The following is a 112,634-nucleotide window of genomic DNA, read 5'->3' on the forward strand; positions in this document are numbered from 1 at the left end:
TGCGAAGGGGGCGAATCTTAGCGCCCCCGCCGGCGCCGCGCAAGGGGGTGGCGCAAATATTCCTTACTTCCGGGCAAGGGCCTCCAGCGGCACCGCATTCGCCATCGCCGCGTAGCCCGCGTCGCTTGGGTGGATGTGGTCGCCGCTGTCATATCCGTAACGCAGTCGCGCCGGATCCGCCGGGTCGCGCAGTGCCGCATCGAAATCGACTACGCCATCGAATGCGCCGCTCGTCCGGATCCATTGGTTCACCGCTGTACGGATCGCCTCGCGCTCGGGCGGCAGCGAAGCCGGCGTGAGCGTCGCGCCAAAGATCCGCACGCCGCGCCCATGCGCCTGCGCGATCACGCGGCGATAACCCGCGATCAGGTCGTTCGCGTCCACATGCGTATGAGGAAAGTCGCAGTCGAGGCCCGATCGGGCCGGCATCGCCTGGAAGTTGATGTCGTTGATGCCGATGAGCAGCACCACCGTTTTCACTCCCGGATGGCCAAGCGCATCACGCCCGAAGCGCCGCTCGAGCGCCTCGCCGTAGCAAGGTGAATCGCTCAGGAGCCGGTTACCGCTGATCCCGAGATCGATCACGGCGAGATCCGTGCGGTGCGACTCGGAAATGCGGCGTGCCAATGCGTCCGGCCAGCGACGGTTCTGATTCAGGGAGGAACGCATGCCATCGGTAATGGAATCGCCGATCGCCGCGACGGTCGCCGCCCCCGGCGCCTCGACCGCGAGCCCCGTCACCCACGCGTACTGCGTAAAGCGCTCGGTGAACGCGCCGATCGACGGCTCGGCGACATGATTGCCCGGACGCGAGACGTAGTTCACCTGGCTCGCCACGCGGTGCCACGCGACCATCTTCTGCTCAGGTCCCATATAGGAACTAATGGCATAAGGCGCGTGCGCCTTTAAATCGATCTGCACCGGATCGCTATCGAGCGCGGCGCCGGGAGGCACCGTCACCGCCGGCCGCCCGCCGAAGGTGACACGCGCCATACCCGCTTCGCTCGCCGCCGCACCGCCCGCAGACGGAGCAATCGCCATCGCCTCGATCACGAGCGGCGTGCGCCCATAGAGGTTGCTGACGTGCACCCGGGCAACCGTGCCACCGAGTGTCGGATACACGATCTGCCGGACGGTCCGCCCGGCCACTTCGGGCGCACGGTACAGCGCCGGGAGCGCATCGCGCTCCGGGATCGACTGCAGCGCCGTCGCCCAACTCGTGACCCAGGAGCCCGAAGCTTGATCGGCGAATGCGGGCGACGCGGCGCCAAGTGAAATGAACACGGCGGCCGCAGCCGCGAGGGGAGCAAAAGAAATCTTCATCCGTAAGCGAGTGCGCAGGCAAAGGGGCATTGTGCCCCATGGCCCGGTGCACAGCCTTCCATCCGCCTGACAGTCCAGCGCATTAGGCACACGCACATGCCGCCCACCCGCACAAAACCCAGGCAGTCCCGCTGCCGCCCCGCTAAAACTCAACGGTGAGCACAATCTTTTTGAGCCATCTCAAAAAATTCATTTACCGACCGGTCGGTTGGTTTATACTGCGCGACATACCCAACTTCGACGAGAGCGTCTCCATGTACACGCAATCCCTCGACATCCCCGGTAACGTTGCTCCGCTCGATGCGGACGCAGCCTCGCCGGAGCAGGCGCAGTTCGACGCGATCATGGCCGCCGACGGCAAGGTCGAGCCGCAGGACTGGATGCCCGAAGCCTACCGCAAGACGCTCGTGCGCCAGATCTCGCAGCATGCGCATTCGGAAGTCGTCGGCATGCTGCCGGAAGGCAACTGGATTTCGCGCGCGCCCAGCCTCAAGCGCAAGGCGATCCTGCTCGCCAAGGTGCAGGACGAAGCGGGCCACGGCCTCTATCTCTATAGCGCGGCGGAAACGCTCGGCGTTTCGCGCGACCAGTTGGTCGACGCGCTGCACGCCGGCAAGGCCAAGTATTCGAGCATCTTCAATTACCCGACGCCCACCTGGGCGGACGTTGGCGTGATCGGCTGGCTCGTGGACGGCGCCGCGATCATGAACCAGATCCCGCTGTGCCGCTGCACGTACGGCCCGTACGCGCGCGCCATGATCCGAATCTGCAAGGAAGAGTCGTTCCACCAGCGCCAGGGCTTCGACGCCCTGCTCGCCATGATGAGCGGCACCGAAGCACAGCGCGAACTCGTGCAGCAGGCCGTGAACCGCTGGTGGTGGCCGGTGCTGATGATGTTCGGCCCGAGCGACGCCGATTCGGTCCACAGCAACCAGTCGGCCAAATGGGGGATCAAGCGCATCTCGAACGACGACCTGCGCCAGAAGTTCGTCGACGCGACGGTCGAGCAGGCCAAGGTGCTGGGCGTCACGCTCCCCGACCCCGACCTGAAATGGAACGAAGCGCGCGGCCACTACGACTACGGCACGATCGACTGGGAAGAATTCTGGCGCGTCGTGAACGGCGACGGCCCGTGCAACCGCGAGCGCCTCGGCACGCGCGTGAAGGCGCACAACGAAGGCGCCTGGGTGCGCGAAGCCGCCCTCGCGCATGCCGAAAAGCAGCGTCAGCGCGCCGAAAAGCACGCCGCGTAACTCATACAGGAAAGAAGGAGATCCACGATGAACAAGGAATGGCCGATCTGGGAAGTGTTCGTGCGTAGCAAGCAGGGCCTCGACCACAAGCACTGTGGCAGCCTGCACGCCTCCGACGCCTCGATGGCGCTGCGCATGGCGCGCGACGTCTACACGCGCCGTCAGGAAGGCGTGAGCATCTGGGTAGTGCCGTCGTCGGCGATTACGGCATCGGATCCGAACGAGAAGGCTGAGCTCTTCGAGCCGGCCGGCGACAAGATCTATCGCCACCCGACGTTCTACACGCTGCCCGACGAAGTCAACCACATGTAAGAGCGCAACATGACGACGCCCACGCCTGAACAACTCGCGTACGTGCTGCGCCTCGCCGATACGGCGCTGATCCTCGGTCAGCGCAATACGGAATGGTGCGGCCACGGCCCGATCCTCGAAGAAGATATCGCGCTCGCCAACATGAGCCTCGACCTGATCGGTCAAGCGCGCCTGCTCTACACGCACGCCGCCACGCTCGAAAAGGCGCTCACCGGCCGCGACCGTACGGAAGACGACTACGCCTACTTCCGCGCGGAGCGCGAGTTCGCGAACTACACGCTCGCGGAGCTGCCGCACTTCGGCCCGCTCGCCGGCACGACGCATTCGGCCAACGACTACGCCGTCACGATCGTGCGTAACTTCCTCTACGCCTCGCTGATGGCGCATCTGTGGACCGCGCTGCTGCGCTCCGCCGACCCGCAGCTGGCCGCGATCGCCGAGCGCTCGATCAAGGAAACGCGCTACCACGTGCACCATGCGCACGAGTGGCTGATTCGTTTCGGCGACGGCACCGACGAATCGCACCGCCGCGCCCAGGCCGCGCTCGACTGGCTCATGCCCTACACGCGTGAGTTCTTCAGCACCGACGCCGTGGAAACGGCGGTGGCCGAAGCCGGCATCGCGCCGCTCGCCGCCCAGCTCGAAGCCGCATGGCGCGCAGACGTGGAAGCCGCACTCGAGGAAGCCACGCTCGCCATGCCCGCGCCCGTGAAGCACATCACGACCGGCAAGCACGGTGAGCACTCGGAGCACATGGGTTTCGTGCTGGCCGAGATGCAGAGCCTCGCGCGCCAGCACCCGGACGCGCGCTGGTAAGCACCCCACGCAGGAAACGAGGAAGTCACGATGCAAGCAACGGCAGATCACGCGCTCGAACGCGCCTGGGAAGTGCTGGAATCGGTGCCCGATCCGGAGATTCCGGTCGTGTCGATCCGCGAACTGGGCATCCTGCGCGACGTGCGCCGCGCCGACGACGGCCAGATCGAAGTGGTCATCACGCCCACCTACTCCGGCTGCCCGGCGATGTCGCAGATCGCGGAGGACGTCGCGCACGCGCTCGACGCCGCCGCACTCGCGCCGTACCGCATCGCGACGACCCTGACGCCCGCGTGGACCACCGACTGGATCACCGACGAAGCGCGCGAGAAGCTGCGCGCCTATGGCATCGCGCCACCTACGGGCAACTGCGGCTCGGAGCCACGATCGGCCGAACAGCCGATCACCTTCGTGCCGAGAAAACTGCCCGCGCCTGCCTGCCCGCACTGCGGCTCGAAGCACACCGAACGCCTCGCGCAGTTCGGCTCGACCGCGTGCAAGGCGCTCTACCGCTGCATCGACTGCCGCGAACCCTTCGACTACTTCAAACCATACTGATATGGCCACTCCGCAATTCCATTCGCTGCGCATCCGCGAAGTGCGGCCCGAAACCGCGGACGCGGTCTCCGTCGCTTTCGAAGTCCCGCCCGAGCTGCGCGACGCGTATCGCTTCACTCAGGGTCAGTTCGTCACGCTCAAGACCCACATCGACGGCGAAGAGACGCGCCGCTCGTACTCGATCTGCGTCGGCGTGACCGACTATGACCGCGACGGCGAGCTGCGCATCGGCATCAAGCGCGTGCGTGGCGGGCGTTTCTCGAACTTCGCGTTCGATCAGCTCGCGCCGGGCCACGAGATCGACGTGATGACGCCCGATGGCCGCTTCTTCACGCACCTGAACGCCGAGCACGGCAAGCATTACGTGGCGTTTTCGGGCGGTTCGGGCATCACGCCCGTGCTCGCGATCATCAAGACGACGCTCGAAACCGAGCCGCGCAGCGCGTTCACGCTCGTGTACGGCAACCGCAGCGTCGACGCGATCATGTTCGCCGAAGAGCTGGAGGACCTGAAGAACCGCTTCATGAGCCGCTTCCGCCTCTATCACGTGCTCTCGGACGACCTGCAGGACGTCGAGTTGTTCAACGGCGTGCTCGATCAAGCCAAGTGCGCAGCGTTCCTCGAAACCCTTCTGCCGGCTGACGAGATCGACGAAGCGTTCATCTGCGGGCCCGGCCCGATGATGGACGCCGCCGAGGCAGCGTTCAAGGACGCGGGCGTGCCGCAGCAAAAGGTACATGTGGAGCGCTTCGGCTCGCCGCTGCCGCAGGCGGGCGTGCCGAACGTCGAGATCACCGAAAACACGCCGGCAGCCGACCTCGAAATCGTCATCGACGGCAAGAAGCGCAAGATGCGTCTGCCGTACGAGGGCGTGAGCCTGCTCGACGTCGGCCTGAAGGCGGGTCTGGCGCTGCCCTACGCGTGCAAGGGCGGCGTTTGCTGCACCTGCCGCGCCAAGGTGCTCGAAGGCGAGGTGAAGATGGACAAGAACTACACGCTCGAGGAGCAGGAGGTGAAGGACGGCTTCGTGCTCACCTGCCAGTGCCATCCGGTGAGCGAGCGTGTGGTCGTGAGTTTCGACGAACGTTAAGGCGTTAGAGCAACAGCACGCTTTCGGCCTTCAGGCGATCCGCTTACACTAGGGGCCGCCCGCGGGTGTTGCAGCGCAGCGCTGCAACACCCGCGGGCGGCTCCTTTTGTTATTTGCGCGCTTTCGGGCTTACTGGGCGTTCGTCGTGAACGCAACGAGTTGTCGATGACCACGATTCACCTCATTTACGGCGATCCGGCCGCGGCGGCGCTGCGTCAGGCTCTCGAAGCGGCAGGCCATGCGGACCGCGTGATCGCCCTGCGCGACGACCTGACAGTCGGTCCGTTGCGCGACATCGACGTGGCGGGCGGCCCCGGCGTGGCGCTACGCGCCGCCTTCTGGGAGCGTCTTGGCGATGTCCCGCCAGCCCTGGCGCACGACGACTGTGCGGCGCTGACCGCTCTCGAAGCCGACGACTCCCACGTGGTGATCTGGCACACGCACGACGCCGCCCACCAGCTCGCACTTCGCCGGGTCTGCTACCGCCTGCGCGATGTCCCGCAGCGCCTGAACGAAGTGCGCCTCACCGTCGACGAAATTTCGGGCCAGAACGCCGCTGCCCGCATCGAGGCGCGCTTGCCCGATGCCGCGCCGATCTCGGTGCTGCGCATCACCCGCCTCGCGCTGGAGTGGCAGGAAGCCAAGTTCGCCAACGGCGAGACGCGCCGCTGGCGCGACAACACCTTTACTAGCGGCACGTGGAGCGACCTCGACGCCATGATCCTCGACGTGCTCGACGCCCATGAGGACCGTCCGGCGGGCGCATCGTGGCTCGCCAGCGACGTGCTCGGCGCCGAACTCACGCGCGGCGGGGCGGGCTTCACGGTTGGCGAGCCGGTCGTGCTGTGGCGCCTGCGCGAGCTGTGCGCGGCAGAAGAACTGCGTCTGCGCGACGATATGTGCGCCGCCTGCGCGCCGCTTGCCGCGGCTGCACGCGCCGCGCGTCCGCCGCTTCCGCAAACCGCCGCGCATCTTTCCCTCCCCCGCTGAATTCCCATGGCACGCACCCGAGCGCCCGACCACGAAACCCAACGCGACCAGATCCTCGAACTCGCTGCCGCCAAATTCGCGCAGACGAGCTACCCGAGCACCTCGATGTCGGACCTCGCCGCGGCCAGCGGCACCTCGAAGGCCAGGCTCTATCACTATTACGAGAGCAAGGAAGCGATCCTCTTCGATCTGCTCGATCGCTACACCAAGCGGCTCATGCTGATCATCGCGGAGGTGGAAGGCGCGAGCCAGCGGCGCGGTCACGACGAGCGCGAAAGCTTCGCCGAGCTGATTCGCGCGTTCCTCGCGGAATACGAAACCTCGCACAGCCGCCACGTGGCGCTCCTGAACGACGTCAAATACCTCGTGGACGCCCAGCGCGAAATCATCCTGAACCGCCAGCGCGATGTGGTCGCCGCCTTTACGCGCCAACTCGCGCGCGCGTACCCCGGCCAAGTCACGAGCGAAAACCAGACCGCGCTGACGATGATGGTGTTCGGCATGATCAACTGGACGTTCACGTGGCTCAAGCCGGGTGGCCGCATGGGCTATCGGGACTTCGCCGAGCAGGTGATCGCCATGGTCGATCACGGGCTGAAGGGTGCTTGAGCGGTACCTGATCGGTGCCAGCGGAGCCAAAATTTTCGGGCCAGATTGTTGCGATGCGACATGATGCACCATGACAACAGTTGACGCGTCAATCGATCAGAAAAATTATCCGTTTATAATCAATCGCTTGCGCCTATATCATTATTAATTAGGCGCAACACTCAAATTTACACTTCGGGTTTTCCCTAGAGCGCACCCAGGGTTTCCGCTAGAATGCGCATTGCGCTGCACCATGCGGCATGCATTTTAAGGAGAACCCACCATGAACCCGCTTTCGACCCAAGCCAACGTGCCGATCATTTCGTCCGCTCGTCCGCTGACGTCCGGTCATGCGCCCGTCATGGTGCGAGTGCTCACCTCGGCAGACCGCGAACGCCTGCTCGCGCACTTTCTCACGCTCGATAGCGATGACCGCCTGCTGCGCTTCGGCCAGGCCGCTCCGGACCATGTGATCGAAAAGTACGTGCGCTCGATGGACTTTACGCGCGACACCGTGTTCGGCGTGTTCAACCACCAATTGCAGCTCGTGGGCGTCGGCCATCTGGCCTACTTGCCGGCGGACGGCAACGGCCGCACGGCTGAGTTCGGCGTGTCGGTGCTGGAAAGCGCGCGCGGCCAGGGCATCGGCTCGAAGCTGTTCGAGCGCGCCGCCATCCGCAGCCGCAACACGCACGTCACCACGCTTTACATGCACTGCCTGTCGCGCAACTCGACGATGATGCACATCGCGAAGAAGTCGGGCATGAAGATCGAGTACGCCTATGGCGAAGCCGACGCGTATCTCTCGCTCGAGCCGGCCGACCAGAGCAGCATCATTGCCGAAATGCTCCAGGAACAAGCCGCCGTGTTCGACTACGCCCTCAAGCGTCAGGCTCGCCAGGCCAGCAAGCTGATGGAAACGATCCTGCCGCACGCTGTCGCGGCATGACTCCTGCCCTTCGGGACAGACTGATGCACTGAGAAAAGCGGCTTCGGCCGCTTTTTTTGCGTCTGCTGCATGACGCCGGGCAGTCAGCGGATCGGCAAAGCCGTCGTTTCCTTGAACGTATCGAGCGAAAAGCTGGACTTCACGTCGATCACCGAAGGATGGTGCAGCAACTGGTCCTGCACGAAGCGCGAGAAGTGCGCCATATCCTCCACCTGCACGCGCAGCAGGAAATCCATGTCGCCCGTCATGGCGTGGCAGGCCACCACCTCGGGCCACGTCTGCACCGCCGCACGAAAAAGCTCGGCGTGCGTCACGCCCTCGCGCCCTGCCGCCGTCGGCCCGCGCTTTTCCAGCCGCACGTTCACGTAGGCAAGCAGATCGAGCCCCAGCTTCTGCGCATCGAGCAGCGCCACGTAGCTGCGAATCACGCCGCTTTCTTCCAGCCGCCGGATGCGCCGCAAGCATGGGCTCGGCGAGAGGTTCACGCGCTCGGCGATCTCCTGATTCGAGAGGCGGCCATTCTCCTGAAGGATCGCCAGAATGCGTCTGTCGATCGCGTCTAATTCAATGCTTGCCATTTTCTGCCTTCCGATCATCTATCCAAGGCAGTTTATAGCGCAAATCGTTGGCGACACGACTTAACTCGCAAGTTTTCGCCCAATACGGCGGACTACACTGTGTTCCACGAAATCTGATCGACATCCGCCAGGAGACAACCATGCAGGTCCCCAACTGGGAGAACCCCGTCGGCACCGACGGCTTCGAGTTCATCGAATACACCGCGCCGGACCCCAAGGCGCTCGGCAAACTGTTCGAACGCATGGGCTTCACCGCCATCGCGCGCCATCGCCATAAGGACGTAACGCTCTACCGCCAGGGCGACATCAACTTCATCGTCAACGGCGAACCCGATTCGTTCGCCCAGCGCTTTGCGCGCCTGCACGGTCCATCGATCTGCGCGATCGCATTTCGCGTGCAGGACGCCGCCAAAGCCTACAAGCACGCGCTCGAACTCGGCGCGTGGGGCTTCGACAACAAGACGGGCCCGATGGAGCTGAACATTCCGGCGATCAAGGGCATTGGCGACTCGCTGATCTATTTCGTCGACCGCTGGCGCGGCAAGAACGGCGCGGCGCCGGGCAGCATTGGCGATATCAGCATCTATGACGTCGACTTCGAGCCGATTGCGGGCGCCGATCAGAACCCCGTCGGCCACGGCCTCACCTATATCGATCACCTCACGCACAACGTCCACCGCGGCCGTATGGCCGAATGGGCCGAGTTCTACGAACGGCTCTTCAACTTCCGTGAAATCCGTTACTTCGACATCGAAGGCAAGGTCACGGGCGTGAAGTCGAAGGCGATGACCTCGCCCTGCGGCAAGATCCGCATTCCGATCAACGAGGAAGGCGGCGAGACGGCCGGCCAGATCCAGGAATACCTCGACGCCTATCACGGCGAAGGCATCCAGCACATCGCGCTCGGCACGAACGACATCTACCGCACCGTGGATGGCCTGCGCGCCAAAGAGATCGCACTGCTCGACACGATCGACACGTACTACGAACTCGTGAACCGCCGCGTTCCCGGCCACACCGAGCCGCTGGAGGAACTGAAGAAGCGCAAGATCCTGATCGACGGCATGCCCGAAGATCTGCTGCTGCAGATCTTCACGGAAAACCAGATCGGTCCGATCTTCTTCGAGATCATCCAGCGCAAGGGCAATCAGGGCTTCGGCGAGGGCAACTTCAAGGCGCTGTTCGAGTCGATCGAACTCGACCAGATCCGCCGCGGCGTGGTGCAGGACAAAGCCTGACGCATCGGGCTCGAGCTAAACAAAAAGGGCGAAGATCACGCGATCTTCGCCCTTTTTGACTTTCGAATCCGCCGCCGCACACCCCGGCGACGCATTCAGATGAATGAAATGCTGCGCGGATCAGCGCGGCATCAGGATTTGCGTTCGGCCTTCGCGGCCGGCATGGCGTTCGTATCAGCCTTGATGCTCAGTGTGTACTGGGCGCATCGGGTCGTCGCACTCTCGCCGCTCCTCGTGCTGGCGTTGGAATGCAGTGGCGCGCTCATGGCAAAGAACGCGGCCGAGACCGTCAGGAAGGTCTGGATATGTCGATTATTCATGCTGGACTCCTTTTTTAGACTGCCTGTCGCAGTAGTGCCCCTTTTCAAAAACTGTTAACAGCCAGGGAAGCTGCGCGGTTCGCACAGGTGAGGGAGTTAGACAGGATATTCAAGACCGGTTCCCAGGCAGTGCAAGTTTTACACGTTGTTACTCCTCAGAGGAATTCGATACATCCTTTATTACACACAGGTTTCGGGCCGCTTGGGCGCTACGGCGCGACGGGTCCGAAACATGCAGCGCAGTGCGGCGCAGCGCTCCTGGCCTCGAAGCGGCGGGTTTATCCGAGTGCTACTATCGAAAGAAAGAAGCCAATATGGCGACCCCGGCCAACGCATTCACAAGATGCCGAGGCCCTGAAGTTCTGGCGATCCCACAACGGATTGGTTGGATGGAGGAAGACACATAATGAATGCCCCGCTAGACGCAGGTCAGCGCGCTTCGCTCGAAGCCGCACTCGCTTCCGTCACGCTCGACGATAAATACACCCTCGAACGCGGCCGCGCGTACATGAGCGGCATCCAGGCGCTGGTCCGCCTGCCGATGCTGCAGCAGGAGCGCGACAAGGCCGCCGGTCTCAATACCGCGGGGTTCATCTCGGGCTATCGTGGCTCGCCGCTCGGCGGTCTCGATCAGTCCCTCTGGAAGGCGAAGCAGCATCTCGCCGCGCATCAAATCGTATTTCAGCCAGGTGTGAACGAAGACCTCGCCGCGACCGCCGTTTGGGGCTCGCAGCAGGTGAACCTCTACCCGTCCGCGAAATACGATGGCGTGTTTTCGATGTGGTACGGCAAGGGCCCCGGCGTCGACCGCAGCGGCGACGTGTTCAAGCACGGCAACTCGGCAGGCTCCTCGCCTCACGGCGGCGTGCTCGTGCTCGCCGGCGACGACCACGCGGCCAAGTCGTCCACGCTTGCGCACCAGTCGGAGCACCTCTTCAAGGCCTGCGGCCTGCCGGTGCTGTTCCCGTCGAACGTGCAGGAATATCTCGATTTCGGCCTGCACGGCTGGGCGATGAGCCGCTATTCGGGCCTCTGGGTCGCGATGAAATGCGTGACCGACGTGGTCGAATCGTCGGCTTCGGTCGAGATCGACCCGCACCGCACGAACATCATCCTGCCCGAAGACTTCGCGATGCCCGAAGGCGGCCTGAACATCCGCTGGCCCGATCCGCCGCTCGTGCAGGAAGCGCGTCTGCTCGACTACAAGTGGTACGCAGGGCTCGCCTACGTGCGCGCCAACAAGCTCGACCGCATCGAGATCGATTCGCCGCATGCGCGCTTTGGCATCATCACCGGCGGCAAGGCGTATCTCGACGTGCGCCAGGCGCTCACCGACCTCGGTCTCGACGACGAAACCTGCTCGCGCATCGGCATCCGGCTCTACAAGGTGGGCTGTGTGTGGCCGCTCGAAGCGCAGGGCGCGCACGCCTTCGCGCGCGGCCTCGAAGAAATTCTCGTGGTCGAAGAAAAGCGTCAGATTCTCGAATACGCGATCAAGGAAGAGTTGTACAACTGGCCCGATGCGCAGCGCCCGCGCGTGTACGGCAAGTTCGACGAGAAGGACGGTGCCGGCGGCGAATGGTCAGTGCCGATGGGCAACTGGCTCCTGCCCGCGCACTACGAGCTGTCGCCGGCGATCATCGCGAAAGCGATCTCCACGCGGCTCGAAAAGTTCGAGTTGCCCTCCGACGTGCGTGCGCGTATCGCCGCGCGCATGACGGTGATCGAAGCGAAGGAAAAGGCGCTCGCGAAACCGCGTGTGCAAGCCGAGCGCAAGCCGTGGTTCTGTTCCGGCTGCCCGCACAACACATCGACGAACGTGCCCGAGGGCTCGCGCGCGATGGCCGGGATCGGCTGCCACTACATGACCGTGTGGATGGACCGCAATACGAGCACCTTCAGCCAGATGGGTGGCGAAGGCGTGGCGTGGGTCGGCCAGGCGCCGTTCACGAACGACAAGCACGTGTTCGCCAACCTCGGCGACGGCACCTACTTCCATTCGGGCCTGCTCGCCATCCGCGCGGCGATCGCGTCGAAGGCGAATATCACCTACAAGATTCTCTACAACGACGCGGTGGCGATGACGGGCGGACAGCCCGTGGACGGCACGCTCACCGTGCCGCAGATCACGCATCAGGTCGCCGCCGAGGGCGCGGCGAAGATCGCGATCGTCACCGACGAACCCGAGAAGTACGAAGGTGAACCCGCTACGAAGCTCGCGCCGGGCGTAACGATTCACCATCGCGATCAGCTCGATGCGATCCAGCGCGAGTTGCGCGAGATTCCCGGCACGACGATCCTGATCTACGACCAGACCTGCGCCACCGAAAAGCGCCGCCGCCGCAAGCGCGGCACGTATCCGGACCCGGCAAAGCGCGTGGTCATCAACGAGGCCGTGTGCGAAGGCTGCGGCGACTGCTCGGTGCAGTCGAACTGCCTGAGTGTCGAGCCGCTCGACACCGAATACGGCACGAAGCGTCAGATCAACCAGTCCACCTGCAACAAGGACTTCTCGTGTCTGAAGGGCTTTTGCCCGAGCTTCGTGACGGTGGAAGGCGGCCAGTTGCGCAAGCCGAAGACGAGCAGCGTGGCGAACGACGCGATGCCGGGTGTGCCAACGCCCGACGTGCCCGCGATCGGCCGCCCCTACGGCGTGCTCGTGACGGGTGTGGGCGGCACTGGCGTGGTGACGATCGGCGCGCTGCTCGGCATGGCCGCGCACCTCGAAGCCAAGGGCGTGACCGTGCTCGACGTGACCGGCCTCGCGCAAAAGGGCGGCGCGGTGATGAGCCATGTGCAGATCGCCAACCAGCCCGGCGACATCCACGCCACGCGTATCGCCATGGGCGAAGCGAACCTCGTGATCGGCTGCGACGCCATCGTGACGGCGGGCGACGACTGCGTTTCGCGCATGCAGGAAGGTATGACGCACGTCGTGCTCAACAGCGCGCCCACGCCGACCGCCGAATTCATCAAGAATCCGCAGTGGCAGTTCCCGGGCTCCAACACCGAAGCCGATGTGCGCGCCGCAGCGGGCACGGACAACGTCGCGACCGTCGATGCGAACCGCTACGCGCTCGCGCTGCTCGGCGACGCGATCTACACGAACCCGTTCGTGCTCGGCTACGCGTGGCAAAAGGGCTGGCTGCCGCTCACGCACGAGTCGCTCGTGCGCGCGATCGAGTTGAACGCGGTGCAGGTCGAGAAGAATCTCGCGGCGTTCGAATGGGGCCGGCGCGTGGCGCACGATCGCGCGGCGGTGGATCAGCTCGTGAAAAAGCCGCTGCCCGAGCAGAACACCGATGCTGCCGGCGCGAAGATTGTCTCGCTGCATACGCCGAAAGCGCTCGACGCGCTCATCGACAAGCGCGCGCAGTATCTCGCCGCGTATCAGAACGAGGCGTATGCCGCACGCTATCGCGCGCTGGTCGCGGAAGTTCGCGCGGCCGAAGGCAAGCTCGACCGCCCTGACGGCCAGTTCACGCTGAGCGAAGCCGTGGCGAAGAACCTGCACAAGCTGATGGCGTACAAGGACGAGTACGAAGTGGCGCGCCTCTATGCGGACCCGGCGTTCATCGAGAAGATCAAGGCGAGCTTCGAAGGCGACTGGAAGGTGAACTTCCATCTCGCACCGCCCTCGTTCGCGAAGCACGACGACAAGGGCCATCTGCTGAAGAAGCAGTACGGTCCGCGCATGCTGAGCGCCATGCGCGTGCTCGCGAAGCTCAAGTTCCTGCGTGGCACGGCGCTCGATCCGTTCGGCCGCACCGAGGAACGACGTCACGAACGCGCGCTGATCGGCGAGTACGAGGCGCTGATGCGCGAAGTGATCGGCGGATTGAGCGGGGCGAATCTGCCGCTCGCAGTGGAGCTCGCGAATCTGCCCGACGCAATTCGCGGTTATGGCCACGTGAAGGAAAACAACCTCAAGGCTACGCGCGCGAAGTGGGCCACGCTGCTTGCGAAGTGGCGTTCACCGGAAAACGGCGCGGCTCGGCACGCGGCTTGATGCTTTCTTGAAGCCGTAAAACAAAGGGCGCTCCGTGGGGTCAACTCACCCCGCGGAGCGCCCTTTTCACATCAGGCGATTGCCGAAAGCGCGCTTACTTCGCCGCCGCCTTCGCTACGTTCGCGTTAGCCGAAGCTACCGCCGTCATGTTGATGATGCGTCGCACGGTCGCCGCCGGCGTGAGGATGTGCACCGGCTTCGAAGCGCCCAGCAGGAACGGGCCCACCGTCACGCCTTCGCCGCCAATCACCTTCAGCAGGTTGTACGCGATGTTGGCCGCTTCCACGTTCGGCATGATCAGCAGGTTCGCTTCGCCCGTGAGCGTGGTGCCCGGGAACGACTGCTTGCGGATCAGCTCGGAGAGCGCCGCGTCGCCGTGCATTTCGCCGTCCACTTCGAGCTGTGGATCGCGTGCGGCGATCAGCTCGCGCGCGGCCTGCATGCGCTGGGACGTCGACGAACGCACGCTGCCGAAGTTCGACGACGAAAGCAGCGCCACCTTCGGCGTAATGCCGAACTTCTCGATTTCGCGCGAGGCGAGGATCGTCATGTCGGCGAGTTGCTCGGCGCTCGGCACTTCGTTCACGTAGGTGTCGCTGATGAAGATGTTGCGGCCCGGCAGCATCAGCAGGTTCATCGCCGCGTAGTTCTGCGCTTCCTTGGCCTTGCCGAACACCTGATCGACGAACTTGAGGTGATAGTCGAAGCTGTTGAGCAGGCCGCAGATCATGCCGTCGGCGTCGCCCAGATGCACGAGAATCGCGCCGATCAGCGTGTTGAACTTGCGCACCGAAGCCTTCGCCACGTCAGGCGTGATGCCCTGGCGCGCGCCGAGTTCGTGGTACGCCTGCCAGCTTTTCTGGAAGCGCGGATCGTCTTCCGGATCGACGATCTCGAAGTCGGTGCCCGGGCGCAGCTTCGAGCCCATCTTCTTCAGGCGCATTTCCACGACCGACGGACGGCCCACGATGATCGGCCTGGCGATCTTCTCGTTGAGCACGAACTGCGCGGCGCGCAGCACGCGCTCGTCTTCGCCTTCGGCAAACACAATGCGCGCGCAATTGGCCTTCGCCGCCGCGAACACCGGGCGCATCACCATGCCCGAGCGGTAGACCGTCGCACCAAGCTGCTCGCGGTAGGCATCCATGTCCTGGATCGGGCGCGTGGCCACGCCCGAATCCATCGCGGCCTGCGCCACGGCCGGCGCGATCTTGATGATGAGGCGCGGGTCGAACGGCTTCGGAATCAGGTATTCCGGGCCGAATTCGAGCGTGTGGCCTTCGTAGGCCTTCGCGACTTCGTCGCCCTGATCGGTTTCTTCAGCGAGTTCCGCGATCGCGCGCACGCATGCGAGCTTCATCTCTTCCGTGATGGTGGTCGCGCCCACGTCCAGCGCGCCACGGAAGATGAACGGGAAGCACAGCACGTTGTTGACCTGGTTCGGATAGTCCGAACGGCCCGTGGCGATGATCGCGTCCGGGCGCACCTTCTTCGCTTCTTCCGGGCGGATTTCCGGCTCCGGGTTCGCGAGTGCGAGGATCAGCGGCTTGTCGCCCATTTCCTTGACCATCTCGGGCTTGAGCACGCCGGCGCTCGAGCAGCCGAGGAACACGTCTGCCGCCTTGATCGCGTCGCCGAGCGTGCGCGCTTCGGTGTTGGCCGCATAGCGCGCCTTCGACGGATCGAGGTTGCCGCGACCTTCGTAGATCACGCCCTTCGAGTCGGTGACGAGGATGTTCTCTTTCTTCAGACCCAGCTTCACGAGCAGGTCCAGGCACGCGATGGCCGCCGCGCCCGCACCCGAGCACACGAGCTTCACGCTGCCGAGTTCCTTGCCCACGACCTTCAGGCCATTGAGGATCGCAGCGGATGCAATGATGGCCGTGCCGTGCTGGTCGTCGTGGAAGACGGGAATCTTCATGCGCTCGCGCAGCTTCTGCTCGATGTAGAAGCACTCGGGCGCCTTGATGTCTTCGAGGTTGATGCCGCCGAGCGTGGGCTCGAGCATCGCGATGGCGTCGACCAGCTTGTCCGGGTCCAGTTCGTCGAGTTCGATGTCGAAGACGTCGATGCCTGCGAACTTCTTGAAGAGGCAGCCCTTGCCTTCCATGACCGGCTTGGCCGCGAGCGGGCCGATGTTGCCAAGGCCGAGCACGGCCGTGCCGTTCGTCACGACGCCGACGAGGTTGGCGCGCGAGGTGTACTTCTGCGCATCGAGCGGGTCGGCGTGGATCGCCTCGCAAGCCGCCGCGACGCCCGGCGAGTACGCAAGCGAAAGATCGAGCTGATTGGAGAGCGGTTTGGTCGGCGTGACCGAGATCTTGCCGGGCTTCGGATTCTGGTGATACGCGAGCGCGCTTTGCTTCAGTTGTTCATCCATTTTCAGGCCTGCCTGGACATGAGAGACGTGAGAGAGAGAATCTTTTATGGTCGTAGGCCCGCCGGTTCGCGCGGCACGAGCGTTCCAGCAGGGCCGATTAGTGTACACCTGGCGTCGTTCGCGTCCACGTGGGTCAAAGACTGATACCGGGAATTCGCAGGGCCGATACTGCGGCCGCGCGCAGCGCTTTCGTCTGATCGATGCGCCGTGCTTAGTCGAGCGCCGCGCCGCGCCGTTCGGGGATCAGGAAGAGGGTCGCGAGGATATCGAGCCCGTAGATGGCGGCGAGCATGCCGAGCGCCGCCGTGAAGGAATAGCGCGCGGCCAGCGCGCCCACGGCGAGCGGCCCGAAGCCGCCCACGGCGCGGCCGATGTTGAACAGCACGTTCTGCGCGGTGGCGCGCGCGGCGGTCGGGTACAGCTCGGAAATGAGCGCGCCATAGCCGCCGATCATGCCGTTGACGAACACGCCCATCGCCGCGCCGCCGATCAGCAGCGCAAACGGCGTGGAAAGCTGCGCGTAGACGAACACCATGATCACGGCGCCGGCTTGATAGAACAGGAAGGCGGGCCGGCGGCCGAACCGGTCGGCTGCGATGCCGAAAAGCCAGATGCCGAGCGCCATGCCGGCAACCGTCGCCGCGGTCCAGAGCCCCGACTTCGTGAGCGAATAGCCGAAGGACTTCGAAAGGTAGGCGGGCAGCCAGATCATCAGACCGTAGTAGCCGAAGTTCTGCACCGAGCACAGCACGGCGACGCCCAGGCTCGCGCGCGCAGTGCGCGCATCGGCCACGAGCATGCGCAGCGCGCGCGGGCGCTCGGCCTTCGCCGCGACAGCCACGCGCTGCGCATGCGCGACGAAAAGCTCGGGCTCCTCCACGCGTCGGCGCACCACGAACGACACGACCGCCGGAAGCAGCCCGATGGCGAACATGCCGCGCCAGCCGATCAGCGGGAGCAGCAGCGGCGTGAGCAGCGCCGCGGCCAGCACGCCCACTTGCCAGCCGAGCCCGACATACGACGACGCCCGCGCGCGCAAGTGTGCGGGCCACGCCTCGGCAACGAGCGCCATGCCAATGCCGAATTCGCCGCCCAGCCCGATGCCCGCGATCGTCCGGTAGACGAGCAGGTCGCCGTAGCCGCGCGCCAGCGCGCACATGCCGGTGAAGACGGCGAACAGCAGGATGGTCCACGTGAGCACGCGCACGCGCCCGTAGCGGTCGCTCAAAAGCCCGAAGACGATGCCGCCCACCACCGCGCCGACGAGCGTCCACGTGACGAGCGCGCCCGCCTGCGCGCCCGAAAGATGCAGATCGGCGCTGATCGCGGGCAGCATGAAGCCGAGCATCAGCAGATCGAAGCCGTCCATGGCGTAGCCGAGCACCGAAGCGACGAGCGCACGCAAGGCGTGGCCGCGCGGGGTGGCGGCCGGGTTGGCAGAGGCTCCGGGCGGAGAAACGGCGGTCATGTGGGCAATCCTGAGAAACGTGCGCTGACGGGGAACGCAAACCGGCGTGAGTGTAAAGGCGTGGCCGGGCCGTCACAACCGCGCTGCAAGGCGCGAACATCGCGGCGCCGCTGGTGTTCGCGCCCCACATCACTGTCGGCAGTTGCCATCGCAACTCGTCGGCGATCGTCAAGTCGGGTAAAATACCGGCCTACGCGCGCAAGAGAAGCCGTCCGGACCGGGCGAGTCGTCCTGACCGATGTTGTCAGACGATCCACGCCTCCGGGCCGCGCACCGCAGGCGCCGAAGCCACGCTTCGAGCCTGCCGTGCCAGCGCCACCGGGCCACGCGCCCACCCTCCTCCCGCACTCATATCCAAGGATTCGCCCATGACAGGCTACGATCGCCAGACGATCTCGGACGCAACCGCGAAAATGCTGCTCGAAGTGAAGGCCGTGCACTTCAACGCCGAAAAGCCCTTCATCTTCACCTCCGGCTGGGCGAGCCCGGTCTATATCGACTGCCGCAAGCTGATCTCGTACCCGCGCGTGCGCCGCGGCCTGATGGAAATGGCCGAAGCCACGATCCTGCGCGACGTCGGCTACGAGCAGATCGACGCCGTGGCCGGCGGCGAAACCGCGGGCATTCCGTTCGCGGCATGGCTCTCCGACCGCCTGATGGTGCCCATGCAGTACGTGCGCAAGAAGCCGAAGGGTTTCGGCCGCAACGCGCAGATCGAAGGTCTGCTCACCGAAGGCCAGCGCGTGCTGCTCGTCGAAGACCTGACCACCGACAGCCGCAGCAAGATCAACTTCATCAACGCGCTGCGCACGGCCGGCGCGCAGGTGAACCACTGCTTCGTGCTGTTTCACTACAACATCTTCAAGGAAAGCGTCTCGGTCCTGAAGGACATCGACGTCGACCTGCACGCACTCGCTACGTGGTGGGACGTGCTGCGCGTCGCCAAGCAATCGGGCTACTTCGAAACGAAGACGCTCGACGAAGTCGAAAAATTCCTGCACGCACCGGCTGAGTGGTCGGCTGCGCACGGCGGCGCAACGTCGGCACCGCAGTAAGCGCACTCGCCGCGCAAGTTCGAGCGCATAGCAAAAAGGCCATCTGCCTCATGGGGCAGATGGCCTTTTTTTCTGGCCGGGGCCGCGCTGCGGGTTCAATGCGCCGCGTGTGCCTCACCGCCCTCGTCAGGCACATCGGGCGCGTGCGATGAGAGATTCAGCAAACCATTGCTCTGCGCGTACTGGAAAAGTTCGGAATCTCGATCGAGTCCGAGCTTGCGCATCGCCGTATTTTTTTGAGTACTGATGGTCTTAATGCTTCGGCTCAGTTTCTCGGATATTTCCTTAATCGTCATACCCGAAACAAAGAGTCGTACGACTTCGAGTTCTCGCTTTGAGAGAATCACTTCATCGGTTTTCCCGCCGCTATTGATGCGCAATTGATCGAGCGCAACCTTTACCTGCGGGCTCATATATTCGAGATTGCGACTCACATGCTGGACCGCGAGGCCAATGTGGCTTAGGTCGTCGGACTTGTGCACCACCGCGATCACGCCTAGCTCGCCCAGGCGTTTGAGCAGCGCGGCATTTTCGAGCATCGTCAGGACAACGATGGGAACATTCGGGAAGTTGCGCCGCAGGTAGCCGATGAGCGGCAAGCCGTCGCCGTACTGACCGCCCGGCATGGCAAGGTCGGTGACCAGCACGTCGCAGGGAACCGTTTGTAGCGCCTTGACGAGTTCCGTGGACTGGCGAGCGCGGCCAACGACCTGGATCCCAGGAAAATTGAGCAGTGCATGTTCCGCACCAAACAAGATCACCGGATGATCGTCGGCGACTACGACCCTGATTGGTTGCTGCATTACCCCTCCCTGTAGGCAAACCTGCTTCTCTCTCCGGCGCGAGGCCATCCCATAGTTCGCTTCTTGTTGCTGGCGCCCGACGGCTTCACGTGCCCAAGCAGGAGAATATATGACTATAGCGGAATCCTCCCGCTCATTCTGTACGCGCGCAGGCGAAAGCTCGCTCGTTTATACCGCTATATTGAATCAAATTCGGACTAGGGAACAAATCAAACCTTTCCTTCAGGACTACGTGGCCCGAATTTCACAAACATACAGGAGAACTCGCTGATGCGTACTCCCTATGACTTTGAGCCAGGTTGCGCGCGCCGCTCAGGCGTATTCAAGTGGCTCGCCATGGCGAGCGCCGTTACGATCGCCAACCTAGCCTACGCAGGCGAAAGTTTCATCATATCGAGCGCCGACTTCAGTGACGGCGGAAAAATCGGACCACGCCAGATTTTCAACGATGCAGGCTGCAAGGGGCCGAACCAATCGCCAAGCTTGACCTGGCGCAATGCTCCTGCAACTACGCGCAGTTTCGCCATTACGATCTTCGATCGCGACGCACCAGGGCGCGGCTGGTGGCACTGGGCCGTCGCGAATATCCCCTCAAACGTGACGAGCCTGCCGGAGAACGCCAGTGCTTCGGGCGCGCTGCACAAGCTCGGCGCGATCGAAGCCCGCAACGACTTCAACGTCGACGGCTATGGGGGACCGTGCCCGCCGCCGGGCAACCCCCATCGCTATGTCGTCACCGTCTACGCACTGAACATCGATACGCTCCCGCTCGCGCAAGGCCGCCCCGCGGCGCTATTCGATCGCGAGATTCGCGGCTCGACGCTCGCAAGCGCGCAAATCACGGTGACGTACGGCCGCTGACCGGGAGCGGCTGTGTGCGGCTCGCAGCCGATGCGCCATGCGACGGATGCTGCAGCACGGAACTGTTTAAGATGATGCGTTCCGTTTCAGCGACGCGCGGGTTGGAGCGCTGCGCATCGTCCCCCCCCCTTGAATGGAGTTGCCCATGTCCCGGATCGTCATTGCGTATCACAGCGGCTACGGCCACACGAAGAAACTCGCGGAAAACGTACTGGTGGGGCTGCAAGGCGCAGGTGCCGACGCAACGATGATCGCCGTGAACGAGATCGACGATGCGGGCTGGGCGGCGCTCGACGCCGCCGACGCTATCGTGTTCGGCGCGCCCACCTACATGGGCGGACCGTCCGCCGACTTCAAGAAGTTTGCAGACGCGAGTTCGAAGGCGTGGTTCACGCAAAAGTGGAAGGACAAGATCGCTGCGGGCTTCACCAATTCGGCGACCATGAATGGCGACAAGTTTTCGACCATCCAGTATTTCGTCACGCTGGCGATGCAGCATGGCATGGTCTGGACCGGTACCGGCATGATGCCCGCCAACACGAAGGCCGCCACGCGCAACGACGTGAACTTCGTGGGCGGCTTCACCGGGCTGCTCGCGCAGTCGCCGGCCGACGCCTCGCCGGACGAAGCGCCGCCCGCAGGCGACCTCGAAACGGCGCGCGCCTTCGGCGTGCGTGTTGCCGCTGTGACCGGGCGCTGGCTGGCCGGCCGCGCGGCGAACGCCTGAACCTCTGCCTTATGGGCCCACGCCGGGTGAGCCCCGGGTAAGCCCCGATTTTTTTCCAGGCGCCGTCACACGTGTGGCGGCATGACGTCTTAAAATACCGTTCCAGCGCCGCCCTGGGTGATGGCGCCCCGCAATTCCCCGCGTTCAGAGAGACTGAGATGAGCACGAAAGTTTTTGTCGACGGACAGGAAGGCACGACCGGCCTGAAGATTTTTGAATACCTGTCGCCGCGCACCGACGTCGAGATCCTGCGTATCGACGACGCGAAGCGTAAGGACGTCGAGGAACGCCGCCGTCTCATCAACGCTTCGGACGTGACGTTCCTGTGCCTGCCCGACGTCGCCTCGCGCGAGTCGGCCTCGCTCGTCGAAAACGACCGCACCGTCCTCATCGACGCGAGCACGGCGTTTCGCACCCAGGCCGACTGGGCGTACGGCCTGCCCGAGCTGACGAAAGCCCAGCGCGACAAGGTGCGCCAATCGAAGCGCATCGCGGTGCCGGGCTGCCACGCTTCGGCGTTCATCCTGGCCATGCGCCCGCTCGTCGAAGCCGGCCTCGTCGCGCCGGAATTCGCCGCGCACAGCTACTCGCTCACCGGCTACAGCGGCGGCGGCAAGAAAATGATTGCGGAGTACGAAGCGGGCGGCAACGCAAAGCTCGCGAGCCCGCGCCCCTACGCGCTCGGCCTCACGCACAAGCATCTGCCGGAAATGTCGGTGCACGGCGGCCTGAAGTCGGCGCCGGTGTTCACGCCGATCGTGGGGCCGTTCTACAAGGGCCTTGCGGTCACGACCTATTTTTCGCCGAAGCAGCTCACGCGCGGCGCAAAGCCCCAGGACGTGCAGGCGCTCTTCGCCGAGTACTATGCGGGTGAGCCATTCGTGCGCGTGGCGCCCTTCAACGCCGACGAAAACCTCGACGCCGGCATGTTCGACGTTCAGGCGAACAACGACACGAACCGCGTGGACCTGTTCGTATTCGGCAACGACGAGCAGTTCGTGACCGTTGCGCGCCTCGACAACCTCGGCAAGGGCGCATCGGGCGCGGCGATCCAGTGCATGAATCTCGCGATCGGCGCGGCCGAGAATACCGGCCTGCATGCCTGAAGCACGCGCGGTTTCCAGCGCAAACAAAAAACCGGCTCAGTGAGCCGGTTTTTTTACGTCCCATGTTTTGCGTCGATGCAAAACCTGCAGACGAAAAAAAGCCCGCCAATGTTTGGCGGGCTGAATCCATATCAGAGGAGACATGGAGGAGACAAGAAGCAGTATATCGACTAGCGTGATGCAATGCAACATGTAAAGTAGTGCGCACCCTGAATGTTGCGTCACAACAACATATTCGTCATTGTCCTGTCATGGACAGGATGAACATCAACTGATCGAGCCCCACAGGCCGCACGAGGTGCACATCGAAGCCTGCTGCGAGCGCCTCGTCGCGGTGGCGCGACTCGCCCCAGCCCGCGAGCGCGATCAGCAGCGGCGCGCGCTCGCCGCTAACCGCGCGCAATTGCCGCACGATCGTTCCGGGCTCGTCCTGCACGAGCGAAAGCGCCACGATCGCCACATTGGGCGCACCGCGCGCCGCAAGATCGAACGCTTCGTCGAGCGTGCGAGCCGCAGATACGTCGTAGCCAAGATCGGTCAGCAAGGTGCTGAGCCCGTCCAGCGACTTCTCGTCGTTGTCGGCGATCAGGATGCGCGTCTCCATCCGCCGTTCTCCTACCCTGAAATTGGCCTCGCAGCCGGATCTCCCGTTCGATCCGGTGCGCGCCCTGTCGTCGTCATCGGTTCCCCGCCCCACTTCGCGGGCGGCGCCGCAAACCCGGCCGCCGTCCGTCAAGATGCGCCACATTGTGCTCAGCCGGCCGACAGGACTTTGTGCGTCACCGCGCGGTCGTCTGAAGATTTTGATCGTAAAACGCCCGCGAACGTTCGCCGGACCTCATTGCACCCCGATATTCACGCAGTCTCGTCAACCACGGCCCGCGCGCCGCGCAGCCACCTTGCCGAGCACGGCGAAATCGCGCTCGCCGTCGCCGTGCGCCACGGCTTCGAGCAGGCTGTCGCGCAGCACGCTCGCGAGCGGCATCGGCGTCGCGGCGGCGTCCGCGGCGGCCAGTGCGAGCCGCACGTCCTTCAGGCCAAGGCGCGCCTTGAAGAGCGCGGGCTCGTAGCGCCGCTGCGCGATCATGCCGCCGTAGCCCGCATACACCGGGCCCGGAAACGGGCCGCCTGTCACGACGTCGAGGAAGTCGCGCATCGCGACGCCGTAGCCGTCGAGCAGCGCCGCCGCCTCGCCGAGCGACTCGACGGCCGCTGCGAGCATGAAGTTCGCGGCGAGCTTCATCACGTTCGCCTGCTGAGGGACGGCGCCCACGCGCCACGTTTTCTGACCGATCACGTCGAACAGCGGCTGTACGCGGTCGATCGCCTCGGTCGCCCCAGCCGCCATGATCGTGAGTTTCGCCGCCTGCGCGGCGTCCGGGCGCCCGAGCACCGGCGCCGCCACGTAGTGCAAACCGCGCCCGGCATGGGCATGCGCCAACGCTTCGGCCAGTTCGACGGAAATGGTCGCCATGTTCACGTGCACGAGGCCGGGCTGTGCGTGATCGAGCAGCGTCGCGTCGATGACCTCGCGCAGCGCGGCGTCGTCGGCGAGCATCGAGAGCACGGCGTCACCCGCGAAGGCCTCGCCCGGCGTGGCGACGATGCGCGCGCCCGCGTCGGCAAGCGCCTGCGCCTTCGCAGCCGTGCGATTCCACACGCGCACCGTGTGGCCCGCCTTCAGCAGATTGCCGACTATCGCGCCGCCCATTTCGCCAAGACCGATAAAACCGATGTCCATCGCCTGCTCCTTCCATGAAAAACAAGGGGAAACCCGCGCAAAGGTGCAGTACAGCACAACACGGGCCGCGCTGCAGGCGGCTACTCACGCCGCGCGAACGCACGCACGCGCTCCGGCAGGCGGTGCGATACTGCTTTGCATGGTCACCGCCACCTTTCGCTTTTATGAGGAGCTGAACGACTTTCTTGCGCGGCCGCTGCGCCGGCGTGCGTTTAGTTGCGCCTGCGCGCGCAATGCCACGGCGAAACACATGATCGAAGCGCTCGGCGTGCCGCATACCGAAGTCGAATTGATCCTCGTGAACGGCGAATCGGTGGGATTCGATCATCCGCTCGCAGATGGCGACCGCGTTGCCGTCTACCCGAAGTTCGAAGCGCTCGACATCCGCCCGCTGCTGCGCGTGCGCGACGCGCCGCTGCGCGAACTGCGCTTTGTCGCCGACGCCCATCTTGGCGGCCTCGCGCAACTCCTGCGGCTAGCGGGTTTCGATACGCTCTACGACAACCACTTCCCCGACGACGAGATCGAGGCGCTCGCCGCCGCCGAGCATCGCATCGTGCTCACGCGCGACCGCGAACTGCTCAAGCGGCGCAGCATCACGCACGGCTGCTACGTGCGTGCGCTCAAGCCGCGCGCCCAGGTCCACGAGATTTTCGAGCGGCTCGACCTCGCGGCGAGCGCGCGGCCGTTCCGGCTCTGCCTCCTGTGCAACGCGCCGCTGCGGCCCATCGAGCGCGCCGCGGTGCGCGAGCGCGTGCCCGCGGGCGTCTACGACCGGCAAACGCGCTTTGTGACCTGCGACGTATGCCAGCGGGTGTTCTGGGAAGGCTCGCACTGGCAGCGCATGCGCACGCTGATCGACGGCCTCACGCGCCCCGCGGACGACGCGCACGCGGCACACGACGGGCACGACGGGCACAATCGGCACAACGGCCATGAAGGGCCGGATCGCGGCGGCAGCGCGTAGTGGTATTCACGGGTACTCGATGCGGCCCAAAGGCGCTCAAGAGGCACGTAACCGCAATGGACTCACGCAGGCGTTTGCGTACAATGCGCGCCACCGCCCAACACCGGAGCACGACATATGGCCATGAAGAAAACCGACCTTGAGAAGAACAAGGCGCTGAAACTGATGCAAGCAACGCACAAGAACGGACCCGACCGCTTTGGCAAGGGTTCGGCGCAGCCGGCGCTGGACCGCCGCGAACAGCGCAAGCTGGACCAGGCGCAGGGGCTCGTGCCGTTTGCGTGTAAGCTCAACGCCGATCTCGTCGAGAAGCTGAAGGCTCGCGCCGAGGGCCACCCCGGCGGCGTGAACGGCCTGCTCACCGAATTGCTGGAAGCCGGGCTCGCAAGCGAAGCGTCCTGAACGCCCCCCTGCGGCGAGCGCGCAAAAAAAAAGCCAGAGCAAATGCTCTGGCTTTTTTATGGCTGAAAGGCGCTTTAGTTAGCTTGGCCCTTGTCTGCCGTACCCGCAGCCGATGCGCCTTCCGACACAGCGGCGCGCTTGCCGTGGTGCTTCAGTTGCTTGTGCTGCTTCTTGGCCTTGGCCGGTGCGCTAGCTGCCGGTGCGGTTGCAGCCGGAGCCGAAGCGTCTTGTGCGAATGCGTGAGCCGTAACCAGTGCGAACGATGCTGCGATGAGCGAGGCGAGAATCTTTTTCATCTGTTGTTCCCCAAACCTGACAAATAATGACCGGCACGTTGTGAATTAGAACAGCTGGAAAACGCGAAACGATCCGCTTGCCGATCTGGGCGGGCGTTTCGCGCGAAGCAGTATTACGCAGCGTAGGGCGTTTGTCATCCGCTAATGCCCGGGTGTATTTTCCGGGAGACAATTCCCTTTCAATTCGGATACGATCGCCATTTACGCGTTCGTTTTCCGGAAGTTCGTTGTCTTTTCACGTAATACGCTGAATCGGCCTGCCCCGCACGAATTCGGGCCAGATTACCGCCCGACTCAGATGCAATCGCGAAAAAATGGGCAATCCGCCCCTTGCGCAACAGGACACCGCGCGCCATTGGCGCCAACCGTCGAAAACGCTGTCGCGCCCGTTCCCCGCGAAAAGAGATCTCCGCTTGCAATCCGCTACCCGCCGCCACCTGCGCGCCAATCTGCTCATGCTGATCGCCGCCCTCATCTGGGGCTCGGCCTTCGTCGCCCAGCGACTGAGCCTCGACGCCATCGGCCCGTTCCTGTTTACCGGCCTGCGCTTCCTGCTTGGCGCCGGCGTCGTCTCCTGCTTCTTGCTGGCACGCGGCCGCGCCGGTGGCCGCCAGGCTGCTGGCCGCGGCAACGCGCCGGCCCCGGCGCTCTTCAACGGTGCGCTGGTGCGCTCGGGCACCGTGCTCGGCCTCGTGCTGGCCGTCGCTATTTCGCTTCAGCAGATCGGGCTCGGCTACACGAAAATCGCCAACGCCGGCTTCATCAGTTCGCTCTATGTCGTGATCGTGCCGATACTTGGCGTGCTGCTGCGTCATCGCACGGGCATCGGCACATGGGTCGGCGCTGCGCTCGCTGCGGTTGGGCTCTACTTCCTCAGCATCAACGAGCATTTTTCGGTGATGTATGGCGACTGGTTCCAGCTCGGCTGCGCACTCGTGATCTCGATCCAGGTCATGCTCGTGGGCCACTACGCGCCGCGGCACGACCCGCTCGCGCTCTCGATCGTTCAGTTCGTCGCCTGCGGCGTGGTGTGTCTCGCGATCGGACTCGTGTGCGAACCGCTGCGCGCGGCCGACATCGTGCGCGCCGCGCCCACTATCCTCTATGGCGGCGCGCTTTCGGTGGGCATCGGTTATACGCTGCAGGTCGTCGCGCAGCGTGACGCCGCGCCCGCGCACGCCGCCGTGATCTTCAGCATGGAAGGCGTATTCGCCGCGCTCGCGGGCTGGGCCGCACTCGGCGAAACGCTCACGCCGCGCGCACTCGCCGGCTGCGCGCTCATGCTCGCCGGCTTGCTCGCCTGCCAGCTGCTGCCAGCCTGGCAAGCGCGCCAGCGCGCCCGGCAGCGCACAACAGTGAAGCCTGTCGAAACAGCGTAAAACGCGCCATAGTTTTGCGGCGTTGATATCGCGCTCTACAGTTCTTTTTGACGAATGGCGTCGCTAACAGGCGGCGCCATTTTTTTTTCGTGTGGATAACGCGTGATTGCGCCGCGCCGGGCCAGGTTATCCACGTCCACCTCTGGACAACCTGGGGACGACCTGGCGAACGACCTGTGGACCACTTCTTGATAACTACGCACCTGGCGTTGCGGCCTGAAAAGTTATCCCAGGAGCTCGCAACGCGTACATGTTTTGTCCGCATGGCTATCCGTTTCGCATCGGTATGAGCCAACAGGTAATTTCCCGGTTGTCCACAGTTAATGCCAGGACTTGTTAACTGCTACTACTTATAAATATAAATACTGAAAAGACTATGGGGAAAGCCGCGACGCTCGCTGCGCTCGCGTGCTGCGCATTCGCGCAGGTCATTGCGCTTCGCGTTTATTCGCGCGCGAAAACACCATCGACGAATCGCGGCAAGCCGAGCAAGGCGATCCGCGCGATCGATCTGCGGATCTCGCTGCGTCTACCGGAAAGACGCACTGTCTCGCCCGCGCTATGCACGCGGCCGCCTTCGCTGCACGCCCATGCGAGGCAATGCGTCACGGCCACACCTGGCTCGTGGTCTTCATTGGCAAGCCAGCCGACGCTCGCCAACGCAACGCTCGCGCGTCCTGCGCTGCGCGCAAGCGCGCCCTCGGCCGTTTCGCGCGCGACCGCCTCGCTAACGAGTCCGTGACGCGCGATCGTCTGCGTATTCACGCCGGGCAGCGCCGCAAGCGCCGCTGCTGAATGCGCCACGTAACCGAGATCGAGACAACCTGAAGTCCCGCGCTGGTCGGCCATCATCGAGCCGATCGCACCCGCCGTGCAGGTCTCGACGCTCACGAGCACGAGCGAGCGCGACATCAGATAGCCGGCGATCTGCTTCGTAATGTTCATGGCACCAGGAGATGAAAAGGGAACAAGCGAGTGTCGCACGCATGCGCACATGAAAAAGGGCGTGCCTCCCGAGGAGGCACGCCCTTGCTGAATGCATCGCGTGAGTACAACGTGGGCGTTAGCCGCACGCCATCATTTGCTCGATTGTCGGCTCGAGATGGACCAAACCGATGGTCGCGGGCTTGGCTTCGACAACGCCGAAGCATTCCGTGCGGCGCGGCGCAGGATCGACGAGGAAGTTGCGCGCGTAATGCCCGCAACGCTCCGGCGGCAGAAGCCGCTCGGGCGGGATCACCTCGAACGCCGTCCCTACGGCGATGAAAAGATCGTCAGGTGTCATGTCGCGCTGAATGCGCCAGAGCGTCTCGTACTCGGGCGCGGCCTCGTTGAAGAACACCACGCCCGGCTTCACGCCCTCCACCTGCCCGCACGACGGACAGGCGGCCTGGGGATCGAGCGCCCGGCCGGAGGTCGGGAAGCGATAGTCGCAGTCGGTGCACAGAAGCGAAATCATGTCGCCGTGCAGATGCGTGACCTGACGCGCGCCGGCCTGCTCGAGCATGTCGTCGATGTTCTGCGTGACGAGATGCACGCGCTCCGTGCCCCAGCTGTCCTGCCACTTCGCGAGCAACTCGTGGGCGGCGTTCGGACGCGCGTCGCTGCATTCGGCAATGCGTTGGTTGTAGAAACGGAAAACCGCGGGTCGGTTGCGGCGCCACGTGAGGTAGTTGCAAACCTCGTCGATGCTCGCGTGGGACCAGATGCCGTCGCCGGTGCGGAACGTCGAAATGCCGCTCTCCGCCGAGAGCCCTGCGCCGGAAAACACGAACAGGCGGGGGAGTCTGCCGGACTGCCCGGGTTGCCGGGGTTGCGCCACGTTTGCCACTTTCGCCTCCTTGATCGAACGGCGACATTATGACCTTACAGCAGCGTTTCGGCTGAGGGACGCAATGGCGATTGCACTCACGGTCTCAACGAGCGCACTACGCTGCCGCTGAGGCGTCCCAGGGCGTCAGAGCATCCTGGCGGGCGCGGCGAACCACGGCAGCCGCCTGTGCGGCCTCTCAACGGCTCCTGCTGCGATCGACGAAACAAAAAAGGGATGCCGTTGTGGCATCCCTTTTTCAACAAGCACAAACAAGCACAATCAGCGCGCGATAAACCTCACTCCACCGTCACCGACTTCGCGAGGTTACGCGGCTTGTCCACATCGGTGCCGCGCACGCACGCCGTGTGATACGCGAGCAGTTGCAGCGGCACGACGTGCAGGATCGGCGAAAGCAGCCCGTAGTGCTCCGGCATGCGAATCACGTGAATGCCGTCTTCGCTCGTGATGTGCGTGTCGGCATCGGCGAACACATAAAGCTGGCCGCCGCGCGCGCGCACTTCCTGCATGTTCGACTTGAGCTTTTCGAGCAGCGCGTCGTTGGGCGCCACCGTCACCACGGGCATCGCCTCGGTCACGAGCGCCAGCGGTCCGTGCTTGAGCTCGCCTGCCGGATACGCCTCGGCGTGGATGTACGAGATTTCCTTGAGCTTGAGCGCGCCTTCGAGCGCGATCGGGTAGTGCAGCCCGCGCCCGAGAAACAGCGCGTTTTCCTTGCGCGCGAACTCTTCCGACCACGCGATGATCTGCGGCTCCAGCGCGAGCACGCCGTTGAGCGCGGCCGGCAGGTGGCGCAGCAGTTTCAGATGCGCGGCTTCCTGCTCGGCATTCACGTGACCGCGCAGCTTGCCGAGCGTGACGGCAAGAATGAAGAGGCCAACGAGCTGCGTGGTGAAGGCCTTCGTCGACGCCACGCCAATCTCGCGCCCCGCGTGCGTGAGGAACTTGAGTTCGGTGAGGCGCACCATCGCGCTCGTCGCCACGTTGCACACCGCGAGCGTGTGCTCCATGCCGAGCGACTGCGCGTGCTTGAGCGCGGCGAGCGTGTCGGCGGTTTCGCCCGACTGCGAGATCGTCACGACGAGCGCGCGCGGATTCGGCACCGACTCGCGATAGCGGTATTCGCTCGCGATCTCGACATCGGTGCGGATCTTCGCCACCGACTCGAGCCAGTACTTCGCCGTGAGGCCCGCGTAATAGCTCGTGCCGCACGCGAGAATCAGGATGCTGTCGATGCCCTTGAACACCTCGCCCGCGTTGTCGCCGAACAGCTCGGGCGTGAACGCGTCGGTGGCGGGAATCGTGTCCGAGATCGCGCGCGGCTGCTCGAAGATTTCCTTTTGCATGTAGTGGCGATACGGGCCGAGATCGACCGCGCCGCCGTATGCGCCGTAGGCCTGCACGTCGCGCACTTCGCGCGTCACGATGTTGCCCGCGCGATCGGCAATGCGTACGCCTTCCAGCGTGATCTCGCACACATCGCCTTCTTCCAGATAACTGATGTGCTCGGCGCTGCCCGCAATGGCGAGGCCGTCCGACGCGATGAAGTTCTCACCCTTGCCATAGCCCACCACGAGCGGCGAACCGGCGCGCGCGCCAACCACCGTATGCGGCTGGCTCTTGTGCACCACGCCGATCGCATACGCGCCCGCGAGCTGCTGCACGGCCGCGCGCACGGCGGCGAACAGGTCGCCTTGATACAGGCTGTGGATCAGATGGGCGATGACTTCGGTGTCGGTTTGCGAAACGAATTCGTAGCCCTTCGCGCGCAGCATGTCGCGCAGCGACTCGTAGTTCTCGATGATGCCGTTGTGCACGATCGCGAGCGTGTCGCGCGAGAAGATCGGGTGCGCGTTGTTCACCGTGGGCGCGCCGTGCGTCGCCCACCGCGTATGCGCGATGCCGGTCACGCCTTCGAAGTGAGCCTCGCTAACCTGCTCGTCGAGTTCGGCCACGCGGGCGACGCTGCGCACGCGCTGCGGGCCGTCGGCCGTCACGACGGCCACGCCGCACGAGTCGTAGCCGCGATATTCGAGCCGCCGCAGTCCTTCGATCAGGACGGGAACGATATTACGTTGCGCAACCGCGCCGACGATGCCGCACATGGATTCGATCCTTTGCAATGAGAGGCGTGGGCGCCGCGCGTTTTCATGCAGCGGCGCCGGGTTTCAACCGTTCAGTTCTTTTTCTTGACCGGGCGAACGTAGCCGGTTTTCGCGATCTGCGTTTTCTCGTTGAGCACGAGCGTGGCTTCAGGCACGTCCTTCCACACCGTCGTGCCCGCCGCGATGGTCACGCCGCGGCCCACGCGCACGGGCGCGACGAGCTGCGTATCCGAACCCACGAACACGTTGTCCTCGATGATCGTGCGGTGCTTGTTCGCGCCGTCGTAGTTGCAGGTGATGGTGCCCGCGCCGATGTTCACGCCCGCGCCCACATCGGCGTCGCCGACGTAGCTCAGGTGATTCGCCTTCGAGCCCACGCCGATGTTCGCGTTCTTCACTTCGACAAAGTTGCCCACGTGCACGTCGTCGGCGAGCTTCGCGCCGGGGCGCAGCCGCGCATAGGGACCTAGCACCGCGTTCGCGCCAACCGCTGCGTTTTCGATGTGCGTGTAAGCGTCCACGCGCGTGCCCGCGCCGATCGACGCGCTGCGAATCACGCAGTTCGGGCCCACGCTCACGTTGTCCGCCAGCGTCACCTCGCCTTCGAACACGCAGTTCACGTCGATGAACACGTCGCGCCCGCATTTAAGCGAGCCGCGCACGTCGATGCGCGCCGGGTCCGCGAGCGTGACACCCGCCACGAGCAGCGCCTCGGCCACCGTGCGCTGATGCACGCGCTCGAGTTCGGCAAGCTGCTGCTTGCTGTTCACGCCGAGCGTTTCCCATTCGTCGTCGGGCTGCGCAGTCACGGCCGGATGACCCGCGGCGATCGCGGCTTCCACGACATCGGTGAGGTAATACTCGCCCTGCGCGTTGTCGTTCCTGAGCGCCGCAAGCCAGCCCGCGAGCGGCGCAGTAGGCGTCACGACGATGCCGGTGTTGATCTCGGCGATCTTGCGCTGGGCTTCGTTCGCGTCCTTCTGCTCGACGATGCGCTCGACCTGGCCCGCCGCGTCGCGCACGATGCGGCCGTAGCCGGTCGGGTCGTCGAGCGTGACGGTGAGAATGCCGTAACCGTTCGGCCCGGCGGTATCGACCAGACGCTCGAGCGTAGAAGCGCGCGTGAGCGGCACGTCGCCGTAGAGCACGAGCGTGGGCACGTTCGCGTCGAGCAGCGGCAGCGCTTGCGCGAGCGCGTGGCCCGTGCCGAGCTGCTGCGCCTGCAGCGCGAACTGGACGTCGGGCGCGCCAACGGCTTCGCGCACGGCTTCGCCACCATGGCCGACCACGACGACGAGCCGGGTGGGCGACAGCGTGCGGGCAGTATCGATAACGTGCGAGAGGAGCGGCTTGCCGGCGAGCGGATGGAGCACTTTCGGCAGCGCGGAGTGCATGCGTTTGCCCATGCCTGCCGCGAGGATCACGATGTTCATTGCATCAGTGACTGAATAAGGAATGAAGCGGCTGATTTTAGCATGCGGGATATCCCCGACACGCCGGCCAGGCGGGCTCTCGTGCCCCGATAAACACTGTTTTACAACTGCTTTTCAGGACATCGGCCCGAAATGAAAAACGCTCCGACTTGGGGTCGGAGCGTTTAAGGCAAAACCACAGGGAAGGCTCAAAGATCGTCGAACGGCGTGAACTTGATGGCCGTGCCTTCGGCAGGCGCCGCGTCGGTCGAGCACGGCTCCTCATCGAACGCGATATCGCCGGCCGGATCGGCCACGCCCGTTGCGCGCAGGTCCGCGAAGTTGAACAGGTTCGCGTCCATGAGGTGCGAGGGCACGACGTTGCCGAGCGCGTTGAACATGTTTTCCACGCGGCCCGGGAAACGCTTGTCCCACTCGCGGATCAACGCCTTCATCTCCGCGCGCTTCAGGTTCGGCTGGCTGCCGCACAGGTTGCACGGAATGATCGGGAATTCGCGCAGCACTGCGTACTTCTCGAGATCGGTTTCCTTCACGTACGCGAGCGGGCGGATCACGACGTTCTTGCCGTCGTCCGACTGCAGCTTGGGCGGCATGCCCTTGAGCTTGCCGCCGTAGAACAGGTTCAGCAGCAGCGTTTGAAGGATGTCGTCGCGATGATGGCCGAGCGCGATCTTGGTCGCGCCCAGTTCGCCCGCCACGCGGTACAGAATGCCGCGGCGCAGGCGCGAGCACAGCGAGCACGTGGTCTTGCCCTCGGGCACGAGACGCTTGACGATGCTGTACGTGTCCTGGTTCTCGATGTGGTACGGCACGCCCACCTTGTCGAGGTACTCGGGGAGCACGTGCTCCGGAAAGCCCGGCTGTTTCTGGTCGAGGTTCACCGCGACGATGTCGAAGTCGATCGGCGCGCGCTCGCGCAGGCGCAGCAGCACGTCGAGCATCGCGTAGCTGTCCTTGCCGCCCGAGAGGCAGACCATGACCTTGTCGCCGTTCTCGATCATGTTGTAGTCGCCAATCGCCTGGCCGACCTGACGCACGATGCGCTTGAACAGCTTGTTGTTCTCGTAGGCTTCCTTCTGCTCGCGGCGCGTGAGCGCCTGGCGGCCGGTGCCTTCGGTCGCGGCTTCCTCGCCAACGGGGAGCGTTTCGGGGGCGTTCATGAATCAGTCCTCTTTGATGCGAAAGACCTCGACGCCCACCGCGTCGCAGTCCGGATAAACGTCGGGCTTCTCGGTCGAGACGCGCACCGCGCGCACGCGTTCGTGCGAGAGCAGCGCTGCGGCGAGATCGTCGCAAAGCGTCTCCTGCAGATGGATATGGCCCTTGCCCACGCGTTCGGCAACGGTCGAGCGCATGAAGTCGTAGTCGACGACTTCGCGCAGCTTGTCCTCGTGCGGCGTGCTCGTAGCGAGCGGCACGAACAGATCGACATTGATGACGACGCGCTGTTCGCCGCGTTTTTCGAAGTCATGCACGCCGATGTTGATGTGCACTTCGTAGTCGCGCAGGAAAAGCCGGCGGCAATCGGCCAGCCGGGGGTGAAGCAAAACGGTGGACATACAGGTTCCAGTCGATAAAAGCGTGCGTTCGTTCGCACGTATGCCGGCGCGGCGCGCCCGGCGGGTCGTTCAGCCGGTCTGCAAAGCCGCTCGTGCGCGGCGGCTTGCGTTCCTTTGTCTTCGTTAGCACCGCGGGCTCGCAGTCGTGCGCGCAGCGGGCTATGCATTTAGTTGCAAATCTTGATGCAACCCACGTTTGGGCTTTAGTTGCCCGTCAAAAACATTACGTCGCGCGGCAGCGGCACGAGGTGCTGGCCGCCGTCCACGACGAGCGTCGTGCCCGTCACGCCCGAAGCCCGTGCGAGATACAGCGCGGCTTCCACGAGATCCGCTGGCCGCGACGCGCGCTTGAGCGGCGTGACCTGGTGCGCGGCCGCGAAGCTCTCCGGCGTCTGGTCGCCCGACTGCAGCGTGAGGCCGGGCGCGAGCCCCACTACGCGCACCTTCGGCGCGAGCGCCTGAGCGAGCGCGACGGTGGCATTCTGCAACGCGGCCTTCGTCAGCGTGTACGACAGATAGTCGGGATTCATGTTGTACAGCTTCTGGTCGAGCACGTTGATCACACACGTGCGCAGCGTCTCGTCGTCCACCGCTGCCTCGGGCGTTGCCTCGTACAGCATGCGCGCCAGCACGAGCGGCGCCCCCACGTTGATCGCCATGAGCTGCAGCAGCTTCGTGTAGCCCACATCCCGCGCGGTGTCTTCGTCGAAGCGCGACGCATTGTTAAGCACGCACGCAGGACGGCCGAGCGCCGCGGCGCAGTCCGGGACGAGCCGCGCCACCTGCGCTTCGTTGCCGAGGTCGGCGTGCAGCGCCACGGCCCTGCGGCCCAGCGCAGCGATTTGCGCGACGACTTCGTCGGCGGCCTCGCGCGACTCGCCGTAGTGCACCGCGACGTCCCAGCCGCGCGCCGCAAAGCCGAGCGACAGCTCGCGGCCAATGCGGCGTGCGCCGCCCGTCACCAGCACAACGGGCGCCTGGGCATTGGAATCGGGGCGCGATCCTTCGCCGGATGTGCTCAGGTCGGCGTCAGCCGGGCGGATGCCGGGAGTTGCGCTCATTTACAATGCGGGGATGAATCCGAAAGCTCACGAACCCGATAGTTTACCTGTTCCCGAGCCGATCGCGCTCGCGCAGTCCGAGGCGCTCGCGGCCACGCTGCGCGCCGAGATCGCGGCGGCGGGCGGGTGGCTCCCGTTCGACCGCTACATGGAGCGCGTGCTCTATACGCCGGGGCTCGGCTACTACAGCGGCGGAGCACGCAAGTTTGGCCTCTTCGCCGACGACGGCAGCGACTTCGTGACCGCCCCTGAACTTTCGCCGCTTTTTGCCGCGACGCTCGCGCGCGCCGTGGGCGAAGCGCTCGCCGCCAGCGGCACGCATCGCCTGATGGAATTCGGTGCGGGCACGGGCCGCCTCGCCGCGGGTGTGATGCTCGCACTCGACGCCGCAGGCGTGCCGTTCGACGCCTACGCCATCGTCGATCTGTCGGGCGAGCTGCGTGAGCGCCAGCGCGAGACCATTGCGCAGCTCGCGCCGGCGCTCCTCGATCGCGTGACGTGGCTCGACGCGCTGCCTGCGCAGTTCGAAGGCGTCGTGATCGGCAACGAGGTGCTCGACGCCATGCCGGTGCGCCTGTTCGCGCGCAAGGACGCCGTGTGGCATGAGCGCGGCGTGAGCGTGAACGCGCAAGGCGCCCTCGCCTTCGCCGATCAGCCCGCGAATTCGGGACGCGACGCGGGCTGGGCACACAGCGCGCTCGCGGGTGTGGACGGCAGCGAAGACTACGTGAGCGAAACGCACGAAGCCGCGCTCGCGTTCACGCGCACGGTTTGCACGATGCTCAAGCGTGGCGCGGCGTTCTTCATCGACTATGGATTTCCGCGCCACGAGTACTACCATGCGCAGCGCGCGCAAGGCACGTTGATGTGCCACTACCGGCACCGGGCGCACGGCGACCCGTTCCTCTATCCGGGCTTGCAGGACATCACCGCGCACGTGGAATTCTCGGGCATTGCCGAAGCGGGTGTCGAAGCGGGCGCGGACCTGCTTGGCTACACCACGCAGGCGCGCTTTCTGATGAACGCGGGCATTACCGAAGTGCTCGGCGAAATCGATCCGCGCGACCCGCAGCGCTTCCTGCCTGCCGCGAACGCGGTGCAGAAACTCGTTTCCGAAGCGGAGATGGGTGAGCTATTCAAGGTGATCGCGTTTTCGCGCGGCATCGACGAGACCATCGCGGCGTTCGCGCGCGGCGACCGCAGCCACACACTCTGACGCTCACGTCACGCGACCATGATCCGCTGGTTCCTCACCACCTTCATCGCTGTCGCGATTCTCTCCAGCGCGCAGCCGTGGCTCAAAAAGCTCGGCATCGGGCGGCTGCCCGGCGACATCACGCTGCGCATTTTCGGCCGCGAGTATCCGCTGCCGTTCATGTCGACGCTCGTGCTTTCGATGGCGCTCTCGTTTCTCGTGCGCGTGCTCTGAGCGAGCGCGCGCAACGCGCTCAAGCTGTAGCGAGCGCGGCCTCCACCGCCGCTACGCGCGCTTCGTGCACCGCTTCTTTTATTCTCTCGGCGCCGCCACGCTCGATCGAGCGCGCAATTGCCCCCGCATCCACGCCGCGCGCGGCCACGAGTGCCACGCGCAAGCGTTCGGCCTGCGGATAAGGCGCGTTCTCCCAGTTCAGCCGCCCGCGCAAATCCGATTCGCAGGACTGCAGCGCCTCGGCAAACCGCGCCGGTTTGCGCAGCGCGTCGCATCGCTCGAGCATGCGCACGAGCGCCGCCGCCCCCATATCCATCACGCGATGCACGTTGCCATGCTCGCGCGCGACCAGCACGGCGAGGTCGCGGCAATCGTTCGGCACGCGCAGACGGTCGCAAAGCGGCTTGAGCAGATCGACGCTGCGCCCTTCATGGCCAATGTGACGCGGCAGCACGTCCTCGGGCGTCGTGCCTTTGCCGAGATCGTGCGTGAGCGCCGCGAAGCGCACCGGCAGCGTGTAGCCCTGCGCGGCCGCATGGTCGATCACCATCATCACGTGCACGCCCGTATCGATTTCGGGGTGATAGTCGGCGCGCTGCGGCACGCCCCATAGGGCGTCGAGTTCGGGCAGCACGCGCGCAAGCGCGCCGCAATCGCGCAGCACTTCGAACATGCGCGAAGGCTTCGCCTCCATGAGACCGCGGGCAATTTCCTGCCATACGCGCTCGGGTACGAGCGCGTCGACTTCGCCCGAAGCGACCATCTCGCGCATGAGTTCGAGCGTTTCGGGCGCGACGGTGAAATCGGCGAAACGCGCGGCAAAACGCGCGATACGAAGTATGCGCACGGGGTCTTCGAGAAACGCGTCGCTCACGTGGCGAAACACGCGCGCTTCGAGATCGCGCGCGCCGCCGAACGGATCGACCACCTCTCCCGTGAGCATGCCGCCCGGTTGCACTTCCTGCGCCATGGCGTTGATCGTGAGGTCGCGCCGCGCGAGGTCTTCCTCGAGCGTCACGTCGGGCGCGTAGAAGAACTGGAAGCCGTGATAGCCCGCCGCCGTCTTGCGCTCGGTGCGCGCAAGCGCGTACTCCTCGTGCGTGTCGGGATGCAGAAAGACCGGAAAGTCCTTGCCCACCGGGCGATAACCCTGCGCGGCCATCTGCTCGGGCGTCGCGCCCACCACGACATAGTCGCGGTCGCGCACGGGCAGCCCGAGCCTCTCGTCGCGAATCGCTCCGCCTACGACATAGATCTTCATTCGTCGTCGCGTTCGTCGTCGGCGACGATGTGTGTCTCGCGGCGCGCGGCTTCCACCCACTCGGCGACCGCAGGCAGTGCGCTCACGCGCTGAGCGTAAGCGGCGGCTTCGGGCGAGAGCTTCGGCTGGTAGCTATTGAAGCGCATGACGACCGGCGCGTACATCGCGTCGGCAATGGTGAATTCGCCGAACAGGAACGGCCCGCCGCTCGCGGCCAGACACTCGCGCCAGAGCGCGTCGATACGCGCGACATCGGCGAGCGCGCCCGGCGTGGCACCGGCGCCGGGCTTGATCTTGCGGATGTTCATCGGCATGTGGTTGCGCACTTCGCCGAAGCCCGAATGCATCTCCGCACTCACGCTGCGCGCGCGGGCCCGCGCGTTCGCGTCGCGCGGCCACAGCGCGAGCTGCGGGAAGCGCTCGGCGAGCGTCTCGGCAATCGCGAGGGAATCCCACACGGAAAAGCCGTCGTCGGAGACGAGGCACGGCACCTTGCCCGAGGCCGAAAACGCGAGGATCGAGGACTTGGTGCCCGGCTCGTCGAGCTCGATCAGCACTTCCTCGAACGCAATGCCGAAGTGCTTGAGCAGCACCCACGGGCGCATCGACCACGACGAATAGTTCTTGTCTCCGATTACGAGCTTCATTGTTCACATGACCGTAGTGAGTTGAAAGAGCGCGGGCTGGCAGCCCGCTTACTGGTTATCGACCGGCGCTGGCGCGAAAGATGTTCAGCCGCGAGCGCAGCGAGGCGTCGGCGAGATAGAGCGGCGCGATCGTCTCGATGCTCGCCGGCTCGATATCGAGCTCGGGTGCGAGCGGGCCGGTAAGCACGCTGTCCACCTTCATCGAATCGAGATTATCGCGCGTGAGCACCGGCACGCCGGGCGCCATCTCGAACGACAGCGCCTGCAGGCGCCCGAAGGCGTCGGGCAGCCGCACGATGCGTGCGTGGCGGCCCACCGCTTCGCCGCAATACTGCACCAACTGCTCGAGCGTGTAGACCGTCGGGCCGCCGAGTTCGTAAGTGTGCCCGCTCGCGGCGTCGAGATCGAGCACGTTGACGATCGCCTTTGATACATCGCCCACGAACACGGGCTGGAACTTCGCGTCGGGCATGGCGAGCGGAATCATGGGAAAGAGCCGCTGCAGCAGCGCGAAGCGGTTGAGGAACGTGTCTTCCGGACCGAACACGACCGAAGGCCGGAAGATCGTCGTGGCAAGCGCCGTGGCCGCGTGCACGGCTTTCTCGCCGTCGCCCTTCGAGCGCAGATACATGCTGGGCCCACGCGCGTCGGCGCCGAGCGCGCTGATGTGGATGAGGCGATGCACGCCCTTGCCTTCGCAGGCGGCGACGATTTTCGTGGGCAAGTCCACATGCAGCTTCGCGAAGCCCGGCCCGTAGGGATCGCCGCGGCCGCCATTGAGCGTGCCGACGAGATTGATGACCGCGTCCGCGTTTTCGACGAAGGCCGCGAGCGCGACCGGATCCGACACATCGGTCTCGACCACGTCGATGGGCAGCAGGGTGAGATGGCGGGCGTTGTAGCGGCGGCGGGTGGCGACGCGCACGTCCTTGCCCGCCTCGACGAGCGCGTTGACGAGATGGCTGCCGATGAATCCCGAACCGCCGATGACCGCAATGGCTTGATGTCGCATCTTCGACCTCCTCGGGCAGACGGCGCCGCCGCGTACGAGGTCCGGTTCGTCCCGCAGCGCGCCGGCCGGAAGGCGGGGCGCGCAGCGTGCCGTCATGCCGCGCGCGATCCGTATGACGGGAAGTGGCGCGGCCTGACGGCCCGGCGCTTACGGCGTGATATAGCCGAGACGCGCCTTCAGCGATTGCGGACGGCCCTCGAACAGCGCCGCATAGTAGACCGTGTTCGACAACACGTTTTTCACGTAATCGCGGGTTTCCTGGAACGGAATGGTTTCCGCGAAGATGGCGCCTTCGACGCCGCCCTGCAAAGTCTGGCGCCATGCGCGCGGGCGCCCCGGCCCGGCGTTGTAGCCCGCGGTGGCGAGCACGGCGGAGCCATCGAACTGATTGTAGATCATCGACAAATAGTTCGTTCCGAGCAGGATATTGGTGTCGAGATCGTTGAGCTGGTCGCGCGACAGCGGGCCAATGCCGATCTTCTTCGCCACCATCTGCGCCGTGGCCGGCATGATCTGCATGAGGCCGCTCGCGCCCACGCCCGACTTCGCGTTGAGAATGAAACGCGATTCCTGGCGGATGAGACCGTAGGCCCATTCGACGTCGAGGCCGTTGGTTTGCGCGTCGCGCTCCACGACGTCGCGGAACGGCGCGATGTAGCGCAGCGAGAAGTCGTGTTCCGTTTGCGTGCGGTCGGCCGTGTTGACGGTGCGGTCGAGCAACTGGATGCGTTTTGCGTACTCGGCGACGGCGAGCAGCTGGCGATCGCTCATGCCGCGCAGCGGCCAGTTCCATTCGCGATTGCCTTCGAGCCGCAGATTCAGCGCGTAGAAGCGCTGTGCGAGCGCGAAGCCCGGCGTTTGCGCGGCCTGGGCGATTTCGGCGTCGCTCACCGTGGTCTTGGGCGGAATCGTGATCTTCTGGCCGAGTTCTTCGGTCGCGAGCTGGCCATAGAAGTGATAGCCCTGCGAGATCGACGCGAACTCCTGGTTCGCCCGCCCCGTTTCGCCCGCCTGCTTGAGCGCGCGCGCGTGCCAGTAGACCCACGACGGTTGCGCGCGCAGCGCGGGCGGCATCTGCTCGATCGACCAGCGCACCATCGTCCAGTCGCCGCCCAGCAGCGCTGCGCGCGTACGCCATTCGTAAGCCGGGTACGAAAGCGGTGCGTTGGCCGAGAGGCGATACCAGTCGATCGCGGCGGGCAAACGCTTTTGCGCGCCCTGATAACCGATCGTGCCCCAGCCGATCGCGCGTTCCGGCGAGGTGAGCTGCGGCGCAACGGCGGCGTAGGTCGCGGCGGCCATGGCCGGATCGTTGCGCGCCATCACCGTGACGGCGAGCAGTGCGAGCTGATGCGATTGCGGATCGCCGGTGACGCCTTGCGCAAGCGTGAGCGGCGGTGTGCTCACCGCCTGGCTGAACGCCGTCGGGTCGGGACGCTGCGACAGGCCGTCGAGCAGTTTTGCGCCGGCCGCGGTCTGGTTCTGCTCGTAGGCGAGGCGGATCTGCTGCCACACGTCGTCGCTCGAGAACTGGCCTTTGATCGCAAGCGCCGTGATGAGATCGACGCAGCCGTCGCCGTAATAGCGCGGCTCGGTGAGCAGCGCGCGCGCATCGTTGGCGACGTTCTCGCCGCGCGCCGCGCGCGACTCGAGCGCGTAGCACTTCACCTGCGTGTCGTCGTTGAGCACGAAGCGCGGGTATTGCTGGTCGAAGTTCGCCCAGTCGTGGCGCGCGCCCAGCACGAGCAGATAGTCGTTGCGCAGACGGTCGGCGATCGCCTGGCCGTCGTAGCGCTGCAGGAACGACAGCACCGGCGCATCGGGCGCGTCCACGCGCGCGTGGCCTTGCGAATCGAACAGTTGCGGCTTGAGCTGGAAGTATTCGAGATACGACGGCGCCGGGTAATCGGGGATCATCGCAGCGAGTTGCGCGGCGCGCGCGGGATCGTTATTGCGCGCGGCTTCGCGAAGCTGGATGAAAGTCTGATCGTCGTTCGAGAGGACTGCGCCTACGGGCAGTGCGACGGGGCGCACGGCGTCCGCCGTGCTGCATGCTACGAGTGCCGCGGCAGTCAGTGCGAGACCGACCACGCGATATACTCGGACAAGGCGTTTGGACATCGTTATTTCTGGAGCGCGAGGTGAACCCAAGCATAGCACGCAACCCTCACACGGAATCCAAAAAGGACTGGCGTGCAAGGCTGCTTCCTCGGCGAATTGAGGCGGCTTCCGACATGGCAATCGGGGCGGCGCTGACGGCTCATCTCGATGCACTCGTCGCGCAGTTTTCGCCGCGTTCGATCGGGTTCTATTGGCCCTTGCGCGGCGAGTTCGATGCGCGCACCTGGATCACCGCCTGGCTCGCCGCCGATGCGTCACGCCGCGCCGCCCTGCCCGCCATTGCCGAGCGCCACACGCCGCTCGTGTTCCACGCCTGGACGCCGCACGCCCCCATGCGCGAAGGCCATCACGGCATACCCGAGCCGCAGTCGCAGGAAGTGATCGTGCCCGATCTCCTCCTCGTGCCGTGCGTGGGTTTCGATCGCGACGGCTATCGCCTTGGCTACGGCGGGGGCTACTACGACCGCACGCTGGCTGCGTGGCCCGGTGAGGCGTTGCCCGTCACGGTGGGCATTGCATACGAAGCGTGCCGCATTGATGACGGTGTGCTCGCGCGCGAGGCGCACGATCTGCCGCTCGACGCCGTGGTGACCGAAGCCGCCACGCATCGTTGCCAACGTTCGCGCGAGCGCTGAACGCGGCCCTGGTCACTCAGGCGCGACTCAAAGCGAAGCCGCCGCGCGCGCGGCCGTGTCGTAGAGCCCCGACGCATTGCGCATGAGCTGCGCGGCGTCGCCAATCTGCTGGTTCGTGAGGCCGCTTTCCTTGAGCGTGGCGATGAGGCAGCTTTCGCGCACGTCGCGATAGCGCAGGCACAGCGCCTGCCCTTCCGGCGTGACCGAGAAGAAGACTTCCTTGCCGGTCTTTTCGCTTTTTACATACCCTCTGGAGACGAGCTTCTTCAACGCATACGTGGCCACGTGCGTGTCCTCGATGTTGAGCACGAAGCAGATATCCGCGAGCTTCTTGCGCCGCTCGCGATGGCCGACGTGATGGAGCAGCGACACTTCGATCGGCGTCATGTCCTTCACGCCCGCCGCCGACATGCAGCGCACCATCCAGCGGTTGAACGCATTGCTCGCCATGATGAGCGCGTACTCGAACTCGGAAAGCTCGGCGCTCGACTCGGAGACGAGATGTTCGGACGAAACGATCTTGGTCGGCTGGCGCGACATGGCAGGTAACCCGGTAGTCGGTGGTCGAAGAGGCAAAGCGGCGTGGCGTGAGTGTAATTGCAGCGCGTTTTCGGTGCGCCTGGCGAAAACGCTTATTGATAAATTGTAGATAATTTATCGACAATGTACGCTAGGAAGGAATGGCGCCGGGTGTCTGCCTGCGCAAACTTTCGACCGGTCGAACCCGTCCCTGATCGATCCAACATGCCGAATTCTGACCCTCGCATTTTTCCTCTCGGTGACGAAGCGCTTGTCTGCGAAGCGCCGCCGCCCGCCACGCTCGAGGTCCAGCGCCGCGTCTGGGCCGTCGCCGCGCTCGCGCGCGGCTGGGCGCCGGTGCGCGAAGTGGTGCCCGGCATGAACAATCTGACGATCACCTTCGATCCGCTCTCGGCCGACGCCGTGGCGCTCGCCGGCGCGCTCCGGGAAGCCTGGCGCGACGCCGAAGACGCGAGCGTTGCCGGCCGCGAGGTCGAGATACCCGTGGTTTATGGCGGCGACGATGGCCCTGATCTCGAAGCGGTCGCGCAACACTGCTCGCTCGCTGCCGCCGACGTCGCCGCGCGCCACGCCGCGGGCGTCTACACGGTGTTTTTCCTCGGCTTTCAACCCGGCTTCGCGTATCTCGGCGGACTCGAACCCCAGCTGCACACGCCGCGCCGCCGCGAGCCGCGCCTGGCCGTCCCCGCCGGGTCGGTAGGCATCGGCGGCGAGCAGACGGGCATTTATCCGGCTGCGTCGCCCGGCGGCTGGCAACTGATCGGCCGCACCGCCGCGAAGCTGTTCGACCCTGCGCACAATCCGCCCACGCTGCTCATGCCCGGCGACCGCGTGCGTTTCACCATTGCGGAGCTCCACGCATGATCGAAGTCTTGCGCGCGGGCCTGCTCACCACGGTCCAGGATCTCGGCCGCCCCGGCTACCGGCATCTGGGCGTCGCCAGCGGCGGCGCGCTCGATACGCTCGCGCTCGAAGTGGGCAACCGTCTCGTCGGCAACCGGCCCGACGCGGCCGGCATCGAAATCACCTTCGGCCCCGTCGCGCTGCGCTTCGCGCGCGCCACGCGCGTCGCCATTACGGGTACCGACTTCGGCGCCACGCTCGGCGGCCGCCCGGTCTGGTCGTGGTGGAGCCTGCCCGTGGCCGCGGGCGAGGAACTGGTGCTGAACGGCGCGAAGCGCGGCATGCGCGCCTATGTCTGCGTGGCGGGCGGCATCGACGTGCTGCCCATGCTCGGCTCGCGCAGCACCGACCTGGCGGCGGGCTTCGGCGGCCTCGCGGGCCGCGCGCTCAAAGATGGCGACCGTCTCGCCACCGGCGCCTCGTTCGCGCCGGGCCGCGAGCGCGCCGCGCTGGACCCGGGCGCGCCGGCCTTCGGCGTCAAGGCGCCCGTATGGTGCAGCTTCGCGCTGGCCGACGAGCCGCATCACCGGCGCGGCCGCCATCCGGACGGCATGGCGTGGGCCGTGCCTGTGCGCGTGCTGCGCGGCCCCGAGTACGACAGCTTCACGGGCGAAGCGCAACGCGCGTTCTGGTCCGACGAGTGGCAGCTCACCCCCAACAGCAACCGCATGGGCTTTCGGCTCACGGGCACACCGCTCGCGCGCACGAACAGCGCGGACCTGCTCTCGCACGCGGTGCTGCCCGGCACGATTCAGGTGCCGCCGAACGGCCAGCCCATCGTGCTGATGGCCGACGCGCAGACCACGGGCGGCTACCCGAAAATCGGCTCCGTGATTCGCGCCGACTGGTGGAAGCTCGCCCAGGTGCGGCTCACCGGCGGCGTGCGTTTCGTGGAAGCGACGCCGGTCGCCGCGCGCGCGGCACTGGAAGAAGAACGGGCTTATTTGCGGCAGATCGACGCCGCGATCGCCATGCACGACGAGCGCTATGCGAGCCGCCGCGCGAATGTAGTTTCAAGCGCGGCCGCGAGCGCGTGATTTTCAAGCACCATCGGTAAGACGAGCAGTAAGAGGAACACATCATGACCACCATCGATCTGAACGCCGATCTCGGCGAAGGCTGCGGCTCCGACGAGGCGCTGCTCGACCTCGTGAGTTCGGCCAACATCGCGTGCGGCTGGCACGCAGGCGGCGCCAATGCCATGCGCGAATGCGTGCGCTGGGCCGTGGAAAAAGGCGTGTCGATCGGCGCGCATCCGAGCTTCAACGACCCCGAGAACTTCGGCCGCAAGGAGATGAACCTGCCGCGCGAGGAGATCTACGCGGGCGTGCTCTACCAGCTAGGCGCGCTTTCCGCGATCGCCCAGGCCGAAGGCGGCCGCATCGCTCACGTGAAGCCGCACGGCGCGCTGTACAACCAGGCCGCGCGCGACCCGCAAATCGCCGAGGCGATCGTCTCCGCCGTGCATGATTTCGATCCGTCGGTGACGGTGTTCGCGCTCGCGGGCAGCGGGCTCGTGACTGCGGCGCGCGAGGCGGGGCTCGTGGCGATCGAGGAAGTGTTCGCCGACCGCGGCTACCGCGCGGACGGCTCGCTCGTGCCGCGCAGCGAGCCGGGCGCGCTGCTCGACGACGAAGACACCGTGCTCACGCGCACGCTCGCGATGATCCGTGAGCAGCGCGTGCAGGCCGTGAACGGCGCCTGGGTGCCGCTCAACGCGCAGACCATCTGCCTGCACGGCGACGGCCCGCACGCGCTCGCGTTCGCGCGGCGCATCCGCACGGCGCTCGACGAGGCGGGCATTGGCGTGCGCGCGGCGGGCGCAAGCGAGGTCTGACGCCCCTAGCTTCAATGCGGCAATGCGCGCGGCAATCGCCGCGCGCTACGTGCACGGCAATACCCAAGGTTTTCGCAAGGCAATCCCCGGCAGCGCAAGCTGCAGACGTAGTTGTACCCAGCAGGTTCGTAGTTGTACGAACGGCCATCAGAGCCGCGCAGTCAACGCCGCTACTCGCGGCAATCAACGACAAGCCAATACGTTTGGAGATCCACATGCAGAGCACCGTCAACTTATGGCCGCTGATCGGGGTGGCCGTCATCATCGCCGGCTTCTTGTTACGGTTCAATCCGATGCTGATCGTCGCCGCGGCGGCCGTCGTCACCGGTTTCGCCGGGGGCTTTCCTCCCGGTAAGATTCTCGCCGCCATCGGCACCGGCTTCATCAAGACCCGCAACATCCCGCTCATCATCCTGCTGCCGCTCGCCGTGATCGGTCTGCTGGAGCGCCACGGCCTGCGCGAGCGCGCGCAGATCTGGATCGGCAGCATCAAGGCGGCGACTGCCGGGCGGCTGCTCATCGTCTACCTGCTCGTGCGCGAACTCACCGCCGCTGTCGGCCTGACGGGTCTGGGCGGTCATCCGCAAATGGTGCGGCCGCTCATCGCGCCGATGGCCGAAGGCGCCACGGAAAACCGCTTCGGCAAGCTCTCCGACGCCGTGCGCTACAAGCTGCGCGCGTACTCGGCCGCGACCGACAACGTGGGCCTCTTCTTCGGCGAGGACATCTTTGTCGCGTTCGGGGCGATCGTGCTGATGGTCACGCTGCTCAAGGAAGCGGGCGTTTCGGTCGAGCCGATCCACGTGGCGCTCTGGGGCATTCCCACGGCGATCTGCGCGTTTCTGATTCACGGCACGCGGCTCTGGCTGCTCGACCGCAAGCTCGAGCGCGAGCTGGGCGGCGCGAAGCCGGCCGGTGCAACGGCGCCGGCAGCCGACCAGCGCCAGGGAGACCAAGCATGACGCTCACCCTCAACTGGCTCTTCTGGCTGCTCGGCATCGTGCTGCTCATCGTGGGCGGCATGATCGTGATGGACCGCGAGCATCCGCGCCGCTTCACGGCAGGCGGCTTCTGGCTGCTCTACGCGCTCATTTTTCTCGTCGGCGACATGCTGCCCGTCGAAATCGTGGGCGTGCTCGTGATCGCCATGGCGCTGATCGCGGGTCTCGGCGGCGTGACCGCCGCCAAACCCAAGGTGCTCGCGCTCGAAACCCGTCTCGCCAGCGCCAAACGGCTGGGCAACAAGCTCTTCGTGCCCGCGCTCACCATCCCCGTGATCACCGTCGTGCTCACGCTCGCGGCCAGCCATCTCGTATTCGGCGGCAAGCCGCTCATCGACCCGAAGAACGTCACGTTGATCGGTTTCGGCATCGGCTGCGTGATCGCGCTCGCGATTGCCTGCATCATCACGCGTGACAGCGTTGGCCAGTCGATGAAGGAAACGCGCCGCCTCGTCGACGCGCTCTCGTGGGCCGCCGTCCTGCCGCAGATGCTCGGCATGCTCGGTCTCGTGTTCTCGGACGCGGGCGTGGGCAAGGCCGTCGCGCACGTGACGACGTCGTACATCAACATGGACGTGCGCTTCGTCGCGGTCGTGGTCTATTGCGTGGGCATGGCGCTCTTCACGATCATCATGGGCAACGGCTTCGCCGCGTTTCCGGTGATGACGGGCGGCGTGGGCGTGCCGGTGCTGGTGGGCATGTTCCACGTCAACCCTGCGATGATGGCCGCCATCGGCATGTTCTCGGGCTACTGCGGCACGCTCATGACGCCGATGGCCGCGAACTTCAACATGGTGCCCGCGGCGCTGCTGGAACTGCCCGACAAGAACGCGGTGATACGCGTGCAGGTGCCCACGGCGCTTGGCATTCTCGCGGCCAATATCGTGCTGCTGAATGTATTCGGGTTTTGACGGAACGAAGGCGCCTGGGGGCGAAAAGCCGGCGAAAGCCGGCTTTTTTGCGCCAGCGTTTAGCGCTCAGGCCGCGCGCAGCGAAGCGGCGTCGAGCGCTTCGCAAAAGTGCGGAAAATGCCGCGCGACGAGCACCTCGGGCAGCACATACTGCGGAAAGCATTTCGCCGTGTTGTGAGCATGGAGCACGTGCAGGCACAGGCCCGCGTCGTCGGCGACAAGCGCAATGCGCGCGCCGCGCGAACGCGCGGCCGTGATGAAGCGTCCGTCTTCGTTGAACGAACGCGGCTCGAACGGCTGTGCCGCCCACAACTGCTTCGTATAGACGTAGCTGAAGCCGTAGCCCAGATGGTTGTCGGCGAAGGCCGGGTTGTCCCGCGGGAAATTGAGCACCGTCATGGGCTGAGCGCTCCAGCAAAAATGCAGGCCGCTCTTGCGCATCAGGTCCCAGTACGCAAACTGGCCATACACGCGGCTGTAGAGGAAGAACGCACCGAGCTTCACGAACTGCACGTCGTGCAAGTGCATGTGCCCGAGCATCGTGCTCAGGTAGTCGGGCGCGTAGACCTCGTCGTCGTCGAAATGCGCGATGACCTCGCCGCGCGCTAGCTCGGCCGCGAGATTGCGCTTCTCGCCAACCGTCAAACGCGTGCGCAGGTGGCGATACACCACGCGCTCGTCGTTCAGGCTCGCCATGAAGGCGCTGGGCGTGTCACTGTCGTCGATCACGATCCATTCGAGCCCGGGCGCGCGCTGCGACGCGAACGAGCGGTACGCGAGCGGCAAAAACGCTTCACGGTTCCAGGTGGGCGTGACGACGCTCACGCAGGGCGCGTTCGCCTGAGCGGCGGACGAAGAGAACATGGCAGCGACCTCAGCAGCACAAAACCCGCATGCTAGGCGCGCGCTCTGGCGGCCGATATCGAACGTTGACTAAATGCGCTCACTTTTGATCGAACGCAAAGACGCGACGAGCGGCGCCGAGGCCGGCGCTCAACCCGGGTCGACGTTGAACCCACGCTGGCGCAGCAACTGGAGCACGCCTTTCGGGCCGCCCAGGTGCAAGGCGCCGACGGCCACGAAGAGAGGCTTGTTGGGCGCCACATACTGCTGCATGCGCGAAACGAAGCGCCGGTTGCGCTCGTAGACGATGCGGTTATCGACCGACGCCGCCACCCGCGCGTCGTGCGAGAGTTTTTCGGTACGCGCCGCCTCCCAGGCGGCGATCGCATCGGCGTCGCCCACGCGCCACAGGTGCAGGAGCGTTTGCACGTCGGACACGTTTTGCGCCGGCGTTTGCGCGAGATCCTGAGCGAGCATCTCGCGCTGCTGCGCAAGGCTCAGGTTCGTGAAGGCGCGCATCTGCTCGGCAAGCGTCTCCAGCCCGACGATGCGGCGGCCCTTCCAGCGCAGGAACACGTTCTGCAGTTGCGCCTCGGTGCCGTATTCGGTCTGCAGGCCGGCGCTCAGCGAATCGTAGGTTTCCACGAGCAGCGAGGCGAGCCACGGCCGCATCTTGCGGATTTCGGCAAGCGCCTCGGGATTGCCGCGCATGCGCGCCTCGAGCTTCTGCCAGAGCGGATCGGGCAAGAGGCCTGGCAAGCAGGGCCGTTTGCACACCCCGTATTTCGAGACATCGTCCTGGGAAACGAGCAGATCGTCGGGGGAAAGCTCGAGCGCGAGAATGGGCGACGCGGCGAGCGCCGCGAGAATCGGCGGGCGAAACGGCTGGCCAGGCGGATAGTCGGCGGGGTCGCCCACATGGAGCGTGCCGAGCAGATAGATCGTGAGATTGCCGCGCGTGGCGACGTAGAACGGCATGCGCGCTGGCTGCGTGCGCACCGGGCCGCCAGCCGTCGTGCCGGAGGCGTAGCTCGGCACGGCGGGCGCGGCATGAAAGCCGGGAATGCCGCCGCTCGAGCCGCGCGCTGAACCTGGCGGCACGGGGACGGCCGGCCGCACACCGGGCGTATTGGCGACGGCGCCACCGGCGAATGCCGTGTCCGGCGCACCCGCGAGCACGCCGAGCGCGAGCGAGAGCGAGACCACCGCGCGTAGCGCCCTGCTCGACGCGGTCTTGAGCGCCGCGCACAGCGCTACCGCCAATGCCACACCGAATGCCAAACCCGAAGCCACACCGAATGTCACGCCACCAGCCGTAGACAGCCCGGCAACCACGGCAAAAGCGGCGGCCGGAACGATTGAAAAAGCGGCGGAGAAAACGGTGGGAAAATCAGTGAAAAGGGCGGCGCGACGGCCGCCCATCAACTGGCGGCGCGCAACGATAAAACGACGCGCCGCCGTCGCTTCAGGCCGGCATAGGCCGCCCATCCTCTTCCCCCACCTCCTCTGCACGATGGCAGGATACCTGACGGCCGTCCACTTCGCGAAGTACAGGAACTTCCTTACGACACCTGTCGATCGCGTATGGACAACGTTGGTGGAACGTGCAACCAGAGGGCGGGTTCAGCGGCGAAGGCAATTCGCCCTCGAGCTTGATCTTCACGCGGCGGTCCGCTTCGAAAATCGCGGGTGTGGCCGAGAGCAGCGAGCGCGTGTACGGATGGCGCGGCCGCGAGATCACCGTGTCCTTGTCGCCCAGTTCCGCCACGCCGCCCAGATACATCACCATCACGTCGTCGGCAATGTGCTCGACCACGGCCAGGTTGTGCGAAATGAACACGTAGCTCGTGCGGAACTGTTCCTGCAAGTCCATGAACAGATTGAGAATCTGCGCCTGGATCGAGACGTCGAGCGCGGAAACCGGCTCGTCGGCCACGACGATCTGCGGATCGAGAATCATCGCGCGCGCGATCGCCACGCGCTGGCGCTGGCCGCCCGAGAACATATGCGGATAGCGCTTGGCGTGCTCGGGCCGCAGGCCGACGATGCGCATCATGTGCGCAATGCGGTCCGCGCGCTCAGTCGCCGTGAGCCGCGTGTTGATGGCGAGCGGCTCGCCGAGCGTCTGCTCCACGGTCTTGCGCGGGTTGAGCGAGGCGAACGGGTTCTGGAACACCATTTGCACGCGCCGGCGCAGCGCGGCGATCTTCGCTGCGTTTGCGTGCGCAACGTCTTCGCCGTCGATCGTGAGCTTGCCCGAGGTGGGAGGCTCGATCATCGTGAGCTGGCGCGCGAGCGTCGATTTGCCGCACCCCGACTCCCCCACCACGGCGAGTGTGCGTCCGCGCGTGAGCGAGAACGACACGCCGTTGAGCGCCTTCACCGTACCGGTGCCGAACATGCCGCGCTTGACGCTGTAGTGCTTCTTGAGATCTTCCGCGACGAGAACCTTGTCATCCTCATGAGCCGCGTGTTGCTGGACTGCGTTCATCGCGCGCCTCCGTTGGATTGGGTCACCGCCGCGTTCAGCGGCCTGATACAGCGCACTTGCGCGTAGCCGCTCTCATCGGTCACCGCGTTGAGCGCGGGCCGTGCCTTCATGCAGTCGTCCACCACGTATTTGCAGCGCGGCGCGAACAGACACCCGCTTGGCCGGTCGTCGCGGCCGGGCACCATGCCGGGCAGCGCGGCAAGCCGCATCGCCCCCTTGTTGTGCTCGGGAATCGCCGCGAGCAGCGCTTCCGTGTACGGATGATGCGGACGCGAAAAGATGTCCGGCACACGGTTCGTTTCGATGATCTCGCCCGCGTACATCACGGCCACGCGCTGCGCGACTTCCGAAACCACGGCCAGATCGTGCGAGATCAGCACGAGCGCCATGCCGCGCTCCTTCTGCAGGCGCACGAGCAGCTCCATGATCTGCGCCTGGATCGTCACGTCGAGCGCCGTGGTGGGCTCGTCGGCGATCAGCAGCTTCGGGTTGCAGGCCACGGCCATCGCGATCATCACGCGCTGGTTCATGCCGCCCGACATCTGGTGCGGGAAGTTGTCGATGCGGTTCTTCGCGTCGGGAATGCCCACCTGGTCGAGCAGTTCGAGCGCGCGCGCATGCAGCGCCGAGCCGCGCAGGCCTTCGTGCAGCTTGAGCACTTCCTTGATCTGATAGCCGACGGTGTAGCTCGGGTTCAGGCTCGTGAGCGCGTCCTGGAACACCATGGCGATGTCCTTGCCCACGATGCGGCGTCGCTCCTTGCCCGTTGCGTTGAGAAGATCGCGGCCATTGAACGTGATCGAGTCGGCCGTGACCTTGCCCGGCGCGTCGATCAGGCCCATGAGCGCCATCATCGTCACGCTCTTGCCCGAGCCCGATTCGCCGACGATGCCGAGCACTTCGCCCGGCGCCACGGAAAGATTCACGCGGTCCACGGCGGGCAGGCCGTTGAAGTTCACGGCCAGGTTGCGGATGGTGAGAAGTTCGTTGTTCATGTCAGGCCATCCGCTTTAGCTTGGGATCGAGTGCGTCGCGCAGCCCGTCGCCGAGCAGGTTGATCGCGAGCACCGAGATCAGGATGGAAAGGCCAGGCATCGTGACGATCCACCATGCGCTGTCGATATAGTCGCGCGCCGAGGCGAGCATCGCGCCCCACTCCGCCCGCGGCGGCTGCACGCCGAGGCCGAGGAAGCCGAGCGCGGCGGCGTCGAGAATCGCCGAGCTAAAGCCGAGCGTCGCCTGCACGATGAGCGGTGCCGTACAGTTGGGCAGCACCTGCGAGAACATCAGGCGCATCGTGCCGGCACCGGCCACGCGCGAAGCGGTCACGTACTCCTTGTGCAGTTCGCCCAATGCCGAACCGCGCGTGAGACGCACGTAACCGGGCAGCGCCACGATCGCGATGGCGAGCATGGTGTTCGTGAGCCCCGGGCCGATGATCGCGACCACCGCGACCGCGAGCAGCAGCGAGGGCAGCGCCAGCAGCACGTCCATGAGACGCATGATCGGCGTATCGGCCCACTTCTCGAAGAACGCGGCCACGAGACCGAGCACGATGCCCGGAATCAGCGCGAGCACGACCGAGACGCAGCCGATCCACAGCGAGAGCCGCGCGCCGTACATGAGACGCGAGAGGATGTCGCGGCCCGCTTCGTCGGTGCCGAGAATGAACTTCCAGTTGCCGCCGTCGAGCCAGGCGGGCGGAATCTTCACGAAATCGCGATATTGCTCGATGGGGCTGTGCGGCGCGATGAGCGGCGCGAAGATCGCGACGAAGATCAGCAGCAGCACGATCACGCCGGCGCCCACCGCGCCCTTGTTGCGCGAGAAGTTCGCCCAGAATTCGCGCAGCACGAGCGCGCGGCCCGAAGGCGGCGTGACGGCGCGAGGCACGGTGTTCTGAATGTCAGCCATCATGCCTCCTGGTGTTCAATGGTGTGTTGTGGGGTTCGCATTTTCATGGCTCGCTTACCTCGTATGTCGAATGCGTGGGTTGAGCACGCCGTACAGCAGATCGACGAACAGGTTCACGACGATCACAAGCGTCGCGATCATGAGAATGCCGCCTTGCACCACCGGGTAGTCGCGCCGGCTGATCGCGTCGATCAGCCATTTGCCGATGCCCGGCCAGGAGAACAACGTTTCGGTAAGCACCGCGCCCGCGAGCAGCGTGCCGACCTGCAGGCCGATCACGGTCACCACGGGGATGAGCGCGTTGCGCAGCGCATGCACGACGATCACGCGCACGGGCGAAAGACCCTTGGCGCGCGCGGTGCGGATGTAATCCTCGCGCAGCACTTCGAGCATCGACGAGCGCGTCATGCGCGCGACCACGGCGAGCGGAATCGTGCCGAGCACGATGGCCGGCAGGATCAGGTGGCTCACGACCGACTTGAACGCGCCTTCGTCGGTGCCGGGCAGGAGCGAGTCGATCAGCATGAAGCCGGTCACGTGCGGAATGTCGAATTCCACGGCGATGCGGCCCGACACAGGCGTCCAGCCGAGCTTCGACGAGAACACCATGATGAGGATGAGCCCCCACCAGAAAATCGGCATGGAGTAGCCGGTGAGCGCGGTGCCCATGACGCCGTGATCGACGACGGTGCCGCGCCGCAGTGCCGCGAACACGCCAGCGGGCAAGCCGACTGCGAGCGCGAAAATGAGCGCGCAGATCGACAGCTCGACGGTGGCGGGAAAGCGCGCGAGAAACTCGCCCATCACGCTCGTATTGGTGATGATCGAGGTCCCGAGGTTGCCGTGGATGGCGTGCCAGACGTAGTGGAAATACTGCATCGGCAGGGGCTCGTCGAGCCCCAGGCGGTGCATCGCCTCGGCGTGCATTTGCGGATCGACGCCGCGCTCGCCCATCATCACTTCGATGGGGTCGCCCGGAATCAGGTGGATGAGTGCGAACGCCAGAATGGTGATACCGATGAACGTGGGTATGACCATGCCGATGCGGCGCAATACGAAGCGGAACATGTGGTGTTCCCCCAAAAGCTTGAAATGAAACGCAACCGGCGACAGGGGCTCGTGACCCCGGTCGCCGGACCATATTTCGCCCGCTTTCCGATCAGGTGAAAGCTGGGCGAAAACTACCCGATAAACATTACTGCATGCCCACGCCGTCGAAGCGCGCGTAGCCGAGCGGTTCGATGCGCATGTCGATCACCTTCTTGCTGACCGGCTGATAGACGGTCGAGTGAGCGATCGGCGAGAACGGCAGTTGCTGCGCGAAAATGTGCTGCGCGTCCTGGTAGAACTTGGTGCGCTGCGCAACATCCGACGTCTGGCGGCCCTTCTGGACCAGTTCGTCGAACGGCTTGTAGCACCACTTGCCGAAGTTGTTGCCGTTCACGGCCTCGCAGCCGAGCAGCGTGCCGAGCCAGTTGTCGGGGTCGCCGTTGTCGCCCGTCCAGCCGATCAGCATCGAGTCGTCCTCGCCCGCGTGCGCGCGCTTGATGTACTCGCCCCACTCATACGTGACGATCTTCGCCTTCACGCCGATCTTGGCCCAGTCGGCCTGGATCATTTCGGCCATCAGACGCGCGTTCGGGTTGTAGGCGCGCTGCACGGGCATGGCCCACAGCGTGATCTCGAAACCGTTCGACTGGCCAGCCTTGGCGAGCAGCGCCTTGGCCTTTTCCGGGTCGTACGCGTTGGCCGGCAGGTTCTTGACGTAGGACCATTGGGTCGGCGGCATCGGGTTGGTTGCGAGCTGGCCCGCGCCCTGGTACACCGAGTCGATGATCGCCTTCTTGTTGATCGCCATGTCGAGCGCGTGGCGCACGTCCGCGTTGTCGAGCGGCTTGTGCGTGACGTTGTACGACAGGTAGCCCAGGTTGAAGCCCGGCTGCGACGGCATCGCGATGTTCGCCTCGGCCTTCAGCGGCGCGATGTCGGCGGGACGCGGATAGCTCATCACCTGGCATTCGTCGCGCTTGATCTTCTGCACGCGCACGCTCGCGTCCGGCGTGATCGAGAAGATCAGCTTGGAGAGCTTCACGGCGCCCGGCTTCCAGTAGTCAGGATTGCCGTCGAAACGGATCGTCGCGTCCTTCGTGTAGCTCTTGAAGATGAACGGACCCGTGCCGACCGGATTCTGGTTCAGGTCGGCAGCCTTGCCGGCCTTCATCAGCTGATCCGTGTATTCCGCCGAAAGGATCGAGGCGAATTCCATCGCCATGTTCTGGATGAACGGCGCGTTCGGCTCGTTCAGCGTGAACTTGACCGTGTACGGGTCGACCTTCTCGACCTTCGCGATCAGCTTGTCGAGGCCCATGTCCGTGAAGTACGGGAACGAGACCGGGTACGCCTTGCGGAACGCGTTGTTCGGGTTGAGCATCCGGTCGAACGTGAACACGACGTCGTCGGCGTTGAATTCGCGCGAGGGCTTGAAGAACGACGTGGTCTGGAACTTCACGCCGTGACGCAGATGGAACGTGTAGGTCTTGCCGTCCGGGGAAACGTCCCACGATTCTGCGAGGCCCGGTTCGACCTTCGTGCCGCCGCGTTCGAATTCGACGAGACGGTTGTAGACGGTGAACGTGTTCGCGGTGAAGTCGGTGCCGGTCGTGTATTGCGCCGGATCGAAGCCAGCGGGGCTGCCTTCCGAGCAGTAGACGAGCGTCTTGTTCGGAATGCTTTGCGCGGCGTGCGCGAGCGGGGCTCCAGCAATCGATGCCGCTGCGAGCGCCACGAGAGACGTCAATCGGGCAGCACGCAACAGTTTGTTTTCTTTCATGTTTCCTCCAGTTCAGTGCCGGCTTGCGCCAGCGTAGCGCGATCTTACTTGAGCAGGTGCCGCAGTCACAAGCAAGCCAAAAGTCCCGTCGCCTGTGGAAAACGCCGGGTTGACAGGATCGCTTGTTGCCGCATGGTGCGGTGCAGCGTACCTTTGCCCCTCTTTTATTGCGCCGGATAACGATAATCGCGCGCCGCTTTGACGCGCGCTCGAGGGCGGCCATGCGTTCCTGACGCACGTCAACCGCACCGTCCTACCCTCAAAAAAAAAACCGCGCGGCCCGGGAGTCCGGGAACCGCGCGGTTTGTTGAAGCCTGGCTCGTCGCCAGTGAGCGCCTTAGAACCCCAGCCGCTCGCAGATCGTTTTCGTGGCCTGCGCCGCGTTGAGCGTATAGAAGTGGATACCCGGCACGCCCGCCTCCATGAGGCGGCGACACAGGTCCGTCACCACGTCGAGCCCGAACGCGCGAATCGACTCGCGATCGTCGCCGAAGCTTTCCAGACGCTTCGCGACCCAGCGCGGCACTTCGGCGCCGCACATCTCCGAAAAGCGCATGAGCTGCGAGTAGTTCGTGATCGGCATGATGCCGGGCACGATGGGAATATCCACGCCCAGCTTCTTCGCGTCCTCGACAAAGCGGAAATACGCGTCCGCGTTGAAGAAGTACTGCGTGATCGCCGAATTGGCGCCCGCCTTCACCTTTTGCGCGAACGCTTCGAGGTCGTGGCGCGGCGAGCGCGCCTGCGGGTGGTATTCGGGATACGCGGCCACTTCGATGTGGAACGCGTCGCCGGTTTCCTCGCGGATGAAGGCAACGAGCTCCGACGCGTAGCGCAACTCGCCCACCGCCCCCATGCCCGAGGGCAGGTCGCCGCGCAGCGCGACGATGTGGCGGATGCCGTGCGAGCGGTACTCGCCGAGAATCGCGCGCAGGCTTTCTTTCGAGGAGCCGATGCACGAGAGGTGCGGCGCCGCTTCAATGCCTTCCTTCGCGATATCGACGACGGTGTCGAGCGTGCCCTGTTGCGTCGAGCCGCCCGCGCCGAACGTCACCGAGACGAACTTCGGCTTGAGCGTGGCGAGCTGGGCGCGCGTGGCGCGCAGCTTTTCCACGCCGTCCGGCGTCTTCGGCGGGAAGAATTCGAATGAGAGTTCGATCGGTTTCATGTTGATGAGGCCAGTGAGGCCAGGCCGCGTACGTGAGCGGCCCGGGCCCGCATCAGCCGAGGCTGCGGTTGCCGAAAATCAGCGCCGAAAGCAGCCACGAGACGATGCTGTACAGGATCGAGCCGAAAAATGCCGACCAGAAGCCCGACACCTCGAAGCCCTTGAGGAGCGACGCCGCCAGCCAGAAGCACAGCGCATTCACCACGAGGATGAACAGGCCGAGCGTGAGGATGGTCACGGGCAGCGTGAGCACGATCAGCAGCGGGCGCAGCACGGCGTTGATGAGGCCGAGCACGATCGCGACGATGAGCGCGGTGCCGAAACTGCGAATATGGATCGACGGAACGAGCCAGGTGATGATCAGGAGCGCGAGCGCGTTGATCAGCCAGGTCAGCAGCACGGTCATAAGGACTCCTTTTGCGTCGTTGCTTTTGTATCGCCAGGTGCCGGCGGCGGATGCCGCCCGCGGTCCTCGCGCGCAGCACGCGCGGGGATTGGGGTCAGCATCCGCTTGACCGCTTAAAGCGGGCTTAAAACCCCAGCCCACTTTGTATCGCGTTGTATCGCCTTAGTAGCGATAGTGGTTCGGCTTGAACGGACCGTTCTTCTCAACGCCGATGTACGAAGCCTGCTCGTCGGACAGCACGGAGAGGTTCGCGCCGATGCGCGCGAGGTGCAGGCGCGCGACCTTTTCGTCCAGGTGCTTCGGCAGCACGTACACCTTGTTCTCGTACTTGCTGCCTTCGACGAACAGTTCGATCTGCGCGAGCGTCTGGTTCGTGAACGAGTTCGACATCACGAACGACGGGTGGCCCGTGGCGCAGCCGAGGTTCACGAGGCGGCCTTCGGCCAGCAGGATCACGCGCTTGCCGTCAGGGAAAATGATGTGGTCGACTTGCGGCTTGATGTTTTCCCACGTGTACTGGCGCGTCGAGGCGACGTCGATTTCCGAGTCGAAGTGGCCGATGTTGCAGACGATCGCGTTGTGGCGCATCGCCTTCATGTGGTCGTGGTTGATCACATGGTAGTTGCCGGTTGCCGTCACGAAGATGTCGGCCTTGTCGGCGGCGTATTCCATCGTCACGACGCGGTAGCCTTCCATCGCGGCTTGCAGCGCGCAGATCGGATCGATTTCCGTAACCCACACGGTCGCGCCGAGACCACGCAGCGATTGCGCGCAGCCCTTGCCCACGTCGCCGTAACCGGCCACAACGGCGATCTTGCCCGCGATCATCACGTCGGTCGCGCGCTTGATGCCGTCCACGAGCGACTCGCGGCAGCCGTACAGGTTGTCGAACTTCGACTTCGTGACCGAGTCGTTGACGTTGATGGCCGGGAACGGCAGACGGCCTTCCTTCTCCATCTGGTACAGGCGGTGCACGCCCGTCGTGGTTTCTTCGGTCACGCCCTTGATGTGCGCGAGGCGCTTCGAGTACCACGTCGGGTCGACGTCGAGGTGCGCGGCGATCGACTTGTACAGCGCGACTTCTTCTTCGTTCGTCGGCTTGGCGATGACCGAGCGGTCCTTTTCAGCCTTCGAGCCGAGGATCAACAAGAGCGTTGCGTCGCCGCCGTCGTCGAGAATCATGTTGGCGAATTCGCCGTTCGGCCATTCGAAAATGCGGTGCGAGAATTCCCAGTATTCGTCGAGCGATTCGCCCTTGAACGCGAACACCGGCGTGCCGCCTGCAGCGATGGCGGCGGCAGCGTGGTCCTGCGTCGAGAAGATGTTGCACGAGGCCCAGCGCACGTCGGCGCCGAGCGCCGTGAGCGTTTCGATCAGCACGCCCGTCTGGATGGTCATGTGCAGCGAACCGGCGATACGCGCGCCCTTGAGCGGCTGCTGCGCCTTGTATTCTTCGCGGGTTTGCACGAGGCCCGGCATTTCGGTCTCGGCGATGTTGAGTTCCTTGCGGCCCCATGCGGCGAGCGACATGTCGGCGACGATGAAATCTTTGGCTTGATCTTGCGGAACTGCGGCGTTCATCACGCCCTCCTTTCTAAAAGTGACTAGAAATTAAAGACGTGAGCGCCGTTTTCAGTGCGGTGACTTCGCGGCATCGTGCCCTCGAATCGACCGTATTGAGCGCCTTCGAGCCTGGCGGGTTAGAGAAAACCCGTCGCAACGCTCCTCGAAGACGAGGCGTGATTGTAGCAAATTGAGACGGCCAGTTGGATGGCGGCGGCGCGACCGACCGGGCGCCGCGCGCGCCTCAATGGCCCTGGCCCCGCAACGCGAGTCCGCATGTCTGCCGCACGCTCGCCATTGCCGTGGCGAGAAAGGCTTCCGATGCGCGCAGCGTTTCGCCGTGCAGGGCCGCCTGCACCTCGCTCAAGCCCAGCTGAAGGCTCAAATAGCGTTCCGCGGCCATACCTGCGCGATAGTGCAGACGCACCCGCTTCGCGTCGATCAGGCGGCGCTGCCCGAAGGCCTCGCTCAGCGCCCACGCGAGCGCACCATCTTCGCCGCCGTGGCGGCGAAAGGTTTCGTCCATGGGAAAGCCGCCCAGCGCGAGAAACGCGCCACGGCGGATCACGAGACTGCTCGGCGCCGTATTGCTGATCGCTTCGGCGTGCCTGGCGAAATCGGGGTGCGCGGCGAGCCGGTCCGGAAAGCCCGCATAGTCGACGTCAAGCCGAATCGCTGCTTCGTGCGGATGCTGCTCCAGATGCGAGTGCGCGGCGGCGAGCGCATGAGGCAAATACTCGTCGCCTGTGTCGAGGAACGCGAGGTATGGCGTGGCCGCCTGCAGCGCGCCCCAGTTGCGTGCGCGTGCCGCACCGCCCGGGTCGGGCATCTGCACGAGCCGCACGCGGGGTTCGCGCATCGCGTAGATGCGCGCGATGTTGGCGGAGGCGTCGGTCGAGCCGTCGTCGACGACGAGAATACGCTCGGCTTCAGGTTGCGCGAGACAGCTGTCGAGCGCGCGGGCAAGCGTGGCGGCGCCGTTGTAGCACGCGACGATGATGGTGATCGGTTGCATGGAACAGGATGAGGGTGACCGACAACGAGCGTAAGCCACATCCGAGAGTGGCCTACACGACGAGACCGCGAATCCTACCCGCGTCCGGCAAAGGTCCATCCTGATAAAGTCCGCCCGCGCAACGGGCGAGCCCGCGCTGAACAATCGCGCCGCGAATTAAACAGGCAGGAAACCCAGCGCCGGCGCGAGCAGCACCATCACCACGCCCGCGATCATCATCGTGAGGCTCGCCACCACGCCCTCTTCGCTGCCCAGCTCGCGCGCCTTCGCCGTGCCGACGCCGTGCGCCGCCGCGCCAAAGAGCGCGCCGCGCGCGAGCCGCGTGCGCAGCGGCACGAGGCCGAGCACCAGTTCGCCGAACAGCATGCCGCACACGCCCGTGGCGATCACGAAGAGCGCGGTGAGGTCGCGCGGCGCGTGGATCTTGTCCGACACCGCGAGCGCGAACGGCGTGGAGATCGAGCGCGTCATCAGGCTGCGCTGCAGATCGGGCGAGAGATGCAGGAGCTTGGCCAGCGCGAGCGAGCCGCCCACCGCCACGATGATGCCGACCGTCACGCCCACCGTGAGCGAAATCCAGTGACGCTTGAGCAGATCGCGGTATTCGTAGATCGGCACCGCGAAGGCCACCGTGGCCGGGCCGAGCAGCCACATGAGCCAGCGCGTGTCCTGGAAGTAGACGGGGTACGGAATATGGAGCACGAGCACGAACACGGCGAGCACCGCGGGCACCGCGACGAGCGGCGTGAGCCACGGCGAGCGAAAGCGCGCATAGAGCGCCTTCGAGACGAAATAGAGCGCAACGGTGAGGATGAAACAGCCGGCGGCGATGAGCCGCGCTGCGTCGTCGGCGAACAGGGACGCATACAACGTGTTCATGACGGAATCACCCTCTCTCTATTCAGGACCCTGCAGCCTCAAGCCCGCGCCAGATGGCGCGAATCGCGCACGCGGCGCAGCGCGAGACGCCGCTCGAGCTTTGCGGCCTGTTCGACCGCGAACGCCACGGCCACCATCACCATCAGCGTGCCGCCAACCACGACGAGCGCGAGGCGCCAGCCGTCGGCGCGAAACAGGCCGCCGTATTTCACGGCCGCCACGGCGGCCGGGATGAAGAACAGCAGCATGTCGGAGAGCAGCCAGTCGGCGCCGGCCTTCACCCAGCGCGGCGTGACGCCGCCGCAAAAGAGCAGCGCCAGCAGCAGCACGAGGCCGACCACGCCGCCCGGCACCGGCAGGTGCGTGACACGCGTGAGCAAGTCGGCGGCATACCAGACGCCCGCGAGCAGCGCCGACTGCACAGCAATGCGGCCGATACGGCGGCCGAGGCTCGCCACGCCGCCCACGTTGCGCGCGGCGCTTTCGGAAACTTTCGCGGTCGTGTTCGAGGTCGTCATGGCAAACCCTAAGTGACACTGGAATGGAAGTCAGTATAGGCTGCAGCGCAGCATAAACATAATGACTTAGAATCATCCGCTACATTCCATATTGGAATGCACCAACTCAGCACCCCGCTGGGCGTGCTTCCTGCACATTTGTGGAGTCCCGATCGTGGAACTGCGCGCGCTTCGCTATTTCATCGAGGTGGTGCGGCAACAGAGCTTCACCGCCGCGGCCGAAAAACTGCACGTCACGCAGCCGACCATCAGCAAGATGGTGAAGGCGCTCGAAGACGAAACCGGCACGCAGCTCCTGCTGCGCGACGCGCGCCAGATGGTGCTCACCGACGCCGGGCGCATCGTCTACCAGCGTGGCCAGGACGTGCTCGCCGCCCAGGCGCAGCTACAGGCCGAACTCGCCGATCTCGGCACGCTCGGGCGCGGCGAACTCACCATCGGCATTCCGCCGATGGGCGGCTCGCTCTTCACGCCCGCCATCGCCACATTTCGCCAGCGCTATCCGAAGATCGAGCTGAAGCTGTTCGAGCAGGGCTCGCGCGCCATCGAAGCCGCGCTGATCTCGGGCGAACTGGAGCTGGGCGGCGTGCTGCTGCCCGTCGATCCCGCGCTCATCGACGTCCTGCCGATCTCGCACGAGCTGCTGTGGCTCGTCGCACGGCGCGGCTCGCGCTGGGACAACAAGCTGGCCGTGCCGCTCGCGGAACTGGCCGGCGAACCGTTTGTGTTCTACGGCGAAAGCCTCGCGCTCAACGACGTCGTGCTGAACGCGTGCCGCACGGCCGGCTTCGTGCCGCAGGTGGTGGGGCGCAGCGGCCACTGGGACCTGATGGCGGCGCTCGTGCTCGCAGGCGTGGGCATTGCGCTACTGCCCGCGCCCTACGTGCGCCGGCTCGACGCCGAGCGCTTCACCTGCCTGCCCGTGAGCGAGCCGCAAATCACCTGGGACATGGCGATCGGCTGGAAGCGCAGCGGTTATCTCTCGCACGCGGCGCGCGCCTGGCTAGACGTTGCGCGCGCGGAGTACGGCAAGCCGTTCACGTTTCTCGATGACTTCGTGCATCCGCCTGGAATGGAGAAGCAGCCGGGCAAGCCCGGCTGAAGCGGTGTGCAATGAAAAAAGCCGCCCGGCTTGCGCCGGACGGCTTCTCGCACGTCGCGTAATCCGTACTTCGGATTACTTCGCGACGAACTCGATGCGGCGGTTGTGGAAGCGGCCGCTTTCGGTGTCGTTGCTAGCCACCGGATTCGCGTCGCCATAGCCCTGTGCCGTCAGCTTGCTGAGCGACACGCCCTGCGACGCGAGGTAGGTACGCACCGCGAGCGCGCGCTGCTTCGAAAGTGCGAGATTCGCGGCCTTGTCGCCCAGGTTGTCCGAGTAGCCCGCCACTTCGAGCGCGACCGGCTGGCCGCGCTTCGAGCACGCGATCAGCGCGCGCGCCGACTGGCGCAGATCGTCGGCTGCGGAAGCCGGCACGATCGAGCTGCCCGTCTTGAAGTTCACGACCTGCAGGTTGAGCACCTTCGCCACGTCGGCGCCTGCGCACGAGCTGTCCGTGCCAAACAGGCCCTTCACGGCGTCGCGGAAGGACTGCGTCGCATCGGCCACGGCCTTCTGCACGTTGAACACGCCGATATCGAAGCCCGAGCCGAACAACGCCTTGAGCTTGTCGAGCCAGCCGGCCTTCGCGTCGGCGGCCGCGCCGCTCAGCTCGACGTGCGTGCCGTCGATCTTCACTTCCGCGCCGGGCAGCGCCATGAGCGGCAGCAGGCCGTCGAGGTGCGCGAGCCACTCGGCGGGCTTCGTCGCGGCGTCGACGTTCACGTTGGCCGTGAACTTGCCTGCGCCGAACTGCTTCGTGAGAGCGTCGATGAGTTGCGTCTTCTCGGCTTCGGTGCCCACCGTCGCCGTGATCGTCGGCACGCCGGACTTGTCGACCGTGAACGACAGATGCGCGTCCTGGGTCGGCGCCGCAGCGGCATCGCTTGCGGCCGCGATTGGGCCGGAAGCGACCGTGGCAGAAGCGGCCGCGTCCGAGCCGGCGGCAGGCGCCGAAGCGCTATCCGCCTGCGACGCCGCATCCGATGCGGCGACCGCACCCGGCGCCATCGTGCTGGCCGATGCGGGCTGCGCGGCGTCCTGCGTCGCCGCTTCATCGCGCTGGCACGAACGCAGCGCAAAGAACGCGACGATCAGCGCGAGCGCGGCGAGCAGCCACCAGAGCCAGTGATGGCGGCGCTTCTCTTCGGCGATGGGCGGCGTGGACTGGGCCACGGTCTGCGGCGGCACCGAGGCCGGCACCGGACGCACCACGGGCTGCGGATGATCGAGATGCGCGGAGACATCCTTCAGGCGGCTCATGATCGAGCCCGCGAACGCAGCGGCGCTGCCAAGTCCGACAGCGCTCGCCAGATGGTCGGTCAGGCTCGCGTTGACTGACGGGAGCTGATGGCCCAGCAGCGTCGGCAGTTGTCCGACGAAGCCCTGGGAAGCGGTGAAGTGTTGCTTGAGAATGCCCATGACGGCCGCGCCAACCACGCCGGCGAGCGAGAAGGCCGTGGACTGCGGCGCACCGGTTTGCGCGGCGACCGCGTCGGCGAGCGCGCCGACATTCGCGCCGGTCGCCTTCTGGACCAGTTCGCGGCCGGTGGCTTCGAGCTGGCCCAGGCCCGCCGTGCTCGCGAGCAACTCGGGCAGCTGCTTGCCGATCAGCGGATTCGCGTCGGACGACATGATCGTGGAAAAGAGGCTACGCGCGCCTTCGGGCGTGGCGCCGCGATGCATGATGGCGGCCATGATGGCCGGTGCGGCGGCGCCCGCGACCTTGCGCGTGAAGTCGGGCGTGAGCCCGTAGCGCGTTCCCATCGTCTTGACGACGTTGTCGCTCAGCACGGTTTCCAGCAGTTGAAAAACATTGATGCTCATCGAGGCGGACCCTCCAGTTCGCGGACGCGCCACCTGACACGCCCAAATGCGAGCGCGATTATAGGGAGTGCGAAATCTCGAAAAAGCACGCGAACGGCAAACCGCACATTGTTTGACGAAAAGCCCCGAAAATCTGGACTAGTCGCGACATTGCGCGATGTTGCGGTTGCAACGGGACGACGATGCGCCTCGCTGGCCAGCCTGCGATGAGCCCATGCAATGAAGTAGGAAAAAGCGAAATCGGGCGTCAGGCGTCGATGCGCTGAGGTACCGTATCGCGCGCGTATCTCGCTTGCGCGATGAAGTCGGCCGCACGCTCGCCGATCATCACGCTCGGCGCATTCGTGTTGCCGCCGATGAGTGTCGGCATGACCGAGGCGTCGGCAATGCGCAGACCCTCCACGCCGCGCACGCGCAATTGCGGATCGACGACGGAGCGCGCGTCGCCGCCCATGCGGCAGGTCGCAACGGGGTGATAGATCGTATCGGCGTGGCGGGCGATCGTGTCGCGCAGTTGCGAGTCGCTCTGCTCGCCATGTGTGTAGAGTTCGCGGCCACCCAACTGCGCGAGCGCGGGCGCGTCGAGTATGCGCCGCGCAAGACGCGCGCCCTGCACGAGCGCGTCGAGGTCGCGCGTATCGGAGAGAAAGCGCGGATCGATCACCGGCGCCACGCGCGCGTCGGCGCTCGCGAGCGTGACCGTGCCGCGGCTCGCCGGGCGCAGCACGCACACGTGCAGCGAATAGCCGTGGCCCCAATGCAAACGGCGGCTGTGATCGTCGACGAGCGCCGTGCAAAAGTGCAACTGCAGGTCGGGCCGGTCGAGTTCGGGCCGGCTCTTCAGAAAGCCGCCCGCCTCCGCCACATTGGTCGTGAGCATGCCGCGCCGCCCGCGCAGATAACGCACGAAGCCCGCGGTCATGCGCGCCGCGCCGCGCAGCGAGTAGCCCACGGTCTCGCTCGAATGCACGCGCTTGTTGAAGGTGAAATCGATATGGTCGATCAGATTGCGGCCGACTTCGGGCGCGTCGTGGCGCACTGCAATGCCGAGTGCGCGCAGATCGTCGGCGGGGCCGATGCCCGAGCACATGAGCACTTGCGGCGAGTTGAACGCACCCGCCGCCAGGATCACCTCGGCGCGCGCCTGGAGTGTCTCGGTCGCGCCGCCGCGCGCAAGCTCCACGCCGCTTGCGCGCGCGCCGTCGAAGGTCACGCGCAGGACCGTCGCGTTGGCGATCAGGTGCAGATTCGGCCGCTCGCGCGCATACAAATATGCGCGCGCCACCGTGCAGCGTTCGCCGCCGCGCTGCGTCACCTGATAGAAGCCAACGCCCTCCTGCTCCTCGCCATTGAAGTCGTCGTTCAGCCGGAAGCCCGCCTCGCGCGCGGCCTCGACGAAGCGCACGGCCACCGGATTGCGCTCGCGCAAGTCGGTCACGCGTAGCGGCCCGCCCGCGCCATGCCAGGCGCTCGCGCCGCGCTCGTTGTCCTCGGCGCGCAAAAAGTACGGCAGCACGTCGCGCCACGCCCAGTCGGTGCAGCCGAGCTGCGCCCATTCGTCGTAGTCGAGCGGATGGCCACGCGTGTAGATCATCGCGTTGATGGCGCTCGAGCCGCCGAAGCCGCGGCCGCGTGGCTGGTAACCGCGCCGCCCGGCGAGCCCCGGCTGCGGCACGGTTTCATAGGCGTAGTTGTTTTTCGTGCGAAACGGCACGAGCGCGGCAACGCCAAGCGGCATGTTGACGAACGGATTGCGCGCCGTGTGTGGCCCGGCTTCGACGAGCGCGATGCTCGCCTGCGGACAACGATCGGCCAGGCGCCCCGCCAGCGACGCGCCGCCCGAGCCGCCGCCTACGATGATGTAGTCGTATTCCATCGTCTCCCTCTGTCGGCCGCAGTTAGCGCTTTAGCGCTTACTGCGGCCCCATGCAAAGCGGTCGGCCGCAGCGCTTTAGCGCTTACTGCGGCCCCATGCAAAGCATCCGCGTCCGGAGTAAGGTGGCGTGCTATTTGCACGCTCGTTCGTTTTCGGATTCAATGGCGCATTGTAGGAAGCGTCTGATTCCGAGGTCAGCTTTTATGTCAGAGCATCCCCTCTAAACCTGACGGCTAATCGCCGCCTATGATGGAAGGCGGTTCAGCCGCCAGCGCTGGAACCCGAAAGCGTCCGGACAGCATAAGCAGCACAGGGAGCGCTGGAGCGCACAAGAATCACTCACCTCACGGACGCTTCACATGGAGCGGCCGCTGCGCACGCCTCCCCGTCACGACGACAGCGAACACAACACGAACGGCCGCGCGTGAAGCACGCCGCGCCCGCAGCAGCAGCCTTGCATCGGAGACAGGCAGATGAACCCGACGGAAGCCACGCATCGCCCCGGCACGACCCACGAAGTCACGAATCAGGCGCCGCCGCTCGCCGACTACAACCTCTTCACCACCGACGCCGCGCTCGGCGAGGCCCTCGTGCGCGCGGGCGCGGACTGGCACCGCGAAACGCTCACGCGCCATGGCGAAACGCTCGGCAAAGCCGAAACGCTCGCGCTCGCCGACCTCGCCAACCGCCACGAGCCCGAACTGCACACGCACAGCCCGCGTGGCGAACGGATCGACGCGATCGAATTCCACCCCGCCTGGCACGAACTGCTGGCGCTGCTGCGCGAGCAAGGGCTGCACGCGCTGCCGTACTCGAACCCGCAGCCCGGCGCGATGGCCGCGCGCTGCGCAGGCTACTTCCTGCATGCGCAGCTCGAATCAGGGTCGCTGTGCCCGCTCACCATGACGTTCGCGAGCATTGCCGTGCTGCAGCGCGAGCCGGCGCTGTTCGACACGCTGCGCGCGCCGCTCTACACCCGCGAGCACGACGCGCGCGACCTGCCGCTCGCGCAAAAGCGCTCGATGATGATCGGCATGGGCATGACGGAGAAGCAAGGCGGCTCGGACGTGCGCAGCAACCGCACCGAGGCGCGGCCGGCTGGCGTCGAAACGGGACGCGGCGCGGCGTATCTGCTCACCGGCCACAAGTGGTTTTTCTCGGCGCCGCAGTGCGACGCGCATCTCGTGCTCGCGCGCACCACGGAGCACGACGGCTCAGGCGCCCCCGGCCTTTCCTGCTTCTTCGTGCCGCGCTACCGGCCCGACGGCACGAAAAACGCGGTGAATGTGCAGCGCCTGAAGAACAAGCTCGGCAACCGCTCGAATGCGAGCAGCGAAGTGGAATTCTTCGACGCATACGGCGTCATGATCGGCGACGAAGGCCGCGGCGTGCCGACCATCATCGAGATGGCGAACTACACGCGGCTCGACTGCGTGATCGGCAGCGCGGCGCTCATGCGTGCGGCGCTCGTGCAGGCGATTCACCACGCGCGCCACCGCAGCGCGTTCGGCCGCGTGCTCGCCGAGCAGCCGCTCATGCAAAACGTGCTCGCCGATCTCGCGCTCGAATCGGAAGCGGCGACGGCGCTCTTCATGCGCCTTGCGCGCGCGTTCGAAGACAGCGCCGACGCGAAACCCGGCGACACGGACGACACGTCGCTCGAAGCACGCGCCTGGCGGCGCATCGTCACGCCGGCGGCGAAGTTCTGGGTTTGCAAGCGCGCGCTCGCGTTCACCGGCGAGGCCATGGAGGTATGGGGCGGCAACGGCTACGTCGAGGAAGGGCCGATGGCGCGCTTCTACCGTGAAGCGCCCGTCAATTCGATCTGGGAAGGCTCGGGCAACGTGATGTGCCTCGACGTGCTGCGCGCGCTGGAGCGCGAAGCCGACGCGGCCCAGGCGCTCTTTCTCGCGTGGCGCCGCGACGCCCAGACTCACCCGGTGCTTAACGCCGCGCTCGACCGCCTCTCGGTGCTGCTCAACGGGGCGCCCGGCACGCGCGAGGCGAGCGCGCGGCGCATCGCGCAGCAAATCGTGCTGATCGCGCAGGCCATGCTGCTGCGCGACGGGCCGCCGGAAATGGCGCAGGCGTTCATCGCCACGCGCCTCGACGAGCACGACGCCGACTGCGACCGCGTATTCGGCACGCTGCCCGCGCGCTTCGATCACGCCGCGATCATTGAGCGGGCGTTTCCGTCGCGTTCGGTTTGACTCCGCATGTGACCCGACTGCATGACCCGATTTTCCTGTTCGCGCACGCGGCACAGCGTGCGCGAACCCCACGAGGACCGACCATGAAGCAGGACCTGCCCGAAGACTTCGCCCGCCACGCGTACGGCGCGCCCGAAGATCCGCGCGCCGCGCTCGACACGCTGCTCGCCGCGCAGCGCGAAGCCTTCCTGCGCGACCCGTTCCCGTCCTGGGAAGCACGCGCGCGCCATCTGAAGGCGCTGCGCGATGTGCTGTTCTCGCACCGCGACGCGCTCGCCGACGCGATGAACGCCGACTTCGGCCAGCGCTCGAAGGCGGAAGTCGCGCTCGCGGAATTCGTCGTGCTCAAACAGGAGATCGATGCGGCGCTCAGGCACGGCGCGCGGTGGATGAAGCCGCGGCGCCGGCCGGTGGGCAAATGGCTGCTGCCGGGCCGCGCGAAGGTGGTGCCGCAGCCGCTTGGCGTGGCGGGCATCGTCGTGCCGTGGAACTACCCGCTGCTGCTCGCCGCGAGCCCGCTCGTGTGCGCGCTCGCGGCAGGCAACCGCGCGATGATCAAGATGTCGGAGCTTACGCCGCGCACGTCCGCGCTCTTCGAGGCACTGATCGGCAAGACGTTCGCGCGCGACCACGTGGCGGTCGTGAACGGCGACGCAACGGTTGGCGCCGCCTTCAGCGCCCTGCCGTTCGACCATCTGCTCTTCACCGGTTCGACGCGCGTGGGGCACGAGGTCATGCGCGCCGCAGCCGCGAACCTCACGCCGGTCACGCTCGAACTGGGCGGCAAGTCGCCCGTGATCATAGGCGTTGAGGCGCGCCTGAACTACGCCGTGGACAGCCTGCTGCTCGGCAAGACGCTGAACGCGGGGCAAACCTGCATCGCGCCCGACTACGTGCTGCTGCCGCGCGGCCAGGAGGAGGCGTTCATCGCCCGCGCGCGCACGCGCTTCGCCCAGCTCTATCCGGACTTCGCGAACAACCGCGATTACACGTCGATCATCTCGGCGCGCCACTTCGAGCGCCTGCAACGTCTCGCCGACGAAGCGCAGGCGAGCGGCGCGCAACTGCACGCGCTCGGCACGCACGACGCCGCCACGCGGCGCTTCGCGCCCGTCATCGTGACGAACGCCGGCGCGCACACGGCGCTCATGCAGGAGGAAATCTTCGGGCCGCTCCTGCCGCTCGTGCCCTACGACACGCTCGACGAGGCGTTGCGCTACGTGAACGCGCGCCCTCGCCCGCTCTCGCTCTACCTGTATGCCGACGACGCGCGCACGCTCGAACGCGTGACGCGCGAAACGGTCGCGGGCGGGATGTCGGTGAACGAGACGCTCATGCACATCGCCGCCGAAGGACTGCCGTTCGGCGGCGTTGGCGCGAGCGGCATGGGCGCGTATCACGGCTACGAGGGCTTCGTCACGTTCTCGAAGATGAAGCCCGTCTTCACCCAGGCGCGGCTGAACGCGCGCGGGCTCATCGCGCCGCCCTACGGCAAGCGCTTCGCCTTGCTGATCAAGATGATGTTGAAGGGTTGAACGGCAGCGCGGGCGGCCCGCCGCGCGGGCCGCCGACCCGGCGAACGTCGCTGATGTCGTGCAGGGGGCTGCCGGCTGCTGCTGCCGACGTGCCAGTTTGCGCTTGCGCGGCCACTTTGGCTTTCGCGTCGTTTTCCGCTTCGAGGCGGTGCAGCCAGGCTAGCAATTCGGCCACCGCCTGGTACAGCTGCGGCGGGATCTTCGCGTCGAGGTCCACGCGCATGAGCAGCGAGACCATCTCCGGCGCTTCGTGCACATAGAGGCCCGCTTCCTTCGCGCGCTGCACGATCATCTCCGCGACGAGGCCGTAGCCCTTCGCGACCACGCGCGGCGCGCCGTCGCCTTCGGGAGCGTCGTAGGCGAGCGCGGCGGCGCTCCTGCGGTGCGTGCGGCTCATCACAGCTCCCAGTTCTGGTCGTGGTTCGGGTGATCGCTAGTGTCGGCGCTCGTTCGCGCGGCGGACGCATCCGCTGCGGCGCCCGCCTGCGCGCTGGCCGCGGCGGATGTGTTTTGCGCGGCGTAGGCGTTCGCAGCGCTCGCGGCTCTCGCCGCCTCGGCCGGATTTGCCGCCGCGCCGCTGCCGATCTCGCGAATCGATAGCCCGGCAAGCGTGAGCCCGAGCGCTTCGAGCCGCCCGCGCAGCCACTCGCTCTCCGCAGTCAGGCGCGCGGCGCCGCCCGCGCTCGCCTGCACCCGCACGGCGAGCGTCGAGCCCGTGAGCGTGAGTTCCGCGTCGACGGTGCCGAGCTTCGGCAGCGCAAGCGTGAGGCGCGTGCGCCATGGAATGTCGTCGGCGTCGACACCGGCTGCGCCCGAGTGCGAGTCGCGGGCATCGTAATCGTCTTGCTGGATGCTCCAGTCCACCCGCACGCCCGGCCAGGCCTCGCCATTCCAGCGAAACTCGCCGGTCGCGAGCAGATCGAGCTGCTGGCGAACGAGCGGAATCACAGCCGGATGGACCGACGGGCCGGCGGCCTGCGCCGCGGCCTCGTGCATGGCGGGCAGCAAGGTGTCGGCGAGCGCCGCGCGTGCCTGGGTCTGTGCCGTGGCCGAGGCCGTCTCGCCGTGCGGCTCCGCCAGCCCGGGGAATGCCCGCGCCAGTGCGGCATTGATCTGGCTTCCCGCGTTCGCAGCATTGCCCGCGTCCCCGCGTGCGCCTCCCGGCGCGTCCGCGAACGTTTCGGTCCATTGCACGTCGTCGATGTCGTCTGCGTCGTGGCTCCAGTCGAGCGGCAGTTGCGCGTGGGCGCCGAGCAGACGGTTCTGCGGCTCGTCGGCGAGTTCGGCGGGCGAGAGCTGGCCGCGCAGCCATTGCGCGAGGTGGGCTTCGTAGAAGAGTCCGCTCGAGCTCACCGTTTGCGCGAGCGACGCGGCGAGCGCGGCGACCGGGCCGGCTTGTGCGGCGGCTGCGGTTTGCGCAGTTTGTGCGGTCTGGGTGGTTTGCCCGGCTTGCGGATCTTGCGAGGACGCCGTCTGCGTGGAGGCCGCCGTCCCGGCGTCGGCCGCCCCGGTCAGTGCGCCGCCGGCCAGCCCCTGGGCCGCGAGCGCCACATCCGCGAGCAGCGCGGCTTGCGCCGCCTGTGCCTCCTGGCCGGCGAGTCCTGGCAGCGGCATAGCGCCGGCGCCGCCGGGCGCCGCATCGGCTTCGGGGTTGGCCCAGAGGGGGGCGCTGCCCACCACGGCGGGCGTCGCTTCGCCGCCCGAGCGGATGATGGCGTCGAGCGCCAGCGCAACCGCCGAAAGCACGGTCTGCGTGGAGTCCTGCGTACTGTTTGTGCTGGTTGCGGTGTCGGCGAGCGCGGCAGTGCCCGTTGCGAGCGCGGAGACGCCCGTTTGCGCCGCGCCGGAGGCGCCCTGCGGGCCGACCGGCGTGAGCGCCGCGATGCGGCTCGCGAGGAGCGCGGCGGCTCCGGTGTCGATTCCGTTCATGGTGTTCCGGATCTGCGCACAGCGCTGACCTGCCGGTTCATGGGGCGTTGCGCGCCGTGGCCTCCCGAGGCGCCACGCGCCGCGCTAACGGGCGCCGTAGATTTCCTGCAAGACCCGCGCGGGCTGCGCGGTGCCGTAAAAGAGCGCCGAAAGCCGCGCCATGCAAGGGCTGGCGAGATCGCGAATGGCGGCGTCGTCGGCGAGGATCTGGCGGATCAGCTCGTACTTGCGCGCCCGCTCGGAAACCGTGAGCCGTACCGCGGCTTCGGCGTCCTTCAAGGCATCGACGAGGACCCGGTACTCCTCCTGCAAGCCGATCAAATCGTTCCAGTGCGCATCGCGCGCCGCGTGGAGCATCTGCTCCGACACGGCCGCTATCGCTTCGTAGCGGGCGAAGTAGTCTGCTTTTGAAGTCATCTCATCAATGAGCCGGGCGATGACGCAGATGACTGTTCGGCCATCCTCGCCACTTCCGGCGCTATCCCCAACCAGGCTTCTTCGAGCGTAGCCAGCAGTCCGTCGACCTCGACCAGCATGGTCTCGCTCTGTTTAATATTGGCTTCCAGCAGGCGCCGCGTCATGTAGCTGTACAGCGAATTCAGGCGTTGAGCGATCTCGCCGCCCGCCTCGACGTTCAACGCGAGCTGAAGTCCGCTCTCGACAATCCGGATCGCCTTGGCGATCGCCTCGCAACGCGGGCCGACGTTGCCGGCCTGCAAATGCATACGTGCCTGCGCGATGGCTTGCCGCGCTCCCTGATACAGGAGCACGATCAGCTTGTGCGGGCTCGCACCCATGACCCCCGTTTCGACGCCCACGCGTGCATAGGCGTTAGCTCCAGATTGGGCAGGGGAAAACATCGGCGCTTCTCCTTGATACGTTTGGCTTGAGTGCGGTCGTCCGGCGCTTGCGCGAAGCACGAGCGACGGACTCTTCTAGCCGGGTTATCGGAACGTAGGGGAGGAAGCTTTAGCGCATTGACGAGGCGAAGGCCTTCACACCTGGATCTGCATGATGTCGGTGTAGGCGGCCACGAGCTTGTTGCGCACCTGCAATCCGAACTGGAAGCCGATGTTGGCTTTCTGCATGTCGACCATCACATCGTTGAGCGACACGTTGTTCGCGCCGAGTTCGAACGCCTGCGACTCGCCAACGGCCTTCTGCTGGGCGTCGCTGATCTGGTCGAGCGACGACTTGAGCGCCGCCGCGAACCCGCCGGCCGTGGCCGCGGCGGACTTTTCGTCGGCTGCGGTGGGGCCGCCGGCCGCCTGGGTCGCCATCGACTGCATCTGGGCCAGGGCGGACGTGAGCGGGGATACTGGCACGGTCATGTTTGCTCCACGAAAAGGGGACATGCGGGGGACATGCGGGGTGTTCCGGGGACGAGCCCCAAGGCCGGAATTTCGGCATTCCCGCGGCAATTCAGCGGGCCCGGCCAGCACGGCGCCCTGACAGGACGCCGAATCTGGAGGAGAGCATAGCAGCGGGTGCGATTCGGCAGCCCCGAAACTAGGGGGAAAACCCGGCTCTATTCGCGCAATCGGCTTGCCAGCGGCCCCGGATAATGCGTCTCGTGAAAGTCTCCGCCATGCAAGGCGAGACCTGGAAGCCTCCGGAGATACCCGTCGCATGGATTCGACTGCCAATTCTTTGATCAACCCCGACGCCCGCATGGGCCTCGCCACCTCTGGCGCGGGCGCCGCGGCCGGTGCTGGCGCGGGCGCAGGCCTGGGCGGCGCGGAAGACCTCGGCGGCGGTTTCGCGCAACGCCTCGGTTCGCTCTCGTCGCTGCGCAACGTGCGCGGCAACCCGCGCGCGCCGCTCATTTTCGCCGTGGCGGTGCTCGTTGCCGTGGTCGCCGGCCTCGTGCTGTGGTCGCGCGCGCCCGACTACAAGGTGCTGTACAGCAACCTGTCGGACCGCGACGGCGGCGCGATTATTACTGCGCTCCAGGCCGCAAACGTTCCCTACAAGCTCTCGGACGTCGGCGGCGCGATTCTCGTGCCTTCCGAGCAGGTCAACGAAATGCGCCTGCGCCTCGCCTCCCAGGGCCTGCCCAAGAACGGCTCGGTCGGCTTCGAGCTGATGGACAACCAGAAGTTCGGCATCAGCCAGTTCGCCGAGCAGATCAACTACCAGCGCGCGCTCGAAGGCGAGCTCGAGCAAACGATTCAGTCGATCGCGAGCGTGAAGACGGCCCGCGTGCATCTGGCCATTCCGAAGCCTTCGGTGTTCGTGCGCGAGCGCGAAGCGCCCTCGGCCTCGGTGCTCGTCAACCTGTATCCGGGCCGCATTCTCGACGACGGCCAGGTCGCCGCGATCACGCACATGGTCGCTTCGGCGGTGCCGGACCTGCCGGTGCGCAACGTGACGGTGGTCGACCAGGACGGCAACCTCCTCACCCAGAGCGCCACGGGCGTGGGCCTCGACGCCTCGCAGCTCAAGTACGTGCGCCAGGTCGAACACGACACCCAGTCGCGCATCGACGCGATCCTCGCGCCCCTCTTCGGCGCCGGCAATGCGCGCTCGCAGGTGAGCGCCGACCTCGACTTCTCGAAGCTCGAGCAGACCTCCGAAGCCTACGGTCCGAACGCCAACCCGCAAGCCGCCGCCATCCGCAGCCAGCAGCAGAACATCTCGACGGAAATGCAGCAAAGCGGCGCGGGCGGCGTGCCCGGCGCGCTCACGAACCAGCCGCCGCAGCCGGCCTCCGCGCCGGTCAACGCGCCGGCGGGTGCGAACGGCGCGTCGGCCGCGGTGCCGGTTTCCGATCATCGCGACACCACGACGAACTACGAGCTCGACAAGACCGTGCGCCACTATCAGCAGGCGGCTGGCGACGTGAAGCGCCTGTCGGTCGCCGTGATCGTGAACTATCAGCAGAAGGTGGACGCCAAGGGCCACGCCACCATGCAGCCGCTCGACGCGCAGAAGCTCGCGCAGGTCGAGCAGCTCGTGAAGGACGCCATGGGCTACGACGCCAAGCGCGGTGACTCGGTGAACGTGGTGAACGCCGCGTTCCAGACCGACGTCGACCCGAACGCGAACCTGCCGTGGTGGCGTCAGCCGGACATCCTCGCACTCGCCAAGCAGATCGCGACGTGGCTCGGCATTGGCGCGGTGGCTCTGTTCCTCTACTTCGTGATGGTGAAGCCGGCGCTGCGCCGCGCGTTCCCGCCGCCCGAGCCGGTTGCGCCCGCGCTGCCCGGCATGGCCGACGGCGAGCCGCTGCTGCTCGACGGGCTCCCCGAAGCCGTGCGCATCGGCGGCGCCGGCGCGGAAGGCGAAGACAACGCGGAAAACGAAGCCGCCCTGCTCGCCTTCGAAAACGAGAAGAACAAGTTTGAACGCAACCTGGAATACGCGCGCAACATCGCGCGCCAGGATCCGAAGATCGTAGCAACCGTCGTGAAGAGCTGGGTGAACGATGAACGCTGAAGGCGCAACCAAGAGCGCGCTGCTGCTCATGTCGATCGGCGAACAGGAGGCCTCCGAGGTCTTCAAGTTCCTCGGTCCGCGCGAAGTGCAGAAAATCGGCGCCGCCATGGCGGCGCTCAAGAACGTCAAGCGCGAAGAGATCGAGGTCGTGCTGCAGGACTTCGTCAAGGAAGCCGAGCAGCACACCGGCTTCTCGCTCGACTCGAACGACTACATCCGCAACGTGCTCAACAAGGCACTGGGCGAGGACAAGGCCGGCGCGATCATCGACCGCATTCTGCAAGGCGGCGACACGAGCGGCATTGAAGGCCTCAAGTGGATGGATTCGGGGTCGGTGGCCGAACTCATCAAGAACGAGCACCCGCAGATCATCGCGACGATCCTCGTGCACCTCGACCGCGACCAGGCCTCGGAAATCGCTTCGTGCTTCACTGAGCGTCTGCGCAACGACGTGCTGCTGCGTATCGCGACGCTCGACGGCATCCAGCCGCAGGCGCTGCGCGAACTCGACGACGTGCTCACGAACCTGCTCTCGGGCAGCGACAACCTCAAGCGCAGCCCGATGGGCGGCATCCGCACGGCGGCCGAAATCCTCAACTTCATGACGAGCCAGCACGAAGAAGGGGTGATCGAGAACGTCCGCCAGTACGACGCGGAACTCGCGCAGAAGATCATCGATCAGATGTTCGTGTTCGAGAACCTGCTCGACCTCGAAGACCGCGCGATCCAGCTGCTGCTCAAGGAAGTCGAGTCGGAGTCGCTCATCATTTCGCTCAAGGGCGCGCCGCCCGCGCTGCGCCAGAAGTTCCTCGCGAACATGTCGCAGCGCGCGGCCGAACTGCTCGCCGAAGACCTCGACGCGCGCGGTCCGGTGCGCGTGTCGGAAGTCGAGGCGCAGCAGCGCCGCATCCTGCAGATCGTGCGCAACCTCGCCGAGAGCGGCCAGATCGTTCTAGGCGGCAAGGCAGAAGACGCTTATGTCTGACAGCAGCTCCGCGAACAGGCATCGCTCAGCGTACCAGCGCTGGGAGATGGCCTCGTTCGACCCGCCGCCTCCCCCGCCGCCGCCGCCCACGCCCGACGAAACGGCCGCGTTCGAAGCGCAGCTGCACGCGCTGCGCGACGCGGCGCACCAGGAAGGGCTCAAATCGGGCCATGTGGCGGGTCAGGCGCTCGGCTATCAGGCCGGGCACGAGCAAGGTCGCCAGCAGGGTTTCGAGCAAGGCCAGGCCGAAGCGCGTGCGCAGGCCATGCAGCTCGCGCTGCTGGCGCGGCGCTTTAGCGACGCGCTCGAAACGGCACAGGCCGGTGTGGCCGAGACGCTCGTCGAACTCGCGCTCGACATTGCGCAGCAGGTCGTGCGCCAGCACGTTCAGCACGACCCGACGGCGCTTGTCGCGGTCGCGCGCGAAGTGCTCGTGGCCGAGCCACAGCTTTCCGGCTCCCCGCAACTCGTGGTGAGCCCCGCCGATCTGCCGATCGTCGAGGCCTACCTGCTGGACGACCTTCAAACGCGCGGCTGGAGCGTGCGCACCGACCCCACGATCGAGCGCGGCGGCTGCCGCGCACAGGCCGCGACGGGCGAAACCGACGCCAGCATCCGCACGCGCTGGGAGCGCGTGACGGCCGCGCTCGGCAAGGCGCGGCCATGGTGAACCACCCGCAACCGCCGAGCCATCAGGCCATCCACACGGGCGGCCTCACGCCGCTCGAGCAGGAACTCGCGCTCGCGTCGTTCGGCCCGCTCGCGAGCGACCCCGCGCAGCTTGGCGCGTTGCTGGTCGGCGACCTCGACATTCCGGGCACGCGCAAGGCGCGGGAGCTGGGCGCCATCGACGCGATCGACGCCGCGCTGGCCGCGGACAGCCTCGAAGCGCCACCAGGGCTGACGGATGACGGCGCTACCGGCACGCCGGTTGAGGCGAAGGCGCCGCCCGCGCCCTACGTGCCGCCGGCGAACTACGACCCGGCCAACCCGTTCCTCACGACGTGGAACGCGCAGCTGCGCAGCTTTCGCGAGCGCAACGCGCTCGCCCTGCCGCTGCGCGGCTGCGGGCGTCTCACGCGCGCGGCGGGCCTCGTGCTCGAAGCGGTGGGGCTGCGCCTCGCCGTGGGCGCCGAGGTGATGATCGAACTGCCGCCGGGCAGCTCGCTGCCGATGGCCGAGGCGGAAGTGGTCGGCTTCGGCGGCGACAAACTCTTTCTGATGCCGACGACCGAAGTCGCGGGCCTGCTGCCCGGCGCGCGCGTCTGGCCGCTCGAAACCGCGCCGATCGCCGACCCGAAGGCGGGCGCGAAACGCTTGCCGGTGGGCTGGGGCATGCTCGGCCGCGTGGTCGACGCCTCGGGCCGCCCGCTCGACGGCCTGGGTCCCCTGAACACCGAAGCCGACGCGCCGCTCACCGCGCCCGTCATCAATCCGCTGAACCGCGAGCCGATCCACAAGGTGCTCGACGTGGGCGTGCGCGCGATCAACTCGCTGCTCACGGTCGGGCGCGGCCAGCGCATGGGCCTGTTCGCGGGCTCGGGGGTGGGTAAATCGGTGCTGCTCGGCACGATGGCGCGCGCGACCAGTGCGGAAGTCATCGTGATCGGCCTGATCGGCGAGCGGGGCCGCGAAGTGAAGGAATTCATCGAGCAGATTCTCGGCGAGGACGGCCTCGCACGCTCGGTCGTCGTGGCGGCGCCCGCCGATGTGTCGCCGCTGCTGCGTATGCAGGCTGCCGCGTACACCACGTCGCTCGCCGAATATTTCCGCGACCAGGGCAAGCACGTGCTGCTGCTCATGGACTCGCTCACACGCTATGCGATGGCGCAGCGCGAGATTGCGCTCGCCATCGGCGAGCCGCCCGCGACCAAGGGCTATCCGCCTTCGGTGTTCGCGAAGCTGCCGGCGCTCGTCGAGCGCACTGGCAACGGCCCTGAGGGCGGCGGCTCGATCACGGCGTTCTACACCGTGCTCACCGAAGGCGACGATCAGCAGGACCCGATCGCCGACTCGGCGCGCGCGATTCTCGACGGCCATATCGTGCTCTCGCGTGCGCTCGCCGAAGCGGGGCACTATCCGGCCATCGACATCGAGGCCTCGATCAGCCGCGCAATGACCGCGCTGATCGACGACCAGCATCTGAACCAGACGCGCGCGCTCAAGCAGATGCTTTCGCGCTATCAGCGCAACCGCGACCTCATCAACGTGGGTGCGTACGTGAGCGGGCGCGACGCCGTGCTCGACCGCGCAATCGCACTGTATCCGCGCATCGAGGCCTTTCTTCAGCAGGGTTTTCGCGAAACCGCGAACTATGATCAGAGCGTCGAGATGCTCGGCCAGCTGATCGGAGCCAGGACATGACGAAACAGACCGCGCTGCAAACCTTGATCGGCCTCGCCCAGGACGACGTCGACGCCGCCACGCAAAAGCTCGGCCGCGTCCAGCGCGAGCGCGGCGAGGTCGAAAAGCAGCTCGAAGCGCTCATCACCTACCGCGACGAGTATCACGCACGCTTCACCGAATCGGCGCGCAGCGGCATGGCCGCGGGCAACGTGCGCAACTTCCAGGCATTCATCGACACGCTCGACGCGGCGATCGAACAGCAGCGGCGCATGCTCGAGCAGGCCACCGCGCGCGTGGAGGCCGCCAAGCCCGAATGGCAGCGCAGCAAGCAGAAGCTCGGCTCGTACGAGGTCCTGCAAACCCGCCACGACGATGTGCAGGCCCGCAAGGACGCCCGCCGCGAACAGCGCGACGCCGACGAGCACGCCGCACGCGTGCTGCGCACGCGAACGTCGCAACACCCGTAATACGTTTTCGAGGCCGCCAGCATGTCGCTCCTCTCTTCCCTCTCCTCGATGTTCGGCGCCGCCGCCGACGCAGTGACGGGCAATTCCGCATCGAACGCCGCGTCGAATACGACGTCGAACGCCATCAGCCAGGCCGACGCCGCCAGCCAGGGTTTCGCGCAGACGCTGCAACAGCAGATGAACGCGCAAAGCGCGCAGGCCAGCCAGAACGCCCAGGCGGCGCAAAGCGCGCAGTCGAATGCCGCCGCGCAGTCGAACTCGAATGCGTCGAGCAGCAATGCCTCGTCGCAAAGCAGCAGTAGCAGCAGCACCTCGCAGACGTCGAGCTCGAACTCGAGCCAGGGCTCGCAGTCCACCTCGAGCGCTGATCGCCGCGCCGCCGCGCGCTCCCAGCAAAAGCAGGCCGCGGACGCAGGCGCCCAAGCCGCCGCGGCGCAGGCTCAGCAAGCCTTGCAGGCGCAGCAGGCCCAGAACGGCACGAGCACTGACGCGAACGACGACAGCAGCCAGTCAGGCAGCCAGGCGAACAGCGACAGCACGCTCGCAGGCGTCGCGTCCGCGGCGGCTGCGGCAGCCGCCACAGCCGCCACAGCCGCCGCCGGCGCTGCGGGCGACGGCACGGACACCGGCAACACGACTAGTGCCGGCGTTACGTCGGTGCACGACGCGCTGCAAGCCGCGCTCGCGCAGTTGCGCGGCGGCGCGGGCGCGCTCGCCACGCGGGCGGTGAACACGGCAGGCACGGCGGCAAACAGCGCAGCCACGGCCAGCACGGGCTCCGGCTCGGGCATCGCCAGCAGCTTCGCCTCGCATTTGAGCGCGAACGCCCAAAGCAAGGCATTCGGCACGGCAACGAGCAGCGGCGCAAGTGCCGACGCGGCCAAGGGCGTCACGACGACCGCCACCGACGCCGCGAAGGCCGCAACCGACGCGCTCACGGCTGCGGCGCAGCAGCAGGCAGGCGCCGCCACGCAGACCGACGTCACGGCGAGCACGGCCACGACCGATGCGCTCGCCGCCACCCAGGCCGCAGCGGTCGCCGCCGCGTCGGCCGCCCAGGCCCAGGCGGCTCAGGCCGCCAGCGCCAGCGCGAATCCGGCGGCCGCGGCCGCCGCCTCCGCTTCGATCGCGCCGCAGGTCGGCACGAACGACTGGGAAGACGCGCTCAGCCAGAAGGTGGTGTTCCTCTCGAACGCGCACCAGCAGTCGGCGGAACTCACGCTCAATCCAAAGGATCTCGGACCGCTCCAGGTTGTTCTGCAGGTCACGGAAAGCCACGCGCACGCGCTTTTCGTCTCGCAGCACCAGCAGGTGCGCGAGGCCGTCGAGGCGGCTCTGCCGAAGCTGCGCGAGGCCATGGAGCAGAACGGCATCGGCCTTGGCAGCGCGAGCGTGAGCGACGGCTTCTCGCGGCAGATGAACCAGCAGGCGCAGCAGGACGGCAGCGGTTCGGGCCGCTCCAGCGGTTCCGGTTCGGGCTCGGGCTCGGGTTCCGGCAGCACGCTGAGCGCGGCGGACACCGTGGACGACGCGCTCAGCACCGCCGCGAGCGTCACGCAGCGCTCCGTCGGCCTGATCGACACGTTCGCCTGACGCGCCTCAAGCGCCATCCCCACCTCCCGACCTCCCCGGCCGGACCTGCCCGGCACCTTCGGACAATGCAGCCGCGTACGCGGCTGCTTTACGTCTGCCCCACGCTCGCATGACGCGCCCGGCTTGCCGCGGCGCGCAACAAAACCACGAGATAGCCGGAATTCCCCCGTCTATTCCTCCCATCGCTGAAAGGCAAAAGCCGGAACAATGCAGCATGCCCGGACTGACCATCAGGTCGGCGCCCCGGACCCTTGCAAGCATCCCAGGCTGACTCTTCGACATGGCGACCACCACCGCATCCCAGCAAGCCGCGCCCCAAGGCGCGAAACCCGGACCGATGAAGCGCATTCTCCTCATCGCGCTCATTGCGATCCTCGCCGCCGCAGTGGCGGGCGGCGCGACGTGGTTCTTCATGTCGCGCCACGCGGCGAGCGCGCCGGCCGCACCGGCGGCAGCGCCCCCGGCCGTGCCCGTCTATTACGCGCTCGAGCCGATGACCGTGAACCTGCAGACCGACGACGGCGAATCGCACTACCTGCGCATCGGGCTCACGCTCAAGCTCGACAGCCAGGCCACCCAGGACGCGCTCGTCGCGCGCATGCCCGAGATCCGCAGCCGCCTGTTGCTCGCGCTCTCGAACAAGCATCCGTCCGACCTCGCGCCGCTCGACGGCAAGCGCGCGCTCGCCACCGAGCTCGCCGTGCTGATCTCGCAGCCGTCAGGCGCGAACGAAAAGCCGATGCACGTCGACGACGTGCTGTTCACCGAATTCGTCGTCCAGTGAGCGTGACTGAAATGATTCCCGTGATGGAGGGCCAGTCATCATGACGATGGGTCACGACGAGTTCATGTCCCAGGAGGAGGTCGATGCCCTCCTCAAAGGCGTCACCGGCGAAGTCGATTCCGATTCGAACGGCTCCGAGAAGCAGGGCGTACGTCCCTACAACATCGCGACGCAGGAACGTATCGTCCGCGGCCGGATGCCCGGCCTCGAAATCATCAACGAGCGCTTTGCGCGCCTGTTGCGCGTCGGCATCTTCAATTTCATGCGCCGCACCGCCGAAATCTCGGTGGGTCCGGTGCGCGTGCAGAAGTACAGCGAGTTCACCCGCAACCTGCCGATCCCGACGAACCTGAACCTCGTGCACGTAAAGCCGCTGCGCGGCACGTCGCTGTTCGTGTTCGACCCGAACCTCGTGTTTTTCGTCGTGGACAACCTGTTCGGCGGCGACGGGCGCTTTCACACGCGCGTGGAAGGCCGCGACTTCACGCAAACCGAACAACGCATCATCGGCAAGCTGCTCAATCTCGTGTTCGAGCACTACACGACCGCGTGGAAGAGCGTGCGGCCGCTGCAGTTCGAATACGTGCGCTCCGAAATGCATACGCAGTTCGCAAACGTTGCCACGCCCAACGAGATCGTGATCGTCACGCAGTTCTCGATCGAGTTCGGTCCGACGGGCGGCACGCTGCACATCTGCATGCCCTACTCGATGATCGAGCCGATCCGCGACGTGCTCGCCTCGCCGCTGCAAGGCGAAGTGCTCGACGTGGACCGCCGCTGGGTGCGCGTGCTCTCGCAGCAGGTGCAGGCCGCCGAAGTCGAGCTCACGGCCGACCTCGCGCAGGTGCCCGTGACGTTCGAGCAGATCCTGAACATGAAGAAGGGCGACGTGCTGCCCATGAACGTCGCGGAACACATCACCGCCAAGGTGGACGGTGTGCCCGTGATGGAGTGCGGCTACGGAATTTTCAATGGTCAATACGCGTTGCGGGTCCAGAAGATGATCAGCGCAGCCGACACGATGAAGGAAGGTGGATATGAGTGACGTAAACGCCACGAGCGCAGACGAGCCGGTGCTCGACCCGGGCTTTGCGGAGGCCGCGGCGCAGGATGCAGGCGGCGAGTCGTCGCTGGACGACTGGGCGAGCGCGCTTGCCGAGCAGAACAGCAACGACGCACCGGCCGCGCAGCCCGCGGCCGTGTTCCAGCCGCTCTCGAAGGTCGATTCGACCAAGACGGCCAACGACATCGACATGATTCTGGACATTCCCGTCCAGATGACCGTGGAGCTTGGCCGCACCAAGATCGCCATCCGCAACCTGCTGCAACTCGCGCAGGGCTCGGTCGTGGAACTGGACGGCATGGCCGGCGAGCCGATGGACGTGCTCGTGAACGGCTGCCTCATCGCCCAGGGCGAAGTGGTGGTCGTGAACGACAAGTTCGGTATTCGTCTCACCGACATCATCACGCCGTCCGAGCGGATCCGGAAGCTGAACCGATGAAACGCGAGGCTGTTCCCGGCGTCGCGACGGGCGTTGTCTCTCGCGCCAACGCACGACGCGCGGGCAAGTCCCGCGGCGCGCAGGCGCTGCGCTTCTCGTGGCGCCTCGCCGTGCACCTCTCGCTCGCCGGCGCCGCCGTTTTCGCGGTCATGAGCGCGCGGGCCGCCGACCTTCAGGCGGTCAACGAAGCCACGCGCGCGGCCGCCGGTGCCGCGGGTACGTCGGGCGCCTCCGCCGTGATCGCCGGCAGCGCGGTTCCCGCGCTCGGTTTCGGCGCGGTCGTGCAGACGGTGCTGGGTCTCGCGCTCGTGATCGGCGTGGTGTTCGGCTGCGCCTGGCTCGCACGGCGTCTCGGCCTGCAAGGCGGCCCGAAGAACGCGCTCGTGAAGACCGTGGGCGGCGCATCGCTCGGCGGCAAGGAGCGCGTGGCCGTGGTCGAGATCGGCGACACCTGGCTCGTGCTGGGCGCAGCGCCCGGCAACGTGCGCCTGCTTCATACGCTACCCGCGGGCGAGCTTCCCGCAGGCGTCGCGGCGGCGGCTCCCAACGCCCCCGCCCTCTCGGGCACTTTCGCACAGCGCTTTCGTGACGCGCTGAAGAGCGAAGCGAATAAACGCATCAGCGCGCGTTTCATGCGTCACGACGGCGGAGCGCAGTAAATGCACGGCAGTTCCCTTCATGCGCCGAACGCGGGCGGCGAAGCCCACGCACGCGCGGCTACCCTCGCCAAGATCGCCAGAACGGCGCTCCCGTTTGCGCTGATGCTCGGTGCGGGCGCCGTCGCCCTCGCGCTGCCGCACCTCGCGCACGCCCAAAGCGTGGCCGGTCCGCAAGGTCTGCCCGCCTTCAACACGAGCCCGGGCCCGAACGGCGGCACGACCTACTCGCTGAGCGTGCAGACGATGCTGCTGCTCACGATGCTGTCGTTCCTGCCGGCGATGGTGCTGATGATGACGAGCTTCACGCGCATCATCATCGTGTTTTCGCTGCTGCGCCAGGCGCTCGGCACGACGACCACGCCGCCCAACCAGGTGCTCGTGGGCCTCGCACTCTTTCTCACGCTGTTCGTGATGTCGCCCGTGCTCGACAAGGCCTACAACGACGGCTACAAGCCGTTCTCGGCCGGCACGATTTCGATGGACGACGCCGTGGCGCGCGGTGTGGCGCCGTTCAAGACGTTCATGCTGCGGCAGACCCGCGAGTCCGACCTCGCGCTCTTTGCGCGCATCTCGCACGCGGCGCCCATGCAGGGCCCCGAAGATGTACCGCTCACCCTGCTCGTGCCCTCGTTCATCACGAGCGAGCTGAAAACCGGCTTCCAGATCGGCTTCACCATCTATATTCCGTTTCTCATCATCGACCTGGTGGTGGCGAGCGTGCTGATGTCGATGGGTATGATGATGGTCTCGCCCGCGACGATTTCACTGCCCTTCAAGCTCATGCTGTTCGTGCTGGTGGATGGCTGGCAACTGCTGATCGGCTCGCTCGCGCAGAGCTTCAGCTAAGGAGCCCACGATGACACCCGAAATGGTCATGACGATTGCCCACGAGGCAATGTACGTCACGCTCCTGCTAGCCGCCCCGCTGCTGCTCGTCTCGCTCGCCGTGGGTCTCGTGGTGAGCCTCTTCCAGGCCGCCACGCAGATCAACGAAACCACGCTCTCGTTCATCCCCAAGCTGATTGCCATTGGCGTCACGCTCGTGATCGCCGGCCCGTGGATGCTCTCGACGATGATCGATTACATGCACCGCATGTTCACGAGCATCGTCTCGGTCGCGGCGGGCTAGCGCCGCCGCCGCGCGGCTTTCCGGCACGCTCCATGTTCACCGTCACCTACGCGCAGCTCAACGCCTGGCTCACGGCATTTCTCTGGCCGTTCACGCGCATTCTGGCGCTCGTGGCGGTCGCGCCCGTGTTGGGCAACCGCTCGGTACCCACGCGCGTGAAGATCGGCCTCGCGGGCTTCGTCACGCTGATCGTCGCGCCCACGCTCGGCGCCATGCCGCAGGTCACGGTGTTTTCCGCCGAGGGCGTGTGGATCCTCGTCAACCAGTTCCTGATCGGCATCGCGCTCGGTTTCACGATGCAGCTCGTGTTCGCGGTCGTGACCGCGGCGGGCGACATGATGAGCCTCGGCATGGGCCTGGGCTTCGCGAGCTTCTTCGACCCGCAGGCCAACACCAGCACGCCGGCGCTCTCCTCGTGGCTGAACATGATGGCGATGCTCACTTTCCTCGTGTTCGACGGCCATCTGCAGATGCTCGCGGCGCTCGTCGCCACGTTTCAGACGCTGCCGGTCACGGCGAGCGTGCTGGGCGCCTCGGGCTGGAACCTCATGGCCAACTATGGCGCGACGATACTGACTTCGGGCCTGCTGCTGTCGCTGCCGGTGGTGGTCGCGCTGCTCATCACCAATCTTTCGCTCGGCATTCTCAACCGCGCGGCGCCGCAGATCGGTATCTTCCAGATCGGCTTCGCGCTCACGATGCTCGTGGGCATGCTGCTCGTTCAGCTCATGATGCCCAACCTGATTCCCTACTTCGCGCGCCTGTTCGACAGCGGCATCGACCAGATGGGCCGCGTGGCTGCCGGGTTGAAGCCGCCTGGTTGAAGCCGATTCGCTAACGCGGGCAAGGCAATAAAAAAGCGGACCGAAGTCCGCTTTTTTTTCGACCGCTCAATGCCGCGCGTTCAAGGATTGATGTACTGGAACAGCGAGAGATTCTGCGTGGCGGCAAAGCTCTTCTGCGAAGCCGTGAGCGCGTTCGAGAGCTGCTCGAACTGGCTGATCGCGGCCACCGTGTCGGTGCTCGTGAGGTCGGAGAGGTTCGAGGTGATCTGCAGCGAGTTGGTCGAGGTGACCGTTTGCAGTGCCTTCACTTCCTGCTCGCGGCCGCCCACCGAAGCCTGCACCGTGATCACGTTCGAGAGCGAGTTGCCGATCTGCGAGAGGCCGGTGTTCAGCGCGTTGTTGAGGTTCGCGACCGCAGCCTGGGAGCCGCTCGTGGGCGTGTTCAGCGCGGCGATGATGCTGTCGATGCTCGCGAACACGTCCGTGTTCTGCGACGACGTGGCGGGCGTGACCGAGAACGAGTCGCCCGCGGCGGGCGTACCCGAGAACGTCACGCTCATGCCCGAGCCGAGCGAAACGGCGCTGCCTTCCGTGTAGTTGGCCGCCGCCGTCGTCGTCGCCGGGCTCGCGCTGTTGTCGGTCACCGTGTAGGTGAGCGCGCCGGTCGTCGGATCGGTGGCGAACGCGATGGAGTAGTTGTCGTTGTTGGTCGCCTGCGTCGGATCCGTCACCGTCACGCCGCTGATCACGCCCGTACCCGTGTTCGACGAACTGCCCGAGGCAATATTGGCCGAACCCACGGCTTGCACGCTCTGGAACACCGTCGTGCCCGTGTCGCCCACGGCGATGTTGCGCGTGCCGGCCACCTGCATCACACGCTGGCCCGCGTCGCCGTTGTAGGTCACGCCGCCGCCCGACTTGTTCGAGAACACCTGCGAGGTGCTCTGGAAGCCGGAGAAGATGTAGTTGCCCGCGCCGTCCGTGGTGTTGGCGAGCGTGAGCAGCTGGTCGCGGTCGCCCTGCATCTGCTGGGCGATCGCCTGGCGCGCCTGGTCGGTGAGCGAGCCGTTCTGGGCCTCGATGATGAGCGAATGGATGCTCTGCATCGTGTTCGTCACGCTCGTGAGCGTCGTGTCCTCGAGCTGCAGCGCGGTCAGCGCCGTCGTCTGGTTCGCCGAGTACTGCGTGAGCGTCGCGCTCGTGGCGGAAAGCGTCACGGCCTGCGCCGCGCCGAGCGGATTGTCGGCCGGGTTCGAAATGGCCACGCCAGTCGAAATCTGCTGCTGCACCTGGAGGAGCTGGGACTGCTGGTTCTCCATCGTCGACACGCTGGAGGCGAAAATCTGGGAAGTCGCGATACGCATGGATTAGCGCCTCACTGGAAAATGCCGATCAGGGTCTGGAACAGCGACGCCGCCGTCTGGATCACCTTGCTGTTGGCCTGATAGAGCTGTTGGTACTGCAGCAGGTTTGCGGCTTCCTCGTCGAGGTTCACGCCCTGCACCGACTGCTGCTGCGACGTGAGCTGCGTCACGAGCGACTGCTGCGACGTGTTCGACGCCTGCAGCTGGCTAGCGGCGTTGCCGATCGTGTTGACGTAGTTCGCGTACGCCGTGGTCAGCGTGGTCGATCCGCTGAACGCCGTGCTCGACGTGAGGTTCGCGATCGCGAGCGCGTTGCGGCCGTCCTGCGTGCCGCTCGCGTTACCCGCCACCGTGAACGAATCGCTGTTCGAGGGCGTGCCCGTCATCGTGAAGCTGATGTTGGTCGCGGTGCCGTTGGCGCCGGTCGAATCGGTCAGATTCGTGATGGTGTACGTCGCGCCCGTGGTCGGGTCGTACGGCACGCCGGTCACGGGCGGCGTCGCGGTGCTGTCGATCGTCACGGAACTCGTCGTGCCGCCTGCCGTAATCGACACGGTCGTGCCGTCTGGCAGGCCCGTCAGCGTGCCCGTGGTCGAATCGTACGAGAGCGTGACTGGCAGATTCGTCGTCGAATAGCCCGTGCCCACCGCGCCTTGCGTGACGTTGGCCGTGCCGGCATTCGTCGTGGCCGCCGAAACGACCACCGGCGTCGCCGCCGCGATCGACGCGGGGTCGCTGGTGGCGACGGAGAAACTCGCGAGCGCGCCGGCCGTCGGCTGGATCATGAACGAGTCGCCTGCGCTCACCGTGCCCGAAGGCGTGATCGAGAAGCCGCCGATCGTGATCGGCGCCGTGCCGTTCGGCTGGCTATCGACCAGCGTGTTCGTCGCCGTGTCGGTGAGGTTCCAGTTCGTGCCGTCGTAGCTCAGCTGGTAGTTGTCGGTGAGCGGCGACGTGCTGTTCGTGAGCGTCGCGCTGACCGTGGTCTGCGTGTCGGGGTTCGTCGAGCTGGCCGTGACGAGCGGGTTGCCCACCGTGAACAGATTGCCGCCCGCGCCGCCCGAGAGCGTGAGGCCGAGTGCGTTCTGCGAGTTCACCTGCGCGGCGAAGCTCGTGACGATCGCGCCGAGCTGCGACTCCGCCGGATCGAGTGTGGTCGAGACGAACGATACCAGGCCGCCCACGGTGCCGCCTTGCAGCGCGGCCGAGGTGAGCACCTGCGGCGTGCCTTGCGAGGCGGCGCTCGCGCCGTTCAGGCCCTGCCACGCCACCGTGAGTTCCTGCGGATTCGTGCTCGAAGGCTGCGTCGTGAGGTTGTAGCTATTGCTGCTCACCACGAGCGGCTGGCCGTTGCCAAGGAACACGCTGTAGCTGCCGTTGCTCTGAACGACCTGCACGCCGACCAGCTGCGAAAGATTCGCGACGGCTTGATCGCGCTGATCGAGCAGCTGGTTCGGCTGCTGGCCGCCTGCGCTCGCGGACGTGATCTGCGCGTTGAGGTTCGCGATCTGCTGCGTGTAGGTGTTGATTTGCGATACGGCGCTCGTGAGCTGCGTGTTCACGCTCTGGCGCATGGAGTCGTACTGCGAGCTCGCGGCGTTGATCTGGGTAGCGAGCGTTTGCGCGTCGGAAAGCACGGTCTGGCGCGCCGCGGTGTCCGAAGGCGAATTCGAAACGTTCTGCAGGCCCGTGAAGAAGTTCGTGATCGCGGTCGCGATACCCGAGGTCGGGCTGCCCACGAGATTCGAAAGCTGCGTGGCGAGGGTGTACGACGCCGAGTACGCGCTGCTGGTCGACTGCGCGTTGTTGAGCGCCGTCGTGAGGTACTGGCTGTAGGCGCGCTGCACGGTCGCGGTCGTGACGCCGCTGCCGATATAGCCGCTCGACGTGTACTGACCCGCCGATTCCTGGTACACCGGCGTCTCGACGGTGTAGCCCGCGGTCGTCGAGTTGCTGATGTTCTCGCCGGTGGTCGAGATGCCAATCTGCGCTGCCTGCAGGCCGCTCAGACCGATCGAGAAAATGTTGGACATGCGTGATCCTCGAAAACGGCCCGCCCCCCTGGCAAACCGCGTGATGTACTCACGGTATAACGGCAGCGCCCTTCAAAAATTGAGCGCCTGATGAGCCCGAAAACGTTAGCGCGCGTGCGTGTGCACATGCGCGCCTGTCCCGTGGCGCAGCGAACCGGCGCAATCTGCATTGCGCCGGCCAGATGATGCGGATCGTGCGGGTGAGGCGGTACGGATCAGGCGCGAGCGAGCGCGCGGCGCTTCATCTCGAGCTGCGTGATATAGCGCTGCAGCGTGTTCTCGGCGGAGCCGGGCAGCGCGTCGAAGCGAAAGCCCATGTGATAGCGGCGATCGCCGTTGGGCAGGTCGATGAAGCGCAGCACGACGAGCCCGAGATCCACGCGCAGCTTGCCGTGCGCGCGCAAGTCGAGCTCGACGTCGGGCAGCACGAGGCCCATGGAGAGATCCGCCACACGCGCGTCGGTCGTGCGCAGCCCGAGGCCGCCAAGCGAGAGGTCATGCACCTCGTAGGCGAAGCGCGGGCCGCCGCTCGGCAGTTCGCCGCGGCAGATGCACGGCTCGAGCACGGGCGTGTCGACGCGGAAATACTCGCGCCGCTGCACGTAGAACAGCACTTCGGGGAAGTCGGCTTCGAACGCGGGGCGCCCTTCGAACTCGGTGCGCCGCGGCGTGGCCGTCTTGAACTCCACGCGCACGCCGTCGGGCGAAGCGTGGAAGTGGGACTCGGGCGCGGCGAGCACGCCCGTGTTCTGCTCGGGCAGCGCGCCCCAGTCGAACACGAAAGTGCGCTCGCGTCCGTTGACGGCCAGAATGCGCGTGACGAGCTGTCCGCCGCGATACTGGAGCGTCAGGAAGTCGCCGCGATTGACGAGATTGCGTAGCTGGACGCCGATCTCGAGCGGGTTGCGGCGCCCAAAATCGTGAGCGCCTTCCGCGTCCCCGCCTGCTTCCTGTGGATTCGACTGAACGGTATTCATGGGCCTGCCGGAAATTCGTGAACGTGCCAGCGCGCCTGCGGACCCTTTCCGCGCGCGCCGTTCGGGCGGTCTGACTGCCCGATTGCTTTTCCATCTCGCCTGCATTAGCGGCAGGCATTACGAAAAATTTAGGGATTCGGCCTAAAAAAAGTGGGCTTTATCCCTGCATGAAACACGCGTGTGCAGCTTCTTCCGGCAACTGCGCCGAGGCAACGTTTGCGACAGCCCAACTGACGCGAACCGCGACGCCAGCGGCGTTGCCCGCCGTCGAGTCGGCCGTCAGGCCATCCGCTGCATGATGGTCAGCAGCTTTTTCGCGTAGTGCGGGTCGGTGGCGTAACCCGCGCGCTGCATGCCGTGCGCGAAGCCCTCAGCGCTCTTCGAGCCGTTGATCACCGACGCGTAGCGCGGATTGCTCTTGAGCAGCGACGCGTAGTCGGTCATCGCGTCTTCGTACGAGTCGTAGGCGCGGAACTTCTCCACCACGCGATGCGGCTGGCCGTTCACGTACTCGGTCGTGACCGTCGAGACGGTCTTGCCGGTCCAGTCCTTGCTCGCCTTGATGCCGAAGACGTTGTGGCTCGTCGAGCCGTCGGCGTTCTTGATCTCGCGCTTGCCCCAGCCCGATTCGAGCGCGGCCTGGCCGAGAATGAAGCGCGCAGGGATGCCCGTGGTCGAGCTGGCCTGCTGCGCGGCGTTGGCGAGCTTGTCGACGAACGCGTCCACCGAGGCGTCGCCGTTGCCCTTGACGGGCGGCGTGAGCGCACTGTTGCCGCTGTAGCCCGAACCGTTGGCGAGCGCGCCGTTGGCCGCCGCGTTGCCGTAGGCGCGGCCGAGCGCATTGAGCATCGCGAGGTTGCCCTCGTTCGCGTCCTTGCCCGAAAGCCCGGAGATCGCGCCCGCCATGCCGCCCGCGCCGCCCGCCCCGCCCGCCCCGCCTGCACCATCGGCGCCGGCCGCGCCGCCCATGCTGCGCATGAGTTGCTTGAGCATCGCATTCGCCACGCCAATGCCCTTGTTCGACATCTGCTGCGCGAGCTGCTGGTCGAGCATCGAGGTGAACTGCTTGCTGTCGTTCGATTCGAGCGGGCTGTCGTCGGGCGTCGCGTCGCGCATGCTCTTGAGCATCATCTGCGTGAAGACCGCGTCGAACTGCTTCGCGGCCATCTTCGCGCCCTGCTGGGGCGAAGCGTTCGCCGCGGCGCGCATCGAGTCGAAGCCCTGCACGTCGAGTGCAAAGCGGTTGGTGAGGTCGAGGCTGCCGCCGCCGATGTTGTTCGTATTATCCAAGTTACACCCCTTAGATGATCTCGAGGTCGGCGCGCAGTGCGCCTGCTGCCTTCATCGCCTGCAGGATCGACATCAGGTCCGCCGGCGTCGCGCCGAGCGCGTTGAGCGCCTTCACGACTTCGGCGAGATTTGCGCCCGCCGTGACGAGCTTGAGCGATCCGTTGTCCTGCTTCAACTGGATCTGCGACTGGCGTGTCGCCACCGTCTGGCCATTGGAGAACGCGCCGGGCTGGCTCACCGCCGTTTGCGTGTTCACGACGACCGAGAGATTGCCGTGCGCGACCGCGCAGCTCTCGAGCGTGACCATCTGGTTCATGACGATCGAGCCGGTGCGCGCGTTCAGGATCACCTTCGCAGCCGGCGTGGCCGGGTTCACGTTGAGGTCCTGGATCTGCGCGATGAAACCCACCTGCGAGGCCGGATCGGCCGGGCCGTGCACCTGGATCGTGCGGCCGTCGAGCGGCGAGGCCGTGCCCGGGCCGAACATGTTGTTGACGGCCGAGACGATGCGCTGCGTCGTGTCGTAATCCATGTCGTTGACGGTCAGCGTGAGGAGGCCGCCCTGCTGCGAGACCGGCGAGATCACCGAGCGCTCGATGATCGCGCCGCCCGAGATGCGGCCCGCCGCGAGCTGGTTCACCTGCACCTTGCTGCCGTTGGCCGAGGCGCCCGCGCCGCCCACGGCCACGTTGCCCTGCGCGAGCGCATAGACCTGGCCGTCCGCGCCTTTGAGCGGCGTGAGCAGCAGCGTGCCGCCGCGAATGCTCTTCGCATTGGCGAGCGACGACACCGTGATGTCGATTTGCTCGCCCGGCCGCGCGAACGGCGGCAGCACGGCCGTCACCATCACCGCGGCGACGTTCTTCAGCTGCATGTTGTTGAGCGTCGAGGAGGAACCCGACGAGCTCGACGTGTTGTTGATCGAGATGCCGAGGTTCGCGAGCATGTTCGCGAGCGTTTGCGTGGTGAACGGCGCCTGGGTCGTCTGGTCGCCGGTGCCGTCGAGACCCACCACGAGGCCGTAGCCGATGAGCGGGTTGTCGCGCACGCCCTGGAAGGTCGCGAGGTCTTTCACGCGCTCGGCGCGCGCGGGCGTCGCATAGGCGACGAGCGCGCCGCACGCAACGACGAAACCGAACGCCACGCCCAGGGCGGCGAGCACGTCCTTCATGCGCGAGCGGCGCGAACGATGGAAGCGGATCTTTACCATGGCGCGATGTTCAGGAAGAAGCGTTGCAGCCAGCCCATCGTCTCGGCTTCGTCGATCACGCCTTTCGCGGAGTATTCGATCTTCGCGTCGGCGACGTCGGTCGAGAGCACGGAGTTGTCTCCGGCAACGGTGTTCGGATTGACGACGCCGGAAAAGCGCACGTATTCATTGCCCTGGTTGATGAGCATCTGCTTCTCGCCGGACACGACGAGATTGCCGTTGGGCAGCACGTTCGTGACGGTCACGGTGATGACGCCCGTGAACGTGTTCGAGGCGTTCGCGCCGCCCGTGGCGTCGAACTGGTTCGCGCCCGTCGTATTCAGGTTCGCGCGGTTGAAGAAGCCCGGCAGGAAGTTCGCGGTGCCCGCTACGCTCGTGCTGGTGCCGCGCTTGGTGTTCGCGCCCGATGACTTGGTCGCGTTGATGTTTTCGGAAATGACGATCGTGAGGATGTCGCCGGTATTGCGCGGACGCTGGTCCTCGAAAAGCGGCCGACCCGCGTAGCCCGGATTGTAGATGGCGCCCGGCGAATTGTTCGTGGGCGGCGGGGGCGGCACGGCCGTCATCGGCTGCTGCACGATGGGTTGCCGGTTGGGAATGTAGGCGCAGCCCGCCAGCATCGCGAGCGCCACACCCGCCACGAGCGCTCGGGCATGGCCCGGCCGCCGTGCGCGGATGCGAGGATGGTTTCGAACGGACTGCGACATATTCTTCACCGACTTGATTGACCAGGGACTCAGCCTCAGACCTGCATCTGGCTGAGGGTTTGCAGCATCTGGTCAGAAGTGGTGACCGCCTTGCTGTTGATTTCGTAGGCGCGCTGCGTCTCGATCATGTTCACGAGCTCTTGCACCACGTTCACGTTCGACGATTCCACGTAGCCCTGGTTGAGCGTGCCCGAACCGTTCTGGCCCGGCGTGGAAACCGTGGGCGCGCCCGACGACGCCGTTTCCGACATCAGGTTCTGCCCGTTCGACTGGAGACCGGCCGGGTTGATGAACATGGCGAGCTGAAGCGTGCCGATGGTCGTGTTGTTGGCCGTGCCCGGCGTCGTGACCGTCACCACGCCGTCGCTGCCGATGGTGAGCGAGGTGGCGTTGGCTGGCACCGTGATCGCCGGGATCACCTGGTAGCCGCTCGCCGTCACGAGCTGGCCTTGCGAGTTGGTCTGGAACGAGCCGTCGCGCGTATAGGCCGTCGTGCCGTCGGGCATCTGCACCTGGAAAAAGCCCGCGCCGTTGACCGCCACGTCCTTCGAGTTGCCGGTCTGCTGCAGGTTGCCCTGCGTGTAGAGACGCTCGGTCGCCACCTGCTGCACGCCCGTGCCCACCTGGCTGCCCGAAGGCAGTTCGGTTTGCTGGGTGGAGTTCGCACCCGGCTGGCGCAGCGTCTGGTACATGAGGTCCTCGAACACCGCGCGCGAGCCCTTGAAACCATTGGTGCTCACGTTCGCGAGGTTGTTCGAGATCACGTCCATCTGCGACTGCTGGGCCTGCATGCCGGTGGCGGCGATGTAAAGCGATCGGTTCACGGTGTCTTTCTCCCGGTCCGGCCTCGCGCGCGTCGTGCGGCGCGAGGCGGCCTTCATTTAACTTGAAATGGCTTAGCTGAAGTTGAGCAGCTGGTTCGCGCTCTGCTCGTTCTGGTCGGCGTTCTGGAGCAGCTTGGTCTGCATCTGGAACTGGCGCGCGTTGGTGATCATCGAGACCATCGCCGCCACCGGGTTCACGTTGCTGCCCTCGACCGACTCGGTCGCGACCTGGACGGTCTGGTCCGCGTCGGCGGGGTTGCCGTCCGCCGTGTGGAACAGGCCGTCGTCGCCGCGCGTGAGCGCACCGGCCGGCGGGTTGACGAACTTGATCTGGTCGATCATCGCGATCGCGTTGGCGGGGCTGCCCGGCGCGATGGCCGAAACCGTGCCGTCCTTGCCGATCGTGATCGCCGAGCCCGGCGGCACCGCGATCGGGCCGCCGCCGCCGATCACCTGCTGGTTGGCGGCGGTGACGAGCTGGCCGTTCTCGTCGACGTGCAGGTTGCCCGCACGCGTGTAGGCCTCGTTACCGTCGGCGGTTTGCACGGCCATGAAGCCCTGGCCCTGGATGGCGATGTCGAGCGGGTTGCCGGTGTGCGAGATCGCACCGGGCGTCATGTCCGAGCCGGGCGTCGCCGAGAGCACGAAGGTGCGCGTGGTCTGGTCGTTCACCGTCGAGCCGTCGCCGAACGACATCGGCACGGCGCGAAAGTTGGCGAGCTGCGCGCGAAAGCCCGTGGTCGAGACGTTCGCGAGGTTGTTCGCGACGACGGCCTGCTGCTCGAGCGCCTGGCTCGCGCCCGTCATCGCGGTATAGATCAGTCGGTCCATGATGTGCCCGGTACGTGGTTAGGCGCGTTACATCTGCAGCAGCGTCTGGTCGACGGTCTGCTGCGTCTTGATGGTCTGCGCGTTCGCCTGGTAGTTGCGCTGTGCCGTGATCAGGTCGACGAGCTGGTTCGTCAGGTCGACGTTCGACCCTTCGAGCGCGCCGCCCGTGAGCGTGCCGTGGTTCGTGCTGCCCGGCGTCGAGACCTGCGCCACGCCCGAGGCGGCCGTCACCTGGAACTGGTTGCCGCCCAGGTTCAGGAGGCCGTTCGGGTTGTTGAAGTTGGCGAGCACGATCTGGCCGAGCGACATGGTCTGGCCGTTCGAGTAGTTGCCGGTAATCGTGCCGTCCGCGCCGATCGAAAAGTTCGAGAGCGTGCCGCTCGCGTAGCCGTCCTGGGCGAGATTGTTCACACCCGAGGCGCTGCCGTACTGGGTCGTGCCCGTGAAGTTGATATTGACGGTCTGGGACGAGGCGCCGTCGGTCGGGTTAATGGTGAGCTGGAACTGGCCGGTCGCGGCCGTCGCCACCCCTGCCGGATCGGTCGTGCCCGAGAGCGCGCCCGAGGCGTTGAAGCTCATCTGGCCGAGATCGGTCGTCGTGCCGTTGTTGACCGCGTACACCTCGGCCGAGCCGGTGGCGCTCTGCACGAAGTACAGGTTGATCGTCTGCGCGCCGCCGAGCGAGTCATAGCCCGTGATCGAGGTCGAGTAGTTGTAGCTGTTCGAGTCGGTCGGGGAGAACGTCGCGTCCGTCGGGGCAGTCGCCTGCGCGTTCAGGTTCAGTTGCGCCGTGACGTTCTGTGTCGCGACCGGCGCGATATTGGTCGTCGGCACCTGGAGCGGCACGGTCTGCGCCGTGTTGATGACGCCGGTCGAACTGGCGGCATAGCCCATCAGGTCGTTGCCCTGCGCGTCGGTGATATAGCCGTTCTTGTCGAGCTGGAACACGCCGTTACGCGAGTACGTGATCGTGCCGTTGTTCGACATCTGGAAGAAGCCGTTGCCGTTGATCGCGACGTCGAGCGCCTGGCCCGTCGTGTTGATCGTGCCCTGCGAGAAGTCCTGCTGCACCGTCGAGAGCGCGGCGCCCAGACCGATCTGGTTGCCGACCGAAGTGGCGATGGTGTTCGCGTAGACATCGGCGAACTGCGCCGTGCTTTCCTTGAACCCGGTCGTGTTCGCGTTGGCGATGTTGTTGCCAATCACGTCGAGGTCGTTCGACGACGCGGCGAGGCCGCTCAATCCTTGCTGGTAGCCCATGTTTGTCTACTCCGCGCTTATCGCGTTGATTATCGAGTTCAGAGAATGGCGCCCACGCTCGAAAGCGGGACCGTCTTGCCGTTGGCGAGCGAGAGGCTCGCCGTGCCGTCCGACTGCTGGACCACGCCCTGCACCTGGCTCGCGACGAGCGCGGTGGCCGTGGCGGACTGGCCGTTGGTCGTCGCCGTGGCGCTGATCGTGTAGGTGCCGTCGGCGACCGTGTTGCCCGAGGTGTCCTTGCCGTTCCAGGTGACCGGCACGGTGCCGGCCGACTGCGCGCCGAGGTCGAGCGTGTTGACGACCTGGCCTGCCGAGTTCGTGATCGTGAGCTTCACGTCCGACACCGCCGAAGGCAGCGTCACGCCAAGCTGCGGCGCCGTGCCGCTCGACACCGTGGCGCTGCTGCCCGCTGCGAGCACGGTCGAGCCAATGAGCAGCGCAGCCTGCGCGTTCTGGCCCGCCGAAAGCTGCGTGGAAAGCGACGACAGCGACGTGTTGAGCTGCTGGATGCCCGACACCGTGTTGATCTGGGCGAGCTGCGAGGTCATCTGCGAGCTGTCCATCGGATCGGTCGGATCCTGGTTCTGCAACTGCGCGACGAGCAGCTGCAGGAAGGTGGTCTGCAGGTCGTTTGCGCTCGTGCCGCTCGACGACGCCGAACTCGACGAGCTCGTGCCGTTCATGGTGTCGAGCAGTTGCTGCGACACGGTGGCGGTGCTGCCGCCGATGGTTGTGTTGCTGGAACTCAACGCGTTCTCCCTCGATTGCGCTTCGTGCTTGGCGTGTGGTGGTGGCGGGCGCGGCTTCGTTTCGCGCCCGCTGGTCTCTGTATTACTGTGTCGTGCGTGCTGTGCTTCAGTTCGCCGCTTCAAGTACCCGCTTTAGGTACCCGCTTTACGTACCCGCTTTACGTACCGATGGTGAGCGTCTTGAGCATCAACTGCTTGGCGGTGTTCAGCGTTTCGACGTTGGCCTGGTACGAGCGCGACGCCGAGATCATGTTCACCATCTCCTGCACCGGATCGACGTTGGGCATCGTCACGTAGCCGTCCGCGTTGGCGGAAGGGCTGTCGGGGTCGTAGGTCTGCTTCATGGGCGTGGGGTCGTCCACCACGCCGGTCACCCTGACGCCGCCCACCTGCTGGCCCGAGGCCGTGCGCGCGCCGCCGAGCGGGTTGACCGCGAACACGACCTGCTTCGCCTTGTACGGCTGGCCGTCGGGGCCGGTCGTGCTGTCGGCGTTGGCGAGATTGGACGCCGTCACGTTCAGACGCTGCGATTCCGCCGTCATGGCGGAGCCCGCAACGCTGAAAATGTTCATCAGGGATGGCATGGTTTCGTTGACCTCACATCAGGTGCGCGTCGCGCGCGCGTTGGTCGTTCATGGCTTCGTTGTTGCGTACGCATTGCCGCTTCGCTCGCGCGCCGATCAGCTCGAGCCCGAGGTGATCGCGGACAACATCGTCTTGATCTGCTGCGAGACCACCGTCATGCCCGACTCGAAGTGCAGCGCGTTGTCGGCGAACTGCACGCGTTCGGTGTCGAGATCGACCGTGTTGCCGTCGAGCGCGGGCTGCACCGGCGTGCGGAACATGAGCTGGCTCTTGTAGGTGTCGGCCGGGCCGCCGGTCGGGATCAGCTTCGCGTCGCCGGCCATGTGGCCCGACTCCGTGGACGCCATCTGCATGCCGCTCGTCACGCCCGCGGGCTGCGCCATGGCGAGCGGCTGGACGTTGCCGCCCGAGGTGGCCGCCATGCCCGCCGTGCCGCCGGCGCCTTGCTGGCGCAGCGCGCCCGCAAGCGAAGCCGAGAAGTCCACGTCGCGCGCCTGGTAGCCCGGCGTGTCGGCGTTCGCGATGTTCGAAGAGATCAATGCCTGCCGCGTGGCGCGCACATCGAGCGCTTCGCGCCCAAAGGCGAATTCGGCATCGAGTTTGTCCAGCATCGGGCGTTCTCCGTGAAGCGAAAAAGGATTCGGCGTGAGCGCGGCAGGCTCGCCATCGGCGAAGAAACCGGCGCAAACGTTAGGCGCGTGACCCGAAGGCCTTTGCGCATGGAGTGGAATATTAGGCGGGGGTGGCAAGAACCAATCGGACGAATAGCCGGTAAAGCGCCCCTCTATTCGACGCAAGCGCGCGGGGGCGGCCGCCTAGAATGCGAGGCGTGTCAATGCATTCGATGGAGAACGACGATGCCGCAAACTGCCTCTTTGCGCAGGCCCGACGCGGGCCTGAAGCGGCGTGTGCGCGCGCTGTCGTGGAGCGTGTCCTGGACGTGCGTGCTTGGCTGCGCCCTGGGTGGCGCGCTCGCTCATGCGCAAACTGCGGCGCAAACGGCGGCGCAAACCGCACCGCAGCCCGAGGGCGCGGGCGGCCAGATCTTTATTGCGGGCAACGGCGACCGCGCGGGCGCCGACGCCGCGCAGATGAACGCGCTGCTCGCCAGCAACGCGAAGAAGCCTGCGGCGGCTACGGCCGGCAATACCGCCACGAATGCCGCCACGAATGCCGCCACCAATGCACCCGCCAGTGACGCCGCGCCGCTGCGCGCGGCCAGTTACGCCGATCTGAATTCGCGCGGCGTACCCGAGGACGCGCGCGCGGGCGTCGACTCGAACGGCATGATCACGATTCCGGGTCCCGGCGAACGCGTGCCCCAAGGCAACGCGCCGCGCATCGTCACGATTCCCTCGCCGGGTGCGAGCGCTCAGCCCGTGCGCGTGCCGCCGGCCAACCCGAACAACGCAGGCACGCTCCAGCGCGTGAGCTTGCCAGGCACCGCTAACCGTGTCGCCGCCGTAGTCGTAGATGCCGGCGCGAAGCCGGTTGCCAATGCAAGCGCCGGCGCGCTGCCCAATCCGAATACCAGCGCCGTCGCCACGAGCGTGCAGACCGTACCGCCCGGTCAGCAGGATGGCGAATCGATTCGCGCCGTCGCGCTCACCTTCCTGCAGCAGCAGTCGGCGGGCCTGCCGGGCCACGTGAACATTACGGTCGCGCCGGTGTTCCCGCGCGGCCTCGCGGCCTGCACCTCGCTCGAACCGTTCATGCCGCCGGGCGCGCGCACGTATGGCCACACGACCGTGGGCGTGCGCTGCATCGGCGCGAAGCCGTGGACGCTCTATGTGAGCGCGCGCATTGCCGTGGACGTGACTTACTACGTGGCCTCGCGCCAGATCGGCGCGGGCGAGGCCCTCTCGGCCGCGGACTTCATGCCGCGCGCGGGCGACCTCGCGAACCTGCCGCAAACCATCATCACCGATCCCAACCAGGCAACGGGCGCCGTCGCGCTCGCGCGTATTGCCGCGGGCCTGCCGCTGCGCACCGACATGCTGCGCAGCGCGGCTTCGGTCGTGATCGGACAAACCGTCAAGGTGATCGCCGTGGGCAGCAACTTCACGATCTCCGCCGAAGGCAGCGCGCTGAACAACGCCGAACCCGGCCAGCAGGTGCGCGTGCGCACGAGCGGCGGCCAGATCATCTCGGGCGTGGTCAAGGACGCCGGCACCGTGCAGGTGCAAATCTAGGCTCAGCAAGATCTGGTAAGGGCCGGATCGAGGGGGTTTCAGCCCCAACCGGCGGCCCGATCCGGCGGTTTCCGGCTTTGTGCGCCAGCACACGTAACAGCATGTAACGGTGGGATTTTCGGCTAAAGTTCGGCGCGACCTATGCCGTTATCAAGGTCAAATCGATCAGGAAAGCCCATCGTGAAAGTTGACTCCTCCACCCGCAATGATCCGCGCCCGCTGCAGGATGGCCTTGCGCGCTCGCAAGCCGATTCGAGCGGCGTAAGCGCCGCCAGCACCGACAGCGCGGCCACCTCCGGCGCGGCAAGCAGCACGAGCGCTGCGGGCGCGAACGTGAACCTCTCGTCGCTGTCGTCGACGATGCGCTCGCTCGCCGCGAGCGGCTCCGCCGACATCGACACGGCACACGTGCAGTCGATCAAGGACGCGATCCGCAACGGCACGCTGCAGATCGACTCCGGCAAGATTGCCGACGGCGTGATTCAGACCGCCCGCGACCTCGTTAAGCCGACGTCGGCTAACTGACGTTCGACGCACGAGCGCCGCGCACACTTCGCTTTTTTGGTGCCTTGCAATGAAAGATGCCCTGTTGGCCACACTGATCGACGAACACGCCACGGTTGAGGCGTTCGCGTCGCTGCTCGCCTATGAAGAAAAGGCGCTCGTGTCGGCCGACGGCATGGAGGCGCTCCCGCAGATCGTCGAGCAGAAGACGACGCTCACGCAGCGTCTCGCAGGCCTCGAAAAGGCGCGCGACGCGCAGCTGGCAGGCCTCGGCCTCCCCGGCGGCCGCAAAGGCATCGAAATGGCCTGCGACGGCGACACGCGTCTCGCGAGCCAGTGGGAGTTGCTCAAGGGTTCGACCGAACGCGCGCGCCGCAAGAACCTCACGATCGGCATGATGATCCGCACGCGCATGGAACATAACCGCCGCGCGCTCGCGATCCTGCGCGGCGAAACGGGCAACGGCGCGATGCTGTACGGCCCCGATGGGCGGCTGCCGGCGTTCGGGCTGTAAGCGGCGCTCACCAGGGATTCGCCAAAGACAAAAGCCGAAGCGTTGCCGCTTCGGCTTTTTTGTTTGGGGCAACGGATCGCCTTCAGATTTTCATGCCTGCTTGATCGTCGCGACCGGCAGGAAGAGTCTGCGCGGCGCATCGGTGAACGGCTCGAATCCGTATTTCCGATAGAAGCCCGCTGCGTTCTCATCGAGCGCATCGACGAGAACACACTGCACGCCCACCGACTCCGCCGTTGTCAGAACAACATCCAGTGCGTGCATCAGCAGATATTCGCCAAGGCGCTGGCCCTGGTGCCGCCGGTCTACCGCCAGCCGGGCGAGCAGGACTGCGGACACGCTCCTCGGCAGCCGTGCGGCCGGCATTCCCTGCGTTTCTACCGCTGTCGCCGCAAGGGCGTAGTAGCCCGCAATCGTGCGCGGCGCGGACGACACCGCTGCAACGTAAGTGCGAGATAGATTCTTCTTTTGGTGCTGACTCGCTACGTGGCGAATCCATTCGCTCATCGAGTCGACGCCGCAGTCGAAGCTGCTGCGGTCATCGCTCTCCCTCAGCTGACGAATCTGCGTTTGCACTCTTGTTCTTCCTGAAGCGAGCCATCGCGCGCTGCAACGCTTCATTGGGCTTCGGCGGCTCGTCCAGCAAAGCGAAGAAGCGCTTCGATTCGTCCATCGTCAGGCGAATGGAACGAATGACCTCTTCCTGCTCGATAACCTGCTCCGCGGCCCGAAGCGCGGCCTGCACAATAAACTGGTTGAGGGTGCTGCCCGAAAGGTCTGCAGCAAGCTGCAGGATTTCCTGTTTCTCCGCGCTCAACCGGGCAGTGATTCGCCCGCGGCTGGAGTTTTCCATACCGTTGTTGATAGCCATTGTTCATCCTTTTTTCGGGCCTGGCACACGCCTGCATCGTTTGGCGGATGCGCGGCCCGAGGTTCACGTTCGCGTCGCTCTCCACTGACGGAGTGGAGTCACTATATCACGCGTGGTGCCAAATTGGCACCACGCGATTCGAACTGCCCGCCAAACAAAAAAGCCGGAGCGCTCCCGCACTCCGGCTCTTTCACCGCAACCCCGCCCACGCCAGTCAAGGCGCGGCGTCTACCGCCTCAATTCTCCTGGCCGGCCCACGCCATCTCGCGCAGCCGCGTACGCAAGCGCGCCACCGCCTGGCTGTGCAGCTGGCACACGCGCGACTCGCTCACCTCCATCACCGCGCCGATTTCGCGCAGGTTCATGCCGCGCTCGTAATAGAGCGACATGAGCAGCTTCTCGCGCTCGGGCAGCCGCTCGATCGCTTCGACGAGCGCGCCGCGCAGGCTGTCGTCGAGCAGCGCCGAAAGCGGGTCCGAGTGATCGACGCAATAGCGGTCGAGGAACGGTTCGTCCTCGGCGGAGCGGTCGAAGTCTTCGTAGTAGATGAGCTGGCTGCCATGCAGGTCCTGCAGCATGCTCTGGTATTCGTCGAGCGGCATGCTCAGATGCTCGGCGATCTCCGTTTCGCTCGCCGAGCGCCCGAGCCGCTGCTCCACCTGGTGCACCGCGCTTTCCACTTCGCGCGAGGTGCGGCGCAGGCTGCGCGGCAGCCAGTCGTTGCTGCGCAGCTCGTCGAGCATCGCGCCGCGAATGCGCTGGCTCGCGTAGGTCTCGAACTGCGCGCCCTGATCTTCCTTGTAGCGGTTGGCCGCGTCGAGCAGGCCGATCATGCCGGCCTGGATCAGGTCGTCGAGGTCCACGCTCGCCGGCATCTTGGCTACGAGCTGCAAGCCGAGCCGTCTGACGAGCGGCGCGTACTTCGCAAGCACGTCGGCCTGCGAAATTTTTCCTTGAGCGTTATACATCGTGCTCTCCACTTCTCATGTCCCTGATTGGCGTCGTCGTGAGCACGTCAAACGTGCTGCGGCGACGTGCGCTGCGCGGGCGTATCGGTCCGCCAGCCCACATGGGCCGGTGCGGACGCGGATGTTGCGTTGGGTGCGGGATGCACACCCGTCACGCTGGCTACGAACGAGTCGGCGTTCGCGGCGAGCGCGCTGTGTGCGGCGTTTGCTGCATGCGTAGCGTGTAGCTGGACGCCGTCTCGCGGCACGCCGTCCAGGTCGTCGGCGGGTGCGTCGCCCGCCGCTTCGTGTGCTTCGTCCGTGGGGACGAACGCGGCGCTGGCGCGCGCCGTGGCCGGCGAGCACGCCGAAACCGCGGGTCGCATGGGCCAGTGCGGCAGTTCGGCGGCCACGTGCCGGAAGTCGCGCGCGGCGTTCGTCGAGGGAAACGCATCGACGATGCAGCGCGCGAGCTTGAGCGCCTGCGCCATGTGCTGATCGGCGGCGACGCATCCGGCGCTTTCGAGCGACACGCTCAGGTAGCGGCTCGCCACCCCAGCGAGGTTCTCGATTGCGGTGTGCGCGTCGCTCGCATTCGCGACATGATTCGCAAGCACACGAAACTGTGCGATCGCATGCGCGAAGTGCAGCCGCTTCATGCACGCATACGCATCCGTGATCGACTGCGCGCCGATGCGCATGACGATCAGCACGTCATGCGCGTGCATGGCGAGCGGCGAGAGCGCGCCTTCGGCGTCGAGCTGCGCGTCGATCAATACGATGTCCGCGGGGCCCGAAATGACTTTTTGCAGTTGCGCGGACGTGTACTGCGCGCGGTTGTCGCGCGAGGCGGCCAGCACGCCGAAGCCGAGTGCGTGACGCCCCACGGCTTCGTCGAGCGTGCGCTCGCCGCGCATCACGGCGGCGAAGTTGCCCGCGCCGCGCACATTGCCCACCAGCGAGCAGACCGAGCGGGGTCCGAGGCACTCGTCGATCACGAGCACGTCCTTACCCTGCGCGGTGAGCGCCGCCGCGAGATTGACCACGGCGGTCGTGCGGCCGGGCGAACCCGCGCCGCCTGTCACCGCGACCACGCGCGAGCCTTCGCGCGCGAGGAGCCGCCGCAGCCCTTCAGCCTGATCGATTACGAACTTATCCAAACCTGACCTCGGGAGCCTGCGAATTCGAACGCGTCGAGAGTGCCGACAGCAGCGCCGGGATATCGTCTTCGTGCGGCACGAACGGCGAGCTCTCTCGCGGTATGCAGAACGCGCTGCGGATCAGGAAGCGGCGCGTCGCCACGTAAAGGTTCTCGGGAACCTTCTGGCCCGTCGAGACGTAATGCACCGGCAGCTTGTAGCGCAGCACCGTGTCGAGCGCGCTGCCGAGGTTGGTCGCCTCGTCGAGCTTGGTGAGGATGCAGCCCGTGAGCGGCGCGTTTTCCGGGCCGCTCTGGTAGGCCTGCACGACTTCGTTGAGCGTGTCGCCGTGGTTGGTCGCCGAGAGCAGCAGCAGGCGCTGCACCGGGCGGCCGGCGCCGCACAGCATGGCGATCTGGTCGGCCACGGCGCGGTCGCGCTGGCTCATGCCGATCGTGTCGATCAGCACGATGTGCTTGTTCTTGAGCTCGGTGAGGGCGAGCTGGAGGTCCGCGCCGTCGCGCACCGCGTGCACCGAAACGCCGAGGATCTTGCCGAAGATGCGCAGTTGCTCGTGGCCGCCGATACGGTAGCTGTCGGTGGTAAGGAGCGCGACCTTGCTCGCGCCGAAGCGCATCACGCAGCGCGCGGCGAGCTTCGCCGTGGTCGTGGTCTTGCCCACGCCGGTCGGGCCCATCAGCGCGAACACGCCGCCGCGCTCCATGAGCGCCTCTTCGTCTTCGAGCACCGGCAGGTTCGATTCGAGCACCGACTGGAGCCATTCCATGCCGGCTTCTTCGGTTTCGACTTCGGGCAGGCGGTCGATCATCATCTTCACGAGCTGCGCCGAAAAGCCCGCGGCGAACAGCTGCTTGGTGAGCGCGCCTTGCACCGGGCTGCGGCGCTGGCGTTCGCCCCACAGGAGGCCCGCGAACTGCTCTTCCATCATGCCGCGCATGGAGGCGAGTTCGTTCATCACGGTTTCGTTGACGACTTGCTCGATGCGCGCGCGGATCGCTTCGCTCACGGTCTGGGCTGCGTCGGCGCCCTGCGCGTTGCGGCTGCCGGGCGCGGGACCCGCGGCTTCCGGGCCGTGGCCGAGGCGCTGTGCTGCGCGGCGCGCGGCGACGTGCGCGGCCTCGAGCGCCCAGTCGGGCGTGCTGGCGTCCACGTCGGGCGGCAGCACCGGATCGGCGACATTGCCAAGACCGCGTGCCGCTGCGGCCGCGGGCGTCATGCCCGGCACGCGCGGAGCGTTCTGCTGGTTCGCGATACGGCGAGCGTGATCGATGAGCCAGGGGTTCGACTCGGCCATCGTGCGCGGCGCATCGCTCGCGCTCGCGGCGGCGGCCTGCTCGAGGCGCGCCGCGGCTTCACGGGCGGCGGCCGGGGCGTTGGCGTTCGCGGCCGGCGTCATGGACGCAAACGATGGCGCAAAGGCGGACGTGGCAAGCGACTCGGTCGCGGCCTGCAGCGCCATTTGCAGCGGCGAGTGCGCGTGCGGCACCGTTTGCTGCGATTGCGTTGCCTGGAGCGCGGCATGCAGCGTCGGCGGCATCGCCGATTGCGCGGCCTGCTGGCCTGCCGCGGCGCGCGACGAAGGCGAAAGCGACCCACCTGTGGCGGACGCTGCCGCCGGTGCCTGGCCGAGCGAGACAGCGGTGTCGGCGGCGTGATCGCCATCCGGCGTATCGGCGTCGGCATTCGCGCCGCCGTTTTCGGCGCCCACTTCCGGGCTCGCGCCGAACACCGATGAGAACACGTCCGGCATGCCGCTCGCGTAGGGGTTCGCCGCGCCGATCGGGGCGGCGAGCGCAGCCGGTGCGCCGGGCGCAGCGCGCGGTGAGCGCGGCATTTGCGTCATGGCGGAGGGCTGCGCGAACGCGCCGCCTTGACCACCCTGGCCGCTCAAGCCAACCAGCGCTTGGGCCGCGGCAGCATCGGCCGGCGCGATCGCCGCGAGATCGCGGTCCGCGAGCGCGACGATTTCAACGCTGCCGTCGTCGAGCGTGCGGTTCGACAGAACGACGGCGTCCGCACCCAACGCTTCGCGTACGAGCCGTAACGCGTCGCGGCTGGTGCCACCGATGAATTTGCGAATGTTCAAGCTGAGCCCCTGATGAGGTAAGCGGCTGATGCCGCCGCCGGTCGTCTGTTGCTGGAATGGCGCTGGATTGCTGCCGGCCGTGCGTCGCTCGCAAAGCCTTTTCCGATGTTGGAATTATTTCGAAGGTGGGGCCCCCATGATCGATGGATCAGGGCGGAGAAATGCGGGTAATTCGCGGAATCGGCGCGAGCGGTGCGCGAGAGGGAGAAGTGGCGTGTGGAGGCCTCCAGGCTGGCTTTACGCCACGCCCGCACGCGGCTCGACTCACGAAAAAGCCCGCCAAAGCGGGCTTTTCCTCGATCCGGTGGGCAACGCGCCCGGCGCGATCAATGCGCCCCGATCACATTCACCACCTTCACGTTGCGCGTATCCGGCACTTCGGCATACGACAGCACCTTCAGTTGCGGCAAGCTGCGGCGCAGGAAGCGCGAGAGCATGGGGCGCAACGCGTGCTGCACGAGCATCACGGGCGAGAGGCCCAGCGCTTGCTGACGCGCCATCGCCTGCTCCGTCTGCGTGAGCAGCGTATGCGCGAGACCCGGTTCGAGGCCGGGGTTCGGGCCCGAGGTGAGCGTTTGCGAAAGCACGCGCTCGAGGTTCGCATCGAGACCCATGACCTGCATGTCGGCGTTGCCGGGGAACCATTGTTGCGTGATCGCGCGGCCAAGCGAAATGCGCACCGCCGCTGTCAGATCGTGCGCGTCGGTAATGCGAGGCGTGTGCTCCGCAAGCGATTCCATGATCGTGCGCATGTCGCGAATCGGCACGCCTTCTTCCAGCAGGTTCTGCAGCACCTTCTGCAGCGTCGTGACCGGCAGCACCTTCGGCACGAGATCGTCCACGAGCGAAGGCGTGTCCTTCTGCACGCGCTCGAGCAGCGCCTGGACCTCGCGGCGGCCGAGCAACTCGGCCGCGTGCATGACGACGAGGTGATTCAGGTGCGTCGCCACCACCGTGCTCGAATCGACCACCGTGTAACCGAACACCTGCGCCTGCTCGCGCACGTTCGAATCGATCCACACAGCGGGCAGGCCGAACGCCGGGTCCGTGGTCGGCGTGCCCGGCAGCACCGCGCTCACCTGGCCCGGGTTGATCGCGAGCCACTGGCCCGGATAGGCCTCGCCCGTGCCGACTTCCACGCCCTTCAACGCAATGCGGTAGGCGTTCGGGCGCAGTTCCAGGTTGTCGCGAATATGGATGACAGGCGGCAAAAAGCCGATTTCCTGCGCGAACTTCTTGCGAATGCTCTTGATGCGCTTGAGCAGCTCGCCGTCGGTGTTCTTGTCGACGAGCGGAATGATGCGGTAGCCCACTTCGAGGCCGAGCGTGTCGATAAGCGCCACGTCGTCCCAGGTCGCCTCGGTGTTCTCGGCCGGCGCGAGCGCAGCGGGCGCGGTATCCGCGACCACGGCGCTCGCCTTCTTCGCCTCGGCGTTCTTCTTCATCGTGCGGCCAAGCTGGATCGCGCCACCGCCGAGCAGCAGAAACGCAAAGTGCGGCATGCCCGGAATCAGACCCATCATGCAGATGATCGAGCCCGTGATCAAAAGCACGCGCGGATTCGTAAAGAGCTGGCCGGTCAGCTGCGTGCCGATGTCCTCGTTGGTGCCCACGCGGGAAACGATCACACCGGCCGCCGTCGAAATGATGAGCGACGGGATCTGCGCGACAAGGCCGTCACCGATGGTGAGCAGCGTGTAGGTCTCGGCCGCCGAGCTGAACGGCATGCCGTGCTGCACCACGCCCACGATCAGGCCGCCGGCGATGTTGATGACCATGATGAGCAGGCCGGCAATGGCGTCGCCGCGCACGAATTTGCTCGCGCCGTCCATCGACCCGTAGAACTCCGCCTCCTGGGCGATCTCGGTACGGCGCTTTCTCGCCGCATCTTCGTTGATGAGACCCGCATTCAGGTCGGCGTCGATCGCCATCTGCTTGCCGGGCATCGCGTCGAGCGTGAAGCGCGCAGAGACTTCGGCGATACGGCCCGCGCCCTTCGTGATCACCATGAAGTTGATGACCATGAGGATCACGAACACCACGATACCCACGGCGAAGTTGCCGCCCACGAGGAAGTGGCCGAACGATTCGATCACCTGGCCAGCTGCCCCCGGGCCGGTGTGGCCTTCGAGCAGCACGATACGCGTGGAGGCCACGTTCAGCGAAAGCCGCAGCAGCGTGGAGAACAGCAGCACGCTCGGGAAGGCCGCGAAGTCGAGCGGCTTCATGGTGTACATGCTGACGAGCAGCACCATCACCGAGAGCGCGATGTTGAAGGTGAACAGCAGATCCAGCAGGAACGGCGGCAACGGCAGGATCATCATGCCGAGGATCATGCAGATCAGGATCGGTCCCGCCAGCGCGCGCAGATTCGTGCCTTGCAGCATCTCCGGGCGCCGCGCGAGAAAACCGGTGCGGGCGTTCATTCTGTTGCTCCTTCAGTGCCGTCGCGCGCCGGGTTCGTGTCGGCGCGTCCGGCGTTGTTCGATGCGGTATTTGCGTTGGTGCGATTCGCGGCCTCGGCGGCCGTGCGCTCATCTGGCGTGAGGGCTTCGTCGGCTTCGCTCGCTTCGTCGGCGTCGCTCACTGCGCCCTTGTCCATATCGGGCGGCACGTCGAGGTCGGTCGGCTCCATCGGCACGTCGCCGCCATGTTCGCGAAAGCGCTTGAGCTGATAGACCCACGCGAGCACCTGCGCAACCGCGCCATAGAGCGGCCCCGGGATTTCGCGATTGAGGTCGACGTTGTAGTAGAGCGCGCGGGCAAGCGGCGGCGCTTCGAGCAGCGGCACGTTGTTCTCGGTGGCGATCTCGCGGATGCGCGCGGCCACGAGGTTCACGCCCTTCGCGACGACCTTTGGCGCGCGCATCTCGCCATCGGCGTACTTGAGCGCGACGGCGAAGTGCGTCGGGTTGGTCACGACCACGTCGGCCTTGGGCACCTGGGTCATCATGCGGCGGCGAGCGGCGGCGCGCTGCTGCTGGCGAATGCGACCCTTCACGTGCGGATCGCCTTCGTTCTCGCGGTGCTCGCGCTTGACCTCTTCCTTGGTCATACGCAGCCGGCGGTAGTACGACCAGACCTGGTAGGGCGCATCGATTGCCGCGACAAAGAACATGCCCGCGACCGTCATGCCGCAGCACACCGCGATCAGATGCATGCCGTCGACGAAAGCGCGCGGCGCAGGCTGCATCGCGAGGCCGAGGATTTCGTCGCGATGGTTCCACAGCGCAGAGCCGCCGATCACCCCGACCACGGCCGTCTTCACGGTCGACATGCCAAGCTGGATCAGCCCGTTGACGGAAAAGAGGCGGCTAATGCCTGTGATCGGGTTCAGACGCTCGAATTTCGGTTCGAGCAGCTTCGTCGAGATCAGCCAGCCGCCGAGCGCCATGGGCGCGACGAGCGCCGCCACGCCCGTTAGCGCGAGCACCGGGATGACCGCGAGGAACCCCTCGCGCGCAGACAGCCCCGCGCCAATGAGCATGCGCCGCGTTTCGAACGCGTCGGCATGGTTGAACGTGAACGCCGAGCGCAACATGGCTTGCAGATGGGAGCCGATCGTTCCCGAAAGCATCCACGCGCCAAAGAAGCCCGCCGAGAGCAACGCGAACGTGGATAGCTCCCGGGAACGCGGAACCTGCCCCTCCTCCCGCGCCTTTTCGAGGCGCTTGGGAGTGGCGGATTCGGTTTTATCGAGGTCGCTGTCCTCAGCCACGCATGCTCCGGTCGTGGGCGCGCGCCGCTCGTCGCGGCTGCGCGGCTCGCGCGCGCCCTTTTTCAGTGACAGCGATTATTGCCGCGCAAGGCAAGCGGCGATTGACGGAGTAAGCCGGGTAAATCAGGGTATTTCGGCCGATGGAAACGGGGCGCCATCATCGGCGAACGGCAGCGCGCGACGCGCAACGCGCTCGCGCGCCGCCAGGCGCGCTCAGTGCGCCACCTCAGTGCGCCGCTTCAGTGCACCGCTTCAGTACGCCACAAACGGCGCCTTGCCGCCGGAAGCGGTCATGTCCATGCCGTAGTAGACATAGCGGCCGTAGAAAAACGACAACCCGAGGTCGAGGGCTGCCGACGACCCGAACTGCCCGGCCAGGTTATTGGCCGCATAGTTCGCGCCGCTGCCGAGCAGGCTGTTGGCATTCGCGACATTGAAGGCCGCGGTGCCGGACGTCGCGCCGTTATTGGAAACGAGCGCCGCGCTGAAGGACTGCGTGGACGAGGGGCAGTAGAACGTGCCGAGATTGCCGCCGCACTGCGGCAGGCTGCTGTCGGCGAAGAAGATCGCGTTCGAACCCGAGTCGAGGAAGGTCTGAAGCGTGCGCCCGTTGAAGGTCGAGCTGAGCCTGCCCGATGAGTCCGTGACGAAGCTTTGCGAGGCGGTCATCGCGTTGTTCGACTGCGTGCCGATGCCGAACACGAGCGTGCCCGTCGCGCTGGGCGCTCCGCTGTCAGACACGGGCGCCATCTCCAGAATCACGCCGTTGCCGTCCGTGCCGAACTTGGGCACGGGATTGGCCACGAGCTGCGTTTGCGCGACCGTGGCCGCGACGCAGTTCGTGTTGTTTGGACAAGCGTAGTAGTTGCCGAAGGTGTCATAAGGCGCCACGCCGATACCGAGAATGCCGTTCGCGCCCAGTTCCTGCACCGTGTTCTGCGCGTTGCCGATGCCCGCGCAGGCCTGCGGCACCGTGTTCGAGGCCAGGTCGCCGATCACCTGGATCGGAATGTTGGACGCCGTCTCCTGGGCGAGCTTGACGTCGGCGGAACGCACGGTGCCCCACGTAAAGCCGTCCGCAAAGGCCGTGCACTCGGCGAGCGTGCCGCCGCTGACCGTGGTGGTGGGCAGCGAGTTCAGCACGTTCGGCAGCGCCGACGCGAGCAGACGCAGGCCGAACGACGCCGTATCCACCTGAACGTTGTCGACGGTCTCGCAGGTGCTCGTGCCGGCCTTGCAAATCGTCACGCTAACGGTGGGGATGTTGGGCAGCGTGCCGGTCAGTCCGCTGTTCACGGTGACGGCCACCGTGTTCGCGGCGGTGGACGCAGTGGGCTGCTGCGTGGGACTGGGCACCGCGGAGCCTCCACTGCCGCTGCCGCCACTACTGCCGCTCGAACTGCTGCTATTGCTGCCGCCCCCGCCTCCGCAGGCGGCGACAAGCGAAACGAAAGCCACGAGCGCGACGGTCGAAAGGAACTGGAAAGGGCGCAGCCACACGCTGCGCGAATCGCGTGAAGTCAGCACTGAAGTCAGCACGTTCGGCCTCCGCTCGTCACTGGATATCGGAGCCGCTGACGCCTGCAGGCAGCGCCTGCGGCAGCCATGCCTGCCCGGAGAAGGCGCCCATGTGGCCGCCCGAATGCACGATGACGTTCGAGTTTTCGACCACGCCCGGCCCGCGCACGAGACCGGCGGCGTGGCTCGCCTTCACCCCGGCCGTGTATTGGGGAAAGTAGCTGCCTAGCAGCGTGGCGAGATTGGGCATCTGCGGACCGTCCCAGGCAACGCCGAATACCGTGCCGGCCGGCGTGAGGTACTCGCGCACGACGGTGCCGTTGGCGAGCGTGGTCTGCTGGACGGTGTAGGTGGAGGTCGCGGAGGCGCCGGAAGTCGCCGCTTGCACCGCTGCGCGCGCAACGGCGGACGCGTTGCCGGTCGCGGCGGCCGCCGAGGCGGCGCTCAGGGTGCTCACGCTCGCGCCCGCCGGTGTGGGCATGGGTGCGCCGCCGAGCGCGGCTTGCGCCGGGGGCGCCGCGAGCAGTGCGCAAAGCAGTGAAGCGGGAAGCGCCACACCTGGCGCGCAGCGGGTTGCGGCGCGGCGTGCGAACCGACGCGCCGCCTTGCCACAGAACGATGTGTATGGATACAAGGCGTCCCCTCCCTCCGGCGATGGCGCGTTGCACCATGCGCTGTCGGGCCGCGCGGGAACGTCGCGGCGAGGGGCAGCAGGACGGGCAACGGCTGGCTCAGCTTCGTTCCACCACCGCGACGCTCGTCGCGGCCGGGCACGAAGGCATGAGCACTAGTATGCCCGCCTTGGACGCCGTGCGGCAGCTAACCGAACGGCTAGCTGCCGGTCGGCCAACCGCGCCAGGTCAGAAGCCGAGGCTAGCGAGCAGATCGTCGACCTGCGCCTGGTCCTGCACCACGTCGGTCTTGCCTTCCGGATTGATCTGCGGGCCGTTGAGCAGGCCTTCGGGGCTGCCCGTGCTGCTCTGGGTCTCGGCAAGCGCCGCCGCCGTCGCCGCGAACTGCTCGCGCCGCTCCGGCGCGATGTTCTCGACCAGCACGGTGAGCAACTGCTGCTCGATCAGATAGACCACGTCCATGATCTTCTTGATCACCTGACCCGTCAGGTCCTGGAAGTCCTGAGCGAGCATGATCTCGAGCAGCTGCTGGTTGGTCGCCGCGGTGGCTTGCGGCACGCCGTCCACAAAGGCGCGCGTGTCGTCCATCAGCTGGCGCACTTCCTCGCGGCCGATCGGCGCGTCGTACCACGTCGCCCAGCGGCTCGTCAGCTCCTTCGCGTCGTGCTCGAGCGTTTCCTGCAGCGGCTTGGCGATATCGATTGCGGTCAGCACGCGCTCGGCGGCCTGCTCGGTCATGTTCGCAACATAACGCAGCCGGTCGCGCGCGTCGGGCACCGCCTCGGCGGCGCGCTCCACGTGCTTGTCGAGACCGAGTTCGCGCATCGAGTCGCGCAGGCTGCGAGTCAGGTGGCCGATGCGCGCGAGGATGCGGTCCGTCGCCAGCTCGCTCGCCTCGCCCGCGGCGGGCGGCGCGAAGTCGAACTCGGGAGGCTGCGGGAGCGGCTCGGCGCCCTCGCCTTCCGGCCACTCATCGGGTTGCGCACTGATGGGCTCGTTCACGTCAGCTCCCCGTCTTGGCCAGCTTCTCGAGAATCTTGTTGAGCTTCTCGTCGAGCGTGGCGGCCGTGAACGGCTTCACCACGTAGCCGCTCGCGCCTGCTTGCGCCGCTGCGATGATGTTTTCCTTCTTCGACTCCGCCGTCACCATCAGCACCGGCAGATGCGTCAGGTTCGCGTCGGCGCGGATCTCCTTGAGCATGGCGAGACCGTCGAGGTTCGGCATGTTCCAGTCGGAGATCACGAACTCGTAGTTGCCGCCGCGCAGGCGTGCGAGGCCCGCTGCGCCATCTTCGGCTTCGTCGACGTTCGAGTAGCCCAGTTCCTTCAGCAGGTTGCGGACAATCCGGCGCATCGTCGGAAAGTCGTCCACCACC

At 66.1% G+C, this 112,634-nt stretch carries 107 protein-coding genes, 1 pseudogene and 1 riboswitch (1 of these 109 running past the window's edge); of the genes and pseudogenes, 44 read left to right on the forward strand and 64 right to left on the reverse strand.

Going from position 1 to position 112,634, the window contains the following annotated elements:
* Positions 1–63: 63 nt before the first annotated feature.
* Positions 64–1,323 carry an SGNH/GDSL hydrolase family protein gene (locus tag U5A57_RS29710; RefSeq protein WP_321915257.1) on the reverse strand — a complete coding sequence of 420 codons (1,260 nt, stop codon included), beginning with the start codon at positions 1,321–1,323 and terminating at the stop codon, positions 64–66.
* A gap of 254 nt (positions 1,324–1,577) precedes the next feature.
* Between U5A57_RS29710 and paaA the strand changes: the two genes are divergently transcribed.
* From paaA to U5A57_RS29750, 8 genes are all read left to right on the forward strand, one after another.
* Positions 1,578–2,576, forward strand: a complete 999-nt coding sequence (gene paaA / locus U5A57_RS29715) for a 1,2-phenylacetyl-CoA epoxidase subunit PaaA (RefSeq protein ID WP_321915259.1) — start codon at positions 1,578–1,580, stop codon at positions 2,574–2,576.
* A 27-nt stretch (positions 2,577–2,603) separates the two neighbouring features.
* Entirely contained in the window at positions 2,604–2,888 is a 285-nt protein-coding gene (gene paaB, locus U5A57_RS29720; protein ID WP_028203445.1) for a 1,2-phenylacetyl-CoA epoxidase subunit PaaB, read from the forward strand.
* Positions 2,889–2,897: 9 nt separating this feature from the next.
* A complete protein-coding gene (paaC, locus tag U5A57_RS29725; protein ID WP_321915260.1) occupies positions 2,898–3,704 on the forward strand; it encodes a 1,2-phenylacetyl-CoA epoxidase subunit PaaC in 807 nt (268 codons plus the stop codon).
* Positions 3,705–3,734: 30 nt separating this feature from the next.
* Positions 3,735–4,262, forward strand: coding sequence for a 1,2-phenylacetyl-CoA epoxidase subunit PaaD (paaD, locus tag U5A57_RS29730; protein WP_321915261.1), 528 nt, complete (start codon positions 3,735–3,737; stop codon positions 4,260–4,262).
* 1 nt (position 4,263) lies between these two features.
* Positions 4,264–5,352, forward strand: coding sequence for a 1,2-phenylacetyl-CoA epoxidase subunit PaaE (gene paaE / locus U5A57_RS29735; RefSeq protein WP_321915262.1), 1,089 nt, complete (start codon positions 4,264–4,266; stop codon positions 5,350–5,352).
* Between the two features lie 165 nt (positions 5,353–5,517).
* The gene (locus U5A57_RS29740) at positions 5,518–6,342 is read left to right on the forward strand and encodes a DUF1835 domain-containing protein (protein ID WP_321915263.1); all 825 of its coding nucleotides are present in this window, start codon (positions 5,518–5,520) and stop codon (positions 6,340–6,342) included.
* Between the two features lie 6 nt (positions 6,343–6,348).
* Positions 6,349–6,951 carry a TetR/AcrR family transcriptional regulator gene (locus U5A57_RS29745; RefSeq protein ID WP_042269159.1) on the forward strand — a complete coding sequence of 201 codons (603 nt, stop codon included), beginning with the start codon at positions 6,349–6,351 and terminating at the stop codon, positions 6,949–6,951.
* 262 nt (positions 6,952–7,213) lie between these two features.
* Positions 7,214–7,879: a GNAT family N-acetyltransferase gene (locus U5A57_RS29750; RefSeq protein WP_321915265.1), complete on the forward strand. Its 666-nt coding sequence runs from the start codon at positions 7,214–7,216 to the stop codon at positions 7,877–7,879.
* Positions 7,880–7,962: 83 nt separating this feature from the next.
* Here U5A57_RS29750 and U5A57_RS29755 read toward each other — a convergent pair whose 3' ends face one another.
* Positions 7,963–8,457: an Lrp/AsnC family transcriptional regulator gene (locus U5A57_RS29755; protein WP_028203439.1), complete on the reverse strand. Its 495-nt coding sequence runs from the start codon at positions 8,455–8,457 to the stop codon at positions 7,963–7,965.
* Positions 8,458–8,597: 140 nt separating this feature from the next.
* On the opposite strand from U5A57_RS29755, the gene hppD reads away from it, so the two are divergent.
* Positions 8,598–9,695 carry a 4-hydroxyphenylpyruvate dioxygenase gene (gene hppD / locus U5A57_RS29760; protein ID WP_321915266.1) on the forward strand — a complete coding sequence of 366 codons (1,098 nt, stop codon included), beginning with the start codon at positions 8,598–8,600 and terminating at the stop codon, positions 9,693–9,695.
* A 131-nt stretch (positions 9,696–9,826) separates the two neighbouring features.
* On the opposite strand, the gene U5A57_RS29765 is transcribed toward hppD, so the two are convergent.
* On the reverse strand, positions 9,827–10,015 hold the full coding sequence (locus tag U5A57_RS29765) for a hypothetical protein (protein ID WP_321915268.1): 189 nt from the start codon (positions 10,013–10,015) through the stop codon (positions 9,827–9,829).
* Positions 10,016–10,421: 406 nt separating this feature from the next.
* Between U5A57_RS29765 and U5A57_RS29770 the strand changes: the two genes are divergently transcribed.
* The gene (locus U5A57_RS29770; protein WP_321915269.1) at positions 10,422–14,024 is read left to right on the forward strand and encodes an indolepyruvate ferredoxin oxidoreductase family protein; all 3,603 of its coding nucleotides are present in this window, start codon (positions 10,422–10,424) and stop codon (positions 14,022–14,024) included.
* 94 nt (positions 14,025–14,118) lie between these two features.
* On the opposite strand, the gene U5A57_RS29775 is transcribed toward U5A57_RS29770, so the two are convergent.
* Positions 14,119–16,404, reverse strand: a complete 2,286-nt coding sequence (locus U5A57_RS29775) for an NADP-dependent malic enzyme (protein WP_321915270.1) — start codon at positions 16,402–16,404, stop codon at positions 14,119–14,121.
* A 211-nt stretch (positions 16,405–16,615) separates the two neighbouring features.
* Entirely contained in the window at positions 16,616–17,872 is a 1,257-nt protein-coding gene (locus U5A57_RS29780) for an MFS transporter (protein ID WP_321915273.1), read from the reverse strand.
* 368 nt (positions 17,873–18,240) lie between these two features.
* Between U5A57_RS29780 and U5A57_RS29785 the strand changes: the two genes are divergently transcribed.
* Entirely contained in the window at positions 18,241–18,927 is a 687-nt protein-coding gene (locus U5A57_RS29785; RefSeq protein ID WP_254318767.1) for an orotate phosphoribosyltransferase, read from the forward strand.
* Positions 18,928–19,022: 95 nt separating this feature from the next.
* On the opposite strand, the gene U5A57_RS29790 is transcribed toward U5A57_RS29785, so the two are convergent.
* Positions 19,023–19,730 carry a response regulator transcription factor gene (locus tag U5A57_RS29790; protein ID WP_321915275.1) on the reverse strand — a complete coding sequence of 236 codons (708 nt, stop codon included), beginning with the start codon at positions 19,728–19,730 and terminating at the stop codon, positions 19,023–19,025.
* Between the two features lie 336 nt (positions 19,731–20,066).
* On the opposite strand from U5A57_RS29790, the gene U5A57_RS29795 reads away from it, so the two are divergent.
* The 3 genes from U5A57_RS29795 to argC all read left to right on the forward strand — a co-directional run bounded on the left by U5A57_RS29795 (position 20,067) and on the right by argC (position 22,424).
* Complete coding sequence (locus tag U5A57_RS29795) at positions 20,067–20,591, forward strand: YbhB/YbcL family Raf kinase inhibitor-like protein (RefSeq protein ID WP_321915378.1); 525 nt, start codon at positions 20,067–20,069, stop codon at positions 20,589–20,591.
* Between the two features lie 145 nt (positions 20,592–20,736).
* Positions 20,737–21,318, forward strand: a complete 582-nt coding sequence (locus U5A57_RS29800; protein WP_321915276.1) for a flavodoxin family protein — start codon at positions 20,737–20,739, stop codon at positions 21,316–21,318.
* 158 nt (positions 21,319–21,476) lie between these two features.
* On the forward strand, positions 21,477–22,424 hold the full coding sequence (gene argC / locus U5A57_RS29805) for an N-acetyl-gamma-glutamyl-phosphate reductase (RefSeq protein WP_321915277.1): 948 nt from the start codon (positions 21,477–21,479) through the stop codon (positions 22,422–22,424).
* Between the two features lie 238 nt (positions 22,425–22,662).
* Here the strand turns inward: argC and U5A57_RS29810 are convergent, their stop codons facing one another.
* Together U5A57_RS29810 and U5A57_RS29815 are read right to left on the reverse strand one after the other, a co-directional pair.
* On the reverse strand, positions 22,663–23,028 hold the full coding sequence (locus U5A57_RS29810; protein WP_321915278.1) for a response regulator: 366 nt from the start codon (positions 23,026–23,028) through the stop codon (positions 22,663–22,665).
* Positions 23,029–23,292: 264 nt separating this feature from the next.
* On the reverse strand, positions 23,293–24,165 hold the full coding sequence (locus tag U5A57_RS29815; protein WP_321915279.1) for an NAD(P)-dependent oxidoreductase: 873 nt from the start codon (positions 24,163–24,165) through the stop codon (positions 23,293–23,295).
* 139 nt (positions 24,166–24,304) lie between these two features.
* On the opposite strand from U5A57_RS29815, the gene U5A57_RS29820 reads away from it, so the two are divergent.
* Positions 24,305–25,132, forward strand: coding sequence for a Mut7-C RNAse domain-containing protein (locus U5A57_RS29820; RefSeq protein ID WP_321915280.1), 828 nt, complete (start codon positions 24,305–24,307; stop codon positions 25,130–25,132).
* Positions 25,133–25,249: 117 nt separating this feature from the next.
* Positions 25,250–25,534, forward strand: a complete 285-nt coding sequence (locus U5A57_RS29825; protein WP_321915281.1) for a hypothetical protein — start codon at positions 25,250–25,252, stop codon at positions 25,532–25,534.
* A 74-nt stretch (positions 25,535–25,608) separates the two neighbouring features.
* Here U5A57_RS29825 and U5A57_RS29830 read toward each other — a convergent pair whose 3' ends face one another.
* Entirely contained in the window at positions 25,609–25,830 is a 222-nt protein-coding gene (locus U5A57_RS29830) for a hypothetical protein (RefSeq protein WP_321915282.1), read from the reverse strand.
* A gap of 455 nt (positions 25,831–26,285) precedes the next feature.
* Between U5A57_RS29830 and U5A57_RS29835 the strand changes: the two genes are divergently transcribed.
* Positions 26,286–27,209 (forward strand): DMT family transporter, encoded by a 924-nt coding sequence (locus U5A57_RS29835; protein WP_415766070.1) that lies wholly within the window; start codon positions 26,286–26,288, stop codon positions 27,207–27,209.
* Between the two features lie 444 nt (positions 27,210–27,653).
* On the opposite strand, the gene U5A57_RS29840 is transcribed toward U5A57_RS29835, so the two are convergent.
* From U5A57_RS29840 to U5A57_RS29870, 7 genes are all read right to left on the reverse strand, one after another.
* Positions 27,654–28,154: a CinA family protein gene (locus U5A57_RS29840; protein ID WP_321915284.1), complete on the reverse strand. Its 501-nt coding sequence runs from the start codon at positions 28,152–28,154 to the stop codon at positions 27,654–27,656.
* A gap of 118 nt (positions 28,155–28,272) precedes the next feature.
* Complete coding sequence (locus tag U5A57_RS29845) at positions 28,273–29,040, reverse strand: SIR2 family NAD-dependent protein deacylase (protein ID WP_321915285.1); 768 nt, start codon at positions 29,038–29,040, stop codon at positions 28,273–28,275.
* Positions 29,041–29,318: 278 nt separating this feature from the next.
* The gene (gene glmS / locus U5A57_RS29850; RefSeq protein ID WP_321915286.1) at positions 29,319–31,145 is read right to left on the reverse strand and encodes a glutamine--fructose-6-phosphate transaminase (isomerizing); all 1,827 of its coding nucleotides are present in this window, start codon (positions 31,143–31,145) and stop codon (positions 29,319–29,321) included.
* A 71-nt stretch (positions 31,146–31,216) separates the two neighbouring features.
* Positions 31,217–32,578, reverse strand: a complete 1,362-nt coding sequence (gene glmU / locus U5A57_RS29855) for a bifunctional UDP-N-acetylglucosamine diphosphorylase/glucosamine-1-phosphate N-acetyltransferase GlmU (RefSeq protein ID WP_321915287.1) — start codon at positions 32,576–32,578, stop codon at positions 31,217–31,219.
* A 188-nt stretch (positions 32,579–32,766) separates the two neighbouring features.
* The gene (ttcA, locus tag U5A57_RS29860) at positions 32,767–33,738 is read right to left on the reverse strand and encodes a tRNA 2-thiocytidine(32) synthetase TtcA (protein WP_321915288.1); all 972 of its coding nucleotides are present in this window, start codon (positions 33,736–33,738) and stop codon (positions 32,767–32,769) included.
* Positions 33,739–33,741: 3 nt separating this feature from the next.
* Complete coding sequence (locus tag U5A57_RS29865; RefSeq protein ID WP_321915289.1) at positions 33,742–34,137, reverse strand: dihydroneopterin aldolase; 396 nt, start codon at positions 34,135–34,137, stop codon at positions 33,742–33,744.
* 203 nt (positions 34,138–34,340) lie between these two features.
* Entirely contained in the window at positions 34,341–35,198 is an 858-nt protein-coding gene (locus U5A57_RS29870; protein ID WP_321915290.1) for an SDR family oxidoreductase, read from the reverse strand.
* A 13-nt stretch (positions 35,199–35,211) separates the two neighbouring features.
* Here U5A57_RS29870 and U5A57_RS29875 point away from each other — a divergent pair, with 13 nt between their 5' ends.
* Together U5A57_RS29875 and U5A57_RS29880 are read left to right on the forward strand one after the other, a co-directional pair.
* Complete coding sequence (locus U5A57_RS29875; protein WP_321915291.1) at positions 35,212–36,414, forward strand: class I SAM-dependent methyltransferase; 1,203 nt, start codon at positions 35,212–35,214, stop codon at positions 36,412–36,414.
* A gap of 18 nt (positions 36,415–36,432) precedes the next feature.
* Positions 36,433–36,627, forward strand: coding sequence for a DUF2905 domain-containing protein (locus tag U5A57_RS29880; protein ID WP_321915292.1), 195 nt, complete (start codon positions 36,433–36,435; stop codon positions 36,625–36,627).
* Positions 36,628–36,646: 19 nt separating this feature from the next.
* Here U5A57_RS29880 and U5A57_RS29885 read toward each other — a convergent pair whose 3' ends face one another.
* From U5A57_RS29885 to U5A57_RS29900, 4 genes are all read right to left on the reverse strand, one after another.
* On the reverse strand, positions 36,647–37,888 hold the full coding sequence (locus U5A57_RS29885) for a multifunctional CCA addition/repair protein (RefSeq protein ID WP_321915293.1): 1,242 nt from the start codon (positions 37,886–37,888) through the stop codon (positions 36,647–36,649).
* Positions 37,885–38,535 (reverse strand): glutathione S-transferase family protein, encoded by a 651-nt coding sequence (locus tag U5A57_RS29890; protein WP_321915294.1) that lies wholly within the window; start codon positions 38,533–38,535, stop codon positions 37,885–37,887. Before U5A57_RS29890 ends, U5A57_RS29885 begins: the two co-directional genes overlap by 4 nt.
* Before the next feature lie 55 nt (positions 38,536–38,590).
* Positions 38,591–39,547 carry a complex I NDUFA9 subunit family protein gene (locus U5A57_RS29895; RefSeq protein WP_321915295.1) on the reverse strand — a complete coding sequence of 319 codons (957 nt, stop codon included), beginning with the start codon at positions 39,545–39,547 and terminating at the stop codon, positions 38,591–38,593.
* A gap of 147 nt (positions 39,548–39,694) precedes the next feature.
* Positions 39,695–41,668 (reverse strand): lytic transglycosylase domain-containing protein, encoded by a 1,974-nt coding sequence (locus U5A57_RS29900; RefSeq protein ID WP_321915296.1) that lies wholly within the window; start codon positions 41,666–41,668, stop codon positions 39,695–39,697.
* Between the two features lie 8 nt (positions 41,669–41,676).
* Between U5A57_RS29900 and U5A57_RS29905 the strand changes: the two genes are divergently transcribed.
* On the forward strand, positions 41,677–42,303 hold the full coding sequence (locus U5A57_RS29905; RefSeq protein ID WP_321915379.1) for a 5-formyltetrahydrofolate cyclo-ligase: 627 nt from the start codon (positions 41,677–41,679) through the stop codon (positions 42,301–42,303).
* A gap of 27 nt (positions 42,304–42,330) precedes the next feature.
* Here U5A57_RS29905 and U5A57_RS29910 read toward each other — a convergent pair whose 3' ends face one another.
* Positions 42,331–42,843 carry a winged helix DNA-binding protein gene (locus tag U5A57_RS29910; protein WP_028212076.1) on the reverse strand — a complete coding sequence of 171 codons (513 nt, stop codon included), beginning with the start codon at positions 42,841–42,843 and terminating at the stop codon, positions 42,331–42,333.
* Between the two features lie 204 nt (positions 42,844–43,047).
* On the opposite strand from U5A57_RS29910, the gene pxpB reads away from it, so the two are divergent.
* The 5 genes from pxpB to U5A57_RS29935 all read left to right on the forward strand — a co-directional run bounded on the left by pxpB (position 43,048) and on the right by U5A57_RS29935 (position 47,495).
* Entirely contained in the window at positions 43,048–43,707 is a 660-nt protein-coding gene (pxpB, locus tag U5A57_RS29915; RefSeq protein ID WP_321915297.1) for a 5-oxoprolinase subunit PxpB, read from the forward strand.
* Complete coding sequence (locus U5A57_RS29920; RefSeq protein ID WP_321915298.1) at positions 43,704–44,783, forward strand: biotin-dependent carboxyltransferase family protein; 1,080 nt, start codon at positions 43,704–43,706, stop codon at positions 44,781–44,783. Before pxpB ends, U5A57_RS29920 begins: the two co-directional genes overlap by 4 nt.
* A gap of 44 nt (positions 44,784–44,827) precedes the next feature.
* Positions 44,828–45,583, forward strand: coding sequence for a 5-oxoprolinase subunit PxpA (gene pxpA / locus U5A57_RS29925; protein ID WP_321915299.1), 756 nt, complete (start codon positions 44,828–44,830; stop codon positions 45,581–45,583).
* Positions 45,584–45,798: 215 nt separating this feature from the next.
* On the forward strand, positions 45,799–46,545 hold the full coding sequence (locus U5A57_RS29930) for a DUF969 domain-containing protein (protein ID WP_321915300.1): 747 nt from the start codon (positions 45,799–45,801) through the stop codon (positions 46,543–46,545).
* Positions 46,542–47,495, forward strand: a complete 954-nt coding sequence (locus tag U5A57_RS29935) for a DUF979 domain-containing protein (protein WP_321915301.1) — start codon at positions 46,542–46,544, stop codon at positions 47,493–47,495. The genes U5A57_RS29930 and U5A57_RS29935 overlap by 4 nt, the downstream gene beginning before the upstream one ends.
* Before the next feature lie 66 nt (positions 47,496–47,561).
* Here the strand turns inward: U5A57_RS29935 and U5A57_RS29940 are convergent, their stop codons facing one another.
* The 13 genes from U5A57_RS29940 to U5A57_RS30000 all read right to left on the reverse strand — a co-directional run bounded on the left by U5A57_RS29940 (position 47,562) and on the right by U5A57_RS30000 (position 61,122).
* Positions 47,562–48,359, reverse strand: a complete 798-nt coding sequence (locus tag U5A57_RS29940) for a glycosyltransferase family 2 protein (protein ID WP_321915302.1) — start codon at positions 48,357–48,359, stop codon at positions 47,562–47,564.
* Positions 48,360–48,488: 129 nt separating this feature from the next.
* On the reverse strand, positions 48,489–49,607 hold the full coding sequence (locus U5A57_RS29945) for a TraB/GumN family protein (protein WP_321915303.1): 1,119 nt from the start codon (positions 49,605–49,607) through the stop codon (positions 48,489–48,491).
* A gap of 196 nt (positions 49,608–49,803) precedes the next feature.
* Entirely contained in the window at positions 49,804–50,829 is a 1,026-nt protein-coding gene (locus U5A57_RS29950) for a peptide ABC transporter ATP-binding protein (RefSeq protein ID WP_321915304.1), read from the reverse strand.
* Positions 50,826–51,824, reverse strand: a complete 999-nt coding sequence (locus tag U5A57_RS29955; RefSeq protein WP_321915305.1) for an ABC transporter ATP-binding protein — start codon at positions 51,822–51,824, stop codon at positions 50,826–50,828. The genes U5A57_RS29950 and U5A57_RS29955 overlap by 4 nt, the downstream gene beginning before the upstream one ends.
* A gap of 1 nt (position 51,825) precedes the next feature.
* Positions 51,826–52,743 carry an ABC transporter permease subunit gene (locus tag U5A57_RS29960; protein WP_321915306.1) on the reverse strand — a complete coding sequence of 306 codons (918 nt, stop codon included), beginning with the start codon at positions 52,741–52,743 and terminating at the stop codon, positions 51,826–51,828.
* 54 nt (positions 52,744–52,797) lie between these two features.
* Entirely contained in the window at positions 52,798–53,811 is a 1,014-nt protein-coding gene (locus tag U5A57_RS29965; protein ID WP_321915307.1) for an ABC transporter permease subunit, read from the reverse strand.
* A gap of 127 nt (positions 53,812–53,938) precedes the next feature.
* On the reverse strand, positions 53,939–55,573 hold the full coding sequence (locus U5A57_RS29970; protein WP_321915308.1) for an ABC transporter substrate-binding protein: 1,635 nt from the start codon (positions 55,571–55,573) through the stop codon (positions 53,939–53,941).
* A gap of 337 nt (positions 55,574–55,910) precedes the next feature.
* Entirely contained in the window at positions 55,911–56,741 is an 831-nt protein-coding gene (metF, locus tag U5A57_RS29975) for a methylenetetrahydrofolate reductase [NAD(P)H] (protein ID WP_321915309.1), read from the reverse strand.
* Between the two features lie 52 nt (positions 56,742–56,793).
* Positions 56,794–57,147 (reverse strand): phage holin family protein, encoded by a 354-nt coding sequence (locus U5A57_RS29980; RefSeq protein ID WP_028203399.1) that lies wholly within the window; start codon positions 57,145–57,147, stop codon positions 56,794–56,796.
* Positions 57,148–57,309: 162 nt separating this feature from the next.
* Positions 57,310–58,728: an adenosylhomocysteinase gene (ahcY, locus tag U5A57_RS29985; protein WP_321915310.1), complete on the reverse strand. Its 1,419-nt coding sequence runs from the start codon at positions 58,726–58,728 to the stop codon at positions 57,310–57,312.
* A 33-nt stretch (positions 58,729–58,761) separates the two neighbouring features.
* A riboswitch (S-adenosyl-L-homocysteine riboswitch) is annotated at positions 58,762–58,881 on the reverse strand.
* 73 nt (positions 58,882–58,954) lie between these two features.
* Positions 58,955–59,725, reverse strand: coding sequence for a glycosyltransferase family A protein (locus U5A57_RS29990; RefSeq protein ID WP_321915311.1), 771 nt, complete (start codon positions 59,723–59,725; stop codon positions 58,955–58,957).
* A 156-nt stretch (positions 59,726–59,881) separates the two neighbouring features.
* Complete coding sequence (locus U5A57_RS29995; protein ID WP_321915312.1) at positions 59,882–60,604, reverse strand: LrgB family protein; 723 nt, start codon at positions 60,602–60,604, stop codon at positions 59,882–59,884.
* Between the two features lie 38 nt (positions 60,605–60,642).
* Positions 60,643–61,122 carry a CidA/LrgA family protein gene (locus tag U5A57_RS30000; RefSeq protein WP_321915313.1) on the reverse strand — a complete coding sequence of 160 codons (480 nt, stop codon included), beginning with the start codon at positions 61,120–61,122 and terminating at the stop codon, positions 60,643–60,645.
* A gap of 154 nt (positions 61,123–61,276) precedes the next feature.
* Between U5A57_RS30000 and U5A57_RS30005 the strand changes: the two genes are divergently transcribed.
* Positions 61,277–62,224, forward strand: coding sequence for a LysR family transcriptional regulator (locus U5A57_RS30005; protein ID WP_321915314.1), 948 nt, complete (start codon positions 61,277–61,279; stop codon positions 62,222–62,224).
* A 75-nt stretch (positions 62,225–62,299) separates the two neighbouring features.
* Here U5A57_RS30005 and U5A57_RS30010 read toward each other — a convergent pair whose 3' ends face one another.
* Both U5A57_RS30010 and U5A57_RS30015 read right to left on the reverse strand, forming a co-directional pair.
* On the reverse strand, positions 62,300–64,048 hold the full coding sequence (locus U5A57_RS30010) for an OmpA family protein (RefSeq protein ID WP_321915315.1): 1,749 nt from the start codon (positions 64,046–64,048) through the stop codon (positions 62,300–62,302).
* A 247-nt stretch (positions 64,049–64,295) separates the two neighbouring features.
* A complete protein-coding gene (locus tag U5A57_RS30015; RefSeq protein ID WP_321915316.1) occupies positions 64,296–65,924 on the reverse strand; it encodes a GMC family oxidoreductase in 1,629 nt (542 codons plus the stop codon).
* A gap of 473 nt (positions 65,925–66,397) precedes the next feature.
* Between U5A57_RS30015 and U5A57_RS30020 the strand changes: the two genes are divergently transcribed.
* Entirely contained in the window at positions 66,398–68,134 is a 1,737-nt protein-coding gene (locus U5A57_RS30020; RefSeq protein WP_321915317.1) for an isovaleryl-CoA dehydrogenase, read from the forward strand.
* Between the two features lie 83 nt (positions 68,135–68,217).
* Positions 68,218–69,669, forward strand: coding sequence for a coniferyl aldehyde dehydrogenase (locus U5A57_RS30025; RefSeq protein WP_321915318.1), 1,452 nt, complete (start codon positions 68,218–68,220; stop codon positions 69,667–69,669).
* On the opposite strand, the gene U5A57_RS30030 is transcribed toward U5A57_RS30025, so the two are convergent.
* From U5A57_RS30030 to fliE, 5 genes are all read right to left on the reverse strand, one after another.
* Positions 69,647–70,066, reverse strand: coding sequence for an EscU/YscU/HrcU family type III secretion system export apparatus switch protein (locus U5A57_RS30030; RefSeq protein ID WP_321915319.1), 420 nt, complete (start codon positions 70,064–70,066; stop codon positions 69,647–69,649). The genes U5A57_RS30025 and U5A57_RS30030 overlap by 23 nt on opposite strands.
* A complete protein-coding gene (locus tag U5A57_RS30035; protein WP_321915320.1) occupies positions 70,066–71,598 on the reverse strand; it encodes a flagellar hook-length control protein FliK in 1,533 nt (510 codons plus the stop codon). The genes U5A57_RS30030 and U5A57_RS30035 overlap by 1 nt, the downstream gene beginning before the upstream one ends.
* Before the next feature lie 84 nt (positions 71,599–71,682).
* Positions 71,683–72,015, reverse strand: coding sequence for a flagellar protein FliT (locus U5A57_RS30040; protein ID WP_321915321.1), 333 nt, complete (start codon positions 72,013–72,015; stop codon positions 71,683–71,685).
* On the reverse strand, positions 72,012–72,458 hold the full coding sequence (fliS, locus tag U5A57_RS30045) for a flagellar export chaperone FliS (RefSeq protein WP_321915322.1): 447 nt from the start codon (positions 72,456–72,458) through the stop codon (positions 72,012–72,014). Before fliS ends, U5A57_RS30040 begins: the two co-directional genes overlap by 4 nt.
* Before the next feature lie 135 nt (positions 72,459–72,593).
* On the reverse strand, positions 72,594–72,929 hold the full coding sequence (fliE, locus tag U5A57_RS30050; protein WP_321915323.1) for a flagellar hook-basal body complex protein FliE: 336 nt from the start codon (positions 72,927–72,929) through the stop codon (positions 72,594–72,596).
* A 298-nt stretch (positions 72,930–73,227) separates the two neighbouring features.
* Here fliE and fliF point away from each other — a divergent pair, with 298 nt between their 5' ends.
* The 13 genes from fliF to fliR all read left to right on the forward strand — a co-directional run bounded on the left by fliF (position 73,228) and on the right by fliR (position 85,325).
* Positions 73,228–75,036 carry a flagellar basal-body MS-ring/collar protein FliF gene (fliF, locus tag U5A57_RS30055; protein WP_321915324.1) on the forward strand — a complete coding sequence of 603 codons (1,809 nt, stop codon included), beginning with the start codon at positions 73,228–73,230 and terminating at the stop codon, positions 75,034–75,036.
* Positions 75,026–76,021, forward strand: a complete 996-nt coding sequence (gene fliG, locus U5A57_RS30060; RefSeq protein WP_321915325.1) for a flagellar motor switch protein FliG — start codon at positions 75,026–75,028, stop codon at positions 76,019–76,021. The genes fliF and fliG overlap by 11 nt, the downstream gene beginning before the upstream one ends.
* Complete coding sequence (fliH, locus tag U5A57_RS30065; RefSeq protein ID WP_321915326.1) at positions 76,014–76,691, forward strand: flagellar assembly protein FliH; 678 nt, start codon at positions 76,014–76,016, stop codon at positions 76,689–76,691. Before fliG ends, fliH begins: the two co-directional genes overlap by 8 nt.
* Positions 76,685–78,385: a flagellar protein export ATPase FliI gene (fliI, locus tag U5A57_RS30070; protein ID WP_321915327.1), complete on the forward strand. Its 1,701-nt coding sequence runs from the start codon at positions 76,685–76,687 to the stop codon at positions 78,383–78,385. Before fliH ends, fliI begins: the two co-directional genes overlap by 7 nt.
* Positions 78,382–78,834 (forward strand): flagellar export protein FliJ, encoded by a 453-nt coding sequence (fliJ, locus tag U5A57_RS30075; protein WP_321915328.1) that lies wholly within the window; start codon positions 78,382–78,384, stop codon positions 78,832–78,834. Before fliI ends, fliJ begins: the two co-directional genes overlap by 4 nt.
* A gap of 21 nt (positions 78,835–78,855) precedes the next feature.
* Positions 78,856–80,427: a flagellar hook-length control protein FliK gene (locus U5A57_RS30080; protein ID WP_321915329.1), complete on the forward strand. Its 1,572-nt coding sequence runs from the start codon at positions 78,856–78,858 to the stop codon at positions 80,425–80,427.
* 280 nt (positions 80,428–80,707) lie between these two features.
* Entirely contained in the window at positions 80,708–81,211 is a 504-nt protein-coding gene (gene fliL / locus U5A57_RS30085; protein ID WP_321915330.1) for a flagellar basal body-associated protein FliL, read from the forward strand.
* A gap of 46 nt (positions 81,212–81,257) precedes the next feature.
* Positions 81,258–82,256: a flagellar motor switch protein FliM gene (gene fliM, locus U5A57_RS30090; RefSeq protein ID WP_321915380.1), complete on the forward strand. Its 999-nt coding sequence runs from the start codon at positions 81,258–81,260 to the stop codon at positions 82,254–82,256.
* A complete protein-coding gene (fliN, locus tag U5A57_RS30095) occupies positions 82,249–82,713 on the forward strand; it encodes a flagellar motor switch protein FliN (protein WP_321915331.1) in 465 nt (154 codons plus the stop codon). The genes fliM and fliN overlap by 8 nt, the downstream gene beginning before the upstream one ends.
* Entirely contained in the window at positions 82,710–83,372 is a 663-nt protein-coding gene (fliO, locus tag U5A57_RS30100) for a flagellar biosynthetic protein FliO (RefSeq protein ID WP_321915332.1), read from the forward strand. The genes fliN and fliO overlap by 4 nt, the downstream gene beginning before the upstream one ends.
* A gap of 102 nt (positions 83,373–83,474) precedes the next feature.
* Positions 83,475–84,218, forward strand: coding sequence for a flagellar type III secretion system pore protein FliP (gene fliP / locus U5A57_RS30105; protein WP_321915381.1), 744 nt, complete (start codon positions 83,475–83,477; stop codon positions 84,216–84,218).
* 10 nt (positions 84,219–84,228) lie between these two features.
* Positions 84,229–84,501, forward strand: a complete 273-nt coding sequence (fliQ, locus tag U5A57_RS30110; RefSeq protein WP_321915333.1) for a flagellar biosynthesis protein FliQ — start codon at positions 84,229–84,231, stop codon at positions 84,499–84,501.
* A 32-nt stretch (positions 84,502–84,533) separates the two neighbouring features.
* Positions 84,534–85,325 (forward strand): flagellar biosynthetic protein FliR, encoded by a 792-nt coding sequence (gene fliR / locus U5A57_RS30115; protein WP_321915334.1) that lies wholly within the window; start codon positions 84,534–84,536, stop codon positions 85,323–85,325.
* An 80-nt stretch (positions 85,326–85,405) separates the two neighbouring features.
* Here the strand turns inward: fliR and flgL are convergent, their stop codons facing one another.
* The 12 genes from flgL to U5A57_RS30175 form a co-directional block, all read right to left on the reverse strand.
* Complete coding sequence (flgL, locus tag U5A57_RS30120) at positions 85,406–86,650, reverse strand: flagellar hook-associated protein FlgL (RefSeq protein WP_321915335.1); 1,245 nt, start codon at positions 86,648–86,650, stop codon at positions 85,406–85,408.
* 11 nt (positions 86,651–86,661) lie between these two features.
* The gene (gene flgK / locus U5A57_RS30125; protein WP_321915336.1) at positions 86,662–88,683 is read right to left on the reverse strand and encodes a flagellar hook-associated protein FlgK; all 2,022 of its coding nucleotides are present in this window, start codon (positions 88,681–88,683) and stop codon (positions 86,662–86,664) included.
* Between the two features lie 215 nt (positions 88,684–88,898).
* Positions 88,899–89,660, reverse strand: a complete 762-nt coding sequence (locus U5A57_RS30130; protein ID WP_321915337.1) for a flagellar brake protein — start codon at positions 89,658–89,660, stop codon at positions 88,899–88,901.
* A 279-nt stretch (positions 89,661–89,939) separates the two neighbouring features.
* On the reverse strand, positions 89,940–90,950 hold the full coding sequence (flgJ, locus tag U5A57_RS30135; RefSeq protein ID WP_321915338.1) for a flagellar assembly peptidoglycan hydrolase FlgJ: 1,011 nt from the start codon (positions 90,948–90,950) through the stop codon (positions 89,940–89,942).
* Between the two features lie 10 nt (positions 90,951–90,960).
* The gene (locus U5A57_RS30140) at positions 90,961–92,121 is read right to left on the reverse strand and encodes a flagellar basal body P-ring protein FlgI (RefSeq protein ID WP_321915382.1); all 1,161 of its coding nucleotides are present in this window, start codon (positions 92,119–92,121) and stop codon (positions 90,961–90,963) included.
* A 32-nt stretch (positions 92,122–92,153) separates the two neighbouring features.
* Positions 92,154–92,867: a flagellar basal body L-ring protein FlgH gene (locus U5A57_RS30145; protein WP_321915339.1), complete on the reverse strand. Its 714-nt coding sequence runs from the start codon at positions 92,865–92,867 to the stop codon at positions 92,154–92,156.
* 35 nt (positions 92,868–92,902) lie between these two features.
* On the reverse strand, positions 92,903–93,691 hold the full coding sequence (gene flgG / locus U5A57_RS30150) for a flagellar basal-body rod protein FlgG (protein WP_321915340.1): 789 nt from the start codon (positions 93,689–93,691) through the stop codon (positions 92,903–92,905).
* 72 nt (positions 93,692–93,763) lie between these two features.
* Positions 93,764–94,522 (reverse strand): flagellar basal-body rod protein FlgF, encoded by a 759-nt coding sequence (gene flgF, locus U5A57_RS30155; RefSeq protein ID WP_321915341.1) that lies wholly within the window; start codon positions 94,520–94,522, stop codon positions 93,764–93,766.
* 27 nt (positions 94,523–94,549) lie between these two features.
* On the reverse strand, positions 94,550–95,782 hold the full coding sequence (gene flgE, locus U5A57_RS30160; protein WP_321915342.1) for a flagellar hook protein FlgE: 1,233 nt from the start codon (positions 95,780–95,782) through the stop codon (positions 94,550–94,552).
* A gap of 38 nt (positions 95,783–95,820) precedes the next feature.
* On the reverse strand, positions 95,821–96,465 hold the full coding sequence (locus U5A57_RS30165; protein ID WP_321915383.1) for a flagellar hook assembly protein FlgD: 645 nt from the start codon (positions 96,463–96,465) through the stop codon (positions 95,821–95,823).
* A gap of 224 nt (positions 96,466–96,689) precedes the next feature.
* Positions 96,690–97,115: a flagellar basal body rod protein FlgC gene (gene flgC, locus U5A57_RS30170; RefSeq protein ID WP_321915343.1), complete on the reverse strand. Its 426-nt coding sequence runs from the start codon at positions 97,113–97,115 to the stop codon at positions 96,690–96,692.
* A gap of 96 nt (positions 97,116–97,211) precedes the next feature.
* On the reverse strand, positions 97,212–97,727 hold the full coding sequence (locus tag U5A57_RS30175) for a flagellar basal body protein (RefSeq protein WP_321915344.1): 516 nt from the start codon (positions 97,725–97,727) through the stop codon (positions 97,212–97,214).
* Between the two features lie 246 nt (positions 97,728–97,973).
* Between U5A57_RS30175 and flgA the strand changes: the two genes are divergently transcribed.
* From flgA to U5A57_RS30190, 3 genes are all read left to right on the forward strand, one after another.
* Positions 97,974–99,308 carry a flagellar basal body P-ring formation chaperone FlgA gene (flgA, locus tag U5A57_RS30180; RefSeq protein ID WP_321915345.1) on the forward strand — a complete coding sequence of 445 codons (1,335 nt, stop codon included), beginning with the start codon at positions 97,974–97,976 and terminating at the stop codon, positions 99,306–99,308.
* A 180-nt stretch (positions 99,309–99,488) separates the two neighbouring features.
* Complete coding sequence (flgM, locus tag U5A57_RS30185; protein WP_321915346.1) at positions 99,489–99,833, forward strand: flagellar biosynthesis anti-sigma factor FlgM; 345 nt, start codon at positions 99,489–99,491, stop codon at positions 99,831–99,833.
* A gap of 49 nt (positions 99,834–99,882) precedes the next feature.
* On the forward strand, positions 99,883–100,326 hold the full coding sequence (locus tag U5A57_RS30190; protein WP_321915347.1) for a flagellar protein FlgN: 444 nt from the start codon (positions 99,883–99,885) through the stop codon (positions 100,324–100,326).
* A 90-nt stretch (positions 100,327–100,416) separates the two neighbouring features.
* Here U5A57_RS30190 and U5A57_RS30195 read toward each other — a convergent pair whose 3' ends face one another.
* The 11 genes and pseudogenes from U5A57_RS30195 to cheY form a co-directional block, all read right to left on the reverse strand.
* Positions 100,417–100,902, reverse strand: a complete 486-nt coding sequence (locus U5A57_RS30195) for a GNAT family N-acetyltransferase (protein WP_321915348.1) — start codon at positions 100,900–100,902, stop codon at positions 100,417–100,419.
* Positions 100,865–101,197, reverse strand: coding sequence for a DUF1778 domain-containing protein (locus U5A57_RS30200; protein ID WP_158758885.1), 333 nt, complete (start codon positions 101,195–101,197; stop codon positions 100,865–100,867). The genes U5A57_RS30195 and U5A57_RS30200 overlap by 38 nt, the downstream gene beginning before the upstream one ends.
* A 236-nt stretch (positions 101,198–101,433) precedes the next feature.
* Positions 101,434–102,165, reverse strand: a complete 732-nt coding sequence (locus U5A57_RS30205) for an RNA polymerase sigma factor FliA (RefSeq protein ID WP_158759173.1) — start codon at positions 102,163–102,165, stop codon at positions 101,434–101,436.
* A 356-nt stretch (positions 102,166–102,521) separates the two neighbouring features.
* Positions 102,522–103,304, reverse strand: a pseudogene (locus U5A57_RS30210) (MinD/ParA family protein); the annotation flags it as partial.
* A complete protein-coding gene (gene flhF / locus U5A57_RS30215; protein ID WP_321915349.1) occupies positions 103,297–105,390 on the reverse strand; it encodes a flagellar biosynthesis protein FlhF in 2,094 nt (697 codons plus the stop codon). The pseudogene U5A57_RS30210 and the gene flhF, both read right to left, overlap by 8 nt.
* Positions 105,391–105,716: 326 nt before the next feature.
* Complete coding sequence (flhA, locus tag U5A57_RS30220; protein WP_321915350.1) at positions 105,717–107,816, reverse strand: flagellar biosynthesis protein FlhA; 2,100 nt, start codon at positions 107,814–107,816, stop codon at positions 105,717–105,719.
* Positions 107,813–109,108: a flagellar biosynthesis protein FlhB gene (gene flhB / locus U5A57_RS30225; protein WP_321915351.1), complete on the reverse strand. Its 1,296-nt coding sequence runs from the start codon at positions 109,106–109,108 to the stop codon at positions 107,813–107,815. The genes flhA and flhB overlap by 4 nt, the downstream gene beginning before the upstream one ends.
* A 252-nt stretch (positions 109,109–109,360) precedes the next feature.
* Positions 109,361–110,647: a DUF3443 domain-containing protein gene (locus U5A57_RS30230; RefSeq protein ID WP_415766061.1), complete on the reverse strand. Its 1,287-nt coding sequence runs from the start codon at positions 110,645–110,647 to the stop codon at positions 109,361–109,363.
* 16 nt (positions 110,648–110,663) lie between these two features.
* Positions 110,664–111,182, reverse strand: coding sequence for a DUF2844 domain-containing protein (locus U5A57_RS30235; protein WP_321915385.1), 519 nt, complete (start codon positions 111,180–111,182; stop codon positions 110,664–110,666).
* 304 nt (positions 111,183–111,486) lie between these two features.
* Positions 111,487–112,260, reverse strand: coding sequence for a protein phosphatase CheZ (gene cheZ, locus U5A57_RS30240; protein ID WP_321915352.1), 774 nt, complete (start codon positions 112,258–112,260; stop codon positions 111,487–111,489).
* A 1-nt stretch (position 112,261) separates the two neighbouring features.
* On the reverse strand, positions 112,262–112,634 hold the 3' portion of the coding sequence (gene cheY, locus U5A57_RS30245; protein WP_321915353.1) for a chemotaxis response regulator CheY. Its footprint extends 23 nt past the window's final position; 373 of the gene's 396 nt are visible here — the last part of the coding sequence; its start codon lies beyond the right edge, outside the window — the gene reads right to left on this strand; its stop codon occupies positions 112,262–112,264.

It is taken from the genome of Paraburkholderia sp. J11-2 (genome assembly GCF_905220185.1).
Lineage (GTDB): Bacteria > Pseudomonadota > Gammaproteobacteria > Burkholderiales > Burkholderiaceae > Paraburkholderia.

Excerpts from the sequence above, each read along its gene's own strand:
- U5A57_RS29710 (WP_321915257.1), bottom strand. The coding sequence starts at position 1,323 with ATGAAGATTTCTTTTGCTCCCCTCGCGGCTGCGGCCGCCGTGTTCATT.
- paaA (WP_321915259.1), top strand. The coding sequence starts at position 1,578 with ATGTACACGCAATCCCTCGACATCCCCGGTAACGTTGCTCCGCTCGAT.
- paaB (WP_028203445.1), top strand. The coding sequence starts at position 2,604 with ATGAACAAGGAATGGCCGATCTGGGAAGTGTTCGTGCGTAGCAAGCAG.
- paaC (WP_321915260.1), top strand. The coding sequence starts at position 2,898 with ATGACGACGCCCACGCCTGAACAACTCGCGTACGTGCTGCGCCTCGCC.
- paaD (WP_321915261.1), top strand. The coding sequence starts at position 3,735 with ATGCAAGCAACGGCAGATCACGCGCTCGAACGCGCCTGGGAAGTGCTG.
- paaE (WP_321915262.1), top strand. The coding sequence starts at position 4,264 with ATGGCCACTCCGCAATTCCATTCGCTGCGCATCCGCGAAGTGCGGCCC.
- U5A57_RS29740 (WP_321915263.1), top strand. The coding sequence starts at position 5,518 with ATGACCACGATTCACCTCATTTACGGCGATCCGGCCGCGGCGGCGCTG.
- U5A57_RS29745 (WP_042269159.1), top strand. The coding sequence starts at position 6,349 with ATGGCACGCACCCGAGCGCCCGACCACGAAACCCAACGCGACCAGATC.
- U5A57_RS29750 (WP_321915265.1), top strand. The coding sequence starts at position 7,214 with ATGAACCCGCTTTCGACCCAAGCCAACGTGCCGATCATTTCGTCCGCT.
- U5A57_RS29755 (WP_028203439.1), bottom strand. The coding sequence starts at position 8,457 with ATGGCAAGCATTGAATTAGACGCGATCGACAGACGCATTCTGGCGATC.
- hppD (WP_321915266.1), top strand. The coding sequence starts at position 8,598 with ATGCAGGTCCCCAACTGGGAGAACCCCGTCGGCACCGACGGCTTCGAG.
- U5A57_RS29765 (WP_321915268.1), bottom strand. The coding sequence starts at position 10,015 with ATGAATAATCGACATATCCAGACCTTCCTGACGGTCTCGGCCGCGTTC.
- U5A57_RS29770 (WP_321915269.1), top strand. The coding sequence starts at position 10,422 with ATGAATGCCCCGCTAGACGCAGGTCAGCGCGCTTCGCTCGAAGCCGCA.
- U5A57_RS29775 (WP_321915270.1), bottom strand. The coding sequence starts at position 16,404 with ATGGATGAACAACTGAAGCAAAGCGCGCTCGCGTATCACCAGAATCCG.
- U5A57_RS29780 (WP_321915273.1), bottom strand. The coding sequence starts at position 17,872 with ATGACCGCCGTTTCTCCGCCCGGAGCCTCTGCCAACCCGGCCGCCACC.
- U5A57_RS29785 (WP_254318767.1), top strand. The coding sequence starts at position 18,241 with ATGACAGGCTACGATCGCCAGACGATCTCGGACGCAACCGCGAAAATG.
- U5A57_RS29790 (WP_321915275.1), bottom strand. The coding sequence starts at position 19,730 with ATGCAGCAACCAATCAGGGTCGTAGTCGCCGACGATCATCCGGTGATC.
- U5A57_RS29795 (WP_321915378.1), top strand. The coding sequence starts at position 20,067 with ATGGCGAGCGCCGTTACGATCGCCAACCTAGCCTACGCAGGCGAAAGT.
- U5A57_RS29800 (WP_321915276.1), top strand. The coding sequence starts at position 20,737 with ATGTCCCGGATCGTCATTGCGTATCACAGCGGCTACGGCCACACGAAG.
- argC (WP_321915277.1), top strand. The coding sequence starts at position 21,477 with ATGAGCACGAAAGTTTTTGTCGACGGACAGGAAGGCACGACCGGCCTG.
- U5A57_RS29810 (WP_321915278.1), bottom strand. The coding sequence starts at position 23,028 with ATGGAGACGCGCATCCTGATCGCCGACAACGACGAGAAGTCGCTGGAC.
- U5A57_RS29815 (WP_321915279.1), bottom strand. The coding sequence starts at position 24,165 with ATGGACATCGGTTTTATCGGTCTTGGCGAAATGGGCGGCGCGATAGTC.
- U5A57_RS29820 (WP_321915280.1), top strand. The coding sequence starts at position 24,305 with ATGGTCACCGCCACCTTTCGCTTTTATGAGGAGCTGAACGACTTTCTT.
- U5A57_RS29825 (WP_321915281.1), top strand. The coding sequence starts at position 25,250 with ATGGCCATGAAGAAAACCGACCTTGAGAAGAACAAGGCGCTGAAACTG.
- U5A57_RS29830 (WP_321915282.1), bottom strand. The coding sequence starts at position 25,830 with ATGAAAAAGATTCTCGCCTCGCTCATCGCAGCATCGTTCGCACTGGTT.
- U5A57_RS29835 (WP_415766070.1), top strand. The coding sequence starts at position 26,286 with ATGCTGATCGCCGCCCTCATCTGGGGCTCGGCCTTCGTCGCCCAGCGA.
- U5A57_RS29840 (WP_321915284.1), bottom strand. The coding sequence starts at position 28,154 with ATGAACATTACGAAGCAGATCGCCGGCTATCTGATGTCGCGCTCGCTC.
- glmS (WP_321915286.1), bottom strand. The coding sequence starts at position 31,145 with ATGTGCGGCATCGTCGGCGCGGTTGCGCAACGTAATATCGTTCCCGTC.
- glmU (WP_321915287.1), bottom strand. The coding sequence starts at position 32,578 with ATGAACATCGTGATCCTCGCGGCAGGCATGGGCAAACGCATGCACTCC.
- ttcA (WP_321915288.1), bottom strand. The coding sequence starts at position 33,738 with ATGAACGCCCCCGAAACGCTCCCCGTTGGCGAGGAAGCCGCGACCGAA.
- U5A57_RS29865 (WP_321915289.1), bottom strand. The coding sequence starts at position 34,137 with ATGTCCACCGTTTTGCTTCACCCCCGGCTGGCCGATTGCCGCCGGCTT.
- U5A57_RS29870 (WP_321915290.1), bottom strand. The coding sequence starts at position 35,198 with ATGAGCGCAACTCCCGGCATCCGCCCGGCTGACGCCGACCTGAGCACA.
- U5A57_RS29875 (WP_321915291.1), top strand. The coding sequence starts at position 35,212 with ATGAATCCGAAAGCTCACGAACCCGATAGTTTACCTGTTCCCGAGCCG.
- U5A57_RS29880 (WP_321915292.1), top strand. The coding sequence starts at position 36,433 with ATGATCCGCTGGTTCCTCACCACCTTCATCGCTGTCGCGATTCTCTCC.
- U5A57_RS29885 (WP_321915293.1), bottom strand. The coding sequence starts at position 37,888 with ATGAAGATCTATGTCGTAGGCGGAGCGATTCGCGACGAGAGGCTCGGG.
- U5A57_RS29890 (WP_321915294.1), bottom strand. The coding sequence starts at position 38,535 with ATGAAGCTCGTAATCGGAGACAAGAACTATTCGTCGTGGTCGATGCGC.
- U5A57_RS29895 (WP_321915295.1), bottom strand. The coding sequence starts at position 39,547 with ATGCGACATCAAGCCATTGCGGTCATCGGCGGTTCGGGATTCATCGGC.
- U5A57_RS29900 (WP_321915296.1), bottom strand. The coding sequence starts at position 41,668 with ATGTCCAAACGCCTTGTCCGAGTATATCGCGTGGTCGGTCTCGCACTG.
- U5A57_RS29910 (WP_028212076.1), bottom strand. The coding sequence starts at position 42,843 with ATGTCGCGCCAGCCGACCAAGATCGTTTCGTCCGAACATCTCGTCTCC.
- pxpB (WP_321915297.1), top strand. The coding sequence starts at position 43,048 with ATGCCGAATTCTGACCCTCGCATTTTTCCTCTCGGTGACGAAGCGCTT.
- U5A57_RS29920 (WP_321915298.1), top strand. The coding sequence starts at position 43,704 with ATGATCGAAGTCTTGCGCGCGGGCCTGCTCACCACGGTCCAGGATCTC.
- pxpA (WP_321915299.1), top strand. The coding sequence starts at position 44,828 with ATGACCACCATCGATCTGAACGCCGATCTCGGCGAAGGCTGCGGCTCC.
- U5A57_RS29930 (WP_321915300.1), top strand. The coding sequence starts at position 45,799 with ATGCAGAGCACCGTCAACTTATGGCCGCTGATCGGGGTGGCCGTCATC.
- U5A57_RS29935 (WP_321915301.1), top strand. The coding sequence starts at position 46,542 with ATGACGCTCACCCTCAACTGGCTCTTCTGGCTGCTCGGCATCGTGCTG.
- U5A57_RS29940 (WP_321915302.1), bottom strand. The coding sequence starts at position 48,359 with ATGTTCTCTTCGTCCGCCGCTCAGGCGAACGCGCCCTGCGTGAGCGTC.
- U5A57_RS29950 (WP_321915304.1), bottom strand. The coding sequence starts at position 50,829 with ATGAACGCAGTCCAGCAACACGCGGCTCATGAGGATGACAAGGTTCTC.
- U5A57_RS29955 (WP_321915305.1), bottom strand. The coding sequence starts at position 51,824 with ATGAACAACGAACTTCTCACCATCCGCAACCTGGCCGTGAACTTCAAC.
- U5A57_RS29960 (WP_321915306.1), bottom strand. The coding sequence starts at position 52,743 with ATGGCTGACATTCAGAACACCGTGCCTCGCGCCGTCACGCCGCCTTCG.
- U5A57_RS29965 (WP_321915307.1), bottom strand. The coding sequence starts at position 53,811 with ATGTTCCGCTTCGTATTGCGCCGCATCGGCATGGTCATACCCACGTTC.
- U5A57_RS29970 (WP_321915308.1), bottom strand. The coding sequence starts at position 55,573 with ATGAAAGAAAACAAACTGTTGCGTGCTGCCCGATTGACGTCTCTCGTG.
- metF (WP_321915309.1), bottom strand. The coding sequence starts at position 56,741 with ATGAAACCGATCGAACTCTCATTCGAATTCTTCCCGCCGAAGACGCCG.
- U5A57_RS29980 (WP_028203399.1), bottom strand. The coding sequence starts at position 57,147 with ATGACCGTGCTGCTGACCTGGCTGATCAACGCGCTCGCGCTCCTGATC.
- ahcY (WP_321915310.1), bottom strand. The coding sequence starts at position 58,728 with ATGAACGCCGCAGTTCCGCAAGATCAAGCCAAAGATTTCATCGTCGCC.
- U5A57_RS29990 (WP_321915311.1), bottom strand. The coding sequence starts at position 59,725 with ATGCAACCGATCACCATCATCGTCGCGTGCTACAACGGCGCCGCCACG.
- U5A57_RS29995 (WP_321915312.1), bottom strand. The coding sequence starts at position 60,604 with ATGAACACGTTGTATGCGTCCCTGTTCGCCGACGACGCAGCGCGGCTC.
- U5A57_RS30000 (WP_321915313.1), bottom strand. The coding sequence starts at position 61,122 with ATGACGACCTCGAACACGACCGCGAAAGTTTCCGAAAGCGCCGCGCGC.
- U5A57_RS30010 (WP_321915315.1), bottom strand. The coding sequence starts at position 64,048 with ATGAGCATCAATGTTTTTCAACTGCTGGAAACCGTGCTGAGCGACAAC.
- U5A57_RS30015 (WP_321915316.1), bottom strand. The coding sequence starts at position 65,924 with ATGGAATACGACTACATCATCGTAGGCGGCGGCTCGGGCGGCGCGTCG.
- U5A57_RS30020 (WP_321915317.1), top strand. The coding sequence starts at position 66,398 with ATGAACCCGACGGAAGCCACGCATCGCCCCGGCACGACCCACGAAGTC.
- U5A57_RS30025 (WP_321915318.1), top strand. The coding sequence starts at position 68,218 with ATGAAGCAGGACCTGCCCGAAGACTTCGCCCGCCACGCGTACGGCGCG.
- U5A57_RS30030 (WP_321915319.1), bottom strand. The coding sequence starts at position 70,066 with ATGAGCCGCACGCACCGCAGGAGCGCCGCCGCGCTCGCCTACGACGCT.
- U5A57_RS30035 (WP_321915320.1), bottom strand. The coding sequence starts at position 71,598 with ATGAACGGAATCGACACCGGAGCCGCCGCGCTCCTCGCGAGCCGCATC.
- U5A57_RS30040 (WP_321915321.1), bottom strand. The coding sequence starts at position 72,015 with ATGACTTCAAAAGCAGACTACTTCGCCCGCTACGAAGCGATAGCGGCC.
- fliS (WP_321915322.1), bottom strand. The coding sequence starts at position 72,458 with ATGTTTTCCCCTGCCCAATCTGGAGCTAACGCCTATGCACGCGTGGGC.
- fliE (WP_321915323.1), bottom strand. The coding sequence starts at position 72,929 with ATGACCGTGCCAGTATCCCCGCTCACGTCCGCCCTGGCCCAGATGCAG.
- fliF (WP_321915324.1), top strand. The coding sequence starts at position 73,228 with ATGGATTCGACTGCCAATTCTTTGATCAACCCCGACGCCCGCATGGGC.
- fliG (WP_321915325.1), top strand. The coding sequence starts at position 75,026 with ATGAACGCTGAAGGCGCAACCAAGAGCGCGCTGCTGCTCATGTCGATC.
- fliH (WP_321915326.1), top strand. The coding sequence starts at position 76,014 with ATGTCTGACAGCAGCTCCGCGAACAGGCATCGCTCAGCGTACCAGCGC.
- fliI (WP_321915327.1), top strand. The coding sequence starts at position 76,685 with ATGGTGAACCACCCGCAACCGCCGAGCCATCAGGCCATCCACACGGGC.
- fliJ (WP_321915328.1), top strand. The coding sequence starts at position 78,382 with ATGACGAAACAGACCGCGCTGCAAACCTTGATCGGCCTCGCCCAGGAC.
- U5A57_RS30080 (WP_321915329.1), top strand. The coding sequence starts at position 78,856 with ATGTCGCTCCTCTCTTCCCTCTCCTCGATGTTCGGCGCCGCCGCCGAC.
- fliL (WP_321915330.1), top strand. The coding sequence starts at position 80,708 with ATGGCGACCACCACCGCATCCCAGCAAGCCGCGCCCCAAGGCGCGAAA.
- fliM (WP_321915380.1), top strand. The coding sequence starts at position 81,258 with ATGGGTCACGACGAGTTCATGTCCCAGGAGGAGGTCGATGCCCTCCTC.
- fliN (WP_321915331.1), top strand. The coding sequence starts at position 82,249 with ATGAGTGACGTAAACGCCACGAGCGCAGACGAGCCGGTGCTCGACCCG.
- fliO (WP_321915332.1), top strand. The coding sequence starts at position 82,710 with ATGAAACGCGAGGCTGTTCCCGGCGTCGCGACGGGCGTTGTCTCTCGC.
- fliP (WP_321915381.1), top strand. The coding sequence starts at position 83,475 with ATGCTCGGTGCGGGCGCCGTCGCCCTCGCGCTGCCGCACCTCGCGCAC.
- fliQ (WP_321915333.1), top strand. The coding sequence starts at position 84,229 with ATGACACCCGAAATGGTCATGACGATTGCCCACGAGGCAATGTACGTC.
- fliR (WP_321915334.1), top strand. The coding sequence starts at position 84,534 with ATGTTCACCGTCACCTACGCGCAGCTCAACGCCTGGCTCACGGCATTT.
- flgL (WP_321915335.1), bottom strand. The coding sequence starts at position 86,650 with ATGCGTATCGCGACTTCCCAGATTTTCGCCTCCAGCGTGTCGACGATG.
- flgK (WP_321915336.1), bottom strand. The coding sequence starts at position 88,683 with ATGTCCAACATTTTCTCGATCGGTCTGAGCGGCCTGCAGGCAGCGCAG.
- U5A57_RS30130 (WP_321915337.1), bottom strand. The coding sequence starts at position 89,660 with ATGAATACCGTTCAGTCGAATCCACAGGAAGCAGGCGGGGACGCGGAA.
- U5A57_RS30140 (WP_321915382.1), bottom strand. The coding sequence starts at position 92,121 with ATGAAGGACGTGCTCGCCGCCCTGGGCGTGGCGTTCGGTTTCGTCGTT.
- U5A57_RS30145 (WP_321915339.1), bottom strand. The coding sequence starts at position 92,867 with ATGTCGCAGTCCGTTCGAAACCATCCTCGCATCCGCGCACGGCGGCCG.
- flgF (WP_321915341.1), bottom strand. The coding sequence starts at position 94,522 with ATGGACCGACTGATCTATACCGCGATGACGGGCGCGAGCCAGGCGCTC.
- flgE (WP_321915342.1), bottom strand. The coding sequence starts at position 95,782 with ATGGGCTACCAGCAAGGATTGAGCGGCCTCGCCGCGTCGTCGAACGAC.
- U5A57_RS30165 (WP_321915383.1), bottom strand. The coding sequence starts at position 96,465 with ATGAACGGCACGAGCTCGTCGAGTTCGGCGTCGTCGAGCGGCACGAGC.
- flgC (WP_321915343.1), bottom strand. The coding sequence starts at position 97,115 with ATGCCATCCCTGATGAACATTTTCAGCGTTGCGGGCTCCGCCATGACG.
- U5A57_RS30175 (WP_321915344.1), bottom strand. The coding sequence starts at position 97,727 with ATGCTGGACAAACTCGATGCCGAATTCGCCTTTGGGCGCGAAGCGCTC.
- flgA (WP_321915345.1), top strand. The coding sequence starts at position 97,974 with ATGCCGCAAACTGCCTCTTTGCGCAGGCCCGACGCGGGCCTGAAGCGG.
- U5A57_RS30190 (WP_321915347.1), top strand. The coding sequence starts at position 99,883 with ATGAAAGATGCCCTGTTGGCCACACTGATCGACGAACACGCCACGGTT.
- U5A57_RS30200 (WP_158758885.1), bottom strand. The coding sequence starts at position 101,197 with ATGGCTATCAACAACGGTATGGAAAACTCCAGCCGCGGGCGAATCACT.
- U5A57_RS30205 (WP_158759173.1), bottom strand. The coding sequence starts at position 102,165 with ATGTATAACGCTCAAGGAAAAATTTCGCAGGCCGACGTGCTTGCGAAG.
- flhA (WP_321915350.1), bottom strand. The coding sequence starts at position 107,816 with ATGAACGCCCGCACCGGTTTTCTCGCGCGGCGCCCGGAGATGCTGCAA.